This is a genomic window from Bacillus sp. V2I10 (genome assembly GCF_030817055.1).
Lineage (GTDB): Bacteria > Bacillota > Bacilli > Bacillales > Bacillaceae > Bacillus_P.
The window spans coordinates 4883522-4998864 of the sequence record NZ_JAUSYV010000001.1 but is presented as its reverse complement, the minus strand read 5'-3'; the positions used below and the strand labels follow the sequence as shown (position 1 = coordinate 4998864).

Below are 115343 nucleotides of genomic sequence, written 5' to 3'. Positions count from 1 at the left end.
TGAAATAATGATAGCAGCAGAAAGCATGCCTTATGGGCATGCTTTTTTTTGCCGCTTCATAATTGCTCATGATAAGAGGCTTTAAGCTATAAAAAGGTTATTTCAGATAATAGTTAAAAAATATCTGCTTAAAAAGCAGCAAACGGATGAAATAAAAAGTTCGAAATCTATAAAAAACCTTAAAATGGATAATAAAATTAGAAATTCAGCTAATAAAAATGGAATTTCCTCTAAAAAGATAGTGATTTTCGCTAATAACCAGGTTCATCAGCCTCTATTGTTTACGCTATTTGATGACTTCAGCACAGTCTCCTGGACCCTCTGTAAAAATAGGCGCCTCCGCTCTTTGAGGTATTTGCAGGAAGATTCAAAAAAGTCCTTTTAAGAGTATGAACCTCACTATATACTAAAGGTTAAGTAAGACCTGGGAGGTCCGTCCCCATGCTGAAGAAAAGCATCCGGAATAAACTAATTGTTTTATTAATGATTACGACAATTGTGCCTTTTGGCAGTTCGATCATTATTACCTATTTATATACGAAAGGCTCTATGGAGGACCAAGTCGTCCAGGAAAGCAGCAATTTGCTGTATCAGGGCAAGGTTAACCTCGAGAGCTACCTTAATGAGCTGAATGGTTTAACTCTTTCACTCTACAATAATCCTGATTTCATTAACTATATGAGATCACCGGATACTGAGAATAATTATTTAACCATAGGAATTGTTAAAAATGTGATGCAGACAATTCTTTATACAGCGGATACCATTAATGAAGTGAAAATTTCATTTGCAAAGGATGACCGGGTTATTTCTGCGACGAAACGTTCCACAGTTGTTTTTTCCTCAAGTATAGAAGATTCCAGGAATGAAGCGTTCAACAGTGCAGAACGCAGTCCTTATAACATGTATATTGAACCAATCTATGAAAGCAACGAGAACAACACAAGAGGAGCAAGAGACATCATTAAGATCCACAGGGCATTGACGAATGTTCCTGGCAATGATGTTCTTGGCTATATTACACTTGGGATTTCACCTGATAAGATAATCGATTTAAGCAGAAATTTATATAATCGTGATACAGAAGAATTCTATCTATTATCATCAGAAGGCGAGCTTATTTACAGCTCGAATACAGATATTTCCGACAATCAAAATGATCATAAATGGATTGACCGCGTTCTGGGAGCAGAGAAATCTTCAGGAACAATGGAGTGGAAGGAAGACTCTTTTAATGGAGTGATGATGTACGATCAGCTTTCGGCTTCTTCTGGAGGCTGGATTTTAGTGAAAAGGGTTCCATATCATATCTTATATGAAAGTGCTTATAGTGTAGCCAAAATTAATATTCTATTTGGGGTTATTGGATTATCATTGGTTGTATTAGCTACCCTGTTTGTTTCATTTAAAATCACATCGCCTATCCGAATTTTGCTTCAAAATATTGAACAAGTGGAAAAAGGAAATATGAAGGTTCCGGTTCAGTCCTTTGGTTCAGATGAAATCGGCATTCTCGGATACAGGTTTCAGCAAATGATTGAACGGATCAATCACTTGATCACCCGTGAATATAAGCTTGAACTAGAAAACAAGACGAATCAGCTAAAAGTGCTGCAATCACAGATCAACCCGCACTTTTTATACAATGCGCTGCAATCAATCGGTACAGTTGCTTTAAAAAATAAAGTTCCGCAAATTTATTCCTTAATTACGCACTTATCTAAAATCATGAGATATGGAATGAACATGGAGGAAGATTTAGTTCCTTTGAGTAAAGAAATAAATTATACGAATGCGTTTCTTCTTTTGCAAAAGGAACGCTTTGGCGAAAATCTTGATTACACAGTAGATGTCGATGAAAACGTTCAAGAGGTTCAGGTTCCTAAAATGATTTTGCAGCCGATTATTGAAAATTATTTTAAACATGGGTTTGATATTCGTGAAGGTGTCGGGAGCATCCGGCTAAGATGCTACAGGGAAAACGATGAGCTTGTCATGAAAATAAGCGACAATGGAATCGGAGTGACGGAAAACAGGTTAAATGAGATATATGAGCATTTTAAAGCAGATGCATTGAATAAAAAAGGAGAAGAAACAAATATAGGGCTGAAAAATGTGTATGTCAGGCTAAAGCTCTATTATAATCTGCAAGCTGATTTAAAGCTTGAAAACCAAGAAGAAGGAGGCTTTATGGTAACCATGAGGCTGCCTATATGGATGGAAGGTGAAGGAAATGAAAGCAATCATCATTGATGATGAAAAGCATGTTCGTGAAGGTCTGCTTTTATTGGCGGATTGGGATAGGCATGGAATTCACACCATTCTTGAGGCTGAGGATGGCGAGGAAGCGGTAGAGCTGATCACAAAGCACAGGCCGGAAATTATTTTTACGGATATGAGTATGCCAAGAAGAGATGGAATAAGTCTGTTAAAATGGCTTTATTCCTCTGATTTAGGCAGCAAAACGATTGTCGTAAGCGGATATGATGACTTTGATTATATGCGAAATGCCATCGCTTACAAGAGCTTTGATTATATATTAAAGCCCATTGAGCCGGATGTCTTAAATGAAACATTGGAACGGGCCGTGACAGAATGGAAAGAGCAGGCCCGTTCCCGAAACTCTCAGGCTGAGGAAAGCCGGGTTATGAATGAAGTAAAGCCTCTCTATTGGGACCAGCTGTTCTCGGGTCTCTGTACAAAAAAGGAAATACCGCAATCAGCAGAAGAGAAAATTGAAAAAGAATTTGGCATTTCAATGACGCTCGCTGAAAAAACAGCTGCCATCCTTCCAATAAAATCAATTGTCATGAAATCATTCCAGGGTAATTATGAGCTTGCCTATTCTGCCCTTTCAAACATGTGCAGCGGATTATTAAGAAAACAGAATGACGGTGTGTGTTTCCGGAACATTAATAAGGAAGAAGAGCTCGTTATCCTCTTTTGGAAGAATAAGAATGTAACCTATCTTTCAGAAGAAATCAGCGCTTTCATTTATCAATCTTATAAAATCAATTGTATTCTTGCTTTGGGAAAAAGATCGATTGATTTAAGCGAAGCCTATGATTCTTCTGAGCAAGTATATTTAAAACATAATTTATTGAGTAAGCAAAAGATTGTGACAAGTAATGAGGTTGATTTAAAGCCGCTTCTTCATCTGTTTGATTTTTCAAACGAACTGAAATGGGCGCTTAAATCGGGCAGTGCTGCCCAGGCGGAAATACAGCTGGATCAAATTTTCACAAAGCTGATCAATGATCATACGCTGTCATTAGAGCAGATTAAACTATGGGAAAATCAATTTGACTTATTGAGAAGCAATTGGATCAAAGAATATGAGGTCCATCATCATCCGGCTTTTTATTCTGGTACGGATTATTGGAAGGAAGACGGTTCTTTTTCTTTTGAAAAGTTCAAAGAAGAAAAGAAAAAAGAATTCGGTCAGCTAATCAAATTTCTCTCTAATGTGAAGTATCAGAAAGAAAAAAACAACATGCAGCAAATTGAAGAATACCTGCAGCAGCATTATCAGGAGGATATCAATCTCCAGGATATTGCCGATCGGTTTTTCTTAAGCCGTGAATACATTTCAAGGAAATTCAAACAGGATTATCATGCAACACTAACAGATTATCTGACAAATATCCGCATGGAAAAAGCAAAAAAGCTGCTTGAGAATCCATATTTAAAAATATATGAAGTGGCCTATGGTGTAGGCTATCAAAATGAAAAGTACTTCAGTAAGGTGTTTAAAAAACAAGTTGGGATTACACCAAATGAATACCGGCATTCCCTGACTTCTAAACCGTAATTGATGATAGAGAAAAAGCAGAAATTCCTGTTTTTTCTTTATCGTAATTTCGACAAAATGTGATTTTTTATGTTGAAGAAGGGTTCATTTTTTGCTATACTATCTTTGTTACCTTTTGCGGGTGTAGTTTAATGGTAAAACTCTAGCCTTCCAAGCTAATGTCGTGGGTTCGATTCCCATCACCCGCTCCATACATATACAACGCAGTGTTTCGTTTTTTGACAAACGAGGCATTGCGTTTTTTATATGTTAAAAACTAAATCCCTCCCTGCAAATCAGGGAGGGAATGCTACTATGTCCGCTGCATTATTTTACTAAACTGTACTTTCCATCCCCGCCATGAATCTGAAGGAACATTTTTGTTAATGATGATAACATTTCATCCGCATTTTCAACATTCATGCTTGGCTGGAGATAGATCAAGTGAAGCGCGTTTGAAGTTTCTTCAGTGACAGCAGACCGCTTTGAGTCCACATAAGGGCTTCCAAAGGCACCTGTCTCATCTGATGAAAGCAGTTTTCCGTTCATGGATACATCCCGTCCATTGATGGCCATATAAGCATCAGATTCCTTGCCAACCCTGATTTCAATATTCCCGGACAGCTTATCGATATCGTAAATGCCGAATGGGATTTGATGCTGCAGGGAGAAGAAGTTATTTAAATCAACGGCTGAATGGATTGGTTCAAGATACTGCTGCTTTTGAATTCTTCGGTACAGCGCTTCGCTTGAAGGACGATATCGTCCTGGATCTGCGCCAAGCTTTTTAAAAATGCTTCGCCATTCCTGAATCGGTTTTAGATCCTGTACTTTTTTGTCTTCCATTTCAAAAAAGATTGATTCCTGGAAGAGCCGCATTCTTCCTTTAAGCATTTGCGGGGATTCTGCTACACTTATTGCTGTATACTCAATAACGCCCATCTTAAACTCAGGAAAATGCTGTTTGATTTGAGGGCTTATAGAAATTTCCATCATTTTATCCTCCACTTTTTAATGTACTTATTTTACCATATAAGATAATGTCTTTTCGAAAATATAAACCGAAGGGAGGTGCAGGACATGAATTATGTAGAGCTTAAACAGGATATCCTTTCATTCAGCAAGAGCATTGGCATTGATAAAATCGGGTTTGCACAGGCGTCTGTATTTGATGAACTGAAGCAGCGGCTGATTGTTCACGAACAAAAAGGATATCATTCCGGTTTTGAAGAGCCTGATCTTGAGAAGCGGACAAATCCCGATTTTCTTCTGCCAGGGGCGAAATCGATTATTTCCATTGCGCTTGCTTATCCATCCAAGCTGAAGAATGCACCAAGAAGCACGAAGGAAGATAGAAGAGGTATCTTCTGCAGAGCTTCGTGGGGACAGGACTATCACCATGTGTTAAGGGATCGTCTGAATAAGCTCGAGGCATATATTCGAGAGCGGGTTCCAAATGCAGAGCTTAAGTCAATGGTTGATACAGGGGAACTGTCAGACCGGGCTGTGGCAGAGAGAGCGGGAATTGGCTGGAGCGGAAAAAACTGCGCGATCATCACTCCAGAATTTGGTTCGTATGTATATTTGGGCGAAATTGTCACAAATATCCCATTTTCGCCGGATACACCAATGGAAGACCGCTGCGGCAGCTGCAATATCTGTGTGGATGCTTGTCCGACAGGAGCGCTTGTACAGGGCGGCCAGCTTGATTCTACTAAATGCATCGCCTTTTTAACGCAGACGAAGGGCTTTTTAGCAGATAAATACCGGAAGAAGCTTGGAAACCGTTTATATGGCTGTGATACTTGCCAAACAGTATGTCCAGAGAACAAAGGCAAGGATTTTCATCTTCATGCAGAAATGGAGCCGGACCCTGAGATTGCAAAGCCGAAGCTTAAACCCCTTCTTACCATGAGCAACCGGGAATTTAAAGAGAAGTTTGGACATGTATCAGGGTCATGGAGAGGGAAAAAACCGATTCAGAGAAACGCGATTATTGCACTCGCGCACTTTAAGGACCAAACCGCTATCCCGGAATTAATACAGCTGATGCACAAAGATGCGCGTCCGGTCATTCGCGGAACGGCTGCATGGGCAATCGGATCAATTGGTGAAAAAGATAGTCTGATCGACCTGCAAAAAGCCCTTCAGCTTGAAGAAGACGAAGAAGTCCGGAAAGAAATCAAAAAAGGAATATCGCTTATAGATGCGTAAGCTTCATACTTGCCAATCTCCTTTCATATGGTCTTACTAAAGACAAATATGGCGGTGAGGCATGGATGAAAAATAATCTTTCAGCTGCAATAAAAGCTAAGTTAGAGCTGCTAATCAACAATCGGCGTGCTAAAGAACTTGATATAATAGAAGACAGCAAAGTGCTGCTGCGGAAAAAAAAGATTCTCGAAAACAGGAATGTCGAGATGGTAAAAGGAAATGCCTCCGTTCAATTGCAGCATATCGAAAAAGTATCTAAACGGGAGAAGCGTGTTTCCTACAAGTGTCATTATAAGTATTTTCATAAAGATCAGGAATCCTTTTATCTTGAAGAAAAAACGGAAGACCGTATCGCTGTATTTCAAAATGGAACAATCATCAGAGACTATAAGGTAGAGCATCAGTATGATGAAACTTTTGCTGAAAGCGATGATTCTTCAAATGAAAGAGTATCTTTCTTTTACGACAGACTTGCTGCCGTTCAATATGCCGAGAGATGGTGGAACACCCACAATCCCAAGTTTAAAAATTTCGATGTAAACTGCACGAACTATGTTTCTCAGTGTCTTCATGCAGGCGGAGCTCCAATGAGAGGGTACCCGGGGCGATCAACCGGGTGGTGGATGCAGAACAATATCTGGAGCTACAGCTGGACGGTTGCCCATTCTCTCACCCTGCATCTCGGTAATTCTAAAACAGGTTTAAGGGCGAAATCAGTGGGAGCACCAGAAGCGTTAATGCCGGGGGATGTCATCTGCTACGATTTTCAAGGCGATGGCAGGTTTGATCATACAACCATTGTTGTCGCGAAGGATCAGGCAAACATGCCTCTTGTGAATGCAAATACGTACAACAGCAGAATGCGTTATTGGGATTATGAAGACTCAACAGCTTACACACCGAACATTAAGTATAAATTTTTTCATATCGAGGATGATTCGGGTTCTAAAAAATAAACAGTGGTATAATACGGGTAACAGATTTTGATGAGGTGAAGAAAGTGGCATTACATGTCGTACTCTATCAGCCGGAAATTCCGGCAAACACAGGAAATATTGCACGCACTTGCGCTGCAACCAATACAACGCTGCACTTAATCCGTCCTCTTGGCTTTTCAACGGATGACAAAATGCTTAAGCGTGCGGGCTTAGATTATTGGGAATATGTGAATGTGGTTTATCATGATTCCTTAGATGAGCTGTTTGAAGCATATCCGCAGGGCGAATTCTACTATATAACGAAATTCGGAGAAAAACCGCATACAACATTTGATTACAGCAACCATGAGGAAGATACCTTCTTTGTTTTCGGGAAAGAAACAACAGGACTTCCGAAAGACTTAATCGCAGAAAACCTGGAAAGATGTCTGCGTTTGCCGATGACAGGAAATGTACGATCCCTGAACTTATCGAACACCGCTGCGATTTTAATTTATGAAGCGTTAAGGCAGCAGAACTATCCAGGATTACTCAAAAAAACGACCTGAGAAGCGAATCTCAGGTCGTTTTTTATATGTTTATTTTTTCAAGCCTGGCTTATCATTGTATCCAGCAGTGAATATAGAAACTAAGAAAGTGATGCATACCCCTAAAACTAATGCCGTTTTCATCGTGCTGATTCCTCCCTTATATGTAAATGATGACCCTTACATAGCTAGTCCTATTATATCCTATCCCAAATATCATGTGAATAAAAATGGGAAGATTTCCTGAATTATCTTTTTTTGAGATCTGCAGGCAATCATGATGTTATTCACCGGCTAATAATGAATATTTTCGAATAGAAAATTGATATTTAGAATCGAAACGTTCATCTGCAGATCATATCGGAAAATCGAGGCTAAATCAAAATTTAGAAAATCTAAATAAATTCCAAAACCGGCTAAATCTTTTTAAAATCCGGCTACTAAAGTTTCAATTCCCGCTAATAAAACTTCGATTATAGCTAGATAATCAAATGGGTTTTATCTGTCACTATTAAGGGCAGCGATTTTACTAGAAAAAGAGGTATTTGAATGGATCTTATTTAGTTAAAGGCCCTTGGATAGATTCGTTTATTCATATTATGCGGGAAAGGCTGAATCACCGGTATATCTGCAGATAGGATGGACAAATCGGCCGTAAAGTAGTTGAAGTTTTACGTATCCTGGCCGAAAAAAATTCATAATCGGCCGTACGATTTTAAAAATTGACCGTAAAATTCGTCATTTTGACCGTATGGCGGGCTCATGCCGTTATCAGGGGCATGCTTTTTTTATTGAATTCTTATCTGCCTGTCGGAGCAAAACAGTCGGTTCCGCTTTTCTCATTGTCCAGCTCCGCCTCCTAACCCCTCGGTCAGAACAAATTCCCCGAAAAAGTCAAAACCGGACTTTTCCGGTGAATTCTTATCTGCCTGTCGGGGCTAAACAGTCGGTTCCGCTTTTCTATACAAAAAGAGAATGTTAAAGGACATCCTTGCATAAAGTGTATTAATCGCGCTCAAGTATCACCAATGATGGAGGAGGTCCTTATGGATATCTTAAAAAAAATTGAAAAGTACAGAGAAGATGAACAGCGACTGAAGTGGGAAGGAACCTTCGTTGAGTATTTAGAGATGTTAAAAGAGAAACCATGGGTTGCACAATCGGCTCACTCACGAGTTTACAATATGATCAAAGATGCCGGTATAGAGGAAGAAAACGGATCAAGGCGCTACAAGTTCTTTGATCATAAGCTGTTTGGACTTGAAGAGTCGCTTGAGAAACTTGTAGAGGAGTACTTCCACCCGGCAGCTAAGCGATTAGATGTCCGGAAACGGATTTTGCTGCTTATGGGTCCTGTCAGCGGGGGTAAATCAACGCTTGTGACCATGCTGAAAAGAGGTCTTGAGACGTATTCTCTGACAGATCGCGGTGCTGTGTTTGCGATTAAAGGCTGCCCAATGCATGAGGATCCTTTGCATTTAATTCCCCACCATCTAAGAGAAGATTTCTTTCAGGAATACGGTATTCGCATTGAGGGGAATCTGTCGCCTCTAAACCTGATGAGACTTGAGCAGGAGTACGGAGGCCGCATTGAAGATGTGCGGATTGAGCGGATCTTTTTTTCAGAGGATAAGCGGACAGGAATCGGAACGTTCAGCCCGTCTGATCCGAAATCACAGGATATTGCAGACTTGACTGGTAGCATTGATTTTTCAACCATTGCGGAGTTTGGTTCAGAGTCTGATCCCCGGGCTTATCGTTTTGACGGCGAGCTGAATAAGGCAAACCGCGGGATGATGGAGTTTCAGGAGATGCTGAAATGTGATGAGAAATTCTTGTGGCACTTGCTGTCTCTTACGCAGGAAGGCAATTTTAAAGCAGGGCGATTTGCCTTAATTTCTGCCGATGAGCTCATAGTGGCGCACACCAATGAAACCGAGTACCGCTCCTTTATTTCCAACAAGAAAAACGAGGCACTCCATTCAAGGATTATCGTGATGCCTGTTCCTTATAACTTAAGAGTTTCTGAAGAAGAAAGAATTTATGAAAAGATGATTATGGAAAGTGATGTAGCAAATGTTCATATTGCACCTCACACGATGCGTGTTGCGGCTATGTTTACCATTTTAACGAGATTGAAGGATCCGAAGCGTGGCGACATTGATCTCGTAAAAAAGATGCGCTTGTATGATGGCGAGAATGTAGAAGGCTACAATAACGTCGATGTAGAGGAGCTGAAAAAGGAACATGTAGATGAAGGAATGAGCGGAATTGATCCGCGGTATGTCATCAACCGAATTTCTTCGACCATCATCAGAAAAGAAATTCCTTCTATTAATGCACTCGATGTCCTCAGATCTTTAAAAGAAGGATTGGATCAGCACGCATCCATCTCAAATGAAGACCGCGAACGCTACTTGAACTTTATCTCTGTAGCAAGAAAAGAATACGATGATCTTGCGAAGAAAGAAGTGCAGAAGGCATTCGTCTATTCTTACGAGGAGTCTGCCATAACGCTTATGGATAACTACCTGGATAATGTGGAGGCATATTGCAATAAAAATAAGATCCGCGATCCGCTGACGGGGGAAGAAATGAATCCGGACGACAAACTGATGCGCTCAATTGAAGAGCAGATCGGGATCTCTGAAAATGCGAAAAAAGCATTCAGGGAAGAAATTTTAATCCGAATCTCTGCTTATGCCCGGAAAGGAAAACGATTTGATTACAACTCTCATGAGCGTCTTCGCGAAGCCATTCAGAAAAAACTGTTTGCTGATCTGAAGGATGTAGTGAAAATTACAACGTCCTCAAAAACACCGGATGAACAGCAGCTGAGAAAGATCAATGAAGTTGTGAAAAGACTCATCGATGAGCACGGCTATAACTCAACATCTGCAAATGACCTGCTGCGCTATGTAGGCAGTCTGTTAAATCGGTAAATGAAAGCCGGGCAAATGTGCCCGGCTTTTTCACTTGTAAATGGGTTTGGCTGGTATTGAAAACCGGCGGTAATAAACGAAAAAAAGGCTGAAAGATTTCCATTTTCGGCTGTATCCCCGATTCAAGCAGAAGAAACGTACTTTAGGCAGCGCGGATCCAGGGTTTGTCTATTATCCCCCATGCTGGCCCAAGAACCTTAATCCAGTTCGCATATCACCTTCAGGTTTCAATATGGATAATATCGGGAAAAGTAAAAATAATACTGGAGGTGCATACCATGACGAAAAAAAATGAAACAGAAACAGAAAACGGTTCAATGGTGCGCAATATGAAGGATTTAGTAGAGCATTCGAAGATCATGGAGCATATGAAAACAAATCAGGAAGTGAAAAAAAGCGGCAAAAAACCTGATCCTGCTCAGCATGAAGATCATAATAAATAAAAACTCTCTGATGTGACTGTCAGAGAGTTTTTTTCTGTCCTTTTTTACACTATGACATAGCTTGATTATAAAAGGATGCATATATATAAAACCAGGCTTCACATGACAGGCCATATTAATTCGCTTTTCTGAATAAACCCAAGCATGGCTTCAATAAATATACATAATGAAACTTGTCTATTTTTTAAACGGACAAGTCTAATTTTCTTAATTATTTGTCAATTATCTCTTTTTTCAGCATAGGATAGAGTAATCTAAACAATACCGAATCTAGACCCAAAGCTATTTTATGTAAATAGGTGCAGTTTGGTGAATCTATTCCAAAATTTTTTTTGGAGGGGGAGAAAATAAGATGATAGAAGGAAATGGGCGCAATTTTGTCATTTCGAATGAAGATTGGTCCCTCCATCGCAAAGGCCACGATGATCAGAAACGTCACCAGGAGAAGGTTCAGGAAGCTATCCGCAGCAATTTGCCAGATCTTATTACAGAAGAAAATATTGTGATGTCAAACGGTAAAGATGTCGTTAAGATTCCGATCAGGTCACTGGATGAATATAAAATCAGATACAATTATGATAAAAACAAACATGTTGGTCAAGGAGATGGAGACAGTAAAGTCGGCGATGTTGTAGCAAGAGATGGTTCTCAGCAGAATGCAAATGGTCCCGGAAAAGGGCAGGGAGCAGGCGATCAGGCTGGCGAGGATTATTATGAAGCAGAGGTTTCGCTGATGGAGCTAGAGGAGGCGCTGTTCAAAGAGCTTGAGCTGCCGAACCTTAAGAGAAAAGAGTTAGACCAGATTGTTGTAGAAAATATTGAATTTAATGATATTAGAAAAACAGGTTTGATGGGAAATATTGATAAAAAACGAACAATGCTTTCTGCCTATAAGCGCAACGCGATATCAGGAGCACCAAAGTTTCATCCGATTTATCCTGAGGATTTAAAATTTAAAACGTGGAATGAAGTTGTGAAGCCTGAATCACGCGCTGTTGTTTTAGCGATGATGGATACAAGCGGATCAATGGGTATTTGGGAAAAGTATATGGCGAGAAGCTTTTTCTTTTGGATGACAAGATTTTTACGCTCCAAGTATGAAAAAGTAGAAATTGAATTTATTGCCCATCATACAGAAGCAAAGGTTGTCTCGGAGGAAGATTTCTTTTCAAAAGGGGAAAGCGGCGGAACGATCTGTTCATCTGCTTACCGGAAAGCACTTGAAATTATTGAAGAAAAGTACCAGCCGAGCCGCTTTAATATTTATCCTTTCCATTTTTCAGATGGAGATAATTTAACATCTGACAACGCCCGCTGCGTCAAGCTGGTGGGAGAACTGATGAAGGTTTCAAACATGTTTGGATACGGGGAAGTTAATCAGTACAATCGCCATTCTACTTTAATGTCCGCTTATAAGAATATCTCTGATGAAAGATTCCGCCACTATATCCTCAAGCAAAAAGTCGATGTGTTCCACGCGATGAAAGGGTTTTTCCGGAAAGATGAAGAGCAGATGTATGCATAGAAAAAGAGGACGAAACATCGTCCTCTTTTTCTGCTTTTCTATAAAAGAATGACCTTTCAATCAAGCGTAAAAATAGGTAAAATAGGATAGTTCATATCGCATATAGAAATTACATATATCCGGAGGGTCGAATGTCAGAGCATATACACAGAAAAGAACATATTTATTTTATTATCCTGCTTTTAATCAGTATCCCGATGTATTTATTATTTATCTTCACGGGAGTCGGACTTTTAATTTTACTTCCTTTTATACTGATCCCGCTCATTGCTCATTTGCTTTCAATCGGAATGATCCGCGGCAATGGAGTGAAGGTTACCCCTTATCAATTTCCTGAGATTTATACAAAGGTGAATGATCTTGCAGTTAAAATGGAAATGAAGAAGCTGCCCGATATTTTTATCATTGAATCGGAGGGAATGCTGAATGCGTTTGCGACAAGGTTTTTGGGGAGAAACATGGTTGTACTTTATTCGGGATTAGCCGAACTGCACGTAAAGGGAGGAAAAGAAGAACTTGATTTTGTGATTGCGCACGAGCTTGCACATATTAAAAGAAATCATCTATTAAAAAATCTCTTCGTTCTGTTTGGAAACTGGGTGCCGTTCCTCGGCAGCGCCTATTCAAGAGCCTGCGAGTATACGTGTGATGCCATTGCTCATTATTACACGGAAGACCTGGATGCCTCAAAACGCGCATTGACTGTCCTTGCTATTGGTTCAGTGCTATATAAACATGTTAACGAGACTGATTATCTGCAAGAAAGCAGCCGCGAAAAAAACCTGTTTGTCTGGTTTAGTGAAAAATTATCTACACACCCTGTTCTGCCAAAGCGGATTCATCAATTAAATGTGAAATTTGGCGAGCATGATCCATCTATCTCATTTAAGACGACTGCATGGTTTAAAGCGGGTTTAGCAGGGGCACTTGCATTGATCTTGCTTCTCTGCGCATCAAGCGTATATTTAATCCAAAGGCTTGCTGACACAAGCCTTTACAGTGATTTTATGCTGGACAGCGAGGAAACAACCCAGCTTATGCTTGCAGCGTCAGAAAATGACTTAGAGCGTGCAGAAGAGCTAATAGAAGATGGTCAAGATGTAAACGCTCAGGATGCATTTGGCATGACTCCGCTTATGTATGCAAGTTATCCACCATCAGATGAGTATGAAGAAGAGCTGATCATCAACACTGAAATGGTTGAGCTGCTCCTTAAACATGGGGCAGATCCAAACATCATTTCAGAAAATGGAGATTTGGCTACTGTAGATATCATTTACTCAGGCAATCTTGATTTGGCTGAAATGCTTATTGAGAAAAATGCCGATATCAATCTAGAAGACGGCTATGGGCAAACAGCGCTTACTGCTGCTGTATATGAGGGAGATGTGAAAATGGTTGAACTTCTGCTGGATGCAGGGGCAGATCCTGATTATGTCACAAGCGAAGATGAAACTGCCCGTTCAATTGCCAAGGAAGTAAAGGTGCCAGAAATTACTGCCATGTTAAAGAAGTAGCTTGCTAAGAAAAAAATGAACTCTAGGCTTATAATGAGCAAAAGTCCAAATCGCATCTGATTTGGATTTTTTTAGTTGAAATTAAAAACATCTAGGAAAATATCAGATACAGCCGATTCACCGCTTCTTTTATTTTATCCTCTTGAATATTGGCAAATCCGAGAACCAGACTGATTCTGTTTTCTTCTTTTAAACTGTGTTTGAGCATAAAACGCCTCATTGTATAGATTTCCAGGTTTTCTTCGATTGCTCTTTTTTCAATTTCCCCGTAATCCAGTTCCGTTTTAAAATGTGCAAGAAAGTGAAGCCCGGCGGGGACATTTTCTATAGAAACCTTATTTTTAAATCGGTGCTGCAGTTCTTTGATTAACGTTTTCCTCTTTATCTCATAATGATGATTCATCCTTTTAACATGACGGATGTATTCGCCGCTTTCTATAAAGTAATACATCGTAAATAGGCTCAGTGTATTGCTGGATTGAATTAAATCAGCATAAGACTTGCGATGTTCTCTTAATAAATTGGGCGGAAGCACCATATAACTGATCCGCAGCCCAGGAAACATGGTTTTGGAAAAAGTGCCTGTATAGATGACACGCTGATTTCGATCTAAGCTTTGCAAAGAGGGAATATGATCCGTTTTATATTTAAATTCGCTGTCATAATCATCTTCGATAATGTACCGGTCATCAGAAGAAATCGACCAGTTTAATAGTTCAATGCGTCTGGAAATCGCCATGATTTTACCGGTAGGAAATTGGTGCGAGGGCGTCACTACCGCAAAATTCGCTTTAGACAATTCCACCTCTTTAACATCAATCCCTTTTGTATCCATTTTTACAGGGTGGATATCAAATTCCATCTTTTTCAGTAAATGATAGAGTCTTGAGTATCCAGGATCCTCCATGGAAATGATAGTCTCTTTTTTCTGGAGCTCCATTAATTGTCGGACTAATGTTTTTGTACCTGCACCAATCACAATTTGTTCTGGCTCACATATTACCCCTCGTGTTAAAGCGATCAATTGGCAAATCGATTTCCTTACTATGTAAGGCCCCTGAGGATGGGGCATTTCAGACAGCTCTCTTGTGTGATTCTTAATGGCTTTTTCCTGAGATCGCATCCACTCTTTAAATGGAAATAAAGATAAGCTTGAGGTCATATGAGAAAGGGATAATCTATCATCGCTGCCGGAAATACATTCCCTTAAATCACCCGGCAATGCATTTTTCACTGATTTTCTTTGATCAATAAACTGGGTTATATTTTCGACATAATAACCCTTTCTTTCAATGGGATAAATATATCCTTCAGCCAATAATTGATCATAGGCATTCATTACTGAATTGACACTGACCTCTAATTGTTTTGCAAATTTTCTTTTAGACGGGAGCTTATCATCAGGCTTCATTCTTCCTTCTAGAATATTGGCCTTGATCGCTTTATAAATCTGCTGATAAATAAAATGGGTATCCATTTTTTTATCGATTGAAAAGTAAATCATGTATATCCCTCTTATCTGGTACCTAAAATATTTTCTTTTTGGTACTTTTCATTATACCAGATAGTTATCATAATTATGAATAAATTCTGATAAGGGGGATAATTATGATAACTTCACACTCAACTACTAAAGAATTACAAGAGAAAAGAAGGAAGTATATCCCGAAAGGTGTGAGCAATGGGAACTTGAACATTGCGCAATATGCTTCCGGTGCAACAGTTACAGATATTGATCAGAATGAATGGATAGACTTTGCAGGTGCGATCGGCACTTTGAATGTAGGGCATAGTCATCCAAAAGTAACCCAGGCAGTAAAAGTCCAAGTCGATAAATTTTTGCATCCGGGATTTAATGTGATGATGTATGAAGGCTATATTAATCTGGCAGAAAAATTATGCCGCATCACTCCAGGCAGTTTTGACAAGCAGGCTATTTTATTTAATTCAGGTGCTGAAGCTGTGGAAAACGCAATCAAAATAGCCCGGCGCTATACAGGGAGACAAGCTGTTGTTTCCTTTGTCCGCGGTTATCATGGAAGAACGAATTTAACAATGACGATGACAAGCAAAGTAAAACCATATAAATTTGGATTTGGACCGTTTGCTCCAGAAATCTATCAAGCCCCATTTCCTTATCTCTATCAAAAGCCAAATGAAATGACGGAAGAAGCGTATATCAATCAAAAGATAGAAGAGTTTAAGGACTTCTTCATTGCCGCTGTTGCACCTGAAACAGTTGCTTGTGTCGTCATGGAGCCTGTCCAGGGTGAGGGCGGATTTATTATCCCTCCTGTTAAATTTGTACAAGCCGTATATGATTTTTGTCAGGAACACGGAATTGTCTTCGTAGCAGATGAAATACAAACGGGGTTTGGAAGAACAGGCAAGTTATTTGCCATTGAGCATTTTAATGTGGCACCTGATTTAATGACGGTATCAAAATCATTGGCAGCCGGTTTGCCATTAAGCGGTGTCGTCGGCAAAATGGAGATGTTAAATGTAGCCGATCCGGGAGAACTCGGAGGCACATATGCAGGAAGTCCAGTCGCATGCGCTGCTGCGTTGGCGGTTATTGAAATTATGGAAGAAGAAAAATTGGCGGAAAAGGCAGAACTGCTTGGACAAAAAATTGAAGACGTTTTAAATGAACTATATGAACAACATGAATACATGGGAGATATTCGCCGTTTAGGTGCTATGGTTGCAGTCGAAATTGTGGAAGACCGCACAAATAAGCTGCCTAATAAAATGAAGACAGCCGAAATTGTAAAGTACGCAAATGAAAATGGCTTATTGCTGCTCTCTGCTGGTTTAAAAGGCAATGTTATTCGTTTCCTTATGCCATTAGTGATTACGGATGAGGAATTATCAAAAGGGATGACAATTTTAAAAGATGCGTTTCAATAATTTTTCAAGAAAAGAAGGGAGGAATTAGATGGAGAAAAGTTTTTCGAAGTCAATGTCGAAGGTAGATGTTTTATTTTTAGCCATGGGTGCCATGCTGGGATGGGGATGGGTTGTTCTTTCAGGTGAATGGGTATCTAAAGCCGGATTTTTAGGAAGCATCATAGCCTTTTTGGTTGGCGGGCTATTAGTTATTTTCATTGGCTTAACTTATGCAGAGCTTGCAGCAGCTATTCCAGAAACCGGCGGAGGATTGGTTTTCGTCTTGCGTGCTTTTGGGAAGCGGAGTTCATTTGTAGCTGCCTGGGCCGTTTTATTTGGTTATGTTTCTGTTATCACCTTCGAAGCCGTCGCGCTTCCTACCGTTTTAGATTATATTTATCCCGTGCAGCATCAAGTATTTCTTTGGACATTGGGGGGATGGGATGTTTACTTAACCTGGGCCCTGATTGGATCTGTTGGTGCTGTTCTTTTAACGGCTTTAAATTACTTTGGGATAAAACCGGCAGCCATTTTCCAGTCTGTTTTTACTGTTGCCATTGTCGCGGTTGGACTCCTATTAGTATTTGGAGCCATTAAAAATGGGAATACAGCTAACCTTGAGCCTCTTTTTAAGAACGGAGCGGGAGGTACGATGGCCGTATTGGTTATGATTCCATTCTTATTCGTTGGCTTTGATGTCATTCCGCAGGTCGCTTCTGAAATTAACGCTCCACCGAAGATTATTGGCCGTATCTTGATCATTTCAATTATCACTTCGGTCGTTTTTTATTTATTTATAGTATTTGGGGTTTCAACGGGGTTAACAGAGTCACAGATTAATAGTTCCCAATTAGCTACAGCTGATGCCATGGTGAATTTATTCGGGAATCAATGGTTTGGCACCATTCTTGTCCTTGGCGGCGTAGCAGGAATCGTCACAAGCTGGAACGCCTTTATTATCGGCGGCAGCCGGATTCTCTATGCGATGGCCATTCGGGATATGATTCCTAAATGGTTTGCTCATATCCATCCAAAATATAAAACTCCGACAAACGCCATTCTTTTTCTGGGTGTACTGGCATTCATCGCCCCTTTCTTAGGCAGGCCGGCACTCGTTTGGATTGTAAATGCAGGCGGCGTTGGAATTGTTGTCGGCTATTTGATCGTGTCTATTGCTTTTTTAAAACTTCGGAAAACAGAACCGAATTTAGAACGTCCATATAAAGTGAAATACTGGAAAACAGCAGGAACTCTTGCTATCATATTAAGCCTCGTCTTTTTAAGTTTCTATTTGCCCGGAATGCCTTCTGCTCTTGTCTGGCCGATGGAATGGATCATCCTTGCTGTATGGTGTTTAATAGGAGCTGCTTTATATTTCACAAGTCTAAAAGAAAATAGAAAAGAGATGAATACGAATGCCGGAATCATTCAAAGTAAATAATCCTGCTACAGGGCAAATGATTGCAGAAGTAAGCATCCATTCTGAAGAGGAAATTAAACAATCAATAAAAAAAGGGCATGAAAGCTTTAAAAGCTGGTCCAGAATAAATGCTCATGAACGATCAAGATTGTTAAAAGAATGGTCACGAAAAATACAGGAAAATAAAAGCGAAATCGCTGAAGTCATGACTTTAGAGAACGGGAAACCTCTAAAAGAATCATTAGGTGAAGTCGACTACGCCGCAAGCTATATCGACTGGTATGCAGAAGAAGCCAAACGCATCTATGGCCGTACCATTCCAGCGTCTTCAGAAACAAAACGAATTATCGTGAGCAAACAGCCTATAGGTTTAGTAGCTGCTATTACCCCGTGGAATTTCCCGGCAGCAATGATGACCAGAAAAGCAGCCCCGGCACTGGCAGCCGGCTGTACCTTTATTGTGAAACCTGCAGAAGATACACCTTTAACCGCTATTAAGTTAATTGAACTTGCACATGAAGCAGGGATCCCAAAGGATGTCATTCAATATGTGATCGGTGAGGGCAAAGAAGTGGGAGACTTATTTACTTCCAGTGAATATGTACGAAAAATTACATTTACAGGTTCTACTCCTGTAGGAAAGTCCTTAATCAAAAACAGTGCCGATACGGTCAAACATGTCACGATGGAATTAGGCGGACATGCTCCTCTCATCATTGCGGAGGATGCGGATCTTGATTTCGCTGTCCAGCAAACCATTGCTTCTAAATTCAGAAACGCAGGACAAACATGTGTATGTGCCAATCGTATTATAGTACATGAGAATATTCTTGAAGACTATTCTCAAAAACTAACAGAGAAAGTAAAAGAATTAAAAGTAGGCAACGGTCTGGATGAAGATACTCAAATAGGTCCTATTATCAATAAAAAAGGTTTTAACAAGATTGTTTCACAAATCAATGATGCTCTTGATAAAGGGGCGAAGGTACTTACGGGAAATCAATTCCATGCAAGCATTGAACAGGGTTATTTCTTTGTCTATCCTACCGTATTGCAAAACGTTCATGAAGACATGAACATCATGCAGGAAGAGACATTTGGTCCTGTCGCGCCGATTTTGAGTTTTAAAGAAATTGAAGAAGCTGTAGAAATTGCGAACAGTACGCCGTACGGACTTGCTGCGTATTTCTTTACCAATGATTACAAAATCGGAACCTATTTAAGCGAACATTTAGATTTTGGCATTATCGGATGGAATGATGGTGCTCCTTCTGCGGCACATGTGCCGTTTGGCGGAATGAAAGAAAGCGGCCTTGGACGCGAAGGCGGTACGGAAGGCATCGAGCCATACTTAGAAACAAAATTTCTTTCAATCGGGAATTTATAGAAAGTGTTTCACTTTCAATTGAACAAATAATTAGAAGAAACGAAAGCCTAATTTCTCTCATGACATTCAGAGAAATTAGGCTTTTAGTATTCGCAAAACCTTAACTCCTTCATAAAACAATGAATCTATTCCTCCTGAAAATCCCCGGTTATTCTCCGACACAAAGATAAGAGCAAATTACACACTAAGCAAAAAAGACTTAACACACTGCTGCTTTTAAAACCAACACACTCTTAAATGAATAAAACACAATAATCCTACTGGCTTGATAAATAAGAGAATTGAAGAGTTGGCACAGGACTTGCATTATAAATAAGTGAAAGAGAAAAACAAATGGAGGGGAAACCATGAATATTTTACTTGTATGTTCAGCAGGAATGTCAACAAGCATGCTAGTGACAAGAATGGAAAAAGCAGCAGCGGAACAAGGGATTGAAGCAAAAATTTGGGCAGTTTCCGGTGACGCAGCAAAAGAAGAAATGAAACAGGCGGATGTTGTTTTGCTCGGTCCTCAAGTAAGGTTTTTGCTGAAAAATATGAAAGCGATTGCTGAGCCGCAGGGTATACCGGTCGAAGTCATCAATTCCATTCAGTACGGAATGATGGACGGCAAGGCTGTCCTTGAGACTGCTGCAGGCTTGGCGAAAAGATAGATTCTATATACTTTTAGATTGAGGGTGAAAGATGATGATGGAGTTTATTGAAAAGTATATTCTTCCGGGTGCTGTTAAATTTGGAAATAACCGTCATTTATTAGCGATTCGCGATGCACTTATTGGTATGATTTCTATAACGATGATCGGTTCGTTTGCCGTCCTGTTTAACAATTTAGGCGCAGCCATTCCACCTTATCAAAAAATGATGGTATGGATTTTCGGGGATACGTGGACAACTCTTGGCGGAGATATATGGTGGGGCACCTTTGCGTTCATGACAGTATTTGCTGTCGTTGGAATTGCCTATAAACTTGCAAGGTCATATGATGACGATGGATTTGAAGCCATGCTTGTTGCACTGGCATCATTTTTCGTCCTTGTTCCGCAAGTTGCAAAAGTAACACTGACGATTGCAGATAAACCTGAAACAGGGGACGCATGGGGCTTTATCAGCAATACGTATTTAAACTCTACTGCTTTGTTTACAGGAATCGTAGTTTCTCTTCTTGCAACAGAAGTTTTTGTCAGATTGGCCAGAGTGAAGTTTTTAGTCATCAAACTTCCAGATGGTGTACCGCCGGCAGTTGCAAGAGCTTTTGCAAAGCTCGTTCCTGGAATGATTACCATTTTTGTGTTCGGTCTTGCCGGTTTGCTATTCAGAAAAGCAGCAAATGGCATGTATTTAAATGACTGGCTGAACCAAGTGCTTGTTGCACCGCTTACAAATGCAGCCGATTCTCTGCCGTTTGCCATTTTACTTGCGTTTCTTATTCATGCGTTTTGGGCAATTGGTTTACATGGCCCAAATATTCTTGGAGGAATTACAACGCCTTTATTTACACAGCTTGGAAACAAGAATATTGACCTGGCTGCTGCCGGGGTTGATGATCTCAGCAAATATGCTGTTATGGCAGGTCCATATTTCGATGCCTTTGTTTTCTTAGGTGGATCAGGAGCAACTCTTGGACTATTAATTGCCTTGCTTGTTGCTTCGAAAAAGCGCAAGCAAATTGTAGCCCTCGGCATGCCGCCGGGAGTCTTCCAGATTAACGAACCTGTCTTATTCGGATTGCCGATTGTGCTGAATCCAATCTGGCTCATTCCATTTATCTCAACACCAATCGTCTTGACGATTACATCTTATTTAGCCATAGACATTGGTCTTGTCCATCCTGTTGTTACGAACATTCCTTGGGTTACACCTCCGATTATCGGCGGTTACCTTGCAACTGGAGCCCATCTATCAGGAGCCGTTATGGCAGGAATCAATCTTGTTATCTCGATTGCTATCTATCTGCCATTTGTCATCATGCAGGAGCGGATTGATACGAAAAAAATAAAAGAACAAACAGCAGCGGGCAATAACAATTTATCTGTTTAATGAAAGGGAGGAAGCAAGACCATGACAGCAAGCATTTCGATTGAACAAACGGCCTTCCAAATCATTCTTCACAGCGGCAATGCACGCAGTTCACTAATTGAAGCGATGCAATATGCAAGAGAAGGAAACTTTGAAGAAGCGGAAGCATGTTTTGAACTGGCAAAAAAAGAGCTGACAGAGGCTCATCATTCTCAAACAGGACTTATTCAAGAGGAAGCGCGCGGTCAGAAAGCAGAAGTGTCCATCCTTTTAGTGCATGCCCAGGATCATTTGATGAATACGATCACGGTCCGCGAGCTGACACATGAGATTATCTATTTGCACAAAAAGATCGAAGAAAAAAACTGAAAAAAAGAGTGAAGGAGAACGCACTGTTAACGCGCGAATGATTCCTCTTTTTTGTCTCAATCCTGGATTTGGGTACTCATAGAGTCCATATGATTCCTCTTTTTTGGCTTAACACTGAATTTGGATACTCATTGCGTGCGAATGATTCCTCTTTTTTGGCTTAATCCTGGATTTGGGTACTCATAGGGTGCGAATGATTCCTCTTTTCAGGCTCTATCTTGGATTTGGTTACTCATAGAGTCCATATGATTCCTCTTTTTTGTCTCAACACTGAATTTGGATACTCATTGCGTGCGAATGATTCCTCTTTTTTGTCTCAATCCTGGATTTGGTTACTCATAGGGTGCGAATGATTCCTCTTTTCAGGCTCTATCTTGGATTTGGTTACTCATAGAGTCCATATGATTCCTCTTTTTTGGCTCAACACTGAATTTGGATACTCATTGCGTGCGAATGATTCCTCTTTTTTGGCTTAATCCTGGATTTGGGTACTCATAGGGTGCGAATGATTCCTCTTTTCAGGCTCTATCTTGGATTTGGTTACTTATAGAGTCCATATGATTCCTCTTTTTTGGCTCAACACTGAATTTGGATACTCATTGCGTGCGAATGATTCCTCTTTTTTGGCTCAATCCTGGATTTGGTTACTCATAGGGTACGAATGATTCCTCTTTTCAGGCTCTATCTTGGATTTGGTTACTTATAGAGTCCATATGATTCCTCTTTTTTGTCTCAACACTGAATTTGGAAACTCATTGCTTGTGTCTCCTTTCTTTTTTTTAGTAATAGGGAAATAAAAGTTTTGCGCATTGATGTCTAGTTTGCCCAGCTCCTTTGCCAGAACTCTGTCATGACTGAGCTAAACGGGCACTTGCGCTTTTCTTATTAATTTTAATGAGGTGAATGTGATGAAAATTGTAACGATTGGCGGCGGTTCAAGCTATACACCGGAATTAATTGAAGGATTTATCAAACGCTGCAGCGAGCTTCCTGTATCGGAAATCTGGCTCGTTGACATCGAAGCCGGCAAGGAAAAACTGGAGATTGTCGGACAATTGGCCAAGAGAATGATTGAAAAAGCAGGACTTCCAATAAAGGTTTCTCTAACAACAGATCGAAGACTTGCACTGAAAGGTGCGGATTTTGTAACGACCCAAATGCGTATCGGCTCCATAGATGCCCGAATATTGGATGAGAAAATTCCGCTTAAATATAATGTCATCGGACAAGAGACGAATGGTCCTGGCGGCTTATTTAAAGGGCTTCGGACGATTCCAGTCATCCTTGATATTTGCCGTGATATGGAGGAACTTTGTCCGGATGCTTGGCTGATTAACTTTACTAATCCAGCAGGAATGGTCACAGAAGCTGTTTTAAGATACAGCAAGATTAAGAAGGTAGTAGGCTTGTGCAATGTTCCAATCGGGATGAAGATGCACATTGCAAAAGTCCTGAATGTTGAAAGCGGGAGAATCCAAATTGATTTTGCAGGATTGAATCATATGGTATTCGGATTGCGTGTATATTTAGATGGGAAGGACAAAACAGCGGAGATTATCGATAAACTGATTGCCGAGGATCAGCAAATGTCGATGCAAAACATAGCCTCGCTTGAATGGGAGCCTCAATTTTTGAAAGCGCTGCAGGCAATTCCGTGTCCATATCACCGCTATTACTATAAAACAAGGGAAATGCTTGAGCAAGAGAAGGAAGAAGCAGCTGTAAAAGGGTGCAGAGGAGAAGTCGTGAAACAGCTTGAAGAAGATCTGTTTGAACTTTATAAAGACCCAAATCTTTCGATCAAGCCGCCGCAGCTGGAAAAACGCGGAGGAGCGTATTACAGTGATGCCGCCTGCAGCTTAATTAACTCCATTTACAATAATAAAGGGGACATTCAGCCAGTGAATGTTCAAAATAATGGAGCGATTACAAGTCTTCCTTTTGACTCAGCAGTAGAAGTGGACTGCATCATTACAAAAGAAGGTCCGAAGCCGATTGCGGTGGGCGAGCTGCCTGTGGCTGTTAACGGGCTAGTTCAGCAAATTAAATCGTTTGAAAGAGTAGCGGCAGAGGCAGCAGTAACAGGCAGCTATGAAACGGCTTTGCTCGCTATGACCATTAATCCTCTCGTTCCTTCAGACCGTGTGGCAAAGCAAATCCTTGATGAAATGCTAGAAGCGCATAAAGAACACCTTCCGCAGTTTTTCAAGGAAGTATCTTATCGTTAATGGTATTTTTCAAGTTTGGTATTGGCGAAGAAAATGGGGTCTGTCATTTTCAAAAAAATAACGATGCAAAAATAGCCTTATCAGAAGACAGGAGGAATCTTATGCCTCATTTTATTATCAATGCAGATGATTTTGGTTATTCACGGGGTGTAAATTACGGAATCATTGATGCACATACAGATGGTATTGTAAATTCAGCGACAATGATGGTGAATATGCCTGGTGTACAGCACGCCGTTTCGCTTGCTAAGGAGCATCCCGAGCTGCAGATTGGCATTCACTTAACGCTTACTTGCGGGAGGGCTGTAAGCGATCAAGTACCTTCTTTAATAGATGATAACGGCTACTTTAAGATTAAGAATGATCCTAACAAAAATCAGAATTTAAATGTTGCCGAAGTTGAGAATGAATGGGAGACGCAAATTCAGCGGTTTTTGTCATTTGGCCTTACTCCTTCTCATCTTGACAGTCATCATCATGTTCATTCATGGCCAGTACTAGAACAGGTTATAATGAATCTTGCAAATAAGTATGATTTGCCGGTAAGGCGTTTTTGGGAAGGGGAAAAAGAAGGACTGCAAGCGTTCTCTGATGTATTTGTGCATACTTTTTACGGTGATGATTTAAGTCCGGATTATTTTAATGATTTGAAAGAATCATATCAAGGGGATATTCGTGTTGAAGTCATGTGTCATCCTGCTTATATTGATGAAGCTCTATTAAAGGGTTCTTCCTACTGCTTGCAGAGAAGCAATGAACTGTCTATATTAATGGCATCTCGACGTGTATAGCTTGCTGATCAAGAGCAAAACGTCCAAATGAAACTAATGAAGGGGATATAAGAAAATTAATGTGTGCCGAATAGTGTATTAAGAAGGAAGTGATTTTAGAGACAGAAGAAACTGCAAAAGATACAAAAAAAAGCTGAAGAATCACTTCAGCTTTTTTTGCTGTCTAATATTCAAATTAGGTAATTTTGCAACGGGGATTCAGCATATAGCTTCCTTACGATCGGCGTCAGAGGAAAATATGAACATTGTGAGAGGAAACGTCAAATTCAGTGAGAGCTGCAATTTATTACAAACAAAATAGTGTTCAATATGACATAAAATCAAATAAAACATTGTTTGACAAATGCAACAGGCTTTACTCATACTAACCATAATAGTTGAGGGAAATAAGTATGTATTTTTTAGAAGGTCACTTAGATATATGACGAGAACATCGTATATTGTATAAAAAATGAGCCAGCAAACGTAAATTTTAACTATTTTTATAACATACCTTTTGAAATATACAACAGACTCTCTGGTATTTAATATTTTAATTCCGAACAAATAACCTGAAGCAACAAAGAAGAAAGGAACTGCGAATCTAGAAAGGTTATCAAGAATAAATAATCCAATCTGACTATCTAATGGAAAAGTATGTATCACTACTACAGCAAAGATCGCAAAAAATTTTATAAAGTCTATTGCATAATTTCTCTCCATTGGTTAACCCCTTCGTTTTAATCTTTTACCTTGTTTTAGAATTGTCTTATTATTTACAAATATTGCTTTTATAATTAAAAAACGTCCGTCTGATTATATCAGACGGACGTTTTTTCAGTTGTAGCACTGCTCTCATTTTTTAATAAGAAATCCATAATGAAACATACTTCATCATTCGGAATGGCAATTTGATAAGCTTCTTCGATTTTATTGAGCGCTTTTCTGATTTTTAAATAGAGAAGATAATGTTCATTGATTTTCGCATCTTTATCAGGATAGCTGACAAACGGCTGATTTTTCCGGAGCCGGTCCAGCATGCAGCTGATATGAAGAACAATGCCCATCAGACTTTCATGATTTAAATATGTATTTGTCTGCAGCTGGAGATCGTTTAAAACGTTTCGCACAATTGTAATGACTTCGCCTGCATCGTCAATTGTGAGAGTCTGCTGCAGGGCATCAGCCATTTTAATATACGTTTCTTCATGAGTAATCAGCTCTTGAATCGTCTTGATCTCTTTCATATTCAGGATATCCTGGACATGAATGGTTCTGTAAGGCAAGGTAATGTCAAAGTTGCAGACTACACAGAGGATGCTGCGCTCCTTTGATATATTAGTCAGCATCTTTTGCATTTCTTTTCGGTCAAAAATGCTGATCGGCAAAATTTCGATGATTTCTTTATTAAAATGCAGATAATTTTCAAGGATATTTTTAATGGCAATCGCACTGCCTTCACCGGTTAAGCAGGCGGTCAGGATCACTGATTTCAGCGTCTTGCTGTTTGATCGCTTCTCTTTTTGAGTCTGCATATAAAACGGTGTTAAATTTTTAACATCCTCGTAGAGCTCATCCAAGTGATAGCCAAGGCTTGCTTTTCGTGATGCTTCGATGACATGGGCGGTGCTGACCATAGGTATAACTTTAACGGGAATAGAAAACTCCGTTTCAATCATTTCTCCGATGAAGGCAAGAGACCCCATATCGATTAACAGGAGCAGTCCGGTGCAATGGTTCAGAGGCTGCATTTCTCTTTTAACACGCTGCAAAAATTCCTCAGGCGATTCATGGAGCGGCATATCAATGCCAGTGACGTCTTCATTTCCAAGCAGATGGTTGGTTACGGCGGCCATCTCTCTTGCAATTCCATTTCCATGCGCCAAAACGAAGACTGCGGTTTGAAAGCTTGGCGTTTCATCAGAATCGACAACGAAAAACATCGTAAGAAACGCAACTTCATCAAATGGTATCGTGATCGAAAACGTGTCCTCTACGAGCCTCATACTTTCTATGGCCACATTGAACTGATCCCGGTACTGCTCGCGTATCGCCGTTAAATTGGGATGGTAGATTGATTTGTGGGATTCAAGACGCTGCATTAAGGTTTGCAGGTGAAGGGACAAGCCTACAAATACCTTCTCATTAAATGTGCGGTTTAATCTTTTTTCAGCTAAATGAATGATTTTTTCACTGACTTTTACAATCTCAGCTGACAGAATTTTTTGGAGGTTATCTTTGCTCATCTGCTGAATCGTTTGTTTTAAATATTGTTTGAAAAGAGACTGAATGTTATGGTCCATCAGCATCGCAAGCTCTGCTTGATCAATATCCCGATTTTTCAGTTCCTCATATTTCATATCAATATGTTCATAGATAGAATGGTCAAACGAAGGCTGACTCTGTACCGAATAAGACTCAGTCGGGCTGAATGTGTACTGTTCATTCATTTGAATAAGAGTGTGCTTCGTTTTCTTTTCAATAAACAGACCTTCTTTGATATACCAGTTCAGGTCTGAAGACCGGATATGAATACTTTGTTTTTTATTGGTGACATAGTCGGCATAGGCTTTAGCGCATGTCAGCTGAATATCTGCTTTCAGCTGGCCAATGTTGCTTGTGCAAGGATAAAAGAGTAATGCCCTGATGGTATTCGTTGAGACTGAGATTTCTTTCCCCAGGCGAATGCTTTCATCTGTGAAGAAGCGTTTTATTAACAGCAGCCGTTCTTCAGAGGAGCGTTCCCTAAGCGGGGGGAGTGTGATAAACATCGGCATTCTCCGCTTGAATGTCCCGAGCAGGGAAGAGACAGGATCCTCTGTTGTAGCAGCCAGAATGAGAACCTGTGCCGTCCGTTCATTCTCTGATTCTCCCAGTCTGCGGTAGGTGCTCCCGTCAATAAATGTAAACAGCATCTCCTGTCCTTCTGGTGTAAGACGATGCACTTCATCTAAAAACAAAATGCCGCCGTCTGCTTTCTCAATCAGCCCTTTTTGCTCAACTGCACCTGTATAGGCACCTTTTTTTACACCGAACAGCTGGCCAAGCAAAAGCTGAGGGTTATTTGCGTAGTCCGCACAATTAAAGACAACAAAAGGAGCCGTTTCATGCAGCCGGCCTGCTTCCAGCGCAAATTTATGCATGATGGATACAAACATGGATTTTCCGACGCCTGTTTCACCGAAAATGAGCGTATGCATGCCATGTGGAGGATATAGAATAGCTGATTTAGCCTGATCAATGGCTGTCCGTAAACTGCGGTTTTCCTTTTGAAAAGAGTCTAATAAACTTCCCTTGAGTTTATCAGCTCCCAGATCACGATCAGCATTTAAAAAGAAAACGACAGGTCTTGATGAAGACTTTGACAGCAGGCCTTCTTTCACGAGTTTATTCAGATCGCTGCTTACATTTGCACGGTCAAGCTGAAGCAATTCTGAAATTTCAGCGGCAGAATAGGAGACCCTGCTCTGCTGCTTAAATAAGCTGTAAATCAAATCCTTTCTTTTCATAAAATACAACAGCCCCCTTTGCACAAACTAGTATAAAGCGCTTACAATAAATGGCGGGAATCTCCTGTTTTCAGGGGAATAATCCACTATAAAAAAAATAGCATAGAGTCTGTAAAATGAACATCATTTTCAGATTGTAAAATAAATCTAATGAAACAGGCCCGTTCCTGAAGTGGACGGGCCTGGAAAAGAATTTAAAGCGGGAATTTAAGCGTAATAACTGTACCTTTGCCAAGCTCGCTCCAGACGGCGATCTCGCCATTATGAGCAAGAATCAGCTGCTTTGCAATGGCAAGTCCGAGTCCGGTCCCTTTTGTTGATTCTTCTGTGTTTGTTCCTCTGAAATAACGGTCAAACAGATTATCCTTTGTTGCCGCATCCATCCCATTGCCAGAGTCTTTAATCAGGATAGAGAAGTACTCTTCTTCTTTTTTCATCGAAATTCCAACCTCTGTTGAAGATGGATTATGCTTGAATGCGTTAGCAACAAGGTTTTCAATAATGCGTTGAAACCATCTTTTATCAATAGGATAATAGATTTCATCTTCTGAAGGGTGAAAATCTATTTCCCGTTCTTGATAAAGCGGGTCATTTAAAAAATGCACAATGGATCTTCTGATTGTTTCATTCATTTCCTCTGTTTCAATATGAAGCGGAAGAGCATTATTTTTCAGCCGATAGGTCAGATTGAAGTCTTCAATCAAAGATGTCATATAGCTTGCTTTGTCTTTCATAATTCCTGCGAAATCCTGAACCTCTTCCTTTGTCCAGTCATATTGATCAGACTCCAGCATATATGCATAGCCGTAAAGCGAGCTTAAAGGCGTCTTCAAATCATGAGACAGTCCTGTAATCCACCCTTCTCTTCTTTCATCCATCATGGCCCTGTCTTTATCCTTTTGAATTAAGTTAGAGGTAAGCACATTGAGAGAGTAGATAATGTCGTGATAAATTCTAAAAGAGTTTTTTAACTTTCCGTTTTGTCTCGAGCTTGCCCGGACGCCTTTTTTAGAAAGAGGTTCCGCGTATCGTCCAGTGGCGAGATTTTCAAGCCATAGAATCGTATGAAGCAGCGGCTTTCCAAGCTTATTTGAATACCAGATAGAGATAATAAAAAATAAGATTCCAGTGAAAAGTACGAAAACGATTATCCATTTGAATAAAGAGATCATGAGACTGCTGTCAAACTGATCGTCGGGGAAGTACTCTTTATTTGGCGAACCAATGACATATTTATAGCCGGTTGCCGGATCGGCATAAGTGGAAATAGACGTTTTATGATTCCACGGTTCTTTTTTATAAGACATGATCTCGAAGTATTTTGGCAGATTTTTATTTTGTTTATTATGAGAGTAAATTAATGAGTACTCAGAATCATAAACCGCAAGCCAGGCTTTTTGTTTTGAAAAATCGGCCTGCATTTCTTTTGAAAGCACTGGCTTCTCATTAAATGAAAGGCCGTTATCTTTAAGGTCAGACATCAGATCGGTATTAGCGGAATGCTTTCCGTAGAGGACTATATAGGAATCTTCTTCCTGGTGAAGCATCCAATACGTCTGGTCATAGTGAAAGGATCTTTCAGCATCTGCAAAAAAGTGCTGCAGAGAATATTTTTTCGGAATGGAAGAAGGTGTCAAGTACGAAAAGACTACGGCCCCTTCCTCATCAATTACCTGCAGCCAGCCATTCTGTTTTTTAATTGCATCTCTGGCAGACTTGTCAAGCGAGATGTTATCATCTGAAAACTGAAAAATATCTCCTATGTACAGCGGGTCAATGCGTTTCACTTCTTTTTCAAGCATGTTATTGAAATCCTGTGTCATCAAGATCGCGAGTGATGCTCCCGTGATGGTCAAAAAGAGAATAAACCAGACAATCATATGAAAAATAAAAAAACGAGTGAGCTTTCTTTTTAAGTTCATGGTTTGACCCTGTCATCCACAAATTTGTAGCCAAGACCTCTGATTGTTTTGATGTATCTCGGCTGACTTGGATTTTCTTCAATTTTCTCTCGGAGCTTCCTGATGTGGACCATTACCGTATTATCATCGACCATGTAATGCTCATTCCAGACGTTTTCATAAAGCTGATGTTTGGTAAATACACGATTTGGATGTTTGCAGAAGAAAATCAGCAGCTGAAAAAGCTGCGCGGAGCAGTCAACTGTCCGATTCGCTACGGTCAGTTCTGCTGAAGAAACATTTATGCTGAAGCGTTCATACTCATACCGCTCCTCTGCAGCAGTCTTTTGATTGGATTGAGGCATGGTGCGTTTTAAAAGAGCTTTAGCGCGTGCTGCAACTTCTAGAGGATTAAAAGGCTTTGTAATATAGTCATCAGCTCCATATGCAAAGCCTGATAATTTGTCGAGATCACTGCTTTTTGCGCTTAAAAAAATAATTGGCGCATCTGTTTTTTGTTTAATAAGCGGGCAAAGCTCAAATCCGCTTATATCAGGCAGCATGATATCAAGCACGATTAAGTCATATTGTCTATTCTCAATTGCCTTAAGAGCGCTTGCTCCCGTTAAGGATTCATCTATATGTAAAAAGCCTTCTTTTTGCATAACAGTTCGGACGAGCTTGATAATGGCTTCTTCATCGTCCACTAATAGAATTTTGCATGTATGAATCAAGGAAATCTTCCCCTTTCTGTCCTTCATTACCTTAATTCAAATCAGTGTATTTGTTAAGGATTTCCTGCATGTTTCCATTTCTTTTTTTGTGTCACCTATATTTCCGGCGAGACCGACAAAAAACAGAGCAGCAAACAATAAGTTTGCTCCGCTTGCGAGTGATCTCCAAAATGTCTTGAAATCATCAATTTACATGCAGCAGTTCTGAAAATGCATTCATTTAGTCAGCTCCTATTCTTGCACTCTCACAAGTCTATCAGCTGAAGTTTTACACATTGTTATCGAAACCTTAAAAGCAGCTTAATTGTTAAAAACAGGATATAAGAATGCAGGATACATACTAATTAAAAACAAATGGGTTGGTTAAATGACCCTATCTCGAGGAAAATACAATTCTTTTTTTTGATCAAATTGGGTCTGCTTTAATTGTGGGAACATCGGCGGGGAAAAAGGCCAATTTACAGCATGCATACCAAACGGTCATCCGCGGCCTAATGATAGGTTTACCTGAGGACATTAGAGTGCTGGCCATTATGTAAAAAAACTTGAAGAAGGCCAATATTTTCATACAAAAGCAGAATGGATGTACTTAAAAGATAAAGTGAATGAGACAGCTCTGAAAGCAGAAGATCCTAATATCATCATGGAATCTGCCTATATTGAAAAAATTGTTCAAAACAATCAGATTGCCATTTTTTATTTGACGGAACGCCTTACGATTCCCTATATTCAGGCGCCAAATAAAAGAGCATCAGCAGATGAACAGAATCCTGCATCGCTAATGCCATTCGTTACTTCAATTGATAATCGACCTTGCTGTACAGCTTCGTTCCGTTATGAAGACCAAGCTTTTTTTCCTGATTTTCATCAAGACCGTTAATGCTGATGACAATTTCGTCTCCTCGAAGGGAAATCGTTCCTTCAACCGGCTTTTCAAGTGCAGGATCCTCTATTTTAAAAGGGCCATCGCCATTTCCGTGAATAGTCGTTTTTGTTTTGGTCTCACGCAGAATCTTGTTATCCTTCGATTTCAGTCCAAGTGTCAGCTCAGCAACCTGTCCATCCTCTGGGAAATTGACGATGGCAAAATTGCCTTCCTCTTTCACTTTTACCCGGTCTACCCAAGTTCCGTTATATATACCCTGCATACTGTAATCTTCATTCTTAAGCTGCGGACGGTTGCATCCTGCGAGAATGACTGCAGCAACAGCAATGAACAAAAGACTTAATTTTAAATTCTTCATAGCAGATCCCTTCCTGTTCTAAATCTCACTTTTATTATCGCCTAAAAAGGGGGAAAGAAGCAAAGGATAGGGAGCTTCCGGCCAGATATTGAATGCAGGCTGAAAGTAAGCTGGAAAATGACGCATTATACAGAGCGTCAGTCACGGTACTAAATCCCTCAACTCGCAGAAATCGCTATTCAATTAGCGAAAATGCAACTCCAACTCGCAGGAATCCCGGTTCAACTCGCAAAAAGGGGCATTCAATTCGCAAGGCTCAAATTCCAATGAAAAAACCTCATAATAATGCCTATTTCTAGCTGCCGTTGGCCAGTTAAAAAAAATTCAGTATAAAATAAAAGAATTCAATTCGCAAGGCTCAAATTCCAATGAAAAAACCTCATAATAATGCCTATTTCTAGCTGCCGTTGGCCAGTTAAAAAAAGATTCAGCATAAAATAAAAGAGTTTCAGCTGTGTATAGAGCATCAAGACTGGCACCCGGGGAGCCCAACTCGCAAAAAACGCTGGCCAATTAGCGAAAATGCAATTTCAACTCGCAGGAATCCCGGTTCAACTCGCAAAAAGGGGCATTCAATTCGCAAGGCTCAAATTTCCAATGAAAAACCTCATAATAATGCCTATTTCTAGCTGCCGTTGGCCAGTTAAAAAAAGATACAGCATAAAATGAAAGAGTTTCAGCTGTGTATAGAGCATCAAGAGTGGTACCGGGGAGCCCAACTCGCAAAAATTGCTGGCCAATTAGCGAAAATGCAACTCCAACTCGCAGGAATTCCAGTTCAACTCGCAAAAAAGGGTATTTAATTCGCAAGCAAAATTAAGGTGTAAAAAAACACAGAATAGATAGAGAGCAGAGATTTCGGTTATCTAAAATAACCGGTAAGTTGCCCGTTTTAAAGTAAAAAAAAAGGGTATACATATAGCTTACGACGAGAAAATTGCAGAAGACGAGAGGATTCCATAAATGAAATTAAAAAAGAATATCGCACTTATAGCAGCTTTCAGTTTAGCAGCAATCGTTTTTATCGTTCAGACTATAAAGCCTGAGATTTCAAATGGAGCCAGTGATGCAGGGCACGAAGGAACGCCGACGGTCTTTGTGCATGGCTATAGAGGCACGCTGAATTCGTTCGAAGGCATGATGGAAAGATTTCAGTCGGATTATAAATGGGGAGAAAAAACTCTTGTTTGCACCTCTGATAAGAGAGTCGCGGAGTGTAAGTCCCTGACAGACGAAAAAGTGAAAAATCCCCTTATCCAGGTTTATTTTGAAGACAACGATTCGAATTTTGAGAAGACAAGCTTAGAACTCGGCAATATTCTTAAACTTTTAAAAGAAAAATATGGTTACGATAAAATTAATATCGTTGCACATTCTATGGGAGGCTTAGTTTCTGTCAATTATATTCAGGAAACAAGACAGGATAAAGAGTTTCTTAAAGTAGAAAAGCTCGTTACAATCGGAACTCCTTTTAAAGGCATTCAGAGGGAAGTATTTGAAAAACGATATCATGAGAAAAAGCATGATTTAATTGCCGGTTCACAGGCGATTCAGGAATTATATTCAGAAAAAGATAACTTTGATCCAAATACACAAGTTTACTCAATTGCAGGTAAAATCAGTAAAAAAGTAGATGGCGACGGTCTGGTCTCAGTCAAGAGTGCAACTTCCTTAAAAAATGTAGTCGCTTCAGATCATTACCGGGAACAAGTCATCGTGTCGAAGAAAGCTACACATAATGGATTGCATGAGAATAAAGAAGTCGATGAGGAAGTCGGCAGATTTTTGTGGAAGTAGAAGAAGTGAGAGTCCATTGCGGGCTCTTTCTTTGTGAATCAAATGCAAATGCTCAAGTATGTTTCAAGAATTGATATCTCTCAAGGGTAGAAAAAAATTAATTATTACCATATTGTAAATGCTTTCATAAGGTGGTACTATAAATTTACGAAAACGTTTACGTGAAAGCAGGGAGAAGGTGGGAAATGAATTATACCATCAAAGATGTAGCAAAAAAGGCGAATGTTTCGATTGCTACCGTTTCAAGAATTCTGAATAATCAGAAGGGTTACTCTGAAAAAACAAAACGGAAGGTTCTTGAAGCGATTGAAGAATTGGACTACCATCCAAATGCCATTGCAAGAGGACTTATCAATAAGAAAACGTCGACAATTGGTGTATTATTTCCGGCTCTTTCAAGTATGCTCGTAACGGAACTGTTAGCCGGAATAGAAAAAGCAGCTCATCAGCTTGGATCAAGCGTGATTGTCTGCCATACAGAGTCCAATGGTTCAAAAACAATGAAATACCTGCAATTGCTTAATGAAAAGCGTGTTGACGGAATTATTTTCACGAGTGAAATTCTAAAAGAGGAATACTATGAATTTATTCAGAAAATGAATATTCCCCTAGTCCTTTTATCGACGGAATCACGTGCTTATTCAGTGCCATACGTCAAAGTGGATGACAGGCATGCGGCGTATTCTGCCGCTCAGTACTTAATTAAAAAAGGACACACGCAGATCGGCATGATCAGCGGAAATCAAAATGATCTTATAGCAGGAAAACCAAGAATTGATGGATTTAAGGATGCATTAATAGATCACGGTTTGCCTGTTCATGACAGCCAGATTGTCTGCAGTGAAGGATTTACCTTCGCTGACGGCATAGAAGGATTAAAGAAAATGAGACAGCAGGCGCCTGAAGTGACAGCTATCTTTGCGGCAAGCGATGAAATTGCTTTTGGAGCGATTTCAGAAGCTTATCAGCAGGGCATAAGAATACCCGAGGAATTATCGATTATCGGCTACGATAACTTGAGTATTGCCGAAATGTCGATACCCCCGTTAACTTCACTTGCTCAGCCCTTTTATGAAATGGGAGAAAAGGCAGCAAAAATGATATTTGACATGATCAATGGCAATCAGCTCATAGAAAGCCGGATTATGCCGCATTCCATTAAGGAAAGAAGCAGTGTAATAAAAAAAGAGGAATAGCTTCTTCTTTTTTGTAAATGACGTAAACGTTTACGCAGGAAGAGCGCCAATTTTTTTTGCTGAAAAGAGTAAACGTTTACTTATTCTGAACTGGGAGGCGAAATGAATGATCAAGAAAATTACTGCACTCGCCGCAGGCATGGTGCTTGGGGCTGCCATATTAGCGGGATGCTCTTTAGGGGAAGAAGCGGACGGGAAAGTCACGCTTAATCTTTTCTCCAACAAATCTGAAAATATCAATACATATAAAGGTCTGATAGAAGAGTTTGAAGCAGAAAATCCAGATATCAGGATCAAATTTGATTCTCCTCCGGAAGCAGAAACCGTGCTGCGGACAAAGCTTATTAAGAATGACATTCCTGACGTTATGCTGATTGCAGGAAATGCTACATACGGTGAATTGGGAAGAGCAGGAGTGCTTGAGGATTTTGCTGATACAGATCTTATCGATTCCATCCAGCCTTCCTATCTGGACATGATTGACCGCTTAGTAGGCCCTGATAAAGATGGGGTCTACGGACTGCCATATGCGACAAACGCAAACACGGTGATCTATAACAAACTGAAGTTTGAAGAGCTTGGCCTTGAAGTTCCGAAAACGTGGGATGAATTTATCGCCGTATTGGAAAAAGCAAAAGCTGCCAGCGAAATACCAATCTATTTGACTCTTAAAGATGCATGGACTGGAATGATTTCCTTGAACTCTCTTGGAGGAAATCTGGCAGGTGAAGAATTTGCAGAAAAGAAAAGCTCTGGACAGACGTCATTTGTAAAGAGCTACGATGAAGTCGCAGACAAGATGCTGACCCTTACAGAATACGGACACAAAGACAACTTTGGAATTGCCTACGGCGATGGCAACAATGCGTTCGCAGCAGGCGAGGGTGTCATGTATATTCAGGGGAACTGGGCGATTCCTGAGATTTTAAAAGCAAATCCTGAAGCAGAACTTGGCGTTTTTCCGATGCCTGTAAAGAACGACCCAGAGCAAAACAAACTTGTTTCAGGTGTTGATGTTCTGCTGACCATCAGCAAAGACAGCGAGCACAAAAAAGAAGCCGAAAAATTCCTTGCGTTTATGCTGAAGAAAGAGACTGCAAAACGTTACATTGATGAGCAAAAGGCTTTCTCTGCAATAAAGGGAGTGTATCAGGAGGATCCCGTTTTCGGAGGAATAAAAGTAAACTTTGAAAAAGGAAAAATCACCAGTTTCCAAGATCACTATTTTCCTGCAGGAATGGGAGCAGAAAACATTCTTCAGGAATTTCTGATCGAGAAAAAGAAAAGCACTTTCTTGAAGAAAATGGATAGAGAGTGGGAGAAAGTTGAGGATCGCTAATAATTTTTATTTTGTCCAGCTGTACCGCCTAACCCCTCGGTCAGAACAGATTCACTGAAAAAGTCACAACCGGACTTTTCAGGTGAATCCTTATCTGCCATGCCTGGGCTAAACAGGCGGTTCCGCATTTCTATGAAGGGAGATAAATCAATGAATAATAAAAACAAAGTTTTCCTCATCATGACTGTTCCTGCCGTTCTCTTATTCTTTATTTTTCATACCTATCCTGCCCTTCAGGGGATATTCTACAGTTTTACGGACTGGAGAGGATACGGGGAGTGGAACTTTGTCGGTCTGAAAAACTATCTGAATGTATTTAAGGATGAAAGAGCACTCAATGCGTACGGCTTCACCTTTCAGTTTGCCATTATTTCCACGATTCTTGTGAATTTTTTCAGCTTGCTTGTGGCAATGGGGCTTAATGCAAAAATTAAGTTTCAAAAAACACTTCGAGCTGTCTATTTCATGCCTTATATCTTAAGTATTCTGATCGTTGGTTTTATTTTCAACTTCATTTTCACGCATTTTCTGCCTGATATCGCAGGCGGCCTTGGAATGGAGGCATTATCTAAAAATATTCTGGGTGATCCGAACCTTGCCTGGGTTGGTATCGTCATCGTAGCTGTTTGGCAGGCAATCGCGTTCAATACAATCTTGTACCTTGCAGGTCTTGTAACCATTACTGAGGATTTATATGAAGCTGCAAGCATTGACGGTGCTGGAATTTGGACAAAGTTCTGGAAAATCACCTTTCCGCTGATTGCACCATTTTTTACAATTAATATGATTTTGTCGATGAAAGGTTTTCTGATGGTTTTTGACCAGATCGTTGCCCTTACAGGCGGAGGACCAGGTCAATCAACAGAATCGATTTCGCTTCTGATCTATAGAGGCGGCTTTCAGGGCGGAGAATTTGCCTATCAGTCTGCAAATGCGGTCATTTACTTTATTGTTATTGTTATCTTTTCTATCTTTCAGCTTAAGATTCTTGAAAAAAGAGAGGTGGGCAACTGATGATCAGCAAAAAGACAAACTGGCCTGTCACCATACTCTTGATTTTAGGAGCAATGTTCATTATCCTGCCGCTGTACTTAACCATTACCATTGCCTTTAAAACACCGCAGGAGCTTGCGGGAAACTTGCTTGCTCTGCCGCAGTCATGGTCTTTTGACAACTTTGCGAAAGCGATAGAAATGACGAATTTCTTCAATGCATTAAAAAACAGCGTTTTCGTCACTGTATTAGTCGTTATTTTTACTGTCCTGACGAATTCTATGGTCGCTTATGCGATTGCACGCAACATGCATAAAAAGTTTTATAAATTCACATTTTACTATTTTGTTAGTGCGATGTTCATCCCTTTCCCGATCATTATGCTTCCAATCGTAAGACAAACAGCATTGTGGGGCATGGATAATCTTGTGGGATTAGTCATTTTGTACATTGTCTACAATCTATCTTTCAATATCTTTATCTATGTAGGATATATAAGATCCATTCCGAAAGAATTGGAAGAAGCTGCAATAGTAGACGGCGCAACAACTTGGGGAGTGTTCTGGAAGGTCATTTTCCCGCTGCTTGCACCAATGAATGCAACTGTGGCCATCCTTACATGTCTTGGGGCATGGAACGATTTTCTGCTGCCGCTCGTCGTTCTGAGCGACAGCGACATGGCAACATTGCCGCTTGTGCAGTATATTTTCCAATCACAGTTCAGCACAGACTATAACCTGGCATTTGCCTCGTATCTGCTTGCACTGATTCCGATGATTATTGTCTATGTTTTCGCACAAAAATGGATCATCAGCGGAGTAATGAAAGGGTCAATTAAATAATTTGGCTTAATTAATAGGCTGGAATATTGTATATTGAAATAGATAGATTAGATTAAATATTAAAAATAATTTATTATAGGGAGATTTAACAATGAAAATTACAGTTTGGAACGAAAACCGCCATGAACAAAAAAATCCAACAGTAGCAGAAATTTATCCTGAAGGCATTCACGGCGCCATCGCTAACTTATTAAAAGAAAACGGGTTTGATGCTGAGACTGCTACATTAGATCAGCCTGAGCACGGGCTAACAGAAGAAGTTTTAAGCGGGACTGACGTTCTTTTCTGGTGGGGACACCTTGCACATGATGAGGTAACTGACGAAATCGTTGAGCGAGTTCAAAAACGTGTACTTGAAGGAATGGGCTTAGTTGTTCTTCATTCAGGACATTTCTCAAAAATCTTTAAAAAGCTGATGGGTACATCTTGTGACCTAAAATGGCGCGAAGCCGACGACAAAGAGCGTCTATGGGTTGTTGATCCTTCTCATCCAATTACTGAAGGAATCGGCGAGTACATCGAAATTGAAAAAGAAGAAATGTACGGAGAGCATTTTGATATTCCGGCACCAGATCAATTAGTATTTGTCAGCTGGTTTGAAGGCGGAGAAGTATTCCGTTCAGGATGCACATATCAAAGAGGAAACGGAAAGATTTTCTACTTCCGCCCTGGCCATGAAACATACCCGACATACCATAACAAAGAAATTCAAAAAGTATTAGTGAATGCAGCTAATTGGGCAGCACCGACAAAACGCGAGTATCCGGTTTACGGAAATGCTCAGCCGCTTGAGAAAATTACTGTTAAGTCATAAGAAAAGCGGAGCCGACTGTTCAGCCCCGACAGGCCGATTTGTTCTGACCGAGGGGTTAGGAGGCGGAGCTGGACAAGGAAAAGCGAAATCACCCGTTTAGCTCAGCTGAATCACTTCATACCGCTGAAATGATAAATTTATCAGCCATTTTTTGAATTTATACGGCTGGTTTATAAAATTTTTCGGCCGAAATGTGAAAAGATACGGCCAAACCACTTTTTGGCTTGGCCAAATAAAGGATGTTTCGGCTGTTTTTTCTTACAATCATCCGGATTTCTGCTTATTAGCCGCAATAATGAAAAGAGATGCAACCGGTGTGGCTGCATCTCTTTTTTATACTCTTTTTGAAATTAGATACTTGTTGACAGGCCTCCCGACACCGCCATATTGAATATCAATCTCTAATTTTCCTTCTCGTTCAAGGTGTTCAAGATATCGTCTTGCTGTTACTCTGGCAATTCCCACGCTTGAGGCTACATTCTCAGCTGAAACAGGAGCGCTTTGATTTGTGAGATAGGTGAGAATTTTATAGAGAGTCACCTCATGCAATCCTTTTGGCAAATCCTTTTTCTCTTTAGGCTCTTCTTTTTGAAACCTGATGGAATCAAGTTCATTTTGTGTCAGCCGGGATTTATCTTTCAGCTTGCTGCGGTAGGCTGAATAGTTTTCAAGTGATTGCTTCAGCCGTTCGAATTTGAATGGTTTCATTAAATAATCAACGGCTCCGTGAAGCAGAACATTTCGGACTGTTTCCATATCACTTGCGGCCGTTATCGCAATAATATCAGAGGCATGTCCTTCAGCCCGAATGGCTTGAATGGTCTCAAGACCATTCATTTTGGGCATATACATATCAATCAAAATCAGATCAGGAGCAAGCTTTCGCACAAGCTCCAGGCCTTCGGCACCATTTGATGCGATGCCAATAACTTCAAAACCATTCACTCTATCTAAAAACTCCCGATTCACTTCCTGAACCATTAAATCATCTTCAATCAGAAGTACGGAAACTGGTTTGACCTGCATCAAATCTCCTCCATATAAAATGTAACTGTGAAGCTTGTTCCCGCCCCTTCTTCAGACTCCGCCATGATCGTGCCATTTGCCTGCTGAACAAGCTGATTGACTAAATAAAGCCCGATTCCCCGTTCCCGGCCTCCCTTTGTAGAAAAGCCCTGTTCAAAAATGCGGGGGTAATCTGCTGCTTTTATTCCGCTTCCATTATCCTCGACTAAGAGTGTCAGTATATCTGCATCCTGCTCAATGCTGATAAAAATATGAGGGAAGGGACCTTGATGGTGTTTAAAAGAATCAAATGCATTTTCAATCAGGTTCCCTAGGATGAGAACAAAATCATGATGATCAAGCTTATCTGGGAACCTATTAAACTGGCTGTTGGGATCAATTTCCACGCTGATTCCAAGTTCGGTTCCCCGGCGGATTTTACTGAGCAGCAATCCCGCAATGCTCTCATCTCTGATGTTTTTACTCAAAAATTGAATCAGTTCTTCTTGCTCTTCAGTGGTTTGAAAGACAAATTGGAGCGCTTTTTCGTGATTCCCGAGCTGAATCAGACCTGCAATCGTATGGAGCTTATTATTGTATTCATGATTTTGGACACGTAAAGCGTTTACAAAAGCTCGTACGCCTGTTAATTCTTCCGCCATCTTTTTCACTTCGGTCCTGTCCTGAAAAATGGCCACAGCTCCAACCGTTTGGCCGCTTACTTTAATCGGAACCCGATTGCTTAAAATGTTCAGGTTGCCGACATTAAGCTCTTTGCTGTATATCGCATGATCAAGCTTGAGAATTTCAGGCAAGGCGGTATCTGGAATAACTTCTCTGATGGATTTTCCAATCACGTGACCGTTAATCCGCATCATTTTCATGGCTTTATTATTAAAAATAGTAATCTTTTCATTCGTATCAATAGCTATTACACCTTCGTGCATGGCATTAAATGTTTCAGTGCGCTCGACAAGGAGCCTTGCAATTTCATGTGGCTCGAGGTGAAACATCTGTCTTTTAATTTGCCGTGCCAGAATCCAGGCGCCCCAGCCCCCAAATAATAAAGAGAGACTTGATGTGATGAAGATTTCAAACACAAGGCTTTGCAGAACTTCCATAAAGACTGGAAGTTTGTATCCCGCAAGGACGACTCCAATTTGTTCATGGTCATCGTTCATTACAGGGGCAAATGCACGCATGACGGTTCCGATTTCTCCATTTGCCTTAGATGTGTAGGAGTGTTCTGCAAAGGCCGGGCCTTCATCGTTTCCCTGTGAGCGGGTACCGATCATATCAAGTACGGGATGTGTCAGTCTTTCACGATCCATGTTTAAAACAACAATATAATTTGCGTTGTTGATGATTCTTAGGCGGTCGATTACTTTATTAAGATCATTCTGTCTGCTTTCAAGAGCTTCTTTCACTTCAGGAAGTTCAGCGATCGTCTGCGCTGTTACGAAAGAACGCGCCTTTAACTCTTCTTCTTTTCCGCTTATATAATTGCCGAATAAAACAATTCCTGCCAGAAAAAGAGAAAACCCTAATATAAAGAAGATTAAGCCAGTAATTTTCCATAAGATTGAAATTCGTCTCATATTGGTTCCTCATTATTCTGAAGAATAAAATATCTTTCATTGTAACATGCACCAAAATCTCATGATACAATGAATCTACTAAAAAATTGTTGAAACGGTGGATAGTATGAAATGGTTTATTAGCGCTAGTCTTTTAACTGTGCTCTTTTTAGTGGTAATTTTTTCACATGATCCTATGCATGAAATAGAAGAAGACGATGAACAGCATGGTTTGAGTGATCAAATTGTCATTAAGTTCAGTCATGTGGTTGCTGAAAATACACCTAAGGGACAGGCTGCAGAAAAATTTGCTGAGATTATTGCAGACCGGACTGATGGAAAAATAAAGGTGGAAGTTTTTCCGAACGAAATTATGTATTCAGATGAAAAAGAGCTGAATGCGCTTAAAAAGGGCGACGTTCAAATGATTGCTCCTTCTTATTCAAAAATGACAGAGGTCATCCCTGAATGGCAAGTGCTTGATTTGCCTTTTATTTTTCAGGATGAGCAGCATGTACAAAACGTTTATACAGGAGAAGTTGGAGAACGGCTGCTAGGCGAACTTGAAACTGAAAATATTAAGGGCCTCGCATTGTGGGGAAATGGCTTCAAACAAATGACAAGCAGCAGCGGGACGTTGATCGAGCCTGAGGATTTTTCAGGACAGCGCTTTAGAATAATGCCAAGTGATACAATTGCAAAACAGTTTGAATTGCTGGGTGCCATTCCAAAAGCTTCTTCCTTCAATGATGTTTACATCGCTTTGGAAGGAAATGAATTTGACGGACAGGAAAACACGATTTCAAATATTTATTCAAAAGGATTTTATCGACTGCAAAAAGACATGACGGTTTCGAACCATGGCTATTTAGGCTATTCTGTCTTAATGAATGCAGAATTCTGGAACAGTCTGGAACCTGAACTGCAAACTCAAATTCAAAAAGCCATGGATGAAACGACTGAGTGGATGTTTAAAGAATCAAAAAAGATGAATGACTCACAGCTAATTAGAATGAAACAAAATTCCAAGATGAAAATCCATGAACTGAGTGAAGCCGAAAAAGATAGATGGCGTAAGGTGTTCAAGCCGCTTTATGAAACGTATTCCACTGAATATGGGGATCGGTGGATTGAGGATATTCGGAATGTACGATAATAAATGATTGGCCGCTGCCTGTAATGCAGCGGTTTTTCTATTAATGAAGCATTCGGCAAGATTTAGCTAAAATGACAGAATAAATGATAATAGAAAAGGAAAACGACTAAATAAGCAAAAGTTAGAAGAAATCAAAAAAATCACTTGGCTAAATAAAACCTGAAAATGGCTAAATACATCAAGAAAACGGCTAATAAAGTCAATAAATCTGCTATAAAAATCGCCATTTTCGCTATAAAGAGATTGGTGAAGCGTGCGGCTTCAAAGTCAAACCTGGACTTTTCGGTAGCATCCATATCTGTCTGTTGTATGTAAACAGGCGGAAACCGCATTTCGTGATGTCTGGCTCCACCGTCCAACTCCTCGGCCAGAAAGGATCCGCCAGTTAAGGCAAAAAGCGCCTTTCCGGAGCTAAACGGGCGGTTCGGCTTTTCTGGTGACCAAAAAGACCAAAAAGAACAATAACACCAAAACGGAATGATATCTAAATTATCAGTTAATATAAAGGTATTCTTGTAAGCGCTATCAGTAAAAGGGATGGAGGATACTATGAAAATTAACTTTAAGAATTTAACGGTTCAGGTCATTATCGGAATTATTTTAGGTATTGCTGTTGGCTTTTTGTTTCCAAGCTTTGGGATTGAGCTGAAAGTTTTAGCGGATGTCTTTATTAAAATGATTAAAATGGTGATTGCGCCAATTATCTTTTTTACGGTTGTAATCGGAATTGGCAGCATGGGTGACTTAAAGAAGGTCGGAAGAATCGGAGGCAAGGCCCTCCTGTATTTTGAAATTGTGACGACCTTTGCGCTTGCAATCGGAATTATTGTAGTAGGAATTGTAAAGCCTGGCGAAGGCTTCAACACAGATGCCGTTGAGGGAGGAGATGTATCTCAGTATACGGAACAGGCAGAAGAAACAAGTCATGGTTTCATTGACTTTGTAGTCGGCATTATTCCTGAGAATGTTGTAGGCGCAATGGCTGAGGGAGAACTGCTCCCGATCTTATTCTTTGCTGTCTTGTTTGGAATCTCAATGGCAGCGATTGGGGAAAAAGCAAAACCTGTTGTCGTTTTGTTTGAAAGACTGACAGATATTTTCTTCGGTGTAGTAAACATGATCATGAAAGTTTCACCATTCGCGGCTTTCGGTGCAATGGCGTACACGATTGGACAATTTGGATTAGGATCGCTTGTTGCTCTCGGTAAGCTGATGGGATCTGTTTATATCACCATGTTCCTATTTATCATCTTTGTTTTAGGGGCCATTGCAAAATATTATGGCTTCAGCATTACAAAATTTATCGCTTTTATTAAAGAAGAGATCCTGCTTGTACTTGGAACATCTTCATCAGAATCCGCACTTCCAAAGATGATGGAGAAGATGGAGAAATACGGATGCTCAAAATCTGTTGTGGGACTGGTCATTCCGACAGGCTACTCCTTTAACTTGGACGGCACTTCAATCTATTTATCAATGGCGGCCATGTTTATTGCACAGGCATACGGAATAGATCTCAGTATTTGGCAGCAGCTGACCCTTCTTGGAATTCTGATGCTGACATCTAAAGGGGCGGCAGGAGTAACAGGATCCGGCTTTATTACATTGGCAGCAACGCTTGCTGCATTCCCGATGATTCCGGTTGAAGGCATCGCCTTACTGCTCGGAGTAGACCGTTTCATGTCTGAAGCCCGGGCGATCACAAATCTCATTGGAAATGGTGTTGCAACTGTTGTTGTTTCTAAAATGGAAAATGAATTTCATCCTCCGGCTGAACACGCTGAACCTGCAAAAATTTCAATTGCTAAGTAAAAAAAAAGCGGAGTTTCCGCTTTTTTTTGCGTTTTTTAAAAATTTCGCAAATTGAATTAGAAATCAATACCATAGAAATATTTTACTAATATTAATACTTTGTAAAGATATTGTAAAAATTAACGACAAAGTCTTTTCGGATTCGACATTAACGTATATACTTTTTAAGTTGCAAATAAAAGAGAGAAAAACAAAAATATATGGCTCCATGGAGGAATAAGCAATGGCTATCAAAAGAAGAAAAGATAAGTTTTCTGAAATGTTAAGTCAGATATCTGAGAACTTAAAAGAAACCGGGCAGTATTTTGTTGATTTCAAAATCAATAATGCCAATGATCTAAAAGTATTCTCAGAAACAATTAAGGATTATGAGTCAAAAGGCGACTCGTTTGTTCATACCATCATCATGGAACTGAACAAAGCATTCATTACTCCGATTGAGCGTGAAGACATTCTTCAGCTCGCAATGATTATGGACGATGTTTTAGACGGCATCGAACATTCTGCTGCATTGTTTGAAATGTATTCTGTTACACAGCCGACTGACTACATGGTAAAGTTTGTTGACACAATTAATGAGTGTACAATCGAAATTGCTAAATCAATTGATTTGCTTTCAAACAAAAAGCTAAGCGATATCCGCACTCATGCTATCCGTCTAAAAGAACTTGAGTCAAACTGTGATAATTACTTGCGTACAGCTGTGAAAAATTTATTTGCAATTGAAAAAGACCCGATTAAAATCATTCAATATAAAGAGATATATGAAACACTTGAAGAAATTGCTGATAGCTGTCAAGGTGTTGCCAACACACTTGAAACTATCATCATGAAGAACGCGTAAGAGGCGATATTATGGATACTATATTAATTCTTACCATTCTTGTTGTTATTTTTGCCTTAGCGTTTGACTTTATTAACGGATTTCATGATACGGCAAATGCAATTGCAACATCTGTATCAACTAAAGCCCTAAAACCAAGACAGGCAATCATCCTTGCATCTGTCATGAACTTCGTCGGTGCAATGACATTTACAGGGGTTGCAAAAACGATCACAAAGGACATCGTTGACCCGTTTACGCTGCAAAATGGATCTGTTGTTATATTAGCTGCACTTATTGCAGCCATCACGTGGAATTTAATTACTTGGTATTATGGAATTCCAAGCAGCTCCTCACATGCGATTATTGGTTCAATCGCAGGTGCTGCGATTGCTGCGGCAGGATTTAATTCTCTAAACTATTCAGGGTTTTTGAAAATCCTTCAGGCACTTATTATTTCGCCGATCTTAGCGTTTATAATCGGTTATATTGTTTACAGTATTTTTAAAGTTGTCTTTAAAAACAATAACCTGACAAAAACAAACAGAAACTTCCGTGCGATTCAGGTGGCAACAGCTGCTTTGCAATCTTACACTCACGGTACAAATGATGCTCAAAAAGCAATGGGTATTATCACGATGGCCCTTATTGCCGGGAATCTTCAAGACTCTACAGATATTCAATGGTGGGTTCAATTCTCATGTGCACTTGCAATGGGACTTGGTACAAGTGTCGGCGGCTGGAAAATCATTAAAACCGTTGGTGGAAAGATCATGAAGATTCGTCCAGTTAACGGTGTAGCAGCAGACTTAACTGGAGCAGCCGTTATATTTGGGGCTTCGATTATTCACTTGCCTGTCAGTACAACACATGTTATTTCATCTTCAATACTTGGCGTAGGCTCTGCACATCGAATCAAAGGTGTAAAATGGGGAACGGCTAAAACGATGGTCATCACATGGTTCATCACCTTGCCGATTTCTGCTACATTGGCAGCGATTTCCTACTTTATTTTAAATCTATTCTTTTAATTAGCATACCCTCCTTAACTGGAGGGTTTTTTTATTTAGGAAATTATAGTTTGAGTGCATGAAGTCTCAAAGCTTAGAATGGAGCAGAAAAACGCCTCCAGCTTAATAAAGGTGCGTGAAAGCAAGTGAATGCCCCCAAAAAAACGCCTCCAGCTTAATAAAGGTCGTGGATGCCGCAAAAAAAGCGCGCCCTCCTTCAAAAAAGTGCATCAAAGCAGTGTGTAGAGCAAAAAATAACGTCTTCACCCTGAAAAAAGTGTTTCAAAGCGGCGAATGGAGCAAAAAAAACGCCTTCACCCTGAAAAAAGTGTTTCAAAGCGGCGAATGGAGCAAAAAAACGCCTCCACCTTAAAATAAGTGCATCAAAGCGGTGATGGTGCAAAAAGTTGACTATCTGGTCAGCAGTTTTTTTCCTGACGGGAAAAAGCAGCTTAAAATCATTCAGTCCGCTTCCTATCGAGCCTCGAAGATAAATACAATTTCTCTCCTTCAATAAAGAAGTCGCCTGCGTATTTTATTACTTGTCTAAAATTGACGAAAAAAATACAGAGTGATACTATTGTTTTAGATGATAGTGAAAATCGTTATCAATTGGAGGGTGAAAAATGTTTCAACAGCAATCTATTTCAGCAGTAATACGGGAAAGAATCTCAATCAAATCAAATTACCTTCCTCTCGAGGTAAAGGAAGAAGATATTGTAATCCTGCTTAATGACGCTGTCTGGGCTCCTAACCATGGTCTAAGAGAGCCTTGGCGGTTTTTATTTGTAAGCGGAGTGCGGAAGGAAGCTTTTATTCAGACTGTTCTTGCATGCTACGAAGCAAAAGCACATGAAAAAGTAAGGTCAAAGCTTGCAGATGTTCCTGCATTTTTAGTTGCCATTATGCCTGAAGATCCCCGCCAGAAAATATGGGAAGAGGATTTTGCGGCGATCAGCACCCTTATTCAAAATCTGCAGCTGCTTGGCTGGGAAAAAGAGCTTGGAATGGTATGGAAAACGCCAAATCACATGTATGACCCGAAGTTCCGCCGTGCCATCGGAGTTCAAAATGGCGAAAAAATCGTTGGCATTCTGCAGCTTGGCTATTTTGATCCTGCCCTCCATGTGAAAGATAGAAAGCGGACGAATGCATTGGAAAAAATGAGTTCATTTTGAGAAAGATCCATGAATAAAGCTTGGTAAATTTAATGATACTTAAAAAAATCCATATTTCCTGGCTCGAACCAGGGAAATATGAATAAATAACCATGACGGCAACTGCAAAATAGAAAAATATCACACAAAATCATAATATTCTCATACTCCGCAAACAATAATAAAAAAGCGATTTTAGGAGAATGAAATGAATATATTGATTATTTTTGCTCATCCGAATCCGGAAAGCTTTAATGCAGCGATATGTGATGCCGTGGAAAAAGAATTTACAAGCAAAAACTTTCAGGTAAGAAAAAGAGATCTATATCAGATGAAGTTCAACCCCATTTTGACAGAGGACGACTATACATCCTTTTATCAGGATAAAGTTCCGGCTGATGTTCAGGCGGAACAGAGTGAAATTATATGGGCAAATATTCTTGTCTTTGTTTTTCCAACATGGTGGGCCGGGATGCCGGCTATTTTAAAAGGGTATTTTGACAGAGTTTTTACCAACGGTTTTGCTTTTCGATATTCTGATGAAGGTCCGGAGGGCTTGCTGAAAGAAAAACAGGCGCTAATTTTCCAGACTACAGGGCAGCCTGAGAAGTCTTTGAAGCCTCCGCAATTGACCATGGCCATGCAGGCTTCGTTTGATGTTGGCATTATGAATTTTTCCGGAATCGAAACGATTGCCCACAAGTTCATTTATTCGGTTCCATATGTTGATGAAGAGACCCGGAAACTAATGCTGAATGAAGTCAAAGAAGTTGTTGAAATGATTGGGAAACAAAAATAAAAATGATCTTCCTGTAAAAGGGAAGATCTTTTTTTATGCACAGTATTTACTTTATAGAACTTTCGGCGCTCTCTATGAGACATGCTGCCAACAGTGGCTGGAGTATGATTTCATATGTGAGAAAACCTTTTCAAAATTTAATAATCATATTTAGATTCTTTTTCCCAATAACAGTCTTAAGTTTATGTGATAGATTAGAAGAGTATAGAAGAAAGTGAAAAATCTTCTAATCTTGGAAACTCGGGGGAGCTGGTAGTTTTGGGAAAAGGTGTTAAGTTAACCGCTTTAATAACTTCACTTTGTGTAGCAGGAAGTGTTGTATTTATGCCGAATGTTCAGGCGGAGGCTGCACCGCAGCTGCTGGAGGAACTGAAGCTGAAAGAAGTGGGGTATGCATCATTCAGCAGCCATAATCGGTCCGGCGGAAAAGCGATGTTTAAAATGGAGAGCTATATCAGCAAGCTTCCAAAGAATGTGCTGAAAAGGCTTGAGCAGACTAGTTCAAAAAACTCGCTTTATGTCGTGCAGTTAAGAGGTCCAGTAACAGAAGCAGACCGTTTATCAATTACAGGATCCGGTGCTGAAATCATTGAGTATGTACCTGATTATGCATTTGTGGTGAAGGCGGATAAAAAAGCCGTTCATTCTTTAAAAAAAGGAAAGGGTACTGCATCTGTCAAGGCTTACCTGCCATTATATAAATTAGATCCAGCTCTATTTGAATCTGGATACAGCAAGCTCTTTGATGTTGAATTAAAAGACGTCAATAAATCGAAGAAAAAATTAGTTAAGAAAAATCTTACAGAACTTATTGAATATGCCACTCAGGAAAATACCCTTTTTATAGCCAAAGAAAATACGTTCCAGCTTAACAACGATGTGGCAGCCGGTATAATGAAGGTAAATACAACAAGCAGCACTTATGGACTTTCAGGCGCAGGCCAGACAGTTGCGGTTGCAGATACCGGCCTTGATACAGGCAGAAACGATGCTTCTATGCATGAAGCATTCCAAGGCGGAAAGATTAAAGCACTATACGCATTAGGACGGACGAACAATTCCAGTGATCCAAACGGTCATGGAACACATGTAGCAGGATCTGTGCTTGGGGATGCTCAATTCAAAGGAATGGCTCCTAAAGCCGGACTCGTTTTTCAGTCGATTATGGATGCGGGCGGAGGCCTTGGAGGATTGCCGAGCAACCTTAACACACTTTTCTCACAGGCCTACAGCGCAGGGGCAAGAGTCCATACGAATTCCTGGGGCGCTCCTGTAGCCGGTGCGTATACATTAGAATCAAAACAAGTAGACGAATATGTCTACAATAACGATGATATGACTGTGCTGTTTGCAGCAGGCAATGATGGGCCGAATGCCAAAACACTGAACACACCAGGCACAGCTAAAAATGCGATCACAGTCGGTGCTTCTGAAAATAACCGTCCGTCATTTGGATCGTACTCGGATAATATTAGCCAAATCGCTGCTTTCTCATCTAGAGGGCTTACTTCAGATGGAAGGGTGAAGCCTGATATCGTTGCACCTGGAACATTTATCTTATCAACCCGTTCTTCGCTCGCGCCAGATTCATCTTTCTGGGCGAATTATAACAGTAAATATGCTTATATGGGCGGAACGTCAATGGCGACTCCGCTTGTAGCGGGAAATGTTGCTCTATTGCGAGAGCATTTTATTAAAAATAAAGGGATTACACCTAAGCCTTCACTGATTAAAGCAGTTCTGATTGCAGGTGCACAGGACCTGGGGCTCGGCTATCCAAGCGGAAATCAGGGCTGGGGCAGAGTCTCTCTGGACAAATCAGTTAATGCTGCTTTTACAAACGAAGCAAAAGCAATCAGAACAAATGAAAAAGCAGCTTATACCTTTAATGCTGCAAGCGGCAAACCGCTGAGAATTGCTTTGGCATGGACAGATTATCCGGGAAATCCATCAGCATCTGTTTCGTTGGTCAATGATTTGGACCTTGTCATTAAATCACCAAGCGGAAAAACTTACACAGGAAACGATTTTACGTCTCCATACAACAATCAATGGGATGGAAGAAATAATGTAGAAACGGTTATTCTGCCAAATGCGGAAGCCGGGTCTTATACGATTGAAGTGCAGGCTTACAATGTTCCGTCAGGCACTCAGGATTTCTCTTTTGCAGTTGTACAATAGAACAGATAAAATGAGCCGCTTCATGCAGAAGCGGCTCATTTTTTTAATATTGATGACATCATATCCATTAATGCAGTTTCCAGTATGTTTTAAACGTCTGAATTTTTCCAGATTGATTTTCTTGCAATAAGAGATTGACAGATAAGGAAATAAAGAATATAATTACTTTGAATTCAAGATATTTTAATTAAAAGTAATTTCTTTGCAAGGTCTGCATATAAATTAAAGAGTAAATTTTTTTAAGAATATATCTCGAATTAAAAATAATTGAAAGAAGGATGATCAGAATGTTAGTAGATTTAGGACTTTTACTTATTCGTTTAGTGATTGGACTTTCGTTCATGGCTCATGGAGCACAAAAACTGTTTGGTTTATTTGGAGGTCACGGCATTAAAGGCACAGGGGGCTTCTTTGAATCCATTGGAATTAAACCTGGAGTTGCAATGGCGGTACTTGCCGGCCTGGCTGAGTTTGCGGGCGGAGCTTTTTTTGCGGCAGGCTTCCTGACTCCGCTTGCAGGAGCTGCATTAGCTGGCACAATGCTTATTGCGATTGTTAAAGTTCATGCACCAAACGGCTTCTGGGCTGCTCAAAATGGCTATGAATTCAACCTGACTTTGCTTGCTGTTGCAATTGGTGTAGCTTTAACAGGTGCAGGCGCATATTCACTTGATGCATTAATCTTCTAAATATAAAAAAAGGAACTAAAGCGCTTAAACAGTTCTGTTCAGAGGTACAAAACAGTATATCGCAATGTAAGTTGCCCGCCATTTTAAAATGGCGGGCTCATTCGTTATATATTTAGGCAGATTATTGGACATGTATGCTTCTATGGCAATATAAGTTATTCCATTAAAAGGATTGTGGAATAAGGAGATAGTGAAACAAGCATCAAAGGAAAAAGTCATGTGTTGAAAGGAAAATAAATAATTTCATAAGAAAAGGAGAGAGTTTAAAATGCTGATTAAGGCAGTACATTACCTGCAGCACGATAGATGCCATACCACTCCTCGCGAGTAAGACGGACATCACTTGCCTTACAGCAATCCTTTAAACGGCCTTCATTCATCGTGCCGATAACCGGCTGCATGTTTGCCGGATGTCGCAATAACCACGCGATAGCGATGGTTGAGCTGCTTACTTCATATTTGTTCGCGACTTCATCAATCTTTTGATTCAATTCAGGAAACTTGTCGTTACCTAGGAATACTCCCTCAAAGAACCCGTATTGGAAAGGGGACCATGGCTGAATGGTAATATCGTTCAGTCTGCAATAATCAAGTATGCTGCCATCTCTGTTCACAGCAGAATCATTTTCCATGTTCACATTAAATCCATTAGAGATCATATTTGCATTGGTAATACTTAATTGAAGTTGATTAGCAACGATTGTTTGCTTCACCGACTTCTTAAGTAATTCGATCTGCATTGGATTCTGATTTGAAACACCAAAGTGACGAACTTTTCCTGAACTTTTAAGAATATCGAAAGCCTCTGCCACTTCTTCGGGTTCTGCCAATGTATCCGGACGGTGCAGCAGCAGAATATCTAAGTAATCTGTATTCAATCTCTTTAAGCTTCCGTCAACTGATTCTAAAATATGTTCTTTTGAAAAGTCGAACATTCCTTCTCGAATACCGCACTTAGATTGCAAAAAAATCTTTTCACGAATATCATCGTTCATATGGATGGCTTCAGCAAATATTTCCTCGCATGTTCCACCCCCATAAATATCAGCATGGTCGAAGAAATTTGCACCTAATTCAAGTGCTGATTGGACAAAGTGCTCAGCCTCTGCCTTTTCCAGAGAATTAATGCGCATACAGCCGACTGAAACAACCGGCACCTCTAAAGTACTTTTTCCAAGTTTCATAGTCCTCATGATATATCCTCCTTAATGTAATTGTGTAATTTCATATAATGCGTTTGAACTTTACTTCCACGATGGTGGCAAAGGTATTTGTTATACAATAAATTGAAAATTCGGTTAAGTATTTCTTATTGATTGTGACACACAAGTACAGCGTTTTCAAGAAATTACTGCGCCGTATTCAACCATGTCCTCCATACAGAAGGCAGTAGAAACGATATTTTTAATGTCCGGTGATATTTTTACAGTTGAACATTGTGTTGAAGAAAGCAGAAAAAACAACAAATCTATTTTTTTGCATGTTGATCTTATAAAAGGGATAGCCAATGACCGTGAAGCTTAGTAATATTTACGAAGGGTGGAGTATAGGAGAAAACCCAGGTATATTTTTTAGTTCGATGTGGCATAAACTATAAAGTTTGTGTTTATTCTGACTAACTATACTTGGGTTTTTCTGTTTTCTTTCATAGAAGACTAGCAAGTGATGGCTTTCAACAATTTTATACATCAGAAAAATAATTTAGTTTTTTAATTAGCTTAGCGGTTTCGTTCGGCTTACTTTTCGAGCTTCCAGTTAGAATCAAGAGTCACCTTACATTTGAACCAGTTGAAGCCTGTACGAAACTTTTTGCACCTTTCAAAAGAACACGTTGGTCAGCGCTGAGATCCTTTTTCTTCTATTATCATCGCTGGATCAGACTCCAGCCTTTCAAGAATTCTTCTTTTCTGATATAACATAATCCCTGTTTCAGCAATATCCTTAACCATCGAACGATTTGTATATGCTCCGAACAGCATGCCGGCAACAGGCACCATCTGCAGCAATTTTTTCAGTCCAAAATGGTCACGGTATGTATAAACAACCTCACGCCATCCCTGAAGTTTAGACATCATTTCCGCAGGCTCCATGCTGCGGTTATAATAACCCGATAGTTCGTTTAGGATCGCTTGTTTGCCGACAATATCCGCTGATGCAAATTGCAGGCACTTTACGATGAAAATCCGCTCTTCCTTGTCTTCAGGATCATAGCCATAAGCAATCGCAATTTCCTGTAGCGTTTTTAAAGAAAGTCCGAGCAGGACAGGAATGTCTACGGCGAGTGTGAAAATTCCTCCAAATCCGGTTGTCGCACCCTGAACTGTGGCAACATTTCCCCGGTTTGTCCTCAGATCCCCGCTTACGAGGTTCATGACCTTTAAAGGCACTTTTTTCATATCATTTATAGTACTAACCGTCTCATCCGGAACAAGCAGCTGGACTTTTTTCAGAATGCCGTTTTTTTGTGTTAAATACTTGCCGCCGCTTTGAATGAAGCTTCCCAGTTCATCAAGCATAACACCAATTTTCTTTTGAACAAAAGCAGGTGTCAGCTTATCTAATAATTTAAAGGGAATCCGGCCGATTTTCTCCCAGAAAAATAACCCTTTTTGATCATCTTCCCATTTTTCAATTTCTTTTAATTGAATGAGGAGCTGTTCTTTCGTTTCCATTCACAAACCGCACCCTTTCGCATAACAATCTTCTTTCATTTTAGCAAAAAGGAGATAGAAATAGAAAAAATGAGGCATATTTTTTGGTTTTTGCAGAAGTTTTATCAGATAATGAAGATAAAAGCTGAGAGGGGAAAGATATCATGGCGAAGAATCTGCAGGATACAACTTTATTACATAATGGCGTGAAAATGCCTTGGTTCGGGCTTGGGGTATTCAAGGTAGAAGAAGGATCTGAAGTTGTCAATTCAGTGAAATGGGCAATTGAAGCAGGCTACAAAAGCATTGATACTGCTGCTGTCTATGGAAATGAAGAAGGTGTAGGCCAAGGGATTAAAGAAAGCCGAGTTCCCCGCGAAGAGTTATTCATCACAACAAAAGTGTGGAATGCTGATCAAGGATATGAATCCACATTAAAAGCATTTGATGAAAGCATGAAAAAGCTAGGTTTGGAATACTTAGATTTATATCTTGTTCACTGGCCTGTTGAAGGAAAGTATAAAGATACATGGAGAGCGCTTGAGACGCTTTATAAAGAAGGAAAAGTAAAAGCAATCGGTGTGAGCAACTTTCAAATTCACCATCTTGAGGATGTGATCAAGGATGCTGAGATTGTGCCGATGGTTAATCAGGTAGAATACCACCCACGGCTTACTCAAAAAGAACTTCAGGCATTCTGCAGGCAGCACAGCATTCAGCTTGAAGCCTGGTCACCGCTTATGCAGGGAAAACTTCTTGATGATGAAACGTTAACTGAAATTGCTGAAAAGCACGGTAAATCTGTAGCTCAAGTCATCTTGCGCTGGGATCTCCAGAACGAAGTTGTAACGATTCCAAAGTCTGTAAAAGAACATCGCATCCATGACAATGCATCGGTATTTGACTTTGAATTATCACAAGAAGAGATGGAACGCATCGATGGATTAAACCGCGATGAGCGTGTAGGTCCTGATCCGGATAATTTTGATTTTTAATTAATAAGTGAGACAGGCTGTCCAATGCGGATAGCCTGTTTTTTCTCGTTTATTAGTAAAAAATTATCAGCATCCAAATCAAGCCCCTGACTCTTAATATCCTGTCCATTTATTTTTGGAAAATTCTGATGTGTAATTTAGTCATATTTGATATAATCAGATTGATTAAATGCGCGGACAAAGGGGAAGTGCCGATTCCATGAATATATTCAAAACCTTTTCACTCTTATTAATTATCGGAGGCCTTCTTTTTACGGGATATGGTGTATGGCAGATTGTTGAGACAAATGTAAAAACAAATCAGTCATTGGCAGACGCACAAGCTGCGATCAGGTCATCAGAGGAAAAGAAAATGCCTTCTCCATCACAAGAGAAAAGGTATGAACCGGAGATTGGGGATGCTGTCGGTATTCTTAAAATTGACCGCTTAAATGCAGAGCTGCCGATTGTAGAAGGAACAGATCCGGATGATCTTGAAAAAGGAGTAGGGCATTACAAGGGGAGCTACTATCCGAATGAAAACGGCCAGATCGTGTTGTCAGGGCACAGAGATACAGTGTTCCGTAAAGCGGGAGATCTGATAATTGGCGATTCATTAAAAATTATACTGCCATATGGCGAAGTTGAATACAAAATAAAGTCCACTAAAATTGTCGATGCAGATGACTCGAGCATTATCACGCTTCAAAATGAAAAAGAAGAGCTCATTTTAACAACGTGCTACCCTTTCAGTTTTGTCGGTAATGCGCCCGAGCGCTACATTATTTATGCGGAAAAAGTAAATTAGCAGCGGGAGGAGATTTTTTCATGATTGCTATTCGGGAGATTGAAGAAGAAGAAAACTTTAAGAAAGCTTATCCAGTTATGGCTCAATTGCGCACACAGCTCAGCGAGGAAGAGTTTTTTAATTTGCTCGAGCCGATGAGGAAGCAGGGATACCGTTTAATAGCCCTATATGAAGATGAACAGGTTAAGGCATTAGCAGGTATTATCGAGCTTACAAATTTCTATAACGATAAGCACATTTATGTATATGATTTAGTCACAGATGGAGCATCTCGATCACGCGGGTTTGGGGAAAAGCTGTTAAACTACGTTGAAGAACTTGCTAAGGAATCCGGCTGCGGCATGATTACATTAAGCTCAGGCAATCAGCGGATTGATGCCCATCGTTTTTATGAAGAGAAGATGAGCTTTGACCGCGTCAGTCATGTATTTAATAAGAGATTATAAAAGAATGCCCCAGAAATTCTGGGGCATTTTCTTGTTTTAGGAGGAAGCTGGAAAAAAGAAAGTAAAAGGCTCTTTTTGGCAAGTAAATCAGAAGTTTAAGCAAGTAAATGTCTTTTTCCTGCAAGTAAATCCAGTGATTTGGAAAGCATTTTCACAAACCTCAAAATATGATCTCTTAAAATTGCAGCTTCATCATTAATTTTTTCATATCATCTGGGAAATCCGCGCTCACGGACACTTTTTCAGCTGTAAAAGGATGCATAACCGTGATTTCTGACGCATGCAGAGCTTGGCGGTTTATCAAGTTTTTGTTCCCGCCATATAAGTCATCCCCTGAAATGGGATAGCCAATGTGGCTCAGATGGACACGAATCTGATGTGTTCGACCGGTTTCCAGCTGCAGTTTAACAAGTGATACATCAAAACGAGTATTGTAATCTTCCGTTTTAAAATGAGTTAGTGCAGACTGTCCGCTGGGAGATACTCTTCGACGGGTCGAATGATGACGATCCTTTCCGATCGGCTGATCAATCTTTCCTTTTTTCTGCTTCAATTTCCCTTGTACGATGGCTGTATAAGTTCTTTTGATTAGCCGTTCCTCAAGGAGGCGGTCCAGGATAGCATGTGATAAGGCATGTTTGGCAAAAACGATTGCACCTGAGGTATCGTGATCAAGTCTGTGAATATGTCTTATTTTTCTAGTCATCCCCTGCATCTGTAAATGAAAGGCGACTCCATTAGCGAGTGTGCCGGTTTGACCCGGTTCATTTGGATGTGTATCCATTCCGGCAGGTTTATTGACGATTAAAAAATGCTCGTCCTCAAATAATAAATCAAGCTCCATGTATTCTGGGATGATATCAAGATCTTCATCTTGAAATAAACGAATCATAATGGAGTCTTTTTCATTTAATGGTGCCGTCCAATTTGGCAGGGAGTCATTTATTTTTAGTTCATGTTCCATCCGCCATTTATGAATGAGCGTCTTTGGCGCATTCAGTTTTTCTTTCAGAAATTGCTGGAGGGAAATCCCTGCCCATTCTTTCTTAACCGGAAATTCCATCCATTCTCCTTTAATTTTCATTGCAATCCCCTATCTATCAGTAGTCTTTCAAGTATACTAAAGATGCTAATTGGATGTCCAAGCTAGAAACGGAAACACTTACCTCTCCTTCGGGCATTAGAGCTATGTTATTCTAGCAGTAAGATAAATGCCCGATCGCAGCAAAGAGGTGAATGAATTTGAGAATTGTTTTTGCATCAACCGAAGAGCAGGAGCAGTACATTGAAGAACTGATTGAAACTATGTATGAAGAAATATTCCCGCAGTATTTTTCAGATGAAACGATTGATCAGCTGGATGAACTTGCCGTTTTAAAGCCCCAAACAGAAGACATGCAGTATAATGGCACGTTAAAAGAAGCTTTTCAAATCATGTCCAGTCTTCAAGCCCTTACAGCATTGCTTAATCATTTGGATCAGCAATCTGAAGAAGAAAACAGGGATCTATACGACCGCAATATCAATATCTTAAAGAAGTACGGCTATCAATTCCCCCTTACATTTGATCACTTTCTTTCTTCAAAAGAGAAGGCTGAACAAGTAAGCAAATATGGTAAACCGGCAAATAAGTGGATTGTATAAAAAAAGGGTACACAGTCGTGTACCCTTCTTTTTTGTATTTAGAACCCGGACTTTTCTGTCAGAGCCTTATCTGTCTGCCGGGGCTAAATGGGTGATTCCGCTTTTCTTATTTCCAATTACTCAATAAATTCTTAAAATAAGCCCCATCATTATAGCCTTCTACACGATCTACTTCTTTTCCGTTCTGATAGCGGACAAGTGTTGGAGTAGCTTCGATTCCGTACTGCTGCCAGCCGTCTTCAAACTCAAGCAGGTTGAATTGGCCGATTTCTACCCCTGCTTCTTCTGCAGCAGGCATTAATTCAGGAGTCGTTCTTTTGCAGTGTTCACAAGTTGGACTGAAGTAATAAACAACAAAGTCCTCTTTTTTATCCATCTTTTCATCTACTTCTTCAGGAAGGATGATGTTCTGATAATTTGGGTCTTCTAGCTGGTCAACAGTAGCAGGATTCAGTTTGTCCTTGCCATATGGATTGCCTTCTGATTTTTCTGTTTGCTGATAATTTGTTACAAATGCCAAACCGCCGAATAACACGATAAAAATACCTGCAAATATTAAGAGCTTCTTCATATTAACGACCTACCTTCATTTTTCTGTAAATATTTAAGCTTGTCACAAATACAACGGTAAATCCGATTAGTGCCAGAAATGGTATCGTAATAAATCCAAGCCAGTTGATGTATTCTCCAGTGCAGGGAACAATGCCGCATGATGCTGAATTTTCGCCTACAAAGTCAATTTTTTGAACCGCATAATGATAAATGGAAATCGAACCGCCAATCGCTGATAAAATCATGGAATAAAACGCAATTTGGTAATCCTTCTTATAGATCGCAATGCCAAGAATGACGACAAGTGGATACATTAAGATCCGCTGATACCAGCAAAGATTACAAGGGATGAATTCCATAATTTCTGAAAAGTATAAGCTCCCAAGCATCGAGATGAATGAAGCCGCCCATGCAATAAATAATTGATTTTCTATGTATTTTTTAAGTTTCTCTGACACATTATCGCCTCTCCATTCATGAGTTTACACTACATATTATAGTCCTCGATCAGAGTCTTGTAAAACCAAACTTTCAGACGGCCCGAAATTAAAAAAAGAAGCCCATGATTTGCAGCTTCGCTCATGATTCTTTTCTTGTTAGACCATAAAAAAATAATTGCAGAAATTCATTTGTCATTTTGTTTCGGTCTTAAATTGCGGGTGTTTTACACTTCTGAAGCAAACATTTAAAGTAAAACATGATCGTTTCAAATAAAAGATCCTAAAACGCCGCTTTTTGAATATGCTCCATCTTGCTTTCTTCTTTCAAAACCGTTCATCCTAAAACACCTCTGAATACAAATTTCAAATTCAGCAAAGTTAATGGATTTAATTGAGAGTAAAGGTCACATTTTCTAAAAGAAAAGACAGGATTTATGCACATACTATTAGCTGAAAGGAGCTGTTTAAAGTTGAATTCATCTATCAGAGAAAGTATGTCAAAAGATCTTGTCACGATTTCTTCCTCACAAAGCATTCAGGAGGCTGCAGAACTTATGAGCAGCAAAAATGTTGGTTCCATTCCTGTTGTGGATGGGGGACAGATAAAAGGCGTCATCACAGACCGGGACATCACGCTCCGTACAACAGCACAAGGCAGGCCTAATGATACGAAAGTGGCAGATGTAATGTCTTCAAACCTTGTGACAGGAACACCTGACATGAGCAGCGAAGAAGCCGCGCAGCTGATGGCGTCAAATCAGATTCGCCGCTTGCCGATCGTTGAAAACAATCAGCTTGTAGGCTATGTTGCACTGGGTGACCTTGCAACTGATCAAATGTCTAATGAAGCAGCAGGACATGCACTGACCAATATTTCAGAGCAGCACTAATAAGGGAGGCACCTGCGAAGTATAAGCAGGTGCTTTCTTTTCTTTTTCCGTTATATAATGTTCTTATTAATGACAGGGGGAAGATTCATGATTAAAGCCATTATCTTTGATTTTGACGGATTGATTCTTGACACAGAAACGCACGAGTATGAAGTTCTTCAGGAAATTTTTAAAGAACAGGGCAGTGAATTGCCTATGTCAGTATGGGGTAAAGTGATAGGAACAGCATCTGATTTTAATCCATTTGCGTACTTGGAAGAACAAATCGGAAGATCAGTCAATCATGAAGATTTAACACACTTGCAAAAAGAGAAGTTTGAAAAAAGAATAGCAGCTGAAGCTGCAAGACCTGGTGTAGAGGCTTATTTAATGGCTGCAAAGGAATTGGGGCTGAAAATTGGCCTGGCATCAAGTTCAAGCTATGAATGGGTATCCTCGTTTTTAGAAAGCTTGAATTTAATTGATTATTTTGAGTGCATACGCACATCCAACCATGTTGAATTCGTTAAACCAGATCCTGCCTTGTACATAGAAGCAGCTAAATGCCTAGATGTTAAACCAAGCGAGTGTCTGGCCTTTGAAGATTCCGCAAATGGCGCACTCGCTGCTAAAAAAGCAGGCATGTTCTGCACCATCGTTCCAAACAGCGTAACCAGTCATTTGGAGTTTGGAGACATTGATCATCGTTTAGAGTCGATGGCTGAAATGGAGCTTGAAAAAGTCATCTCGCTTATTGAGTCAAGGAACTGAATATGTTTCGGAGCGGACTAATTAGGGAATAAATTGCTGTTACTATATAAAGGAGCGATTGTTTTGACCGATACAATTGATTTGTCCAAATTCGAGAAAAAAATGATTATCAGAAATATTGAAGAGAAAGACATAGATGAAATTTTAGCCATGCAGGCTTTATGTTTTCCAGGAATGGTTCCTTGGGAAAGAGAGCATTTAGAAAGTCACTTGGAGCATTTCCCTGAAGGACAGTTCTGTGCTGAATTTGAAGGGAAGATTATTGGTTCATGCTCAAGCCTGATCATTAACTTTGATGAATACGATGACCGTCACACTTGGGATGATATTACGGATAACGGCTATATATCAAACCATAATCCTGACGGCTACAATATGTATGGAATAGAAGTGATGGTGCATCCTCAGTACCGCCGTATGAAAATCGGCCACAGGCTTTATGAGGCAAGAAAAGATCTTGCGAGACGGCTGAATCTTAAAAGCATTATAATCGGGGGACGAATCCCGAATTATCATAAGTTTGAAAAAGAAATGTCTCCGCGTCAGTATGTGCAGGAAGTCATTCATCATAAAATCTACGATCCGGTGCTCTCGTTTCAGCTGCTGAATGGATTTTTGCTGATGAGAATTAATCCAAACTATTTGCCTGACGATCGTGCTTCGGGTAAATACGCAACTCTAATGGAGTGGAACAATGTTGATTACATGCCAAACACTAAACGATTCTATAAAACGGCTCTGCCGGTGCGTATTTGTGTTGTGCAGTATCAAATGAAACAAATTAACTCGTTTGAAGAGTTTGCGAATCAGGTGGAATATTATACAGACGTTGCATCTGATGCATCTGCTGATTTTGCTGTATTCCCGGAATTGCTTACAGCTCAGTTAATGTCTTTTTTGGATGAAAAATCACCAAGCAGAGCGATCCGCAGACTGACAGAGTATACGGAAGAGTACATTAGTCTTTTTACAGAGCTTGCAGTAAAATATAATGTCAATATCGTTGGCGGTTCTCACTTTGTAGAGGAAGATAACGGAAAAATTTTTAACGTTGCTTACCTTTTCCGCAGAGACGGCACAATTGAAAAGCAATATAAAATTCACATCACTCCAAATGAACGCAAATGGTGGGGAATCAGCAGAGGGGATGATGTCAAAGTTTTTGATACAGACTGCGGCAAGGTCGCCATTCAAATCTGCTATGACATAGAATTCCCTGAGCTTGCACGCATTGCTACTGAAAAAGGCGCTAAAATTATATTCACACCATTTTGTACAGAAGATCGCCAAGGCTACTTGCGTGTCCGCTATTGCTCACAGGCGAGAGCCGTGGAGAATCAGATCTATACCGTCATTTCAGGTACAGTCGGAAATCTCCCGCAAACAGAAAATATGGATATACAATACGCACAATCCGCTATTTTTGCTCCGTCTGATTTTGAATTTGCAAGAGACGGCATAGTTGGCGAGTGCAATCCGAACATTGAAATGGTCGTGATCGGAGATGTTGATCTTGAAATACTCCGCAGGCAGCGTCAATCCGGAACAGTCAGACAGCTGAAAGACCGCAGACATGACGTTTACGGAATTCGTTATAGGAAGAACTAGGGCAAAGATAACTCATCTTTGTCTTCTTTTTTGAAGTTATAGGAATGCACATGATTGCAAGCGGAAGCGCCTAACTCCTCTGAAAGAACGGATCACCCAAAAAGTCAAAACTGGACTTTTACAGCGGATACTTACCTGCAATTAATGCCGACCAAGGCCATCCGCTATTCTTGTTAAAAAAAGAAACCTTGAGTTTACAGGAATATATGTAGTACATTCATTTAAGCATTTATATAAAATAATAAAAAAGTAGGAGGTGCAGACGATGAGCTTTGAAGGTCAGCAAATATTGCCTGCTATCCGCAATATGAAGCAGTTTGAACGATTTTTGGAAAGTCCGTATCAGTATGGAGTCCTTCTGGATACACATCTCGGACAGGTTCGGAATATTGTCAGACTTGCAAATGCATCGAACAAGAAAATTCTCATTCATGTCGACTTGATTCAAGGCTTGAAGCACGATGAGTATGCAGCAGAGTTTATTTGTCAGGAAGTAAAGCCGGCAGGATTAATTTCAACCCGATCAAACGTGATTGCAAAAGCAAAGCAGCGGGGGATTTATGCCATTCAGCGGCTGTTTCTTCTTGATTCGAGTGCTCTTGAGAAAAGTTTAGAGCTGATAACAAGAAACAAACCGGATTATATTGAGGTACTTCCAGGACTTGTTCCCAGTTTGATCCAAGAGGTAAAGGAGAAAACTGGAATACCTATTTTTGCAGGCGGTTTCGTCAAAACCTCTGAAGAAGTGCATAAAGCGCTCGCAGCAGGAGCTACAGCAGTAACATCATCAGAAATAGAGTTATGGAAAAATTATCAAAATATATAATATTTTTCTGTTGACACCGCTTACATTAGCATGTACCATAAAGGCAAGTTAATAAATGTGATGGAGAAACGGAGATCCACAGCAAATCTTTACTTAGTGTAAAGTCATTTGTTGTGGATTTTTTTATTCTTTTAATCTATTAAAACACATTTATCAGATAGGAGGATATAAAGATGACGGCTTTTTGGGGAGAAGTAATAGGTACGATGATTTTGATTGTGTTCGGCGGAGGTGTATGTGCAGGTGTCAGTTTAAAGAAGTCATTCGCGCATAACTCTGGCTGGATTGTCATTACAATGGGATGGGGATTTGGTGTTGCCATGGCTGTTTATGCAGTCGGCGGAATAAGCGGGGCGCATTTGAATCCGGCTGTTACATTTGCTCTTGCTTTTGCAGGTTCTTTTGAATGGAGTCAGGTGCCATCTTATCTATTAGCTCAAATGATTGGAGCATTTTTAGGAGCAGTGCTTGTTTTCCTTCAGTATCTGCCGCACTGGAAGGAAACAGAGGATCCAGGTGCAAAGCTCAGTGTGTTTTCTACAAGTCCTGCGATTCCCAATCACTTTGCCAACTTTATCAGTGAAGCGCTTGGAACATTTATCTTTGTGCTCACATTACTTGCGATTGGAGCGAATACATTTACTGAGGGCTTGAATCCGCTTATAGTAGGATTTCTGGTCGTTGCAATCGGGCTATCACTTGGAGGTACTACAGGCTATGCAATCAACCCTGCACGTGACCTTGGGCCAAGACTTGCACATTTTGTTTTGCCGATTGCAGGAAAAGGGAGTTCGAACTGGAAATATGCATGGATACCAGTTGTTGCACCTCTAGTAGGCGGATCTTTTGCAGCGGTCTTTTATAATTACGTTTTTAAGGGTAATATCAATACTGCCTTCTGGTATGTAGCAGCTGCACTTGTATTTATGCTTGGAATTGTCTATGCACTGTCAAAGAAACAATCGAAATCAGAAAGCTCAGCAACTTACTGAAATTAAAGGGGGATTTATCATGGAAAAGTATATTTTGTCTTTAGACCAGGGAACGACTAGTTCAAGAGCCATTTTATTTAACAAACAGGGTGAAATTGTTCACATTGCACAAAAAGAATTTAAACAATATTTCCCTAAGCCAGGCTGGGTGGAGCATAATGCAAATGAAATCTGGGGTTCTATTTTAGCTGTAATCGCAACTTGTTTATCAGAAACGAATGTAAAACCAGAGCAAATTGCCGGCATCGGAATCACGAATCAGCGCGAGACAGCTGTTGTTTGGGATAAAAATACTTCACAGCCTGTATACAATGCGATTGTATGGCAATCAAGACAAACGGCTGGCATTTGTGAAGAATTAAAAGAAAAAGGCTATAATGATACATTCAGAGAAAAGACAGGATTATTGATTGATGCTTATTTCTCTGGAACAAAAGTTAAATGGATTTTAGATAATGTTGAAGGTGCAAGAGAGAAAGCTGAAAAAGGCGATCTTTTATTCGGAACAATTGATACATGGCTGATCTGGAAGCTGTCAGGCGGTAAAGCGCATGTAACCGATTATTCAAATGCTTCCCGCACATTAATGTATAACATTCATGAATTAAAGTGGGACGATGAGCTATTAGAATATTTAACTGTTCCAAAATCAATGCTTCCTGAAGTTAAGCCTTCATCGGAAGTGTATGCAAATACAATAGAATATCACTTCTTCGGTCATTCCGTGCCAATTGCAGGCGCTGCAGGAGATCAGCAGTCAGCATTATTTGGCCAGGCATGCTTTGAAGAAGGAATGGCTAAAAATACGTACGGTACAGGCTGCTTTATGCTGATGAACACAGGAGAAAAGGCAATCCGTTCTGAAAATGGCCTGTTAACGACTATCGCATGGGGTGTGGACGGCAAAGTCGAATATGCGCTTGAAGGAAGTATTTTCGTAGCCGGTTCTGCGATTCAATGGCTGCGTGACGGACTCCGCATGTTTAAAGATGCAAAAGACAGTGAGCGCTATGCTGACCGTGTCGAGTCAACAGAAGGTGTTTACGTTGTTCCGGCATTTGTAGGGCTCGGAACGCCATACTGGGACAGTGACGTAAGAGGAGCTGTTTTCGGCTTAACACGCGGCACTTCAAAAGAGCACTTTGTCCGTGCTACACTCGAATCACTTGCATATCAAACGAAGGATGTCCTGACTGCTATGGAAGCAGATTCAGGCATTTCATTAAAAACACTTCGTGTTGACGGCGGTGCTGTTAAAAATAATTTCTTAATGGATTTCCAAAGCAATATGCTTGGCGTCCCGGTTGAGCGTCCTGAAGTAAATGAGACAACTGCGCTTGGTGCAGCATACCTTGCAGGTCTTGCTGTGGGCTTCTGGGAGGACAAATCTAATATTACAAAACAATGGAAATTAGATAAGCAGTTTGAACCGGAAATGGAAGATGAAGTCCGCGATGAGTTATACGGCGGCTGGAAAAAAGCAGTAAAAGCAGCTCAGGCTTTTAAATAAACAAATCTTATGATATACTAACAACAAGTTAATAGAACGGTTGGAGATTGGGAGAGGCCACAACACTAGAGCAGGCATTTAATTGCTGCACTAGCTTGTTGTGGTCTCTTTTTTAATCCCTTCTGGAAAATATTAGGAGGAATATCAAATGGCTTTTTCAAGCGATAAAAGACAAGATATCTTAAATAAAATGACGCAGGAAACGTATGATGTATTTGTCATTGGCGGAGGAATCACAGGGTCCGGCATCGCGCTTGATGCTGCTTCAAGAGGAATGAAAATCGGTCTTGTTGAAATGCAGGACTTTGCAGCAGGCACTTCAAGCAGATCGACAAAGCTTGTTCACGGCGGACTCCGCTACCTCAAGCAATTTGAAGTCAAAATGGTGGCAGAGGTCGGGAAAGAAAGAGCCATTGTGTATGAAAACGGACCGCATGTAACAACTCCTGAATGGATGCTTCTCCCCATGCACAAGGGAGGAACGTTCGGACCTTTTTCAACATCGATCGGTCTTCGTGTATATGATTTTCTTGCAGCTGTTAAACGCGGAGAAAGAAGAAAGATGCTAAGCGCCAAGGAAACACTTGCGAAAGAGCCGCTTGTGAAAAAGCAAGGACTAAAGGGCGGCGGATACTATGTAGAATACCGGACAGATGACGCAAGACTTACAATTGAAGTCATGAAAGAAGCTGTTCGCTTCGGTGCAGATGCAGTTAACTATGCAAAAGCGGGCGGGTTTATTTACGAAAAAGGAAAAGTCATCGGTGTTCATATTGTGGATACGATTTCTGGAAAAACTTATGATGTGTACGCTAAGAAAATCATCAATGCTGCAGGCCCTTGGGTCGATCAGCTGAGAGAAATGGATAAATCGAAAAATGGAAAATCTCTTCAGATGACAAAGGGAATACATCTTGTCTTTGATCAAAGCAAATTCCCGCTGAAACAGGCTATTTACTTTGATACGCCTGATAAACGGATGGTATTCGCGATCCCGCGTGACGGCAAAACCTATGTAGGCACAACAGATACAGTTTACAAAGAAGATCCGAAAAATCCCCGTATGACAGTGAAAGACAGAGATTACGTGATTGAGTCCATTAACTATATGTTCCCTGACTTGTCCATCCGTGCTGAGGATGCTGAATCAAGCTGGGCCGGCATTCGTCCGCTTATTCATGAAGACGGCAAAGATCCTTCTGAAATATCAAGGAAGGATGAGATTTGGACATCTGAAACAGGACTCATCACCATTGCAGGCGGAAAACTGACAGGCTACAGAAAAATGGCAGAGCACATTATTGACCACATTGTAAAAGATTTTAAAGAAGCAGGATTAAAGGATTTTGGAGCATGCAAAACAAGAAACATGCCGATCTCAGGCGGACATGTAGGCGGTTCATCAAGTCTTGAAACTTTTGTCAAAACAAAAACGGAACAAGGCATGTCCCTTGGACTGACAGAAATGCAGGCGAAGCATTTATCAAGAAGGTATGGATCAAATGCAGATGCGCTGTTTGAGAGAGCAGAGACGTTAAAACCGTTTGCTGAAAAATACGGGTTGCCTATTTACATTCTCGCAGAGATTGACTATGCGATGACAGAAGAAATGACAGCCACTCCTTCCGACTTCTTTGTCAGAAGAACTGGTGCCGTGTACTTTGATATTAACTGGGCAAGAACGTATCAGGAGCCTGTCACAAATTACATGGCTGACAAACTGAAGTGGAGTCCTCGGCAAAAGCAGCAGCACTTTGATAAGCTTCAAACTCATCTGCACGATGCAGTTGTGCCAGACGAGGTAAGAAAAGCAAACTGATTATGAGAATACGGCAGCCGTTAGTGATGCAAAATCACTATCGGCTGCCATTTTTCATTAGATTTTATTTTTTTAAAATTGAATTTTTTTAACAAAATTAAAATATCAGCAAGCCCCAATATGTGTTAAAATAAGCCTTGGAATCGACTGATTTCTATTTTTTACATGCGAATTTAGGCAGGAATTGTCTAAATAATGAAGAAATAATTACATAACACTTACAACCCTAAAATTATTGGAGGTACATTATGAGTTTTGAAAAAAGCTATCAGCGCTGGAAAAGCAAAACAGATTTAGATTCAGAATTAAGACTTCTTTTATCAGATTTAGAAAATAACGATAAAGCGCGCGAGGATTGCTTTTACAAAAACTTAGAATTTGGAACAGGCGGCATGCGCGGGGAAATAGGACCTGGAATTAACCGCATGAACATGTATACTGTCCGAAAAGCATCTGAAGGCCTGGCGCTTTATATTGAGTCTTTCGGCGAAGAAGCGAAAAAACGCGGAGTGGCGATTGCTTATGATTCCCGCCATAAATCACCGGAGTTTGCAATGGAAGCTGCAAAAACTCTTGCAAGCCATGGCATTCAAACATATGTCTTTGAAGAACTGCGCCCGACACCTGAGCTTTCGTTTGCTGTACGGTATCTAAACGCGTTCTCCGGCATTGTCGTCACAGCGAGCCATAATCCTCCTGAATATAACGGCTATAAAGTATACGGCGAAGACGGAGGACAATTGCCTCCTGCAGAAGCAGATGAAGTCATCGCCAAAGTAAACGAAATTGAAGACGAACTAAGCATCCAGGTGAAGGATGAAGCAGAATTAAAAGCAGCAGGGCTTATTAAAATGATCGGAGAAGAAATTGATTCCGCTTATACTGACAAGCTTGTAACGATCTCTGTGAATCCGCAGCTATCTGAAGAAGTAGATTTGAATATTGTTTTTACTCCTCTTCATGGTACAGCAAATAAGCCTGTTCGACGCGGCCTTGATGCACTTGGCTATAAAAATGTAACCGTTGTATCAGAGCAGGAGCTGCCTGATCCAAACTTCAGCACAGTCAAGTCTCCAAACCCTGAGGAGCATGCAGCATTTGAGTATGCCATCCGTGACGGCAAAAAAACCAATGCGGACTTATTGATTGCAACAGATCCTGATGCAGACCGCCTTGGAATCGCCGTGAAAAATTTAGAAGGAGAATATGTCGTTTTGACGGGCAATCAAACTGGGGCCATTCTTCTTCACTATTTATTATCCGAGAAAAAAGAAAAGGGCATCCTGCCTGCCAATGGAGTTGTTCTGAAAACCATCGTAACTTCAGAAATCGGCAGGGATGTAGCGGCGTCCTTCGGTTTAGATACAATTGATACACTGACAGGCTTTAAGTTTATCGGTGAAAAAATCAATGAATACGAGCGCACAGGCCAATATACTTTCCAATTTGGCTATGAAGAAAGCTACGGCTATTTGATTGGGGACTTTGCACGTGATAAAGATGCTGTACAAGCAGCAATCTTAGCTGTTGAAGTGGCAGCTTATTATAAAAAACAAGGCAAGACGCTTTATGAAGGCTTACTCGAAATTTTTGAACAATACGGCTATTACCGTGAAGGACTTGAGTCATTGACACTTAAAGGGAAAGATGGAGCTGAACAGATTCAAAGCATTTTAACTTCATTCCGCAGCAATCCTCCTCAGACGATGGGAGATAAAAAAGTTGTGACGATTGAAGATTATAAAGCAGGAACCCGCTTCAACGCAGAAGCTAAAACGACAGAAGAGATCACGCTGCCGTCGTCTAACGTTCTTAAGTACTATTTAGAAGACGGATCATGGTTCTGCCTGCGTCCATCCGGAACGGAGCCGAAAGCGAAATTCTACTTCGGTGTAACAGGAGAAACACTTGCGGACAGCGAACAAAAGCTTGAAGCTCTTACTTCTGCCCTTATGAAAAAAGTAAACGAATTGATCTAATAAGGAAGCTATTTTAAAAAATGCAGCTGGAAAAGGAGATGGCCTTTTTCAGCTGTTTTAATTAAAAAGAGGTTTTATCATGTTGAAGAATCAGACGGCAATCGTAACGGGTGCATCAAGAGGCATCAGAAAGGAAATTGCCTTTCAGCTTTCAAACCAGGGCATGAATCTTGCTTTAGTTGGAAGCTCAGATGAAATTTTTCAAACAGCTAAGGAACTTGCTGAGGAACTAGTCAATGCTGGAGACAAAAATGGTGAAAAGTTCGAATTACTGTAGTCTACGATTGATAGCTCATCTGGAATAGATACACCATATTGTGCAGCTGATCTAAATATACTCATCACTTTTAAATCATCTGTTGCAAAAACAGCAGATGGCCGTTCCTGACTGTCGAATAATCCTTTAATCGATTCAGATGCACTTTCGACTGTGTATCCACTATCAATTACCCATTCTTTCCGGACCTGCAATCCATTAGAGGCTTAGAGCTGCAACAACGGTCAATTGGCATTGAAGATGCTGCGGCTGGAATTGAAGCTATCAAAGCAAGCGAAATGTTTGCAGTTGGAGTAGGCAGCTCCCTGCATAAAGCCGATTACCAAGTAGAAAATACGGATCAGCTTTGTTGGGATAAAATTAAAGAGGCTCATAAAAACTGGATAAACATTTAGATATTAAAAAAACTTGTAAATTTCAAATTTACAAGTTTTTTTAATATTTAAGAATTTCTTTTATTTTGGGATTTCCATCAAAAGTCTGAGAAAAAATCAGTCACATTAAGAAGGCAGCAAAAGGGGAAACGCTGATATACTATCAATATAAACACTGTGAAGGAGAAAGATATGTCAAACGATGAAAAACGCATTTTGGAACTGCAGACGCTAAAGACAATCGCTGAAACACTGAATCAGTCAAATGATCTCGAACAAATGCTTGATGACGTTCTTAAGAAGCTTCTTCACGTAACAGGACTCGAAACAGGCTGGATCTTTCTTATTGATTCAGATAAACAATATCGATTAGCTGCGGACCAGAAGCTTCCGCCTGCACTTGAAACAGAACATAAAAAAGCAATGTGCAGTGGGGATTGCTGGTGCATCGATAAATTTGCGGACGGCCGTTTAAACAAGGCTGCAAATATCATAAACTGCAAACGTTTAGAAGACGCAGAGCAATTTGAATGGGGCGAAACGAATGAAATTACCCATCATGCTACCGTTCCGCTTAGAACGGGGAATGAAAAAATCGGATTATTAAATGTTGCTTCTCCAAATAAAACTCATTTCTCGACCGAAGAGCTTGCCTTGCTCGAAGCTGTTGCTTTACAAATAGGAACTGCGATGAAACGGATGAAGCTTGTTGAAAACGAACAGCATCTTGCTCTAATTGCGGAGCGGAACAGGCTGGCGCAGGATTTGCATGATTCCGTCAATCAGCTTCTCTTTTCAATTATGCTGACAGCAAGAGGTTCAAAGGAAATGACAGAAGATCAACAGATGAAAGAGATGCTGTCATATGTTCAAGATCTCTCACAGAAGGCTCTTTCAGAAATGAGGGCTTTAATCTGGCAGCTTAGACCTCAAGGGCTGGAAAATGGGATTGCATCAGCGCTGATGAATTACGCGAAAGTATTGGGCCTGGAACTTGAAACGGATATTCAGGGTGTTCAAACTCTCCCATGTGATGCAGAGGAAGCCTTGTGGAGAATTGGTCAGGAAGCGTTAAATAATTGTAAAAAGCATGCACAAATAAAAACTGCTTCCATTCGCATACACCGTTCGAAAAATGAGGTAATCATGACAATTAAAGACCAGGGAGCAGGTTTTTCTTACAATGAAAAATTGCCGCTGCCTTCAATGGGGCTTCAGGGAATGAAAAATCGCGTCCAAAAATTAAACGGCACATTTCAAATAACCGCCGGAATTAATAGAGGCACGGAAATAGAAGTGAAAATACCAATTTAAGGGGGCATGATCATGGGAATTCGCCTTTTAATTGCTGACGATCACAAAGTGGTCCGAAGAGGGCTGCATTTCTTTCTCTCTACCCAAAAGGATATTGAGATTGTCGGAGAAGCTGAAGATGGGGAAGAGGCTGTAAAGATGGTACGCACGCTGCTGCCTGACGTGATATTAATGGACCTCTCCATGCCCATCATGAACGGAGTAGATGCCACAAAGGAAATCCGCACATTCAACGAACAGATAAAAATCATTATTTTGACGAGCTACGCCGATCAGGACCATGTGATCCCAGCCATTCAAGCCGGAGCATCCGGCTATCAGCTCAAGGATGTCGAACCGGATGAACTAGTTCATACGATCAGAGAAGTACTGAAAGGTGAAAGCAAGCTTCATCCCAAAGTCACATCCCATGTGATGTCCCATTTGATGCAAACGAATCAAAAAGATGAAAAGCTATTGACACCGCTTACGAATCGGGAGAATGATGTATTAAAGGAAATTGCAAAAGGAAAAAGCAATAAAGAAATTGCCGCTTCTTTATACATCACAGAAAAGACCGTAAAAACACATGTGTCAAATATTTTATCCAAGCTGTCACTCTCTGACCGCACACAAGCTGCCCTATATGCAGTCAAGAATGGCTTGGACAAATAAGAGAGGAAGAATGAAAATGAAATTGCTTGTTATTAATGGAAGTCCAAGAAAAAAAGGAAGAACCCGCCTCGCATCAGCATTTATTGCTGAAAAATATGGAGCAGCGCACATCGATTTAAGTGTTCTGAATCTTCCAATGTTTAATGGAGAGGAAGACCAGGAAAAGATTGAAGCAGTTCAGGAATTGAAAAACCAGGTTAAAGCAGCTGACGGTGTCATTTTATTATCACCTGAATATCACAGCGGCATGAGCGGCGCATTAAAAAATGCCCTTGATTATTTAGGCAGTTCTCATTTTGCACATAAGCCCGTTGGCTTAATTGCAGTTGCCGGCGGCGGAAAAGGCGGGATCAATGCTCTGAATAATATGAGAACCGTGATGAGAGGAGTTTATGCAAATGCCATACCAAAACAGCTTGCCCTTGATCCGATCTGTTTTGATTATGAAAACAAAAAACTTCTTGATGATTCAGCGGTGCTAGTTGCCCAGTTAATCGAGGAACTTAAGATGTATGTAGAATTTTATATACAAAAACAAAAGTAAAATGGAGGGGATTCCCTCCATTTTTTTTATTTGAGCAGAGCTATTTATTCGGTTCCATTGTCTAGCTCCACCGCCTAACCAGTCGGTTCCGCTTTTCTATGTCAAATAAGCATACTCCGCATCCTCTAACTCATGTCCTGTTTCTACTGCGTGATCGATATAGCGAAGGAGTGAATATAATTTCTTTTCGACTTCTCCGTAATTGTTTTCGAAGTTGTATGCGTGCAGGAACTGCTCAATCCGTTTTGAGAGCATATCATCTTTTGTTCGCACCATCAAAATCAAAAGATTATCCCACTGTGATCGGTGAGTATAATATAATGCTTTGTCGTAGTCGACTGTCTCCACAAACATTCCTCCCTATAAGGAGATATGTTTATTTTGTGTGAAACGGGCAATGATTTTCTGTGTAAAAGTTGGAGGACCTGTGTTCATCAGCTTGGAAGTGTTTCCCCGGGATAATTGTTCTGTAAGCGGCTCATAAACATCTTTGTTCAGGAGAAGAATAATGATTAATCACCTGTATTAGGGAGTGTAAAGAATGGATTTTTTTCATGGTCAGGAAACTCTTACATCCATTCAATGGATTCTGAGAGCTGTTTTTGCTTTTTTCTTTTTAGCCTTATCCGCTAAAGTCATGGGCCAGAGATCGATTGCCCAGCTGCGGCTCCTTGATTTCGTGATTGCACTCATTATTGGCAATATCATAGCTCATCCGCTTTCTGACGAAGAACTTGGACTAAAAGGTTCAATGATCACGATGACCGTTTTAATTATTTTGTATGCGGCGGGCATATTTATCAGTCTAAAGTGGCATGCGTTTCGCATATTTCTTGATCCGCCCGCTTTTCCTTTAATCACAAATGGCAAGATCTCTTATAAAAACTTGAAAAAAGCAAGATTAACGATTGATGATTTGCTTTCGGAGCTTAGGAAACAGCAGATTGAAGATCCTGAAAAAGTTGCCGCAGCCCTTTTCGAATCAGACGGCAGGGTTTCCTGTTTTTTAAAAGCGGATCATCAAACCGTTACGAATCTTGATCTGAATTTAGCCCCGGCTCCCTTCGATCTTCCTGTAACCATCATAAGAGAAGGCAGCATAAATAAGAAAGAACTTCAGCGTTTTGGGAAGGATGAAGAATGGCTAATCACTGAACTTAAAACCGTTCACCAAAAAAAAGTAAATGAAATTCTCCTTGCCATTATGGATCAGCAGGGCAGTCTGAGGGTATTTCTTTATTCATAATGTCTCCTTAAAAAAAATTTAAATGAAATACAAAATTTTGAAAAAACCTGGACATACCAATAAAAATCTGGTTTTACTAATAATATGTAACCGGTTACGTATATTTGGTAGTGCATGAAAAATTTGAATTTCAAGGGGGATGGCATGAGCAAAGAAATCCGGATTTTGTCACCATGCGGCATTCTTGGATACGGTTTTCCGCTTGAGAGCTTTCAGAATGGCATGAAAAAGAAGCCTCATGCGATTGTTGTGGATGCCGGTTCTACTGATGCAGGTCCGCATAAATTGGGGGCAGGTGTCGGCATCGTTTCAAAGAGAGCTGCGAAAAAAGATCTGGAGATCCTCATTTCTGCTGCTTTGGACACTCACATTCCTCTTATCGTCGGTTCAGCGGGAGGAGCTGGTGCAAAACCTCATGTTGAATGGACATTGGATATAATCGAAGAAGTCCTGTCAAATAAGAAAACCAGGCCTAAAGTTGGCGTCATTTGGGCAGATTTTGATAAATCGTACATCAGTCATGCCTTTAATGAGGGGAGAATGGAGAAAATGAGTCCGAATGTGCCCGATTTAACTCATTTCTCTTTGACTGAAACTCATTCAATTGTTGCCCAGATGGGACATGAACCCATTTTAGAAGCGCTTCATCAGGAGTGTGATCTTATTATTTGCGGGAGAGCGTTTGATCCATCTCCATTTGCGGCTGTTGGCATTTTTCACGGCATGGATGCAGGCCTTTCCTATCACTTAGGAAAAATATTAGAATGCGGTGCCTTATGCGCTGAACCTGGAACGACGAAGGATTGTATTCTCGGTACAGTTAAAGAAAACTCATTTACTGTTCAGGCTATAAATCCAATCAGAAAATGCAGTACAACAAGTGTGGCAGCTCATACCTTTTATGAAAAAGATCATCCCTATCTGCTCCATGGTCCGGGATTTTTATTGGATTTATCTCAGTGTGAGTTTAAAAATGCAGGCGAGGGTTTAATTGAAGTATCAGGCAGCAAATATGTTCCTTCAAAGGAGTTACCAAGTGAAGCTTGAAGGAGCGAGAGTGAAAGCATACAGAACATTTGTCCTTGCAGGGGTTCGTGATCCGGTTTTACTTAAAAATATCGAACGAATTGAAGCGTCTGTAAAAGAAGAAGTAATAAGCCATTATAGGGATATCCCTGAACATACTTATCAAATCAACTTTTACCACTATGGAAAAAATGCCGTATTAGGAGAAAGTGAGAGTGAACCCTTTTCAGGTCATGAAATTGGTCTTGTATTTGAGGTTGTCGCAGATACTCAAGAAGCAGCAAGCAGCATATGTGCAACGCTGCGCTCCACTTTTTTGCACTACGGCTATGAAGGAAGAAAGTCGACAGCCGGGAATCTGGCCTTTCCTTTTGCTCCGAGCGATATTGAGTTTGGACCTGTATATGAGTTCTCAATCTATCATCTTATGAAACTGAAAAAAGGTGAGATGCCGTTTCAATTGGAGGTTCTATGACAACTTTAGGAGAATACTCAAAGGTGCTTAGAAGCAAAAACTCCGGTCCATTTGAAATCACGCTGGATGTTCTATTCAGCAAAAGCGATGATTATTTTCATGTGAAGCATTCAAACAAAATTACCGGGGACGCTATTTGCAGGCTCTATCGTCTTAAAGCGGAGCAGCTGAAGCATATCGTTTTTTTTGATCAGGCGCTTGGATTCAAGATTACCTTTTTCAGAAGCCATTCGTCCGGATCTGTGTTTGACCGGGATGTATATGGTGCGCAGCAGCATGCTCCATTAATGGATCTTGAAATAGATTAGGAGATTTGACTATGAATAAAATAGCGGTTATTGGCAGTTTAAATATGGACCTGGTTGCCGTAACAGATATTTCTCCTAAAATGGGAGAAACCGTAATAGGGAAGGATTTTCATATGTTTCCCGGCGGAAAGGGAGCCAATCAGGCAACCGCAGCTGCGAGGCTCGGCGGCTCAGTCAAGCTATTTGGAACGCTTGGAGACGATCAGCACGGAGAGTTTCTGCTTCATCAATTAGAAAATAATAAGGTAGATGGATCAAGCATTCAAATGCGGCGCGATGCACCGACCGGCTGCGCAATAATTGAAATCTGCGAGGCTCAAAACCGGATCATCGTTGTCCCGGGTGCAAATGCAAAAACGGATGAAGCTTATTTGCAGAAAAAAATAGATGATCTTTTAGAAGCTGATGTCATCTTAATTTCAATGGAGATTCCGATGCAGCCGATAGAATACATCATCAAAGAGCTTGCCGATCATGGAAAAATCATCATTCTGAATCCTGCCCCGGCTGTTCCATTATCTGATGAGATAATCAGCCATTGCACATACTTGATTCCAAATGAACATGAAGCAAAAATTATTTTTAACAGCAAGTATGAAGAAGCAGAGGCTTTAAAAAAGTATCCAAATAAGCTCCTGATTACAAAAGGAGAACAAGGCGTCACCTGCTTCAATGGACAGGAAATCGAAACTGTCCCGGCCATCAAAGTAAATCCAGTTGATTCAACAGGTGCAGGTGATACGTTTGCAGGTGCATTTTCTTACGCGATTTCGGAGGAAAAGCCTCTAAAAGAATGTATTCAATTTGCGGTGATCGCTGCAGGCTTGAGCGTTGAAAAACGCGGGGCGCAGAGCGGGATGCCGACCGCAGCAGAAGTAAATGAATATTGCAGCAGGTCTGCTGATGATGATTAAACAAAAATTAGCGCTCATGCGCAAAGACTGGGTATTATACCTCATGATTTTCCCTGCGCTCCTGTACTTTGCTGTCTTCCATATTGTGCCCTTGATCGGCATGAAGCTTGCGTTTCAGGATTACAGGATTATTGGTGACAATGTGTGGGTTGGCATGAAGCATTTTAATGTCCTGTTTGATTCGCCTGCGTTTTTCTCCGTGCTGAAAAATACGATCATCATCAGTACGATGAAAATCATTTTTGTCTTTCCAATTCCCATTATTCTTTCTCTTCTCATCAACGAAGTCAGAAACATGCCTTACCGGAAATATGTTCAGTCGATTGTTTATTTGCCACATTTCCTGTCGTGGGTTGTCATAGCAGGAATTTGGATCAGTCTGCTGAGCCCTGTTGACGGCGGAGTGAATGTAATCCGAAATTTCTTTCAGCTGCCTTCGCTTGACTACATGACAAGCAAGGATCAAATACGCTGGGTGCTCGTCTTTTCTGAAATGTGGAGAAGCGCCGGCTGGGACTCGATTATCTATTTAGCGGCGATTATGAAAATCAGTCCTTCCCTGTATGAAGCGGCACGCATGGACGGAGCATCTGGCCTGCAGCAAATAAGGTATATTACGCTGCCTGAAATGAGCAATACGATCATTACGGTCTTTATTCTGAATTTAGGTTTCTTTATGAATGCAGGCTTTGATCAGGTGTTTAACTTTATGAATGATTCCGTAATCAGCGTTGTCGATATTCTGGACACATATGTATACAGAATCGGAATTCTGAACGGTCAATATGCTTACGCTACAGCAGCAAGTCTCTTCAAAGGCGTAATTGGGGTCGTTCTTATTTTCGGCACTCATTTCCTTGCAAAACGGCTGACCGGGAAAGGAGTATGGTGAGGAATTCCTATGAAAACATTGAAACTGTCTAAAATCCTGCTTTACTCAGTCTTATTTTTGATAACGCTTACAATGATTATTCCAATTGTGAATTTGCTTGCCATGTCCCTTACAGCACCTGAGAATGCTCACAAAATGACGGGGCTTTCTCTGATTCCGAAAGGATTTTCGCTGATTAATTATCAAATTCTTCTTTCCAATCCGCTTATCGTGAAAAGTTTGTTCAATTCAATTTTCATTACTGTTTCGGGTACTTTGCTGAATCTTCTTCTTACTGCACTGGCAGCCTATGTTTTAACAAGAAAAAGGCTTGTCGGCAGAAAGTTTTTTATGGTCATCCTGATTTTGATCATGGTTTTTGAACCGGGATTGATACCTGAATATTTAGTTGTAAAGGATCTTGGACTGCTTGATTCCTATTTATCTCTTATTCTCTATAAAGCCATCAATGTCTATTACTTGTTTATTATGATGCGATTTTTTGAAGATGTGCCCGAAAGCATACTCGAAGCAGCGAGAATCGACGGAGCAGGTCACTTGAATATATTTTTCAGAATTATGCTGCCGCTGTCAAAGCCGGCACTTGCAACGCTGGGCTTATTTTATGCCGTCTTTCATTGGAACGAATTTTTCAGAGCGTCTATTTATCTTACGGACCCGGGAAAATGGCCTCTGCAGCTTGTGCTCAGGCAATTCGTTGTTGAACGGGATAATGCTTCATTAGTCGGAGTACAGACCCTTTTAGAGTACAAAAGTGTGGCCAATCTTGATTTTGGCTCGCTGCAGGCAGGTACGATTATGCTTGCCATAGTGCCCCTCTTAATCATGTATCCCTTCATTCTGAAGTTTTATGCAAAGGGTGCATTAGAGGGAGGAGTAAAGGATTAGAAAGGCAAATTCATGATAAAGGAGAATGGCAATGAAGAAACTTTTGCTGATTATGCTTGCAGGTCTATTTGCATTTGCTGCAGGCTGCTCGGAAAAAACAGAAACGGCAGAGCAAAATGAGGATGGTTCTACTACAATCCGCATAGTCATGAAGGATGAAAATCCGTCGAATCCTGCTTCAGTTGCTTATTTTGAAGCGCTGGAAAAAGGATTAAAGAACGATGAGAATCTGAATGTGAAATTTGAGCTTGTAGAAATGCCGCAGGGAAACTATGCAGAAAAACTGAATTTGCTTCTGCTGAGCGGTGATATTCCGGACATGATTTATTTCCAGGGGGGAGATCAGCAGATTGCAGATCAGGATTTGCTGGAAGATTTAACGCCTCATATTGAAAAATCGAAGTATTTGAAGGACAGTCTTGAGCCGTGGAACGAAAAGAGACTTGAAAATTATCCGTACTTATTGTGGGTGAAGCCTCTTTCTCAGAAGACGCCAGTGATCAGAGGCGATTGGTTTGAAAAAATGAAATCGTCCAAAGCGCTAGCTGCCGATCCTACGATTGATAACTACTATAATTTCTTTAAAGAATTAAAAACGAACCCTCCGGGCGGAGCAGGAAAACCTGCGTATGCTTTTACGGCTGCTGGAGATCTCGAGGAACTGAATGCCATTTTCAACATGTCATTTGGCATTATCTCGTCATGGCTGAACAGCGGCGGGCAATTTGAGCATTACAAAGTATCGAAACAGGAGAAGGAGAAGCTTGCATTCTATCAAAAGTTATACAAAGAAGGTCTCCTTGATTCAGGCTATATCACGAAAGAATGGGATACAAAAGAAAAAGCCTTTTATGATGGGGAGGCTGGCGTGATTGTCGGCACCGCGGGCAAAGTCATTGATATCTACAATGGGAAAATGATGCAGACTAATGGCGAAAATGCCGGGGTGAAGGTATTGCCGCCTGCTAAAGGGGAAGGCCAGGGGTTTGGAGCTGCAGATGTCACAAAAGAAGCAAGAGGAGTAGCGATATCCTCACAATCAGAAAAGAAGGAGCTCGCATTTAAAATTCTGGATTACCTGGCAAGCCCTAAAGGACAAATGATTGACCGCCTTGGTTTTGAAGGGGAGCACTATGAGGTAACAGACGGAAAAATTGATCTTACAAACACGTATTATGATCAATGGTTTGCGAGATTCTGGGAGCCATCTGAATTCAAACCCGAAATGCCGCTTGAAAAGCCGCTGCTCGGAGAAGCGGCTGAAGAATCTTTGAATATGGTCAATGAATTCTACAAGGAAGATAATCTCTTTATTTTGCCTGAGGAATATATCGCAAATTGGGATGCAATGGAGAACCTATATAAAGAATATGCAACTGACATCATCACGGGAAAGCGTCCGCTTGAGGACTTTGATGCATTCGTAAAAGAATGGAATGCTGCAGGAGGAAAAGAGATTACAGAATATGCAAACAAGCAATTGAAATAGAAAAAGAGAGAGATTCTGAATTCGGGATCTCTCTTTTAAAATATAGGAGAATAAAGTTTGGCTTACGATGGCAAGCGGAAGCGCCCAACTCCTCGGCCAGAACAAATCTGTCATGCCTGAGCTAAACGGGCGATTCCGCTTTTCCTATAAAAAACATAGAATGATAGCCTATTCCCAGACGTAAGTTAGAATGAACAGCAGGAATTACAGCGAAACTGAAATGGGAGAGGGGAATGGCGGTTGATTCCTGGAGATTATCTTGAGCGTGTGTATGCAGGGTTTCTTGGAATGAATATTGGAATAAGGCTCGGAGCGCCGGTTGAGCCTTTGGAATGGACATTTGAGAGAATCGAAGATGTGTATGGTGATATAAAAGGATATCTTAAAGAATATAACACCTTTTCTGCCGATGATGATGCAAACGGACCAGCTTTTTTTATCAGGGCTCTATATGACGATGCAGCTGACCGTGAGCTGACGGCCGAAGATGTCGGGCGCGCATGGCTGAACTACACCCGCCAAGGGATTGGGATGTTCTGGTGGGGAGGAGAAGGGATCAGCACGGAGCATACGGCATATCTGAATTTGCAGCGAGGAATTCTGCCTCCTCAATCAGGATCTGCAAATCAAAATGGTTTAACGCTTGCGGAACAGATCGGCGGGCAAATTTTTGTCGATACTTGGGGGCTGCTTTTTCCGGGAGACAGCGAAAAAGCGGCTGATTATGCAGCCAAGGCTGCAAGTGTCTCGCACGACAAGAATGGTATATACGGTGCGAGATTTATTGCTGCATGTATTGCGGAGGCCTTTCATGCAGAGAGTATCCCGGAAATCATTTCAAATGCTTTAAAAACCATTCCGTCTGACAGCCTCTACGCCAAAGTCGTTAACGAAGTAATTGATTTTCATTGGGAGCATCCCGAAGACTTCAGAGCCTGCAGAATGTTTTTGGAGGAGAACTGGGGATACGATAAATATCCGGGTGTCTGTCATATTATTCCTAATGCAGGTGTTTGCATTCTTGCGCTTTTATACGGAAATGGAAGCTTTGAAAGAACGATCGAAATCGCAGCCATGTGCGGCTGGGATACAGATTGCAATGCAGGCAAGATCGGGACGATTGCGGGAGTATGGAATGGAATTGAAAAAATACCGAATCATTATAGGAAGCCGATCAATGATTTTATTGTACTATCAAGTGTCTCGGGCTATTTGAACATCATGGATATTCCTACATTTGCAAAAGAGCTTGCCCTGCTCGGCTATAGGGTGTCAAAGCAGCCGGCTCCTAGCGGTTTGCTGAAAAGCTTCAAAGAAGAGCACATTTATTTCGACTTTACCCTTCCAGGATCGACACACGGCTTTCAAACGAATTTTCCTTTCAAGACATTCATCAGACACAGCAATGAAATCGGTTATGAAACAAATGGTGCCCTCGAAATATTCATTGACCGGATGATAGAAGGCGAAGCAAGCAAGGTGTACTATAAACCTTTTCACAGAAGAAAAGACTTTAATGATGAGAAGTATAAACCGTCATTTGCCCCTAAAGCCTGCAGCGGCCAAAAGGTCAGCATGCAGATTTATTGTGACAAGTGGCAGGGTGAAGATTTTTTTGTCACTCCGTATGTGAGAAATACGTTTAATGAAGAAGACATCAAGCTTCAGCCTATCAGGCTGATCAATCAAGCGTGGAACGATATAGTGTTTATTATTCCAGAGACAGACGGCGCAATCATCGATGAGGTCGGAGTGATGATAGAAAGTCCATCTCCGCTTATAAACCGGTCATTTGGGAAGCTATTTATAGATGAGTTTCAGATATCAGGAAAGGCGAATTATAAAATAGATTTCAGCAAACAGGCAATAGAGTTCCAATCTGTCACACCTTTTGCCCATCACAAGGGTGAAGTGAGTCTCGAACACAGAAAAATGAGATGCAAGTCTGAAGATGAGTGCTCTTCTTTTACTGGGAATTATTATGGCAAAAACTATAAGTTCGCAGCCGCTGTTCAGCCGCTCAGCGGCGTTCAGCACATGATGATCCTCAGGGCGGAGGGAATCTGCCGGCATTATAAAGCCGGGTTTGACGGGCAGAATAAGGTTTCTTTGGTCTTAACCGATTTTGGCATGAAAAGATTGATAGAAGTGCCATATAAGTGGACCGCTGGGGTGAAGTACTGGTTTGAAGCAAGCTGTGAGGGAGACATGATTGAGTTTTTCATAAACGGCAAACGGATTTTCCAAGTGGAAGATGATCGCTTCAAGCGGGGAATGTTTGGATTTTCTGTCCTTGGAAAAGGCGAAGCTCTTCTGTCAGATATAGAAGTGAAGGAACTATAGGAACATCAGGGGGAAATCACTTGAGGGAGAAGAAAGCAACCATTCGGGATGTGGCAAGGAAAGCGGATGTTTCAGTTGCCACCATTTCAAGATATCTGAATAAAAAAGGATATGTCAGCCATGCAACAGAAAAAAGAATTCAGTCTGTTATGGAAAATTTGAATTATAAACCAAATGAAATTGCAAGAGGTCTTGCCAGGCAAAAAACGAATACAATTGCCCTGTTTATTCCTGATCTCAGCAACCCTTTCTTTCCCCAGCTTGTTCAAGCAATCGAAAAAGAAGCAGCCCGCAATGGATACAAAATAATCCTGGTGCCTGCCGGTTTTAAGGAAATAACGGGTGTCTTTATGTGGGAAAGCTTTGAAAATATGTATATTGACGGGTTTATTTTCGCTCCCTATCAGCTTAAGGAGAAATCAATTAAGCTTCTGAAGGAAAAGAAGATTCCGTTTGTGATTGTTGACCGTGCAGCCAATGTAACATCCGCAAACTCAGTGGCAGTCGATCATTATACAGGTGCAAAGCTTGCAGTCTGCCACCTGTTGGATGTCGGCTGCAGAAAATTATTCACATAGGCGGACCGAAACAGCTCATTCCATCAAATGAGAGGCTGAGAGGTTATGCGGATAGTGTAAAGCAGTTTTCCAGGGAGCACCCTGTGATTCATTATGAAGGTGATTACAGTCTTGAAAGCGGGAGGCTGCTGACTAAGGAGGCGCTGAAGCAGCATCCTGATGCAGATGGATTTTTTCTCGGAAACGATTTAATGGCAATTGGCTGTTTGAAAATGCTGAAGACTCTTAGGAGAAAGATCCCTGAAGAGATTGCTGTTGCCGGTTTTGACGGAATTGACCTCACGACGCTTGTAGAGCCCGAGATTACAACGATTGAGCAGCCTGTGTATGAAATTGGACTGGCTGCAGCAGGCAAGCTTATTCAATTAATTGAAGAGAAAACAGGAGGGAATGAGGCATTTCCGAAGCTTACATTAAAACTGCTGGCAAGAGCCTCCACTCTTGGTTTTAAGGGAAAGACCATCAGTAAAGGAGAGGGACAATGACGGAGCGGATGCTTGAAAAAATAGAAGGTATTCTTTATGGCGGTGCTATCGGGGATGCAATGGGTTCTCCGACAGAAGGGCTGCTGCCTGAAGTAATCAGGGAGAAATTCGGTGTTGTAACATCATTTCGAGAGCCGGCAAGTGATGCGTGGAAGGAACCAGGCAACATGAGGCCTCTCGAAAAGGGAAACGGACACATAACGGATGACACATTAATGGTAGAGGCGCTGCTAAAGGTATATGAAAAAAAGCGAAGGCATTTAACAGCTTATGATATAGCAGAAGAACTAGTGGAGGAAATAGCTGAAAAGAAGGTCTACATTCCTGAGCTGCGGAAGGAAGCGCCTATTATTACAAGACTTTATTATCCAGAGCAGTATCTCTTTCTAAGGCACAGGCTTGCAAATGTAGATCCCCGAGAAGCGGGCATCGGCAATATGGTGAACTGCGGAGCTGCCATGTATATGAGTCCTGTCGGAATGATGAATGCGGGAGATCCTGAACGAGCCTATCACGAAGCAATTGATCTTGCCGGAGCTCATCAAACAAGCTACGGCAGGGAAGCAGCCGGTGTAATGGCAGCTGCTGTTGCTGAAGGCATGAGCGAAAACGCGACAGTGCAAAGTATTCTAAAAGCAGTGCGAATGCTAGCTAAAGACGGTACAAAGCTTGCCATTGAGGCAGCGCTGGGTGCTGCAGCTGTCCATTTGGATGTTCTTGAAGCAAGAGAGGATCTAAGACGGGCTATTGAACCTTTCGATACAGTGAAAACCTTTTCTGACCGTAAAAAGCAGGGAAAAGGAAATGCCAACACACCGAGCAGAATTCATTCAATTGAGGAATTGCCGATAGCCCTGGCTTTATTTTTGGTAGCAGGAGGAGACACGATGAAGACGATCATAGGCGGTGTGAATTACGGCCATGATTCAGATTCTATCGCAAGCATGGGCGGAGCGATCGCAGGAGCATTAAATGGAAAATCCTCATTGCCTGAAGAACTTATGAAGGAACTTGATGCTGTTAATAAACGTTCGTTCAAAGAACTATCAAAAACAGCATATGAAACAGCCATGACTGTGATCAAGAATGACAAAGCTTATTTCGAAAAGAAGATAAACAGAATAGGCTTGTAATAAATCTGCCGCTGCAGGATAGACTGCTGCGGCAGAATATCTATCGGCAGTTCCAATTTCATAGGGATTATCCACTAAATGGATGTAAATAAATGTGTAGTCTGTATGAGGAGGGGGTAAAGATTAGTACAAACCTAAAGAAAGAGGTACAGCGATGAGAAAACCTACCATTTACTTTCTGTCATACTTTAACTCTTGCAGGAGCTTAATTGCAGAAGCATGGGCAAAAAAACTGTTCTCCAGTAAGTGGCAAATCGAAAGTGCAGGTCTTGTCACATCACGAGCCGATCCTGCTTGCGTAAAGGCCATGAAAGAAGTAAATATGTTTATTGAAGACCTTGACTCGGATAAAATTAACCTGGAACTCTTAAATAAAGCATCAGTAGTTGTTCAAATGTACGATTACAAACAGGAAAAAACACCGCCTGTTGAAGAAGGGAAGAATGTTTTTTCGTGGAATCTGCCCAATCTGTCCATGTATTCATATGAAAGTGACGAGGAAGAATTTGCCCACTATCAGGAACTTTGTGATGACATTGCCATGAGAGTGAAAAACCTCTATGAGAAGGTTGAAGGTATGACATTGATCATACCGCTTTTGTGATGTAGTGCACGGAAAAAAAGCTTGGCAGCTGCCAAGCATACATAGTTTAAGCTAAGACTTGTTCAACTGCAGATTTAATTTCCACTTTATCCATCGCCGCTCCGGCATTGATGAAACTTTGTCATCTCTGCTCTCATCCCTGTAAGGATGGGTTTTACTCCAATCAGACCTAGTGAAAGGATTAACTTCTCCAACCTTTCCACCACCATCTCATCGACCTTACATACTCCCGAAAAGCCGACGATCAGCGTGTTTAATTTCAGCTGTGAGGCAGAGATAATGATTGTTCAAATTAAAACAGTGCGTATGACACTGTGAATCAGGCAAACTCCGGCTTTTGGGTACTTTGGATACTCATACATGGCGTTAAAAAATACATTTTTTAACGAAGTTCCATTACTGCGCACGGAGACCATTTTCAAACATATATACCAAACCCTGTTCAAATCCTGCTGCCCATACCGGCATCCCGTGGCCGCCGTTTAATATCCTAAGTTCAGCCGGGCTTCCGGGCACAGGCTCCCATTTCTCAAACGGCCGATTAAAGACATTCGATCTGTGAAGGAACTGATAGGAGGTGACTGCCTGAACTTCCATATTGTACTTATAGGCATCCTCAGGCAGATCCTCTTTTTCACTTATATGATTCCAGTCATCGTCTCCGGTCATAATAAACATTGGCACCTCGAAAGGCTGCTGTCCGTAAGCTTCAAGAGCCTGAGGATAGTTTAACGAATCCCATCTTGCGGCATCAAAGGGATCTCCAAATGAACCTCGTTCAACTGCACCCGATGTTTTAGGCGCATCGAAAGCCTGTATGGCAGGACTTAATAGCGACGTTCCGCCGAAGAGGTGAGGATAAACAAGAGAGTAGCGCAGTGCTCCATATCCGCCCCATTGAATAGCCAACAAGCCCGCGCCCATTCCTGTCTGGAATCGTTTTAAAATCCTTATCTATTTTCTTTATCAAATCGTTTATGAATGCAGATTCCATATTTCCATATTTGAGTGAATCCACCCAATAGCTGTTGCCTGTCACAGGTGCAACAGCCATGACGGGTTCTATCTTTTTATCTTCAATCATTTTATCTAAAATCGGCCAGAATTTGTCCCAGCTTTTTTCATCTCCATAAGAACCATGAAGCAAGTAGAGGACGGGATATTTTTTTTCAGCATTTGGATTATACTCTTCAGGCAAATAAACGACATACTTCAATTCATCATTCCCTGGTGTTTCATCTTGGATCAGACTTTGTGCATTGAATGAATAAGTATTTACAGTTCCTTTCTTTTCAGAGCTGTAGCTGTCAGGGTCATAGATTGGAGAAAATTCAGGACTTTCAGCTTTTCCGAACATAAACTTTAATCCTTCTTGAAATCCCTTCAGCCATACATCAAGTCCATGGCCGCCACCTATGATCCTTAGTTCAGCGGGACTTGAGGGGACATCTTCCCACTTTTGAAAGTCTATGCTGAACAGGTTTTTCCTGTGGAGCTCCTGATACAGCTGCACAGCCTGAACCTCCATATTATATTTATAAGCATCTGGAGGAAGATCTTCTTTTTCACTCAAATGATTCCAGTCATCATCTCCTGTTACTATATAGACTGGGACCCGATAAGGCTGTTTTACGTAACTATTGATTGCAGTCGGGTAATTGTTTGCATTCCACAGAGCAGGATCAAATGGTTCTCCAAAACTTCCTCTTTCAACTGCCCCGGATGTAGCAGGAGGCTCTGCGTTTTGGATGGCAGGGCTTAAAAGGGCTGCTCCTGAAAACAGATCAGGATAAACCATTGAATATCTGAGTGCCCCGTATCCGCCCATTGAATAGCCGGAAATAAATCGGCCGCTGCGGTCTGCAATAGAATTGTATTTCTTATCGATATGCGGAATTAAATCATCTATAACGGCGTTTTCAAAATGACCGTGCTTTTTAGAGTTTACCCAATAGGAATTGCCTGCTGCAGGGACTACGGCAATAAGCGGCTCAATTTCTTTTTTTTCAATCATTTCGTCAAGCTTTCCAAAAAAATCATCCCAGCTGTTTTCATTTCCTTCGCTGCCATGCAGCAAATAAACGACCGGGTATCCTTCTGAGCGTTTTTTGTCATATCCTCTTGGAAGATAAATCTTATAGGTGAGCTTATGGTGCTTTGGACGTTCATCTTTCAGCAATGCTTTGGAAGTGATCGTTTCAACAACGGTTTTGCTTGCGGACGCATGCGGATTTTTTGCTGCAGTGAAAGAAGGAATTGTTAAGTTGATCATGAAAAAAACAAAAAGAAGCACAAGCCATACTTTTTTGTTCCCCACTTTGGATCCTCCTTTAAAAATATTCCACTTATGATAGCTTATTTAAATTCTCCTGAATTGATCATATAAGATACTGGATATATTTACAAACTATTCTGAAAAATATAGTCAAGCTCCGGATTGTCTCATGAAAATAAAAAAACTGCTCTATCAGCAGTTTTCTTCAGTGTTATTTAATAATCGAACCAGCATCGGTTTGTTTTTAACCAGATCTGCAAGCGTATAGCCGTCAAGTACTTCAAAGTAGGCCTGCAGTGCTTTATGAAGCACCCCTTTTAATGTGCAGGCAGGGGATATTGTACATGCATTTCGTCCAGGATCGAAGCATTCCACAAGGCTGAAGTCGTCTTCGGTTTGACGGACAATGAACCCGATATTGATTTCTGAAGGATCTTTCGCCAGACGAATGCCGCCGCCCCGACCTCTTATCGTTTCAATTACATTTAATTTGCCAAGCTCATAGGTTACTTTCATTAAATGATTTTTAGAGATTTGATAGGCTTCTGCTATTTCTTTTATATTGGATAGATTATCTTTTTCTTTTGTTGCCAGATAAATCAGCACCCGCAAAGAATAATCTGTATAGTTTGTTAATCGCATAAATGTCACATCGCCCCATTACATGAAGTACGTCTATCTTACCACAGCAGCAGAGACTTTATAAAAAGTTAAATTTCAATTGTGACAGTTTTTCTAAAGATGTATTTGAAATATTGCTTTAAGTGTTTTTCCGATTTAAGATAAAGATGTATTTAAAATACTACTTTAACACGAAGGGAAGCATCAAAATGCTTACTCAAAAAACAATCGAAATTATTCAATCTACTGTTCCTGTATTAGAAGAAAAAGGTGTAGAAATCACATCTACTTTCTACAACAATCTATTTGAAAGCCATCCTGAGCTGCTGAATATTTTCAATCATGCCAATCAGAAAAAAGGAAGACAGCAGACTGCCCTTGCAAATACGGTATATGCTGCAGCAAAACACATTCATCAGCTTCATATGATACTGCCGGCAGTGAAACAAATTGCTCATAAGCATAGAAGTCTAGGTGTAAAAGCGGAACACTATCCAATCGTTGGTGAACATTTGCTTCAGGCCATAAAACAAGTTCTCGGAAATGCTGCAACGCCTGAAATCATAAATGCCTGGGCTGAAGCATATGGCGTCATTGCCGATGTATTTATCGAAACGGAAAAAGAATTATATGATGGCGCAGATTGGTCTGGATTCAAGCCTTTTAAAGTCGTGCGCATTGAGAAAGAAAGTGAATCGATCTCTTCTTTCTATTTAGAGTCAAAAGAAGGCCTGCCAGCCTTCAATCCAGGCCAGTACATTTCCGTAAGAGTCAGCATTCCTGGTGAATCGTATACGATGAACAGACAATATAGTTTGTCAGGCAGCAAAGATATGCCGCATTTAAGAATTTCAGTAAAACGAGAAGGCGGTCCAGAGACTGAAGCAGGGAAGGTGTCCAATTATCTTCATGATCATATAGCAGTAGGAGATAAAATTGAAATCAGTGCTCCTGCAGGTGAATTTACATTAAGTGAGGCTGCTGAAACACCTGTCACATTTATTAGCGGAGGAGTAGGCATCACTCCATTTATGAGTATGCTGCGCACTATTGCAGTTGAACAGACAGAGCGGGAAGTGACGTTTGTCCATGCAACACAAAACAGCAGCACACATGCATTTGTAAAAGAAACAGCATCATTATGTGCGAAGCTGCCTAACAGCAGAATGTTTGCCTTTTACAGCAGCCCGTTAAATCAGGATTGGACAGATCTATGCTTTTATAAAGAAGGCTTAATCTCTAAGGATGATTTGGAGCGTATTCTGCAGAATAAAGACGGAGATTTCTATATTTGCGGACCTGTGTTATTCATGAAAGCCATGATTCAAAATCTGCTTTCTCTCGGGGTTGAAAATGAAAAAATACACTATGAATTCTTTGGGCCGGCAATGGACTTAAAGACAGACGTTCAAACCGTTTCTTAATATCATAAAAAGTTCCAATCCTTTCTCGTTGACAGAATGACGCCAAACAACTTAACATAGTTAAGTATTTGAAAAAAATGCCTGATGCAGCAGTTTATTATAGAAAGAGGGGCTGTCATTTTGTCAGCAGAACAAAAGAAAAAAATGTTTATTTTGATGATCAACATGTTTATTGCGATTGGAAGCTTTGGGATTATCATTCCCATTCTGCCTGCCTATCTGGAATCCATTAATCAGGGCGGTACAGCAGCTGGTTTAATGATTGCTATTTTTGCCGGAGCACAGCTTATCTTTTCTCCAATAGCCGGTAAATGGGCGGATCAATACGGCCGCAGAAAAATGATTATTTACGGGTTAATTGGATTGACTCTTTCCATGTTTGTCTTTTATGCAGTTGATTCCATTTGGTGGCTTTATGCTTCACGTGTGATTGGAGGAATCGGTGCAGCGTTGCTAGTTCCGGCTATCTTTGCATATGTTGCAGATATCACGTCAATGGATCAGCGGGCAAAAGGAAACAGTTTTGTTTCTGCAGCCATGTCGCTCGGCATCGTAGTAGGACCTGGAATCGGCGGATTTCTTGCAGATTTTGGCCTGAAAATGCCTTTTTTGATTTCCGCAATCGTATCTTTGGCAGCCGTGATTTTCTCCATCGTTGTCCTTGAAGAAAGCGAAACGAAGGATGCTTCTGCAATGGCTATGACGCAAGATACTGAATCAATGGCTAAAAAGATGATGCGCTCAGTGCGCATGCCGTATTTTGTCCCGCTTATGATTACTCTTGTCATGAGTTTTGGCCTGATGGCTTACGAATCAGTGCTTGGCCTTTTTGTAGACAATCAATTTAATGCCACGCCGCAGCAAATCGCCCTTATGATTACTTCAACGGGAATTATAAGTGTTATTGTCCAGTTATTTGTAGTGGACCGTGTCGTAAGAAGATTTGGTGAAGGAATGGTCCTGAACATTTTCCTTGCCATAGCAGCCCTAGGATTTTTTCTGTCGCTGTTTGCTTCAAGCTATGTTCTTTTCTTTGGCGTTACACTGCTTATTTTCCTTGCAACATCTATCCTTCGTCCCGTGCTTAATACGCTTATTTCAAAAATGGCTGGAGACGAACAAGGTTTTGCAATGGGAATGAATAATGCCTATATGAGCATCGGAAATATTCTTGGACCAACGCTTGCAGGTATGCTTTATGATGTTCAGATCGTGTATCCTTTCGTATTAGGTCTTGCCTTCCTTGTTGTGACGCTAGTTATGACAATCATTTGGCAAAAACGAACGCTAAAGCAAAATATGTATGTAAAGCCTGAACGTGTTTAATTAGAGTGAAAAGCATGAATCCTGCCATAAGGATTCATGCTTTTTTATTTGTATCGGAAATTCCTAATCTCGTGCTAAAAAGAAAGAACAATTAATAGAAAGAAAAATGGCTCATTTTACAATAAATAAGTTAAATTAAAAAAAACGAGCTAGTAAATTTATGAAAATGGCTAAATGAATGTGAAAAAGGCTAGGGAAAAACAAGATTTCGCTTTTATGTGCTGATTGCTTTCCTGCATTGCACTTGCCAACAGCTTTTCTGAACGGATTTCCTTCATCTTTTCCGCCCGCCATTCATACATTGTCTTAAAGACGAGATAGGGGGAAAACGCGTGAACGAAGTTTACCGGAAATCACTGGAATATGCCATTGCGGAAATTACGGAAATTGCAGATGGATTTGGACTTGACTATTATCCGATGCGGTATGAAATTTGTCCTGCTGATATCATTTATACATTTGGTGCTTACGGAATGCCGACTCGTTTTTCACACTGGAGCTTCGGAAAACAATTCTTCAAAATGAAGCTTCACTATGACCTTGGATTAAGCAAAATCTACGAATTGGTCATCAATTCGGATCCATGCTATGCGTTTTTGCTTGATACCAACTCCCTGATTCAAAATAAATTAATTGTGGCTCACGTCCTTGCCCATTGTGACTTTTTCAAAAATAACAGCAGGTTTCAAAATACGAAGCGCGATATGGTTGAAAGCATGGCTGCCACAGCCGACCGCATTAAACAATATGAAATTGATCATGGCAGAGCAGAGGTTGAGACATTCTTGGATGCGGTGCTTGCGATTCAGGAGCATATCGATCCGTCCTTAATGCGGCCAAAGCTTTCTTGGACAATGGGAGATGCTGAAGAGGAGGATGTTAAAAAGGCTTCTCCGTATGATGATTTGTGGAAATTGGATGATAAGGAAAAGCCAAAAGGGGCTCCTCCAAAAAAGAATAAGAAGTTTCCGCCATCACCTGAAAAGGACATCCTGCTGTTTATAGAAGAATACAGCAGGGACCTGGAAGACTGGCAGCGCGATATCCTCACGATGATGCGGGAGGAAATGCTCTATTTCTGGCCGCAGCTCGAAACAAAAATCATGAACGAAGGCTGGGCATCCTTCTGGCATCAGCGGATACTGAGAGAGCTTGACCTAACCACAGATGAGTCCATTGAATTTGCAAAGCTGAATGCAGGTGTCGTTCAGCCATCAAGGACTGGTATTAATCCTTATTATTTAGGACTTAAAATTTTTGAAGACATCGAAGAACGGTACAACAATCCCACAGAAGACATGAAAAGACGCGGGGTAGAGCCTAACTCTGGCCGAGAAAAAATGTTTGAAGTGCGGGAAGTCGAATCTGACTTGTCGTTTATTCGAAATTATTTGACAAAGGATCTTGTCGCAAGAGAAGACATGTATCTCTTTCAAAAGCAGGGAAGAGATTACAAGGTTGTCGATAAAGAGTGGGAAAATGTCCGGGACCAGTTAATCAACATGCGTGTAAATGGAGGGTTTCCGTACATTACAGTGAACGATGGGGATTACCTTAAGAATAATGAATTGTACTTGAAGCACTGGTACGAAGATATTGAACTCGATTTAAAATATCTTGAAAAAGTGCTTCCTTATATTCATCAGCTGTGGGGACGCGCAGTACACATGGAGTCGATTCTGGAAGGGAAGCCTGTTTTGTTTACGTATGACGGAAAGGCGATTCATCGGAAGTATTTGTAATTAAATCAAGAAAAGGAGCTGGCGCGAAAGGCCGTATGCTATCGGCTGTTTCGGGCCAGTTTCTTATTTAATAAAAAAACTGAAAAATAAGAAATAAATTAGTTGCAAATTACAAACAATAAGCGTATAACTAAAGTATGAGGTGATTAGATGGAAAACACTCGAGAACTATTTCAAATCATGACCCGGCGCTTTGGCTTACTTAATAAAAACTGCTGCACAGCAGGGGGAATTGATATTTCTTTAATACAGAGCCATATTCTTTATGAAATTGAACATTTGCATCAGCCGTCTGTTCAGCAAGTAGCTGACGTTCTCGGTACAGATATTACGACTTTCAGCCGTCAAATCCAATCTTTGATGAAGATGAACTTAATTAAAAAGACACCGCATCCTGATGATAGAAGAGTTCATGTTCTTTCACTTACGACTGAAGGGAAATTTGTTGCTGCAACGATTGATCATCAGATGAATGCATATTTGGATGAGGTTTTTTCTCACATGAATGAATTTGAAAAAGAAACGGTCATTCGCTCAATCAAGCTGCTGAACGCATCTATGGCAAAATCGAGCGTATGCTGCACCACTCCGCTGGGGTGATTTTTCTTTAATTATACTTGCATTATGCAAATAATTTATGAGGGGGATGAAAAGAATGTATGATTCGATTGTAATTGGAGGAGGTCAAGCTGGTCTGGCATCTGGATATTATTTAAAAAAGAAAGGTCTTCATTTTCTTATTTTAGAAGCGAATGATAGGGCAACGGGATCTTGGTCGAACCATTACGATAGCTTAAAATTATTTTCCCCAGCTCCTTATTCGTCACTGCCTGGGTTGAGAATATCAGATGATAACAAACGCTACCCTTTAAAAGATGAAGTCATCCAATATTTAAAGAATTATGCCAGGCAGTTTCAATTACCAATCCTCAACAAGCAAAGAGTCACTAGAGTGGAGAATACCAAAAGAGGGTACAAAGTGCATACATTTACTGGAGAAGTATTTGAAACTCAATCCTTAATAAATGCAACAGGATCTTTTCAAAATCCTTATACTCCGGAAATTAAGGAAATGGAGACATTTCAAGGACTCGTTATTCATTCTTCCCAATATCAAAAGCCAGAACCATTCACCAACCAAAGAGTGTTAGTGGTTGGTCGTGGGAATTCAGCGGTTCAAATTGCTGTTGAACTTTCAGATAAAAGCAGAACTTCTTTAGCGGTTAGGAAACCTATACACTTTTTGAAACAAAGTTTTTTGGGTAAGGATTTGCATTTTTGGATTAAGGTATTTGGAATTGATACATTCCCGTTTTTGAGATTTGGCTTAAGAGTGCCGATACCTGATTCAGTCATCGATTTAGGGCAATACGAGAAACAACTTGCTGAAGGAAAGCCAAATCAATTACCTATGTTTACCTCCTTTTTTAGGGAAGGTGTCATTTGGCAGGATGGAACAAAAGAACCTGTGGATACGGTTATATTTGCTACTGGGTTTCAAACGGACTTTTCTTATCTCTATTCTACAGATGCACTAGACAATAAAGGTAAACCAAAGCAAAAAGCAGGAATCAGCACATCAGTCCCAGGGATGTATTATGTTGGTCTGGAAGGACAACGGTCCTTTTCTTCCGCGACAATAAGGGGGGTGGGACCAGACGCCAAATATGTTGTAAATATCCTTGCTAAATACCTGAGGAAGGTAAATTAAGAGCTCATTAAATTAGTATTTCAATCATGTTAGGGTGCTTCTGTCACAACAATATCAATTATTTTTGATTTAATTTAATTATAAATGAGGAGGATTTTTATGGAAAATTCAACTATCTCACTGAAAGTAAACGGTTGCTGTGCACCAACAAATCAATTTGCTCCAACAAAACTTGAGGGGGCTCATGAATCTAAAACTAAACTGCCAGTCGCCATAATTGGAGCCGGTCCAGTAGGCCTTGCAGCAGCTGCCAATTTAGTAAGCAGGGGAGAATCCTTTATCTTATTCGAAGCAGGCAGTCAGGCTGGGGCAAACATTTTATCATGGGGACATGTGCGGTTATTTTCACCATGGCGCTATAACATTGATAAAACTGCGTCATCATTACTCGAAAAGCATAAGTGGAATCATCCTGATCCAGAAGCTTTACCAACAGGAAAGGACCTCGTTGAGCAATATTTGCATCCACTATCCAACCTTCCAGAAATACAGCCATTTTTATATTTAAATACAAAGGTTTTATCCATTGGTAAAAAAGATACCGATAAAATGAAAACGGCAAATCGTGATGGAGTCCCGTTTATCATCAACGCAGAAAATGATGGTGTGTTTCAAACGTTTGAGGCAAGAGCAGTGCTGGATTCAACAGGAACATGGGGGAACCCAAATCCATCGACTTCAAATGGTATATGGCTCAATGATGAAAAATCCCTTCACCAACAAATTTTTTACGGTATTCCTGATATTTTGGGAAAAGAAATAGATCGGTATGCAAATAAAAGAGTTTCAGTTGTGGGCAGCGGCCATTCAGCAATTAATGCTTTATTAGAACTTGTGAAACTGAAAGAAGCTCACCCAGATACTGAAATCATTTGGGTAATGAGGAGGAAAAATGTTGAAGATGCCTATGGCGGGGAAGAAAAAGATGCTCTGGCAGCAAGAGGTGCACTAGGCAGCCGTATCCATCAGCTAGTTGATCAAAAGCTGATAACGGTAGAAACGCCATTTTTTATTCAGAATCTTAAAAGTTCAATAAACGGTATAGATATGATTGGTACACAAAATGGAAAAAATCGTACTCTTTCAGGAATAGAGGAAGTAATTGTCAATACAGGGAGCCGTCCAGATCTTACAATAGTCAGTGAACTGCGTACATCAATTGATCCTTCAACCGAGAGTACAGAAGCTTTAGCCCCTCTCATTGATCCTAATATTCATAGCTGTGGAACTGTACGTCCGCATGGTGAGAAGGAACTTCGTCAGCCGGAAAAGAATTTTTATATTGTCGGTGCCAAGAGTTATGGCCGTGCCCCTACATTCTTGATGGCAACCGGATATGAGCAAGTAAGATCAGTTGTCGCACATCTAAGCGGAGATCAGGCAGCAGCTGAAAAAGTCGAATTAGATCTCCCTGAGACAGGTGTGTGCAGTTTGAATAGTAAATCGTCTAAATCTTCCTGTGACGAAACTAGTTCTTGCTGTTAATTAGAATAAGGGAGAATTCTGTTCTCCCTTTCTGTCTGAAAAATAAACTGAGATACAGGGGTTGAGTGTATGGTGATCAATCACGCAGGCGCTTTAAGGACAGAGTATTTCATTGCCTATATGAATTTGATTATGAATGCATTTGAATGTTCAGTTGAACAGGCTCGCAATTTGACATTTGAACGCCTCTTTCGTTCAAAAGAAGATTATTTAGGAAATGAAAGCTATAAACAATTTCTTAAGGCGTATGAAGCACTAAAGCAATAGGAATTTGAAAGCAGGTGATATGCTGCAATGGGGGATTCAAAAAGGAACGATCAGAATCAAAAAGTGATTACAATGGTTGCCATCATTACAGCACTAAGTTTACTTGGAGATTCCATGCTTTATATTGCCTTGCCTATTTTCTGGAGAGAAGCAGGCCTCGACTCCATTTGGCAGGTGGGAATTCTTCTTTCCATCAATCGGTTTATTCGTCTGCCCTTCAATCCAATTGCAGGATGGATTTATAAAAAAATCTCCTTAAAAACCGGGCTGATCATTGCAATCATTATTGGAGCATTTACTACTCTTGGATATGGTGTATTTAAGGGTTTTATCGCTTGGGTTATCCTCCGTGGCTTATGGGGAATTGCCTGGTCATTTTTTCGAATCGGCGGACTTTCCAGTGTGGCAATATATGCGGATGAAAACCATCGCGGTGAAGCGATGGGGTTATACAACGGAATCTATCGTCTGGGCAGTTTGTTTGGAATGCTGCTTGGAGGATTATTCGTTCCGGTATTAGGTTTGACTTTGGTCTCTGCAGTATTCGGCATACTGACATTGCTTGGACTTCCGCTCATTTTATTTTCCTTTTCAAAAAAGAACGATGCTCAAAAAGACACCCAATCAGATCCATTAATGCCCGCTGCTTTTTTATTTGTATTTAAGCGTAAACTTCTAATTATAATCAGCGGCTTTTTTATTACCTTGCTGATTCAAGGAGTGCTGACTTCAACTTTAACCTCACTCATAGACTATCATTATGGTCAGCAAATCAGTTTCCTTGGCTTCATCGTCAGTGTGACTTTTTTATCAGGAATGATCCAGTCTGCAAGATGGATGTGGGAACCGTTCCTTGGCAGAAAAATTGGTTTCTTGTCGGATGGTTCAAACGGAAGAATTCCCCTATTTATCCTCTCCTGTATCTTAACAGCGGTTTTATTTGGAATGATTTCATACAGCCTGCCCATATGGTTATGGACCATTGTGATGCTTGCAGTTTTATTAGGTGCTACAGCTATTTCTACTCTGTCAGATGCCCTTGCAATTGATGCAGCAAAGAGTGCAAATGTTGTCTCTTTCCTTACACTCTACTCAATTGTTCAGGATGTAGGTGCCGCATTGGGGCCATTTCTTAGTTACATGCTCATTGAGCTTAACCGCGGATTTATCTATTTGTATTGGGGAGGTGCCTGTCTGTTTACAGCTATAGGGATTCTATGGTTTTTCCTATACCTTGATGAAAAGGCAGCAGGATCAATTCGAATAAAAAATAACTTACATAGTTGATTGAAATCTTGAAGCTTGGAGTTTAAATCCAAGTTTTTTCTTTTTTGACCCCAAAAATATACTCACAATAAATTTACAAAATTTTTATATATAAGCACTTTGTTATATAAGTGTAATGTTATATAATGAATTTCGACATGGAGGTGTTGGTAATTTGGAAGTGAGTTCAACGCTTGATATTCAGAAGGTGTCTCAAATACTTAAATTGCTTGGAGATAAAACACGTCTCACGATGATGAAAATGCTCGAGACAAATGATTGCTGTGTCTGTGAATTTACAGCGATTTTTAAAACAAGTCAGCCAGCAATCAGTCAGCATTTGCGAAAACTTCGTGATGCAGGATTGGTAAAAGAAAACCGCAAAGGCCAATGGATTTTTTATTCCACAAATAAAGAAAATGAATACTATCCAATCATTAAAGGATTATTAAATTATTTACCTGCACAAGATAACTTATTAAAAGAACTAGAAGCACAAGGATTGCGTATTACCTGTGAATAGAGAGGGGAAGAAAGATTGACTTCAGTACTTTTAGCTTTCATCATTTTTCTTTTAACTCTCATCTTAGTGATTTGGCAGCCTAAAAATCTCTCTATCGGCTGGTCTGCCTGTGGAGGAGCTTTAGTTGCTTTATTAGTTGGAGTGGTTGATTTTGGTGACGTCATTGATGTCACGTCGATTGTCTGGAATGCGACACTTGCATTTATTGCAATTATTATCATCTCTCTGATCTTAGATGAGATTGGTTTCTTTGAATGGTCTGCCTTGCATATGGCAAGAGCAGCAAGAGGAAACGGCGTTAGAATGTTTGTTTATGTATCGATTTTAGGAGCACTTGTCGCTGCGTTCTTTGCGAATGACGGTGCCGCCCTCATTTTAACTCCCATTGTTCTTGCAATGGTTCGAAACCTGAATTTTGAAGAGAAAATGGTCTTTCCATTTATCATCGCAAGTGGATTTATCGCCGATACAACATCATTGCCGCTGGTAGTCAGCAACTTAGTGAATATCGTTTCTGCTGATTACTTTGATATTGGTTTTATCGAATATGCTTCAAGAATGATTGTTCCTAACTTTTTTGCTTTAGGTGCGAGTATCCTCGTTTTATACTTGTTCTTCCGTAAAAGCATACCAAGAAATTATAACCTTGCAGATTTGAAGACTCCAAAGGCTGCGATTAAAGACGAAAAAATGTTCCGACTTTCTTGGATCGTCCTAGGCGTTCTGCTCATTGGATATTTCATTAGTGAGTTATTGCATATCCCAGTATCCATTGTTGCTGGAGTGGTCGCCATTTTCTTCTTGGCTATGGCTAGACGAAGCCCAGCTGTTCATACCAAAAAAGTGTTAAAAGGAGCTCCATGGGCAATTGTTTTCTTCTCTATTGGGATGTATGTCGTCGTGTACGGTCTCAGAAATGCCGGATTAACAGATGTTTTAGCTGATGTGATACAGGTAGCAGCTGATCAAGGATTATTTGCCGCAACGATTTCAATGGGCTTCATTGCTGCAGTCTTGTCTTCGTTCATGAACAACATGCCGACTGTCATGATTGATGCATTAGCCATCTCAGGTACAGATACTGCGGGCACGCTAAGAGAAGCATTGATTTATGCAAATGTGATTGGTTCTGATTTAGGACCTAAAATCACGCCAATCGGTTCTCTTGCCACTTTATTATGGCTACATGTACTGAGCTTAAAAGGCGTCAAAATATCCTGGGGCACTTATTTTAAAACAGGTATCATTTTAACGATTCCAACCTTGTTTATAACACTTGTTGGACTGTATCTGTGGCTTCTCATTATCTAAAAAACATCAAACTCAACTTAAAAGGAGACTGCATCTATGTCTAAAAAAACAATCTATTTCTTATGTACTGGAAATTCTTGCAGAAGCCAAATGGCTGAAGGCTGGGCGAAAAAACATCTTGGCGAAGAGTGGGATGTGAAAAGTGCAGGACTTGAGGCGCATGGTTTAAATCCGAACGCTGTTAAGGCAATGAAAGAAACTGGAATTGATATTTCAAGCCAAACCTCAGATGTCATTGATCCTGAAATCTTACACAATGCAGACTTAATTGTTACACTTTGCGGACATGCAGCTGACAATTGCCCTGTAACACCTCCGCACATCAAACGCGTGCATTGGGGATTTGACGATCCTGCGAAAGCAGAAGGCACGGAAGAAGAGAAATGGGCATTCTTCCAGCGTGTACGTGATGAAATTGGCGAAAGAATTGAGAGTTTTGCCAAGACGGGCGAATAATAAAACAGAAAAGCCGAGAGATCTTCTCCCGGCTTTCTTTCTATAATACGCATAAGTAAATCATTATATTTTAATGAAGGAGATTACAATGATAAAAAAAGTAGAGATTTTTGATCCGGCTATGTGCTGTTCAACCGGAGTTTGCGGTCCAAGTGTGGATCCTGAATTAACTCGCGTTGCATCAGCGGTTTATTCGTTAAGTCAAAAGGGATATGTAATCAAGAGATACAACCTTGCTAACGATCCTTGTGAATTCGCCAACAACAATCTCATCAATCAAAAGCTTCATGAAAAAGGACCTGACGTTCTGCCAATTACTCTTCTTGATGGTGAAGTCGTAAAAGAGGGATCTTACCCTTCAACAGAAGAATTTGCGGAGTGGTTCCATGTCAATCAGGATGAGTTAAACCAAAAACCTAAAGCTAGACTGTCCATCAATCTCAATCAATTGTAAGAGGAAAGTTAGGTGAATGGAAATGTACCAGCCTTTTAATCCGAAAAATGGAATTAAAACTCCTTACTTATTTTTCACTGGGAAAGGCGGAGTCGGCAAGACATCCACAGCTTGTGCGACAGCAGTTGCCCTGGCAGATCTGGGGAAAAAGGTTTTATTAGTCAGTACAGATCCTGCTTCCAATCTTCAGGATGTCCTTGAACTGGAACTGACCAATCAAATCGTACCAGTCCCTTCAGTTGAACGTTTGTATGCATGTAATCTTGATCCTGAAGAAGCTGCAAGTGTTTATCGTGAAAAAGTAGTTGGTCCCTATCGGGGGATGCTTCCGGATACCGTTATAGCTACCATGGAGGAACAATTATCAGGAGCCTGCACTGTTGAAATTGCTGCATTTGATGAGTTTACAAGATTGCTTGGTGACGCGTCAGTTGTAGATGCTTATGATCACATCATTTTTGATACCGCACCGACAGGACATACTCTTAGATTATTGCAGCTCCCAACCGCCTGGAGCGGATTTTTAGAGGAAAGCACTCATGGAGCATCATGTTTGGGACCTTTATCCGGTCTGGGAGATAAAAAAGATTTGTACTCCAAAACAGTTGAAGCCTTATCGAATTCGGATCAAACGACACTGGTACTGGTTTCCCGGCCAGATGCATCCTCGCTATATGAAGCAAATCGCGCGTCACTTGAGCTAAAAGAAATTGGAATCAACAATCAAGTTCTTCTTGTGAATGGCCTGCTGCAAACACATTTATCCGAAGATGAAGTTTCAGCCGCTTTTTATCAGCGCCAGCGCCATGCATTAGAAGAAATGCCAGAAGCGCTGAAACAAGTGATTACTTATTCACTTCCCTATGTTTCTTATTCGCTTACAGGCATTCAAAACCTAAGATACTTATTTAAACAATACACATTGCCAGTTGCAGAGATAAAAGACCAAACAGAAGGTTCCATATCCTTACCGGGCTTGCACCAAGTGGTTGAAAGCTTTTCAAACGGCGGGACACGGGTTATTTTTACAATGGGTAAAGGCGGAGTCGGCAAAACAACAGCTGCATCGGCCATAGCTGTTGGTTTAGCGGAAAAGGGCCATAACGTTCATTTAACTACAACCGATCCGGCAGCACATTTAGAGTACATGTTTGAGCAAAGCATCAGGAATAACAATCTCTCTATCAGCAGTATAAATCCTGTTGAAGAAACCGAAAAATACAAACGTGAAGTTCTTATAAATGCGGGGAAAGAATTGGATGAAGAAGGACTTGCATACTTGCAGGAGGATTTAAACTCGCCTTGTACGGAAGAAATTGCAGTATTTAGAGCATTTGCAGATGTGGTGGAACGTTCTGAAGGTGAAATTGTAGTGATTGATACAGCTCCGACAGGACATACTTTGTTATTGCTCGATTCAGCCGAAGCTTATCATAAAGAAATGACCCGTACGACAGGTGATGTTCCAGAGAGCGTTAAAAAACTGCTTCCCCGTCTCAGAAATCCTGATGAGACTGGAGTTGTCATTGTCACACTTGCAGAAGCAACACCGGTTCTTGAAGCAGGCAGATTGCAGGACGACTTAAACCGGGCAAAGATTCATCCGAAATGGTGGGTCATTAACCAGAGTTTATATGCAACGGATACTAAAGACCCCGTATTAAATGGAAGAGCGACTTCAGAAAAGGCTTGGATTAGGAAAGTAACATCCAGCCATTCTGTTCAAACTGCTATTATCCCTTGGATGAAGGAAGAAAAACTGGGTTATGAAAAATTGCTGGATTATTTAACAGTCAACTGAAAAGCTTGTTGCTTGAGCTAAACTTAATGGAGAAGGTGGATACAGCATGACGACGAAAAATTATCACGAATTAATCAAGGATCGCATTTATATTGGCGGTGCAGACGATGCACAAGATATGATGGCAAATGAAAAAGCAGACATCGTATTTGATTTAAGAGCAGAAGCACCTGAAAACAGCTCAAATTATAATCGGGTTCATAGCCCTATCGTAGACGATGCGGATCAGCAAGATGAATCTGTTAAGAAATCCATTGATCATGTTGTAAAAGCCTACAATGAAGGGAAAAAGGTTTATTTTCATTGTGCAGGAGGCAGCAACCGTACAGGTACAGTAGCAATCGGCACGCTTTTAGCTCTTGATAAAGCAAACACAATCGAAGAAGCTGAAAACTTGGCAAAAACAGCACGTCCAAAAATCAATGTAAAGCCTGAAATGAAAGAAACGTTAAAAAGATTATATCCAGAAGCTTAACTGTATTGAGGGAGATGTAGAAATTGAAGATAACAGAGAATGCGAAACAATTATTAGAAACCATTTTTAAAGAACGAAATGCTGAAGGAATAAGAGTCTATTCATTAGGATCAGGGTGCTGCGGTCCACAAATCGGTTTATCGCTGGATGCGCCTCTTGAAGCGGACATCGTTCAAGAAGTAAATGGCATCAAGGTTGCTTTAGATCCTCAAATTTCCTCTTCAGTTGAAGGTGTAACCCTGGACAAAGAGAACACACCTGATGGAGCGGGTTTCGTTTTGATTGGCGGCAGCGAGTGCTGTTAATTTGGAAAAGTCTCAGAAATGAGGCTTTTTTCTTTTGGTTAAATAAGCAGAATTTTATGTTAAATTAGAAGAAATTAAGATAATGGAGGGAATTAAATTTGGACTACCAGATAGAAAAATTGACAGAAAGCGATTGGGATCAGGTTAGAGCTATTTATCTTGAAGGCATTGCAACTGGCAACGCTACATTCGAAACGGAAGCTCCTTCTTGGGAGAGCTGGGACAAAAGTCATTCAAAAACGTGCCGGCTTGCAGTCAAAAGCGGAAACCAAGTTCTCGGGTGGGCGGCATTAAGCCCTGTCTCAGGAAGATGTGTATACGCAGGTGTGGCTGACGTAAGCATTTATATTGGCCAATCATTTAAGGGTGAGGGAATTGGAACGGCATTGCTGCGTTCCATGATAGAATTAAGCGAAAAAGAAGGATTTTGGACACTTCAGGCAGGAATTTTTCCTGAAAACACTTCGAGCATAAAATTACATAATAAGGCTGGTTTCAGAGAAGTTGGGATTAGAGAACGCTTAGGCAAAATGAATGGAGTTTGGAGAGACGTCGTCCTATTAGAAAGACGAAATGGGATTCTTTAATCTTTCAATGAAAAATAAAAAACGAAGAGTTCTTAAACAGTCTCTTCGTTTTTACAATAAATTTCAATGGATTTTCCCATTCATCTCTGTTATTTGCTTTACAGTTTTTTCATCCAGTCGTTTGATGACTTCATAAAGAAGTTCAACTGCATGATCCAGATCGTCTTTGTGAACGATGGAAACATGGCTGTGAATATATCTTGCCGGAACGCTGACGACCAGTGTAGGAACCCCCTGATAACCAAGGTGGAATTTCCCTCCATCGGTTCCTCCGCCAGGCATGATGTCTACTTGGTACGGGATTGAGAGTTCTTTTGCCACACCGACGACAAAATCACGGAGCTTTGGATGAGGGATCATGCTTGCATCGTAAAAGCCGAGCAATGGCCCTTTTCCTAATACCGTATGTCCTTCTTTTTCTTTCATTCCGGGTGTATCGCCCGCTACTCCAACATCAAGTGCAAACGATAGATCAGGATTGACTTTATTGACTAAAGTCTGAGCTCCTCTTAAGCCCACTTCTTCTTGTACAGTGGCACCTGCATATAAAATATTTGATGCCTTTTTATCTGCAGCGACTTTCTCTAATGTTTTCAGGGCTACGTAGCAGCCCGCACGGTTATCCCAATTCCGCGCAAGCAGAAACTTAGGGTTTGGAAGCACTTCGAATGGGCATACAGTCGCGATCGGATCGCCGACTTGAACACCAAAACTCTCTGCTTCTTCTTTACTTGATGCACCAATATCAATAAACATATTTTCGGGCTTCAGCACATTTTTGCGTTCCTCTATGGATAGAACATGAGGTGCCTTAGAACCGATGACACCTGTCAAATCTCCTTTTTTCGTCAGCACTTTTACGCGCTGCGCAAGCATGACATGACCCCACCATCCGCCTAATGTCTGAAACCTTAAAAACCCGTCATTTGTAATGGTTTTTACCATAAGGCCGACTTCATCCATATGACCGGCGATTAAGATTTTCGGGCCTTTTTTTCCCGTAACTCCAACAATACTTCCAAGATGATCTTTTTGTATCTCAGGTGTTATTTGACTTATGTTTTCTTCTAGCACCTTATGAATCCGTGCTTCAAAACCTGAAGGTCCTTCGGTTTCGGTTAATTGTTTCAACAGCTGTAAGTCTTTTTCCACTATACATCCCTCCATTAGGTAGGATGCCATGTATCAGGGGATTCTACGCTTATTTTTATACGGTATTTAAAGTTCATTCATTCCGAACAATAATCCTATAAATGCCAGTAATAGCCCGCCAGCATATGAGAAGAGGAGATATTTAATTAGAACAGATTTGTTTTTCTTTTCTCTCAGCTGGATATTCTCCAGTTTGAATGTGGAAAACGTTGTAAAAGCTCCCATAAATCCAATGCCAAACATTGAGTAAAAGTTTTCAGAAACCCCTTTTCCAGTCATCCACCCGAGCAAGAATGAGCCGGCTAAATTGACTGTGAGTGTGCCGATCGGAAATCCAGTCTGACTTTTTATATTCATCCGTGAGCTGATGATAAAACGGGCAATGGCCCCTAAACATCCCCCTGCAGCAATTAATAATAAGTTCATGATGCAGCTTCGCCCCTTTTCTTGAACATGCGGCGTCCCAGGGTGTAACCGTACCACGTTACGAAAAGCCCTCCTGCAAAACTGAGCAGCACATAGAAAAACGCCATGAGGATTGAACCGCTCCGAAGCAGCAGAACCGTTTCAACGCTAAAGGTGGAAAAGGTTGTGAATGAGCCGACAAGACCTGTTCCGAGCCCTGCTAAAATATGAGGATGAAAGAGCTTCAGCCTCACAATACTAGTTGTAAACCATCCGAGAATAAAGCAGCCAATTAAATTCGCAAGAAGGGTTCCCAAGGGAAAACCATTGCTGAGCCAAGGGTGGGTAAGCCCGCTTAAAGAATACCTCAGCAAACTGCCAATTATTCCACCGGCACCGATCAATAAATAATTCATCTTGCAAACCTCCCATTTCAGATAAAAAATAAACTCCTGCCCACATTGATTATGAGCAGGAGTCATCAGCACAGAGGCGTTTATGGCGAACACGCGTCGCCTATCATCATGTCTTAATAGCCTTAATTTTAATAATGAACCCCATTTTTTTCAAGTTTTTGTCATTAGAACTCTATATAAAAACTCATAAAAACTTCACATCATTATTATAAAATAAAGATTATACTTTGGTATAGAACTTTAAAGCGGGGTCTGAATTGTGAATACAATAACGGTTATGATCATTGATGATGAAGAAGCAATGAGAGCACTGATAAAAACATTTCTAGTCATTGAGGGCTATTCAGTCATTGAAGCTTCTAATGGCATGGAAGCTCTTGAAATGATAAATCATGAAGCGCCGGATCTTATTGTCGCGGACGTTACGATGCCATATATGGATGGATTTTCATTTGCAGCTGAATTGAAAAAGAACCATCACATTCCCCTCATTTTTCTTTCTGCGAAAGGGGAAGAATGGGATAAAATACAGGGCCTTAAGCTTGGCGGGGATGATTATATGCTAAAGCCGTTTCACCAAGGAGAGCTTCTGCCAAGGATTGAATCTGTTTTAAGAAGAGTGAGGCAGAGCAGTGTTTTGAGTAATCGTCTAACAGTTGGTCCGCTTGTTTCTTGATACATCTGGCTATAAAGCGCTGATAAAAAATCAGCCCTTGTCTTTAACTTTAAAAGAGTTTGAGATCCTGTCTCTGCTGGCGAGAAATAAAGGGACTGTTTTTACTTGAGAACAGCTCCTGCAATCAGTTTGGGAAGTAAAGTATATTACTGGGCGAACAGTGGATACACATATCAAAACACTGAGATTAAAATTGAAGGATCACGCATACCTCATTCAAACAGCATGGGGTGTAGGCTATAAATTTGAGGTGTCATGATTGAAACGTCTGAACTTAAGCCAGAAAGTGCTGATGCTGATCGGCATCTGCATCATTTTCAGTATCTTATTCTCGTTCTTTTTTCTTCATTTTTTATATAAAGAATTGTACTTTAACAGCATTAAAGAGTCTGTCATTTATCAGGGCGAGCGGACTGCCGCTCACTATCATTACGGTTCACTGAGTGATAAAATTATTGAAAAAATTCACTGGTACAATGTCGTCTCTGAATATGAAGTGATTGTACTGGATGATATTGATGATTTAAGCGCATATTTTCCCTATGAAGTGAACTATGAAGCTCTAATTACAGGTGAAGACCGCAAAATCCTTGAAAATGGAGATTACATTGTAAAGGATGGCTACGTAAAAGAATTGAACCGGGAAATTATAGGCGCCGTCTTCCCGATTATGGGCGAAAAAGGGCTTATAGGTTTCATCTATATATATGTTCCATTAGCAGATCTTCAAGAAGTATTCGAAGGCAGTCTGCCCATTCTGCTGCTTGTCGGCTCTCTCTTTTTTATGATACTCTTTTTAGCCGTTAATCAAATTCGGAGATCTCTTTTTCAGCCGCTGAATGAGTTTCAGGAATTTTCAAGAGAAGTGTCAAAGGGCAATTATTCAAATCGCCTTCTAAACAAAAATCATGATGAAATTGGGCAGCTGGCGAACGCCTTCAATTCCATGAGTCAGTCCCTTGAGGAGCAAGAAGCCAGGAAAAAAGAGTTTCTTGCAAATGTCGTCCATGAGCTTCGAACGCCTCTAACTTATATTGGAGGGTACAGTCAGGCGCTTAAACACCAAATGTATGCCTCACCCGAAGAAGCGGATCACTATTTGATGACAATTGAAAGAGAGACGAATCGCCTGAATAAGCTGATAACCGATTTAATTGACCTTGATCATCTTCAGGAAAACATGTACACGCTGAATACTGAACCTATAGCGATTGTTCAGCTATTTTTAGATACCCTTGCATTATTCGATATCAGAATTAATGAAAAGAAGCTAAAAACAGAACTGGATATTCATGAAGATCTAGTTGTTACAGGAGATCCTAAACGGCTGCAGCAAGTATTCTACAATCTCCTGGATAATGCGATAAAGTATTCTTCGGAGGAAAGCTCTATTAAAATGACCCTTACTGAGGAAAACAAACAGCTATTGTTTCGTCTGAACAATAAGGGAAATGAAATATCAGAAGATGATCTGGCCCATATAGGAGAACGTTTTTTCCGTACGGACAAAGCAAGAAGCCGAATGACAGGCGGAACGGGTCTTGGAATTTCAATTGTTAAAGAAATTGTCAGGCTGCATGAAGGTGAATTTACGATCAGCAGCGACAAATCCAACGGAACAACTGTAATCGTAATACTGCCAGGATTATTATAAATCAGCTTAAACCGTCCGCATTTTTTTGGGGCGGTTTTTCGTTGTTGATTAAAAACACATGTCACAGCACAGGATATGCATGTAATGCCAAAGCAGCAATTTGCCGTCGGAAATGTAACTGCAGAAGAGCTGAAAACTGCTCAGGAAGCCGCTAATCAAGAAAAGTCTTATGGCCCTTCAGGAAAACATCATTAAGGAAAATGAATCGATAAGCCGTAAGTAAAAGGAAAAGTTTTATTTAATAAAATGGAGGGAAGATAACCTTTAATTAAAATAATAAAGAGAGAAAGAAGGAAAATGCGATGTTATGGACGATAATTGGGCTTTTACTTTTATTCTGGGTGCTCGGTCTTGTATTTAATGTAGTAGGCGGAATCATTCACGTTCTACTTGTTCTTGCAGTGATTGTATTTCTTTATAACTTTTTTATAAAAAGAGGCAAAACGAAGGTTTAAGCCAAAAAGAAGACTGATGTGAAGGCACAATGCGTGCTTTTGTCTCAGTCTTTTTTCATACCGTTTTATTAATGCCCTTTCTCAGGCAGAAGGTGTGATACAATTAAATAATAGCTGTAAAAATAATGACTCGGAAAAAGAAAGTGATCAACAGTGCTAGGAGACTAAACATGACAGTAGAGAAAAATGTAAAGATTATTCCGCTTGGCGGAATGGGTGAAATCGGGAAAAATATGTACCTTGTCGAATATAAAGATGAGATTGTGATTGTCGATTCAGGAGTGAAATTCCCTGACGAAGAATTAAGAGGCGTTGATTATATCATCCCTGATTATACATACTTAGTGAAAAATGCCCATAAAGTAAAAGGGCTTTTTATCACTCATGGACATGAGGATCATATTGGCGGCGTGCCTTTCTTATTAAAAAAGCTGAATGTTCCCGTATTTGCAGGAAGACTTGCTATGGGCTTTATCAGAAGCAAGCTTGAGGAGCACAACCTGCTCAGAGATGCAGAACTTCATGAAATAACAGAAGAAAGCACGATTAATCTGGAAACTCTGAAGGTCACCTTCTTCCGGACAACTCACAGTATTCCGGATTCGTTTGGAGTGGTCATCCATTCGCCAATAGGGAACATTGTTCATACAGGTGATTTTAAATTCGACCTGACACCGACAGGACCGGAGCAGGATTTATCAAGGGTTGCCAAGGTTGGGCAAGAAGGTGTCCTTTGTTTGTTATCCGACAGTACTAACAGCGAAGTACCCGGCTTTTCAGTATCTGAAAAAAAGATCGGGCAAAATATTTTAGATTTGGTCAGAAGACAGTCAGGGCGGATTATTGTTGCCTTATTTGCATCTAATGTCTTTCGTCTTCAGCAGGTGATTAAAGCATCTGTTGCATGCGGCAGGAAGGTAGCCTATACAGGAAGAAGCATGGAAAGAGCGATATCAATCGGCCTTGAGCTTGGCTACATTGAAGCGCCAAGCGGAACGTTTATCGATCCGGATGAGATCAGTTCCTATAAAAACAATGAACTTACTATCCTGTGCACAGGCAGCCAGGGGGAACCTTTTGCAGCTCTTTCAAGAATTGCAGAGGGAAAACATCGTCATATCCATATTGAAGAAGGCGATACGATCATCTTTTCATCTTCCCCGATTCCGGGAAATGTCTTGAGTGTAAACAGAATTATAAACAAACTGATGAAAGCCGGAGCAGATGTTATTGATAATAAGCTCTATGACATTCATACGTCAGGACATGGCGGTCAAGAGGAGCTGAAGCTTATGCTGAAGCTGCTGAAACCAAAATTTCTGGTGCCGATTCACGGTGAATACCGCATGCAGAAAATGCATCAGACTCTTGCAATGGAATGCTTTATTCCAGAAGAAGACATCTTTATTTTAGACAACGGACATGTATTGAATGTTTCCAGTGATAAGGCGCATCAGGCGGGAAAAGTGCCGGCCCGCTCTGTCTATGTAGATGGAAACGGCATTGGCGATGTCGGAACATCCTTGCTTGGCGAGCGCAAGCAGCTTGCAGACAGCGGAATCATTTCCATTCTGATCTTTAAAAATGGGGAAGAATTCATCCGTAAACCGCAGATTATTTCAAGGGGTTTTGTTTACCTGAGAGAATCCAATGACTTTATTGTCGAAATAGAAGCATTGGCTGCTGCTGTCATCAGGGAAGACAAAATCGACGGGGATATCGAAAAACATTTAAATTCAGTGATTTCCGATTTTATTTATAAAAGACTTAAGAGATCACCCATTGTTGTTGTTAAAGTAATTGATGTGAAAAAAGAGAAGTAAGCCGCGCTCAGGAAAGCTCTGTACATGTACAGAGCTTTTTATTGTTTTTCAATCGGAATTTGTTCAATTTTGCCTAAAACCACAGTATAAAAGAGCAAACCAAGAACCAAAACGCCTGCTGCGAGAACAAATGCCAAGTTAAATGATCCTGTCTTATCGACTATGTATCCCGTTAGAAAAGCGGCGATGATTCCCCCGAATAAGTTGTTCGAAAAGTTAACCATCGAGCTGAGGATAGCCGTAGTGCCAGGTGGTGAAAGCTTAGCCGCAATCGTCCATCCAACGGGGGCAGTAGCGGAAATACCAGCCAGTCCAATAGAAATAAAAAGCATAGACAGGATTGGATCCTTCGTGAAAATAGAGCCCAGAAACGTAAGGCCGACTGTCATTCCAATGATGATGATTCCCTTATAAACTTTGTTGGGAGCATAGCCTTTTCCAATGAAAAAATCGACGAGCCATCCTCCCGCAATAATTCCTGAAAGAGCGGCAATCAGCCATGGAATGGCCGTATAAAGCGAGGAGGAAAGTAAATCAAGTTTAAACTGCTCCCTGAAAAAAGTCGGAAGCCAGAGCAGCAGCAAATTAAAGGTATAGCCATATCCAGTAAAGCCAATCATGAGCCCCCATACTTTCCTATTTTTAAAAAAGGTTTTTAAAACATGAAGAACTTTGTAGGATGGTATATCTGCAAGGTCCCCATACTTTTGAATGTAATTGATTTCTTCTTGTGAGATGCTCTTATGTGAACGCGGTTCATCATAATATTTCCAGAAGATGATCGTAAAGATGACATTAATGACTCCAATCGTTAAAAAGGCCATTCTCCAATCGTAAAGAGTAATCAAAATTGCAACAAGCGGTCCTCCGATTACATTGGACAGTTTTGCTGAAGAATCAAAAAGAGCGTTTGCAAGCCCTCGTTCATGAAAAGGGAACCAGTTGGCTGTTGCTTTTGCTGCTGCAGGAAAAGCGGATGCGCTCGTAATTCCAGTGAAAAAGCGGAGAATATAAAGAAGAAGTGTTCCTTGAACGAATACAATACTGATGGTTAAAAGTGTCCATAGGATCATGCCGATTCTCGTCACCCATCCGACTCCCCATTTATCGAGCATTCCGCCAATTGGAAGCTGCATAAGGGTGTAAGCATAGTTATAAATAGTGAAAACAAGTCCCATTTCAAATGCACTGAGAGAAAAAGCCTTCTGAAGTTCAGGTGCTGCTGCAGCTACTGCGACTCGGTCAAAATAATTTAATATAATAAAACTGCTAAGCAGGGAGGAAATGGCCCATCTCGTGTTCTTACCGAGAGGACGGATTATTTTTTCGGAAATAGTCAAAACAGACACCTGCCTTTTTAGCTGATTGGGAAGGAAGTTAGAAAAGGAATTCCTGCTTAAGGTTTCCTCTTTTTTCATTCATCATTCTTTTCGATTCACGGCACCGCGGAAAACAAAAAAGAGACGCACGAATGTGCATCTCTTTAAGAATTAATGGTTTGCTGCTTTAGTATTCGGTTTGTCATATACGGCCAATTTATTCAAAAGATTGGTGCTGTCTTTGTTCAGCCCCATTATTCTGACTTCAGTCCCATTTTGTCTGTACTTAAGGATAAGCTTATCAATTGCTCCGACAGCTGAATCGTCCCAAAGATGAGCATTGCTTAAGTCAACCGTGACGGTATCAATCTCTTCTTTGAAGTTGAATTTTGAAAGTAAATCTTCAACTGAAGCAAAAAAGACCTGACCGCTGATTTTATAGGTTTTCATTAACTTATTCTCGCTCACAAATGTTTCTACATGAACTTTAGAAATTTTTGCTGCAAAGAACAGGGCGCTTAAAAGGACTCCTGCAAGTACACCTTTTGATAAATCATGTGTAGCAACAACTGTAACAACTGTCACAATCATAACCGCTGCGTCTGTTTTTGGCATAATATGCAGCTTTGTTAAAGAAGACCAGTCAAATGTTCCGATGGATACCATAATCATAACACCAACAAGAGCGGCCATTGGTATTTGAATCAGAAGGTCGTTTAACAATAAGATAAGCACCATTAAGAATACACCGGCAACGAAAGTCGATAATCTGCCTCTTCCTCCGGATTTAACATTAATAACAGACTGGCCGATCATCGCACATCCTGCCATACCGCCAAAAAATCCATTGATAATATTGGCAATGCCCTGGCCTTTTGCTTCCTTATTTTTATCACTTTCCGTATCCGTCATATCATCTACGATTTGCGCTGTCAGCAGTGATTCCAATAATCCTACAATGGCTAATGCAAAGGAGTACGGGAAAATGATTTGCAGAGTTTCAAAGTTTAATGGGATATCAGGGATCAAGAAGAAAGGCAGCGCCTGTGTGAGTTCTCCCATATCTCCGACCGTTCTTACACCTGCTCCTGTCATAACTGAAATAATCGAAATCACAATGATCGCGACTAATGGAGAAGGAACGGCAGTAGTAAATCTGGGAAGGATATAGATAATTGCTAAAGCACCTGCTACTAAGGCGTACATGATCCACGTTTCACCAGCAAAATGCGGAAGCTGAGCCGTAAAGATCAGAATAGCCAATGAATTTACAAATCCAACCATAACAGACCTTGGAATGAATTTCATCACTTTTCCGAGCTTTAACATACCCATAACAAATTGAATGACCCCTGTCAGCACAGTTGCAGCCAATAAATATTGCAGACCGTGATCAGCAACAAGCGTTACCATCAGTAATGCCATTGCCCCCGTAGCGGCCGATATCATTCCAGGTCTTCCGCCTACAAATGAAATCACAACTGCAATACAGAAGGATGCGTATAATCCGACCATCGGGTCAACACCAGCAATAATGGAGAAAGCAATCGCTTCTGGAATAAGGGCTAAAGCAACGACGATACCAGATAAAATATCCCCGCGGATATTACTAAACCACTCTTGTTTAATTGTCTGTACGTTCAACCAATAAACACCTCTTTTATCTTATTTTATTGTGACTTTCAACTCTCATGAAAGCCGTGGCCGTTGATAACTCGGAAATTATATCATCATCCCCAGAAAATATATAGTACAATGTAAGCGTAAACATAGTTTTGTAACTCTTTTTATCGCACTTTTCCTTCCATTTAGGACAGATCTTGCAATATGTCTAATTTTTCTATGTAATTTTTATTAAATCGTTCAGGATTTAACATTAAGAAAGAAAAAAAGATCATTGGAGGGGTTAATATGTTTAAAAAAGTCTTGTTGGCAGTGGATGGATCAAAGAATGCTTTAAGGGCTGCAGAAAAAGCAGGCCACATTGCATCATTAGAAAAATCCATTGTTACCATTCTGTATGTAGTAGATGCCGCTTCATCAAAATCTGAGGTTTTGTCTGAAGGGGACAGAGCTTTGAGAGATGAGCATAGAAAGCAGCGAATATATCCGGCAGAATCTCTTTTAAAAGAAAAGGGTATTGAAATTGATCTTCAAATCAAAAAAGGGGAGCCTGGTCCGACGATTGCAAGCTTTGCAAATGAGAACCAGTTTGATTTAGTCATTGTAGGTAGCAGAGGGCTGAATAGACTTCAGGAGATGGTCCTTGGAAGTGTAAGTCATAAAGTGGCAAAACATGCAAACTGTCCAGTGATGATTGTAAAATAGAAAACCAAATAAGCAGCCGCGGCTGTTTATTTTTTTAACCAGAAGGATATAATCTGGAGTGTCTCATTGTCCAAAATCAACAAATAAAGCGCTTGATTATTGTATATTTAGAACGTTGTGAAAATTGTCGGAAAAAAGTAAGATTATCTTGTGATTACAACTTCTACAGGAGGTGTGCGTTGACGATGGAAGCGATTACAAGGGATTTTTTCTTATTCTTATCCAAAAATAACTTACTTAATAATATTGCAAAGAAGCGCGGCGGCAGTTTTGCAGCTGGAAAAATTATTGGGGGAACAGATTTTCAAAGTTCCATCAAATTCATTAAACAGCTGAATGAGAGCGGTCTGCTGGTAACAGTCGATCATCTTGGAGAATTCGTAGATTCAGAGGAAGTAACAAGAGAAAGAACAGCGGAATGCATCGAAACAATTGAAATGATCAGCAGGGAAAAACTTGATTCACAAGTATCTTTAAAGATGACATCCCTCGGACTTGATATTGATCATAAGCTGGTCATTGAAAATATGACGAAAATCCTTGAAACGGCGGAAAAACACAATGTCATGGTAACAATTGACATGGAGGATGAAGTCCGCTGTCAGGCTACTCTTGATATTTTCAAGCAGTTCAAAGCAAAATACAGCTGCATCAGTACAGTCTTACAGGCTTATTTATATCGTACAGAGAAAGATTTAAGCGAGCTCGCGCAGTATAAGCCATTCCTGCGTCTTGTAAAAGGAGCATACAAAGAATCTCCTGAGGTTGCCTTTCCTGAAAAGGGAGATGTTGATGAAAACTATAAGAAGCTGATTGAGCAAAGTCTGCTAAATGGCAACTATACAGCTATCGCGTCTCATGATGACCAAATCATCGAATATACAAAAATGCTGGCTAAAAAGCATAACATTCCTAACTCCATGTTTGAATTCCAAATGCTTTACGGAATGAGAAGCAAAACGCAATTGAACCTTGTCAAAGAAGGATACAAAATGCGCGTCTATGTACCATATGGCCTTGACTGGTACGGATATTTTATGAGAAGACTTGCCGAAAGACCTTCTAATATTGCGTTTGCATTCAAAGGCATGGTGAAAAGTTAAGTTTTTTAAAAAAATTATTCTTAAGGAGCGATTTCTAATGATTCCATACAAACACGAACCATTTACTGATTTCACAAATGAGGAAAACAAAAAAGTCTACCAGGAAGCTCTTCAAAAAGTTGAAGGCTATTTAGGACAGGACTATCCTTTATACATCGGTGCAGAAAAAGTAACGACAGATGATAAAATCGTGTCTTATAACCCTGCGGATAAAGAAGAAGTGATCGGCCGTGTATCAAAAGCAACCCGTGACCATGCAGAAAAAGCAATGCAGGAGGCATCTGCTGCTTTTGAAAGCTGGAAAAAAGTGAAACCTGAAATCCGTGCAGATGTACTTTTCAAAGCAGCAGCAATCATTCGCCGCCGCAAGCATGAATTTTCAGCTCTATTAACAAAAGAAGCAGGCAAGCCATGGAACGAGGCTGATGCTGATACAGCTGAAGCCATTGACTTCCTTGAGTTTTATGCACGTCAAATGCTGAAGCTTAAAGATGGAGTTCCTGTTGAAAGCCGTCCTGGAGAATACAACCGCTATGACTACATTCCATTAGGCGTAGGGATCATCATTTCACCTTGGAACTTCCCATTTGCAATCATGGCAGGTACAGCTGTTGCTGCGATCGTAACAGGCAACACGATCCTATTAAAACCGGCTTCAACAACACCGATTGTTGCTGCTAAGTTTGTAGAAGTTATGATGGAAGCGGGACTTCCTTCAGGCGTTCTGAATTTTGTTCCTGGAAGCGGAGCGGAAGTGGGAGACTATCTTGTTGATCATCCAAAAACACGTTTTATCTCATTCACAGGTTCACGTGATGTGGGCCTTCGCATCTTCAACCGTGCGTCACAGCTTAACGACGGCCAAATCTGGCTGAAGCGCGTAATCGCTGAAATGGGCGGTAAAGATACGATTGTAGTAGATAAAGAGGCAGATCTTGAACTCGCAGCTCAATCGATTGTAAAATCAGCATTCGGCTTCTCAGGACAAAAATGCTCG

At 40.6% G+C, this 115343-nt stretch carries 111 protein-coding genes and 1 tRNA gene (2 of these 112 running past the window's edge); 88 read left to right on the top strand and 24 right to left on the bottom strand.

The genetic code is table 11. The features are described from left to right. The 4 genes from QFZ72_RS25200 to QFZ72_RS25185 all read left to right on the top strand — a co-directional run. A protein-coding gene (locus QFZ72_RS25200; protein WP_307438873.1) for an ABC transporter substrate-binding protein crosses the window boundary here: on the top strand, positions 1–8 show its end. It extends 1276 nt beyond the left edge of the window; only the last 8 of its 1284 coding nucleotides appear in the window; its start codon lies off the left edge, out of view; the stop codon is at positions 6–8. A 433-nt stretch (positions 9–441) separates the two neighbouring features. Further along, on the top strand, positions 442–2253 hold the full coding sequence (locus QFZ72_RS25195) for a sensor histidine kinase (protein ID WP_307438870.1): 1812 nt from the start codon (positions 442–444) through the stop codon (positions 2251–2253). After that, positions 2234–3811 (top strand): response regulator transcription factor, encoded by a 1578-nt coding sequence (locus QFZ72_RS25190; protein ID WP_307438868.1) that lies wholly within the window; start codon positions 2234–2236, stop codon positions 3809–3811. Before QFZ72_RS25195 ends, QFZ72_RS25190 begins: the two co-directional genes overlap by 20 nt. A 117-nt stretch (positions 3812–3928) precedes the next feature. Beyond that, positions 3929–4002, top strand: a tRNA-Gly gene (locus QFZ72_RS25185). A gap of 115 nt (positions 4003–4117) precedes the next feature. Here the strand turns inward: QFZ72_RS25185 and QFZ72_RS25180 are convergent. Then, complete coding sequence (locus QFZ72_RS25180; protein ID WP_307438866.1) at positions 4118–4783, bottom strand: B3/B4 domain-containing protein; 666 nt, start codon at positions 4781–4783, stop codon at positions 4118–4120. Positions 4784–4870: 87 nt separating this feature from the next. Between QFZ72_RS25180 and queG the strand changes: the two genes are divergently transcribed. The 7 genes from queG to QFZ72_RS25145 all read left to right on the top strand — a co-directional run bounded on the left by queG (position 4871) and on the right by QFZ72_RS25145 (position 13896). Further along, positions 4871–6004 carry a tRNA epoxyqueuosine(34) reductase QueG gene (gene queG / locus QFZ72_RS25175; RefSeq protein WP_307438864.1) on the top strand — a complete coding sequence of 378 codons (1134 nt, stop codon included), beginning with the start codon at positions 4871–4873 and terminating at the stop codon, positions 6002–6004. A 65-nt stretch (positions 6005–6069) separates the two neighbouring features. Continuing rightward, a complete protein-coding gene (locus QFZ72_RS25170) occupies positions 6070–6960 on the top strand; it encodes an amidase domain-containing protein (protein ID WP_307438861.1) in 891 nt (296 codons plus the stop codon). A gap of 44 nt (positions 6961–7004) precedes the next feature. After that, positions 7005–7490 (top strand): tRNA (uridine(34)/cytosine(34)/5-carboxymethylaminomethyluridine(34)-2'-O)-methyltransferase TrmL, encoded by a 486-nt coding sequence (trmL, locus tag QFZ72_RS25165; protein ID WP_373464639.1) that lies wholly within the window; start codon positions 7005–7007, stop codon positions 7488–7490. A 1025-nt stretch (positions 7491–8515) separates the two neighbouring features. Continuing rightward, positions 8516–10411, top strand: coding sequence for a PrkA family serine protein kinase (locus QFZ72_RS25160; RefSeq protein WP_307438857.1), 1896 nt, complete (start codon positions 8516–8518; stop codon positions 10409–10411). Positions 10412–10689: 278 nt separating this feature from the next. After that, complete coding sequence (locus QFZ72_RS25155; RefSeq protein ID WP_307438855.1) at positions 10690–10854, top strand: hypothetical protein; 165 nt, start codon at positions 10690–10692, stop codon at positions 10852–10854. A 352-nt stretch (positions 10855–11206) separates the two neighbouring features. After that, on the top strand, positions 11207–12379 hold the full coding sequence (yhbH, locus tag QFZ72_RS25150) for a sporulation protein YhbH (protein ID WP_307438853.1): 1173 nt from the start codon (positions 11207–11209) through the stop codon (positions 12377–12379). A gap of 131 nt (positions 12380–12510) precedes the next feature. Continuing rightward, complete coding sequence (locus tag QFZ72_RS25145; RefSeq protein WP_307438851.1) at positions 12511–13896, top strand: M48 family metallopeptidase; 1386 nt, start codon at positions 12511–12513, stop codon at positions 13894–13896. A 91-nt stretch (positions 13897–13987) separates the two neighbouring features. Here QFZ72_RS25145 and gabR read toward each other — a convergent pair whose 3' ends face one another. Then, positions 13988–15400 carry a MocR-like transcriptional regulator GabR gene (gabR, locus tag QFZ72_RS25140; protein WP_307438850.1) on the bottom strand — a complete coding sequence of 471 codons (1413 nt, stop codon included), beginning with the start codon at positions 15398–15400 and terminating at the stop codon, positions 13988–13990. 104 nt (positions 15401–15504) lie between these two features. Between gabR and gabT the strand changes: the two genes are divergently transcribed. The 8 genes from gabT to chbG all read left to right on the top strand — a co-directional run bounded on the left by gabT (position 15505) and on the right by chbG (position 24996). Then, positions 15505–16806 carry a 4-aminobutyrate--2-oxoglutarate transaminase gene (gene gabT / locus QFZ72_RS25135; RefSeq protein WP_307438849.1) on the top strand — a complete coding sequence of 434 codons (1302 nt, stop codon included), beginning with the start codon at positions 15505–15507 and terminating at the stop codon, positions 16804–16806. 28 nt (positions 16807–16834) lie between these two features. Further along, positions 16835–18226 carry an APC family permease gene (locus tag QFZ72_RS25130; RefSeq protein ID WP_307438847.1) on the top strand — a complete coding sequence of 464 codons (1392 nt, stop codon included), beginning with the start codon at positions 16835–16837 and terminating at the stop codon, positions 18224–18226. Further along, positions 18201–19592, top strand: coding sequence for an NAD-dependent succinate-semialdehyde dehydrogenase (locus tag QFZ72_RS25125; protein WP_307438844.1), 1392 nt, complete (start codon positions 18201–18203; stop codon positions 19590–19592). Before QFZ72_RS25130 ends, QFZ72_RS25125 begins: the two co-directional genes overlap by 26 nt. A 347-nt stretch (positions 19593–19939) precedes the next feature. After that, positions 19940–20245, top strand: a complete 306-nt coding sequence (locus QFZ72_RS25120; protein WP_307438842.1) for a PTS sugar transporter subunit IIB — start codon at positions 19940–19942, stop codon at positions 20243–20245. A 34-nt stretch (positions 20246–20279) separates the two neighbouring features. Next, positions 20280–21629 (top strand): PTS sugar transporter subunit IIC, encoded by a 1350-nt coding sequence (locus QFZ72_RS25115; RefSeq protein WP_307438840.1) that lies wholly within the window; start codon positions 20280–20282, stop codon positions 21627–21629. 33 nt (positions 21630–21662) lie between these two features. Further along, positions 21663–21977, top strand: coding sequence for a PTS lactose/cellobiose transporter subunit IIA (locus tag QFZ72_RS25110; protein WP_307440001.1), 315 nt, complete (start codon positions 21663–21665; stop codon positions 21975–21977). A gap of 908 nt (positions 21978–22885) precedes the next feature. Continuing rightward, positions 22886–24205 (top strand): 6-phospho-beta-glucosidase, encoded by a 1320-nt coding sequence (locus QFZ72_RS25105; RefSeq protein WP_373464638.1) that lies wholly within the window; start codon positions 22886–22888, stop codon positions 24203–24205. Positions 24206–24306: 101 nt separating this feature from the next. Then, entirely contained in the window at positions 24307–24996 is a 690-nt protein-coding gene (gene chbG / locus QFZ72_RS25100; protein WP_307438835.1) for a chitin disaccharide deacetylase, read from the top strand. A 198-nt stretch (positions 24997–25194) separates the two neighbouring features. Here the strand turns inward: chbG and QFZ72_RS29650 are convergent, their stop codons facing one another. The 5 genes from QFZ72_RS29650 to QFZ72_RS25080 form a co-directional block, all read right to left on the bottom strand. Beyond that, positions 25195–25698 (bottom strand): acyltransferase family protein, encoded by a 504-nt coding sequence (locus QFZ72_RS29650; protein ID WP_373464637.1) that lies wholly within the window; start codon positions 25696–25698, stop codon positions 25195–25197. Positions 25699–25796: 98 nt separating this feature from the next. Then, complete coding sequence (locus tag QFZ72_RS25095) at positions 25797–28484, bottom strand: sigma-54-dependent transcriptional regulator (protein WP_307438833.1); 2688 nt, start codon at positions 28482–28484, stop codon at positions 25797–25799. Between the two features lie 194 nt (positions 28485–28678). Further along, complete coding sequence (locus tag QFZ72_RS25090) at positions 28679–30406, bottom strand: sensor histidine kinase (protein ID WP_307438831.1); 1728 nt, start codon at positions 30404–30406, stop codon at positions 28679–28681. Beyond that, positions 30403–31116: a response regulator transcription factor gene (locus QFZ72_RS25085; protein WP_307439999.1), complete on the bottom strand. Its 714-nt coding sequence runs from the start codon at positions 31114–31116 to the stop codon at positions 30403–30405. The genes QFZ72_RS25090 and QFZ72_RS25085 overlap by 4 nt, the downstream gene beginning before the upstream one ends. Before the next feature lie 794 nt (positions 31117–31910). Continuing rightward, the gene (locus tag QFZ72_RS25080) at positions 31911–32363 is read right to left on the bottom strand and encodes a hypothetical protein (RefSeq protein WP_307438829.1); all 453 of its coding nucleotides are present in this window, start codon (positions 32361–32363) and stop codon (positions 31911–31913) included. 963 nt (positions 32364–33326) lie between these two features. On the opposite strand from QFZ72_RS25080, the gene QFZ72_RS25075 reads away from it, so the two are divergent. The 6 genes from QFZ72_RS25075 to QFZ72_RS25050 all read left to right on the top strand — a co-directional run bounded on the left by QFZ72_RS25075 (position 33327) and on the right by QFZ72_RS25050 (position 39344). Beyond that, the gene (locus tag QFZ72_RS25075) at positions 33327–34160 is read left to right on the top strand and encodes an alpha/beta fold hydrolase (protein ID WP_307438827.1); all 834 of its coding nucleotides are present in this window, start codon (positions 33327–33329) and stop codon (positions 34158–34160) included. Positions 34161–34321: 161 nt separating this feature from the next. Then, on the top strand, positions 34322–35356 hold the full coding sequence (locus QFZ72_RS25070; RefSeq protein ID WP_307438825.1) for a LacI family DNA-binding transcriptional regulator: 1035 nt from the start codon (positions 34322–34324) through the stop codon (positions 35354–35356). A gap of 106 nt (positions 35357–35462) precedes the next feature. Then, the gene (locus tag QFZ72_RS25065) at positions 35463–36695 is read left to right on the top strand and encodes an ABC transporter substrate-binding protein (protein ID WP_307438823.1); all 1233 of its coding nucleotides are present in this window, start codon (positions 35463–35465) and stop codon (positions 36693–36695) included. A gap of 150 nt (positions 36696–36845) precedes the next feature. Then, positions 36846–37709 (top strand): carbohydrate ABC transporter permease, encoded by an 864-nt coding sequence (locus QFZ72_RS25060; RefSeq protein WP_307438822.1) that lies wholly within the window; start codon positions 36846–36848, stop codon positions 37707–37709. Next, positions 37709–38530, top strand: a complete 822-nt coding sequence (locus tag QFZ72_RS25055; RefSeq protein WP_252203636.1) for a carbohydrate ABC transporter permease — start codon at positions 37709–37711, stop codon at positions 38528–38530. The genes QFZ72_RS25060 and QFZ72_RS25055 overlap by 1 nt, the downstream gene beginning before the upstream one ends. Positions 38531–38621: 91 nt before the next feature. Next, positions 38622–39344: a ThuA domain-containing protein gene (locus QFZ72_RS25050; RefSeq protein ID WP_307438820.1), complete on the top strand. Its 723-nt coding sequence runs from the start codon at positions 38622–38624 to the stop codon at positions 39342–39344. A gap of 333 nt (positions 39345–39677) precedes the next feature. On the opposite strand, the gene QFZ72_RS25045 is transcribed toward QFZ72_RS25050, so the two are convergent. Then, positions 39678–40370, bottom strand: a complete 693-nt coding sequence (locus QFZ72_RS25045; RefSeq protein ID WP_307438819.1) for a response regulator — start codon at positions 40368–40370, stop codon at positions 39678–39680. Then, positions 40370–41947, bottom strand: a complete 1578-nt coding sequence (locus QFZ72_RS25040) for an ATP-binding protein (RefSeq protein ID WP_307438818.1) — start codon at positions 41945–41947, stop codon at positions 40370–40372. The genes QFZ72_RS25045 and QFZ72_RS25040 overlap by 1 nt, the downstream gene beginning before the upstream one ends. Positions 41948–42053: 106 nt before the next feature. Between QFZ72_RS25040 and QFZ72_RS25035 the strand changes: the two genes are divergently transcribed. From QFZ72_RS25035 to QFZ72_RS24995, 9 genes are all read left to right on the top strand, one after another. After that, a complete protein-coding gene (locus QFZ72_RS25035; protein WP_307438817.1) occupies positions 42054–43082 on the top strand; it encodes a TRAP transporter substrate-binding protein in 1029 nt (342 codons plus the stop codon). A 549-nt stretch (positions 43083–43631) separates the two neighbouring features. Then, positions 43632–44894 carry a dicarboxylate/amino acid:cation symporter gene (locus tag QFZ72_RS25030; protein ID WP_307438816.1) on the top strand — a complete coding sequence of 421 codons (1263 nt, stop codon included), beginning with the start codon at positions 43632–43634 and terminating at the stop codon, positions 44892–44894. Between the two features lie 223 nt (positions 44895–45117). Then, a complete protein-coding gene (locus QFZ72_RS25025; RefSeq protein ID WP_307438814.1) occupies positions 45118–45738 on the top strand; it encodes a DUF47 domain-containing protein in 621 nt (206 codons plus the stop codon). 11 nt (positions 45739–45749) lie between these two features. Further along, a complete protein-coding gene (locus tag QFZ72_RS25020) occupies positions 45750–46748 on the top strand; it encodes an inorganic phosphate transporter (RefSeq protein ID WP_307438812.1) in 999 nt (332 codons plus the stop codon). A gap of 115 nt (positions 46749–46863) precedes the next feature. Beyond that, positions 46864–47100, top strand: coding sequence for a hypothetical protein (locus QFZ72_RS25015; protein WP_307438810.1), 237 nt, complete (start codon positions 46864–46866; stop codon positions 47098–47100). Positions 47101–47353: 253 nt separating this feature from the next. Further along, on the top strand, positions 47354–47905 hold the full coding sequence (locus QFZ72_RS25010; protein ID WP_307438808.1) for a nitroreductase family protein: 552 nt from the start codon (positions 47354–47356) through the stop codon (positions 47903–47905). Positions 47906–48092: 187 nt separating this feature from the next. Continuing rightward, entirely contained in the window at positions 48093–48683 is a 591-nt protein-coding gene (locus QFZ72_RS25005; RefSeq protein ID WP_307438807.1) for an NAD(P)H-dependent oxidoreductase, read from the top strand. Positions 48684–48941: 258 nt separating this feature from the next. Next, the gene (locus QFZ72_RS25000) at positions 48942–50864 is read left to right on the top strand and encodes a S8 family serine peptidase (RefSeq protein WP_307438805.1); all 1923 of its coding nucleotides are present in this window, start codon (positions 48942–48944) and stop codon (positions 50862–50864) included. A 287-nt stretch (positions 50865–51151) separates the two neighbouring features. Beyond that, a complete protein-coding gene (locus tag QFZ72_RS24995) occupies positions 51152–51553 on the top strand; it encodes a DoxX family protein (RefSeq protein WP_307438803.1) in 402 nt (133 codons plus the stop codon). A gap of 275 nt (positions 51554–51828) precedes the next feature. On the opposite strand, the gene QFZ72_RS24990 is transcribed toward QFZ72_RS24995, so the two are convergent. Continuing rightward, positions 51829–52746: an aldo/keto reductase gene (locus QFZ72_RS24990; protein WP_307438802.1), complete on the bottom strand. Its 918-nt coding sequence runs from the start codon at positions 52744–52746 to the stop codon at positions 51829–51831. Between the two features lie 175 nt (positions 52747–52921). Here QFZ72_RS24990 and QFZ72_RS29645 point away from each other — a divergent pair, with 175 nt between their 5' ends. Beyond that, complete coding sequence (locus QFZ72_RS29645; RefSeq protein WP_373464636.1) at positions 52922–53077, top strand: glycerol-3-phosphate responsive antiterminator; 156 nt, start codon at positions 52922–52924, stop codon at positions 53075–53077. Positions 53078–53388: 311 nt separating this feature from the next. Here the strand turns inward: QFZ72_RS29645 and QFZ72_RS24985 are convergent, their stop codons facing one another. Further along, positions 53389–54225: an EcsC family protein gene (locus tag QFZ72_RS24985; RefSeq protein WP_307438796.1), complete on the bottom strand. Its 837-nt coding sequence runs from the start codon at positions 54223–54225 to the stop codon at positions 53389–53391. Between the two features lie 143 nt (positions 54226–54368). On the opposite strand from QFZ72_RS24985, the gene QFZ72_RS24980 reads away from it, so the two are divergent. The 3 genes from QFZ72_RS24980 (at position 54369) to QFZ72_RS24970 (ending at position 56432) form a co-directional block, all read left to right on the top strand. Beyond that, on the top strand, positions 54369–55199 hold the full coding sequence (locus QFZ72_RS24980; protein WP_307438795.1) for an aldo/keto reductase: 831 nt from the start codon (positions 54369–54371) through the stop codon (positions 55197–55199). Positions 55200–55398: 199 nt separating this feature from the next. Then, the gene (locus QFZ72_RS24975; RefSeq protein ID WP_307438793.1) at positions 55399–55986 is read left to right on the top strand and encodes a class D sortase; all 588 of its coding nucleotides are present in this window, start codon (positions 55399–55401) and stop codon (positions 55984–55986) included. A 20-nt stretch (positions 55987–56006) separates the two neighbouring features. Then, a complete protein-coding gene (locus QFZ72_RS24970) occupies positions 56007–56432 on the top strand; it encodes a GNAT family N-acetyltransferase (RefSeq protein WP_307438791.1) in 426 nt (141 codons plus the stop codon). Positions 56433–56607: 175 nt separating this feature from the next. On the opposite strand, the gene QFZ72_RS24965 is transcribed toward QFZ72_RS24970, so the two are convergent. Beyond that, positions 56608–57516, bottom strand: a complete 909-nt coding sequence (locus QFZ72_RS24965) for an RluA family pseudouridine synthase (RefSeq protein ID WP_307438790.1) — start codon at positions 57514–57516, stop codon at positions 56608–56610. 158 nt (positions 57517–57674) lie between these two features. Between QFZ72_RS24965 and QFZ72_RS24960 the strand changes: the two genes are divergently transcribed. Then, the gene (locus QFZ72_RS24960) at positions 57675–58076 is read left to right on the top strand and encodes a DUF5365 family protein (RefSeq protein ID WP_307438788.1); all 402 of its coding nucleotides are present in this window, start codon (positions 57675–57677) and stop codon (positions 58074–58076) included. Positions 58077–58182: 106 nt separating this feature from the next. On the opposite strand, the gene QFZ72_RS24955 is transcribed toward QFZ72_RS24960, so the two are convergent. Both QFZ72_RS24955 and QFZ72_RS24950 read right to left on the bottom strand, forming a co-directional pair. Further along, a complete protein-coding gene (locus QFZ72_RS24955; RefSeq protein WP_307438786.1) occupies positions 58183–58647 on the bottom strand; it encodes a thioredoxin family protein in 465 nt (154 codons plus the stop codon). A gap of 1 nt (position 58648) precedes the next feature. Next, on the bottom strand, positions 58649–59086 hold the full coding sequence (locus QFZ72_RS24950) for a disulfide oxidoreductase (protein ID WP_307438784.1): 438 nt from the start codon (positions 59084–59086) through the stop codon (positions 58649–58651). Between the two features lie 476 nt (positions 59087–59562). Between QFZ72_RS24950 and QFZ72_RS24945 the strand changes: the two genes are divergently transcribed. The 9 genes from QFZ72_RS24945 to QFZ72_RS24905 all read left to right on the top strand — a co-directional run bounded on the left by QFZ72_RS24945 (position 59563) and on the right by QFZ72_RS24905 (position 69719). After that, complete coding sequence (locus tag QFZ72_RS24945; protein WP_373464717.1) at positions 59563–59958, top strand: CBS domain-containing protein; 396 nt, start codon at positions 59563–59565, stop codon at positions 59956–59958. Positions 59959–60045: 87 nt separating this feature from the next. Continuing rightward, positions 60046–60708 carry an HAD family hydrolase gene (locus tag QFZ72_RS24940; RefSeq protein ID WP_307438781.1) on the top strand — a complete coding sequence of 221 codons (663 nt, stop codon included), beginning with the start codon at positions 60046–60048 and terminating at the stop codon, positions 60706–60708. A 102-nt stretch (positions 60709–60810) separates the two neighbouring features. After that, positions 60811–62316 carry a GNAT family N-acetyltransferase gene (locus QFZ72_RS24935; RefSeq protein WP_373464716.1) on the top strand — a complete coding sequence of 502 codons (1506 nt, stop codon included), beginning with the start codon at positions 60811–60813 and terminating at the stop codon, positions 62314–62316. 265 nt (positions 62317–62581) lie between these two features. Beyond that, the gene (locus QFZ72_RS24930; protein WP_307438777.1) at positions 62582–63142 is read left to right on the top strand and encodes a glycerol-3-phosphate responsive antiterminator; all 561 of its coding nucleotides are present in this window, start codon (positions 62582–62584) and stop codon (positions 63140–63142) included. 173 nt (positions 63143–63315) lie between these two features. Then, complete coding sequence (locus QFZ72_RS24925) at positions 63316–64134, top strand: MIP/aquaporin family protein (RefSeq protein WP_307438775.1); 819 nt, start codon at positions 63316–63318, stop codon at positions 64132–64134. Between the two features lie 19 nt (positions 64135–64153). After that, positions 64154–65644, top strand: coding sequence for a glycerol kinase GlpK (gene glpK, locus QFZ72_RS24920; RefSeq protein WP_307438773.1), 1491 nt, complete (start codon positions 64154–64156; stop codon positions 65642–65644). Positions 65645–65792: 148 nt separating this feature from the next. Beyond that, on the top strand, positions 65793–67463 hold the full coding sequence (locus tag QFZ72_RS24915; RefSeq protein ID WP_307438771.1) for a glycerol-3-phosphate dehydrogenase/oxidase: 1671 nt from the start codon (positions 65793–65795) through the stop codon (positions 67461–67463). Positions 67464–67711: 248 nt separating this feature from the next. Continuing rightward, complete coding sequence (locus QFZ72_RS24910) at positions 67712–69442, top strand: phospho-sugar mutase (RefSeq protein WP_307438769.1); 1731 nt, start codon at positions 67712–67714, stop codon at positions 69440–69442. Between the two features lie 79 nt (positions 69443–69521). After that, entirely contained in the window at positions 69522–69719 is a 198-nt protein-coding gene (locus QFZ72_RS24905; RefSeq protein WP_307438768.1) for an SDR family NAD(P)-dependent oxidoreductase, read from the top strand. Here the strand turns inward: QFZ72_RS24905 and QFZ72_RS29640 are convergent. After that, entirely contained in the window at positions 69644–69913 is a 270-nt protein-coding gene (locus QFZ72_RS29640) for a substrate-binding domain-containing protein (protein WP_373464635.1), read from the bottom strand. The genes QFZ72_RS24905 and QFZ72_RS29640 overlap by 76 nt on opposite strands. A gap of 372 nt (positions 69914–70285) precedes the next feature. Here QFZ72_RS29640 and QFZ72_RS24900 point away from each other — a divergent pair, with 372 nt between their 5' ends. Genes QFZ72_RS24900 through QFZ72_RS24890 form a run of 3 tightly spaced genes read left to right on the top strand, consistent with a single transcriptional unit; the run spans position 70286 to position 72605 of the window. Further along, positions 70286–71407 carry a GAF domain-containing sensor histidine kinase gene (locus tag QFZ72_RS24900; protein ID WP_307438766.1) on the top strand — a complete coding sequence of 374 codons (1122 nt, stop codon included), beginning with the start codon at positions 70286–70288 and terminating at the stop codon, positions 71405–71407. A 12-nt stretch (positions 71408–71419) separates the two neighbouring features. After that, positions 71420–72061, top strand: a complete 642-nt coding sequence (locus tag QFZ72_RS24895) for a response regulator (protein ID WP_252203670.1) — start codon at positions 71420–71422, stop codon at positions 72059–72061. A gap of 16 nt (positions 72062–72077) precedes the next feature. After that, complete coding sequence (locus QFZ72_RS24890; RefSeq protein ID WP_307438764.1) at positions 72078–72605, top strand: NADPH-dependent FMN reductase; 528 nt, start codon at positions 72078–72080, stop codon at positions 72603–72605. 96 nt (positions 72606–72701) lie between these two features. Here the strand turns inward: QFZ72_RS24890 and QFZ72_RS24885 are convergent, their stop codons facing one another. Then, a complete protein-coding gene (locus QFZ72_RS24885) occupies positions 72702–72953 on the bottom strand; it encodes a YhdB family protein (RefSeq protein WP_252203671.1) in 252 nt (83 codons plus the stop codon). Between the two features lie 193 nt (positions 72954–73146). Here QFZ72_RS24885 and QFZ72_RS24880 point away from each other — a divergent pair, with 193 nt between their 5' ends. From QFZ72_RS24880 to QFZ72_RS24820, 13 genes are all read left to right on the top strand, one after another. Continuing rightward, positions 73147–73851, top strand: a complete 705-nt coding sequence (locus QFZ72_RS24880; RefSeq protein WP_307438762.1) for a DUF421 domain-containing protein — start codon at positions 73147–73149, stop codon at positions 73849–73851. Between the two features lie 144 nt (positions 73852–73995). Then, a complete protein-coding gene (locus tag QFZ72_RS24875; protein ID WP_307438760.1) occupies positions 73996–74898 on the top strand; it encodes an acyclic terpene utilization AtuA family protein in 903 nt (300 codons plus the stop codon). After that, a complete protein-coding gene (locus tag QFZ72_RS24870; protein ID WP_307438758.1) occupies positions 74888–75352 on the top strand; it encodes a hypothetical protein in 465 nt (154 codons plus the stop codon). The genes QFZ72_RS24875 and QFZ72_RS24870 overlap by 11 nt, the downstream gene beginning before the upstream one ends. After that, on the top strand, positions 75349–75660 hold the full coding sequence (locus QFZ72_RS24865; protein WP_307438756.1) for a DUF4387 domain-containing protein: 312 nt from the start codon (positions 75349–75351) through the stop codon (positions 75658–75660). Before QFZ72_RS24870 ends, QFZ72_RS24865 begins: the two co-directional genes overlap by 4 nt. A gap of 11 nt (positions 75661–75671) precedes the next feature. Then, on the top strand, positions 75672–76574 hold the full coding sequence (gene rbsK, locus QFZ72_RS24860; protein ID WP_307438755.1) for a ribokinase: 903 nt from the start codon (positions 75672–75674) through the stop codon (positions 76572–76574). Next, entirely contained in the window at positions 76540–77466 is a 927-nt protein-coding gene (locus tag QFZ72_RS24855; protein ID WP_307438754.1) for an ABC transporter permease, read from the top strand. Before rbsK ends, QFZ72_RS24855 begins: the two co-directional genes overlap by 35 nt. A gap of 9 nt (positions 77467–77475) precedes the next feature. After that, positions 77476–78354 carry a carbohydrate ABC transporter permease gene (locus tag QFZ72_RS24850; protein ID WP_307438753.1) on the top strand — a complete coding sequence of 293 codons (879 nt, stop codon included), beginning with the start codon at positions 77476–77478 and terminating at the stop codon, positions 78352–78354. 31 nt (positions 78355–78385) lie between these two features. Continuing rightward, positions 78386–79843, top strand: coding sequence for an extracellular solute-binding protein (locus QFZ72_RS24845; protein ID WP_307438752.1), 1458 nt, complete (start codon positions 78386–78388; stop codon positions 79841–79843). A gap of 240 nt (positions 79844–80083) precedes the next feature. Continuing rightward, positions 80084–82186 (top strand): ADP-ribosylglycohydrolase family protein, encoded by a 2103-nt coding sequence (locus QFZ72_RS24840; RefSeq protein WP_307438751.1) that lies wholly within the window; start codon positions 80084–80086, stop codon positions 82184–82186. A 20-nt stretch (positions 82187–82206) separates the two neighbouring features. Beyond that, on the top strand, positions 82207–82764 hold the full coding sequence (locus tag QFZ72_RS24835) for a LacI family DNA-binding transcriptional regulator (protein ID WP_307438750.1): 558 nt from the start codon (positions 82207–82209) through the stop codon (positions 82762–82764). After that, positions 82671–83249 (top strand): substrate-binding domain-containing protein, encoded by a 579-nt coding sequence (locus QFZ72_RS24830; RefSeq protein ID WP_307439997.1) that lies wholly within the window; start codon positions 82671–82673, stop codon positions 83247–83249. Before QFZ72_RS24835 ends, QFZ72_RS24830 begins: the two co-directional genes overlap by 94 nt. Then, on the top strand, positions 83246–84382 hold the full coding sequence (locus QFZ72_RS24825; protein WP_307438748.1) for an ADP-ribosylglycohydrolase family protein: 1137 nt from the start codon (positions 83246–83248) through the stop codon (positions 84380–84382). The genes QFZ72_RS24830 and QFZ72_RS24825 overlap by 4 nt, the downstream gene beginning before the upstream one ends. A gap of 154 nt (positions 84383–84536) precedes the next feature. Beyond that, positions 84537–84986, top strand: a complete 450-nt coding sequence (locus QFZ72_RS24820; protein WP_307438746.1) for an arsenate reductase/protein-tyrosine-phosphatase family protein — start codon at positions 84537–84539, stop codon at positions 84984–84986. A gap of 396 nt (positions 84987–85382) precedes the next feature. Here QFZ72_RS24820 and QFZ72_RS24815 read toward each other — a convergent pair whose 3' ends face one another. The 3 genes from QFZ72_RS24815 to QFZ72_RS24805 all read right to left on the bottom strand — a co-directional run bounded on the left by QFZ72_RS24815 (position 85383) and on the right by QFZ72_RS24805 (position 87903). After that, the gene (locus QFZ72_RS24815; RefSeq protein ID WP_307438745.1) at positions 85383–85895 is read right to left on the bottom strand and encodes an alpha/beta hydrolase; all 513 of its coding nucleotides are present in this window, start codon (positions 85893–85895) and stop codon (positions 85383–85385) included. Continuing rightward, positions 85783–87303: an alpha/beta hydrolase gene (locus QFZ72_RS24810; RefSeq protein WP_307438744.1), complete on the bottom strand. Its 1521-nt coding sequence runs from the start codon at positions 87301–87303 to the stop codon at positions 85783–85785. Before QFZ72_RS24810 ends, QFZ72_RS24815 begins: the two co-directional genes overlap by 113 nt. Positions 87304–87453: 150 nt before the next feature. After that, positions 87454–87903: an Rrf2 family transcriptional regulator gene (locus QFZ72_RS24805; RefSeq protein ID WP_307439995.1), complete on the bottom strand. Its 450-nt coding sequence runs from the start codon at positions 87901–87903 to the stop codon at positions 87454–87456. A gap of 188 nt (positions 87904–88091) precedes the next feature. Here QFZ72_RS24805 and hmpA point away from each other — a divergent pair, with 188 nt between their 5' ends. The 16 genes from hmpA (at position 88092) to QFZ72_RS24725 (ending at position 103015) form a co-directional block, all read left to right on the top strand. Continuing rightward, positions 88092–89306 carry an NO-inducible flavohemoprotein gene (gene hmpA, locus QFZ72_RS24800; protein WP_307438743.1) on the top strand — a complete coding sequence of 405 codons (1215 nt, stop codon included), beginning with the start codon at positions 88092–88094 and terminating at the stop codon, positions 89304–89306. 120 nt (positions 89307–89426) lie between these two features. After that, the gene (locus QFZ72_RS24795; RefSeq protein ID WP_307438742.1) at positions 89427–90632 is read left to right on the top strand and encodes an MFS transporter; all 1206 of its coding nucleotides are present in this window, start codon (positions 89427–89429) and stop codon (positions 90630–90632) included. Between the two features lie 332 nt (positions 90633–90964). Beyond that, a complete protein-coding gene (locus QFZ72_RS24790; RefSeq protein ID WP_307438741.1) occupies positions 90965–92374 on the top strand; it encodes a SpoVR family protein in 1410 nt (469 codons plus the stop codon). A 150-nt stretch (positions 92375–92524) separates the two neighbouring features. Further along, the gene (locus QFZ72_RS24785; RefSeq protein ID WP_307438740.1) at positions 92525–92974 is read left to right on the top strand and encodes a MarR family winged helix-turn-helix transcriptional regulator; all 450 of its coding nucleotides are present in this window, start codon (positions 92525–92527) and stop codon (positions 92972–92974) included. Positions 92975–93020: 46 nt separating this feature from the next. Next, positions 93021–94085 (top strand): flavin-containing monooxygenase, encoded by a 1065-nt coding sequence (locus QFZ72_RS24780; RefSeq protein WP_307438739.1) that lies wholly within the window; start codon positions 93021–93023, stop codon positions 94083–94085. 99 nt (positions 94086–94184) lie between these two features. Beyond that, the gene (locus QFZ72_RS24775; RefSeq protein WP_307438738.1) at positions 94185–95570 is read left to right on the top strand and encodes an NAD(P)-binding domain-containing protein; all 1386 of its coding nucleotides are present in this window, start codon (positions 94185–94187) and stop codon (positions 95568–95570) included. Positions 95571–95639: 69 nt separating this feature from the next. Continuing rightward, positions 95640–95837, top strand: coding sequence for a hypothetical protein (locus QFZ72_RS24770; RefSeq protein WP_307438736.1), 198 nt, complete (start codon positions 95640–95642; stop codon positions 95835–95837). 27 nt (positions 95838–95864) lie between these two features. Continuing rightward, positions 95865–97124 carry an MFS transporter gene (locus QFZ72_RS24765; protein WP_307438735.1) on the top strand — a complete coding sequence of 420 codons (1260 nt, stop codon included), beginning with the start codon at positions 95865–95867 and terminating at the stop codon, positions 97122–97124. Positions 97125–97278: 154 nt separating this feature from the next. Next, positions 97279–97626 carry an ArsR/SmtB family transcription factor gene (locus tag QFZ72_RS24760; RefSeq protein ID WP_307438733.1) on the top strand — a complete coding sequence of 116 codons (348 nt, stop codon included), beginning with the start codon at positions 97279–97281 and terminating at the stop codon, positions 97624–97626. A gap of 15 nt (positions 97627–97641) precedes the next feature. Then, the gene (locus QFZ72_RS24755; protein ID WP_307438731.1) at positions 97642–98937 is read left to right on the top strand and encodes an arsenic transporter; all 1296 of its coding nucleotides are present in this window, start codon (positions 97642–97644) and stop codon (positions 98935–98937) included. 36 nt (positions 98938–98973) lie between these two features. Next, positions 98974–99393, top strand: coding sequence for an arsenate reductase (thioredoxin) (gene arsC / locus QFZ72_RS24750; protein ID WP_307438729.1), 420 nt, complete (start codon positions 98974–98976; stop codon positions 99391–99393). 91 nt (positions 99394–99484) lie between these two features. After that, on the top strand, positions 99485–99847 hold the full coding sequence (gene arsD, locus QFZ72_RS24745) for an arsenite efflux transporter metallochaperone ArsD (RefSeq protein ID WP_307439993.1): 363 nt from the start codon (positions 99485–99487) through the stop codon (positions 99845–99847). Positions 99848–99869: 22 nt separating this feature from the next. Further along, on the top strand, positions 99870–101648 hold the full coding sequence (gene arsA, locus QFZ72_RS24740) for an arsenical pump-driving ATPase (RefSeq protein ID WP_307439991.1): 1779 nt from the start codon (positions 99870–99872) through the stop codon (positions 101646–101648). Between the two features lie 46 nt (positions 101649–101694). Continuing rightward, on the top strand, positions 101695–102123 hold the full coding sequence (locus QFZ72_RS24735) for a protein-tyrosine phosphatase family protein (RefSeq protein WP_307438727.1): 429 nt from the start codon (positions 101695–101697) through the stop codon (positions 102121–102123). Between the two features lie 23 nt (positions 102124–102146). Next, positions 102147–102428 (top strand): HesB/IscA family protein, encoded by a 282-nt coding sequence (locus tag QFZ72_RS24730; RefSeq protein WP_307438726.1) that lies wholly within the window; start codon positions 102147–102149, stop codon positions 102426–102428. Between the two features lie 98 nt (positions 102429–102526). Further along, positions 102527–103015 carry a GNAT family N-acetyltransferase gene (locus QFZ72_RS24725; RefSeq protein WP_307438725.1) on the top strand — a complete coding sequence of 163 codons (489 nt, stop codon included), beginning with the start codon at positions 102527–102529 and terminating at the stop codon, positions 103013–103015. Between the two features lie 63 nt (positions 103016–103078). Here QFZ72_RS24725 and QFZ72_RS24720 read toward each other — a convergent pair whose 3' ends face one another. The 3 genes from QFZ72_RS24720 to crcB (QFZ72_RS24710) all read right to left on the bottom strand — a co-directional run bounded on the left by QFZ72_RS24720 (position 103079) and on the right by crcB (QFZ72_RS24710) (position 104988). After that, a complete protein-coding gene (locus QFZ72_RS24720; protein ID WP_373464634.1) occupies positions 103079–104167 on the bottom strand; it encodes a M42 family metallopeptidase in 1089 nt (362 codons plus the stop codon). Between the two features lie 66 nt (positions 104168–104233). Then, positions 104234–104596, bottom strand: coding sequence for a fluoride efflux transporter CrcB (gene crcB / locus QFZ72_RS24715; RefSeq protein WP_307439988.1), 363 nt, complete (start codon positions 104594–104596; stop codon positions 104234–104236). Next, positions 104590–104988 (bottom strand): fluoride efflux transporter CrcB, encoded by a 399-nt coding sequence (gene crcB, locus QFZ72_RS24710; protein ID WP_307438724.1) that lies wholly within the window; start codon positions 104986–104988, stop codon positions 104590–104592. Before crcB (QFZ72_RS24710) ends, crcB (QFZ72_RS24715) begins: the two co-directional genes overlap by 7 nt. 259 nt (positions 104989–105247) lie before the next feature. Here crcB (QFZ72_RS24710) and QFZ72_RS24705 point away from each other — a divergent pair, with 259 nt between their 5' ends. From QFZ72_RS24705 to QFZ72_RS24685, 5 genes are all read left to right on the top strand, one after another. Then, positions 105248–105664 carry a response regulator transcription factor gene (locus tag QFZ72_RS24705; protein WP_307438722.1) on the top strand — a complete coding sequence of 139 codons (417 nt, stop codon included), beginning with the start codon at positions 105248–105250 and terminating at the stop codon, positions 105662–105664. Between the two features lie 160 nt (positions 105665–105824). After that, a complete protein-coding gene (locus QFZ72_RS24700) occupies positions 105825–105923 on the top strand; it encodes a winged helix-turn-helix domain-containing protein (RefSeq protein WP_307438719.1) in 99 nt (32 codons plus the stop codon). Beyond that, positions 105924–107318 carry a sensor histidine kinase gene (locus tag QFZ72_RS24695; RefSeq protein ID WP_307438717.1) on the top strand — a complete coding sequence of 465 codons (1395 nt, stop codon included), beginning with the start codon at positions 105924–105926 and terminating at the stop codon, positions 107316–107318. A 302-nt stretch (positions 107319–107620) separates the two neighbouring features. Then, entirely contained in the window at positions 107621–107773 is a 153-nt protein-coding gene (locus QFZ72_RS24690) for a lmo0937 family membrane protein (RefSeq protein WP_307438715.1), read from the top strand. 170 nt (positions 107774–107943) lie between these two features. After that, a complete protein-coding gene (locus tag QFZ72_RS24685; protein ID WP_307438714.1) occupies positions 107944–109596 on the top strand; it encodes a ribonuclease J in 1653 nt (550 codons plus the stop codon). Positions 109597–109634: 38 nt separating this feature from the next. Here the strand turns inward: QFZ72_RS24685 and QFZ72_RS24680 are convergent, their stop codons facing one another. After that, the gene (locus tag QFZ72_RS24680; protein WP_307438711.1) at positions 109635–111014 is read right to left on the bottom strand and encodes an MFS transporter; all 1380 of its coding nucleotides are present in this window, start codon (positions 111012–111014) and stop codon (positions 109635–109637) included. A gap of 72 nt (positions 111015–111086) precedes the next feature. Continuing rightward, positions 111087–112559, bottom strand: a complete 1473-nt coding sequence (locus tag QFZ72_RS24675) for a SulP family inorganic anion transporter (RefSeq protein ID WP_307438709.1) — start codon at positions 112557–112559, stop codon at positions 111087–111089. Positions 112560–112826: 267 nt separating this feature from the next. On the opposite strand from QFZ72_RS24675, the gene QFZ72_RS24670 reads away from it, so the two are divergent. The 3 genes from QFZ72_RS24670 to pruA form a co-directional block, all read left to right on the top strand. Then, positions 112827–113243: a universal stress protein gene (locus QFZ72_RS24670; RefSeq protein ID WP_307438707.1), complete on the top strand. Its 417-nt coding sequence runs from the start codon at positions 112827–112829 to the stop codon at positions 113241–113243. A 185-nt stretch (positions 113244–113428) separates the two neighbouring features. After that, the gene (locus tag QFZ72_RS24665; RefSeq protein WP_307439986.1) at positions 113429–114346 is read left to right on the top strand and encodes a proline dehydrogenase family protein; all 918 of its coding nucleotides are present in this window, start codon (positions 113429–113431) and stop codon (positions 114344–114346) included. Positions 114347–114383: 37 nt separating this feature from the next. Continuing rightward, on the top strand, positions 114384–115343 hold the 5' portion of the coding sequence (gene pruA, locus QFZ72_RS24660) for an L-glutamate gamma-semialdehyde dehydrogenase (RefSeq protein ID WP_307438705.1). It continues 582 nt past the right edge of the window; 960 of the gene's 1542 nt are visible here — the first part of the coding sequence; it begins with the start codon at positions 114384–114386; its stop codon lies beyond the right edge, outside the window.

Excerpts from the sequence above, each read along its gene's own strand:
- QFZ72_RS25195 (WP_307438870.1), top strand. The coding sequence starts at position 442 with ATGCTGAAGAAAAGCATCCGGAATAAACTAATTGTTTTATTAATGATT.
- QFZ72_RS25190 (WP_307438868.1), top strand. The coding sequence starts at position 2,234 with ATGAAAGCAATCATCATTGATGATGAAAAGCATGTTCGTGAAGGTCTG.
- QFZ72_RS25180 (WP_307438866.1), bottom strand. The coding sequence starts at position 4,783 with ATGGAAATTTCTATAAGCCCTCAAATCAAACAGCATTTTCCTGAGTTT.
- queG (WP_307438864.1), top strand. The coding sequence starts at position 4,871 with ATGAATTATGTAGAGCTTAAACAGGATATCCTTTCATTCAGCAAGAGC.
- QFZ72_RS25170 (WP_307438861.1), top strand. The coding sequence starts at position 6,070 with ATGAAAAATAATCTTTCAGCTGCAATAAAAGCTAAGTTAGAGCTGCTA.
- QFZ72_RS25160 (WP_307438857.1), top strand. The coding sequence starts at position 8,516 with ATGGATATCTTAAAAAAAATTGAAAAGTACAGAGAAGATGAACAGCGA.
- QFZ72_RS25155 (WP_307438855.1), top strand. The coding sequence starts at position 10,690 with ATGACGAAAAAAAATGAAACAGAAACAGAAAACGGTTCAATGGTGCGC.
- yhbH (WP_307438853.1), top strand. The coding sequence starts at position 11,207 with ATGATAGAAGGAAATGGGCGCAATTTTGTCATTTCGAATGAAGATTGG.
- QFZ72_RS25145 (WP_307438851.1), top strand. The coding sequence starts at position 12,511 with ATGTCAGAGCATATACACAGAAAAGAACATATTTATTTTATTATCCTG.
- gabR (WP_307438850.1), bottom strand. The coding sequence starts at position 15,400 with ATGATTTACTTTTCAATCGATAAAAAAATGGATACCCATTTTATTTAT.
- gabT (WP_307438849.1), top strand. The coding sequence starts at position 15,505 with ATGATAACTTCACACTCAACTACTAAAGAATTACAAGAGAAAAGAAGG.
- QFZ72_RS25130 (WP_307438847.1), top strand. The coding sequence starts at position 16,835 with ATGGAGAAAAGTTTTTCGAAGTCAATGTCGAAGGTAGATGTTTTATTT.
- QFZ72_RS25125 (WP_307438844.1), top strand. The coding sequence starts at position 18,201 with ATGCCGGAATCATTCAAAGTAAATAATCCTGCTACAGGGCAAATGATT.
- QFZ72_RS25120 (WP_307438842.1), top strand. The coding sequence starts at position 19,940 with ATGAATATTTTACTTGTATGTTCAGCAGGAATGTCAACAAGCATGCTA.
- QFZ72_RS25115 (WP_307438840.1), top strand. The coding sequence starts at position 20,280 with ATGATGGAGTTTATTGAAAAGTATATTCTTCCGGGTGCTGTTAAATTT.
- QFZ72_RS25105 (WP_373464638.1), top strand. The coding sequence starts at position 22,886 with ATGAAAATTGTAACGATTGGCGGCGGTTCAAGCTATACACCGGAATTA.
- chbG (WP_307438835.1), top strand. The coding sequence starts at position 24,307 with ATGCCTCATTTTATTATCAATGCAGATGATTTTGGTTATTCACGGGGT.
- QFZ72_RS29650 (WP_373464637.1), bottom strand. The coding sequence starts at position 25,698 with ATGGAGAGAAATTATGCAATAGACTTTATAAAATTTTTTGCGATCTTT.
- QFZ72_RS25095 (WP_307438833.1), bottom strand. The coding sequence starts at position 28,484 with ATGAAAAGAAAGGATTTGATTTACAGCTTATTTAAGCAGCAGAGCAGG.
- QFZ72_RS25090 (WP_307438831.1), bottom strand. The coding sequence starts at position 30,406 with ATGAACTTAAAAAGAAAGCTCACTCGTTTTTTTATTTTTCATATGATT.
- QFZ72_RS25080 (WP_307438829.1), bottom strand. The coding sequence starts at position 32,363 with ATGAAGAATTTAAAATTAAGTCTTTTGTTCATTGCTGTTGCTGCAGTC.
- QFZ72_RS25075 (WP_307438827.1), top strand. The coding sequence starts at position 33,327 with ATGAAATTAAAAAAGAATATCGCACTTATAGCAGCTTTCAGTTTAGCA.
- QFZ72_RS25065 (WP_307438823.1), top strand. The coding sequence starts at position 35,463 with ATGATCAAGAAAATTACTGCACTCGCCGCAGGCATGGTGCTTGGGGCT.
- QFZ72_RS25060 (WP_307438822.1), top strand. The coding sequence starts at position 36,846 with ATGAATAATAAAAACAAAGTTTTCCTCATCATGACTGTTCCTGCCGTT.
- QFZ72_RS25055 (WP_252203636.1), top strand. The coding sequence starts at position 37,709 with ATGATCAGCAAAAAGACAAACTGGCCTGTCACCATACTCTTGATTTTA.
- QFZ72_RS25050 (WP_307438820.1), top strand. The coding sequence starts at position 38,622 with ATGAAAATTACAGTTTGGAACGAAAACCGCCATGAACAAAAAAATCCA.
- QFZ72_RS25045 (WP_307438819.1), bottom strand. The coding sequence starts at position 40,370 with ATGCAGGTCAAACCAGTTTCCGTACTTCTGATTGAAGATGATTTAATG.
- QFZ72_RS25040 (WP_307438818.1), bottom strand. The coding sequence starts at position 41,947 with ATGAGACGAATTTCAATCTTATGGAAAATTACTGGCTTAATCTTCTTT.
- QFZ72_RS25035 (WP_307438817.1), top strand. The coding sequence starts at position 42,054 with ATGAAATGGTTTATTAGCGCTAGTCTTTTAACTGTGCTCTTTTTAGTG.
- QFZ72_RS25030 (WP_307438816.1), top strand. The coding sequence starts at position 43,632 with ATGAAAATTAACTTTAAGAATTTAACGGTTCAGGTCATTATCGGAATT.
- QFZ72_RS25025 (WP_307438814.1), top strand. The coding sequence starts at position 45,118 with ATGGCTATCAAAAGAAGAAAAGATAAGTTTTCTGAAATGTTAAGTCAG.
- QFZ72_RS25020 (WP_307438812.1), top strand. The coding sequence starts at position 45,750 with ATGGATACTATATTAATTCTTACCATTCTTGTTGTTATTTTTGCCTTA.
- QFZ72_RS25010 (WP_307438808.1), top strand. The coding sequence starts at position 47,354 with ATGTTTCAACAGCAATCTATTTCAGCAGTAATACGGGAAAGAATCTCA.
- QFZ72_RS25005 (WP_307438807.1), top strand. The coding sequence starts at position 48,093 with ATGAATATATTGATTATTTTTGCTCATCCGAATCCGGAAAGCTTTAAT.
- QFZ72_RS24995 (WP_307438803.1), top strand. The coding sequence starts at position 51,152 with ATGTTAGTAGATTTAGGACTTTTACTTATTCGTTTAGTGATTGGACTT.
- QFZ72_RS24990 (WP_307438802.1), bottom strand. The coding sequence starts at position 52,746 with ATGAGGACTATGAAACTTGGAAAAAGTACTTTAGAGGTGCCGGTTGTT.
- QFZ72_RS29645 (WP_373464636.1), top strand. The coding sequence starts at position 52,922 with ATGTCCTCCATACAGAAGGCAGTAGAAACGATATTTTTAATGTCCGGT.
- QFZ72_RS24985 (WP_307438796.1), bottom strand. The coding sequence starts at position 54,225 with ATGGAAACGAAAGAACAGCTCCTCATTCAATTAAAAGAAATTGAAAAA.
- QFZ72_RS24980 (WP_307438795.1), top strand. The coding sequence starts at position 54,369 with ATGGCGAAGAATCTGCAGGATACAACTTTATTACATAATGGCGTGAAA.
- QFZ72_RS24975 (WP_307438793.1), top strand. The coding sequence starts at position 55,399 with ATGAATATATTCAAAACCTTTTCACTCTTATTAATTATCGGAGGCCTT.
- QFZ72_RS24970 (WP_307438791.1), top strand. The coding sequence starts at position 56,007 with ATGATTGCTATTCGGGAGATTGAAGAAGAAGAAAACTTTAAGAAAGCT.
- QFZ72_RS24965 (WP_307438790.1), bottom strand. The coding sequence starts at position 57,516 with ATGAAAATTAAAGGAGAATGGATGGAATTTCCGGTTAAGAAAGAATGG.
- QFZ72_RS24955 (WP_307438786.1), bottom strand. The coding sequence starts at position 58,647 with ATGAAGAAGCTCTTAATATTTGCAGGTATTTTTATCGTGTTATTCGGC.
- QFZ72_RS24945 (WP_373464717.1), top strand. The coding sequence starts at position 59,563 with ATGTCAAAAGATCTTGTCACGATTTCTTCCTCACAAAGCATTCAGGAG.
- QFZ72_RS24940 (WP_307438781.1), top strand. The coding sequence starts at position 60,046 with ATGATTAAAGCCATTATCTTTGATTTTGACGGATTGATTCTTGACACA.
- QFZ72_RS24935 (WP_373464716.1), top strand. The coding sequence starts at position 60,811 with ATGATTATCAGAAATATTGAAGAGAAAGACATAGATGAAATTTTAGCC.
- QFZ72_RS24930 (WP_307438777.1), top strand. The coding sequence starts at position 62,582 with ATGAGCTTTGAAGGTCAGCAAATATTGCCTGCTATCCGCAATATGAAG.
- QFZ72_RS24925 (WP_307438775.1), top strand. The coding sequence starts at position 63,316 with ATGACGGCTTTTTGGGGAGAAGTAATAGGTACGATGATTTTGATTGTG.
- glpK (WP_307438773.1), top strand. The coding sequence starts at position 64,154 with ATGGAAAAGTATATTTTGTCTTTAGACCAGGGAACGACTAGTTCAAGA.
- QFZ72_RS24915 (WP_307438771.1), top strand. The coding sequence starts at position 65,793 with ATGGCTTTTTCAAGCGATAAAAGACAAGATATCTTAAATAAAATGACG.
- QFZ72_RS24910 (WP_307438769.1), top strand. The coding sequence starts at position 67,712 with ATGAGTTTTGAAAAAAGCTATCAGCGCTGGAAAAGCAAAACAGATTTA.
- QFZ72_RS24905 (WP_307438768.1), top strand. The coding sequence starts at position 69,522 with ATGTTGAAGAATCAGACGGCAATCGTAACGGGTGCATCAAGAGGCATC.
- QFZ72_RS24900 (WP_307438766.1), top strand. The coding sequence starts at position 70,286 with ATGTCAAACGATGAAAAACGCATTTTGGAACTGCAGACGCTAAAGACA.
- QFZ72_RS24895 (WP_252203670.1), top strand. The coding sequence starts at position 71,420 with ATGGGAATTCGCCTTTTAATTGCTGACGATCACAAAGTGGTCCGAAGA.
- QFZ72_RS24890 (WP_307438764.1), top strand. The coding sequence starts at position 72,078 with ATGAAATTGCTTGTTATTAATGGAAGTCCAAGAAAAAAAGGAAGAACC.
- QFZ72_RS24880 (WP_307438762.1), top strand. The coding sequence starts at position 73,147 with ATGGATTTTTTTCATGGTCAGGAAACTCTTACATCCATTCAATGGATT.
- QFZ72_RS24875 (WP_307438760.1), top strand. The coding sequence starts at position 73,996 with ATGAGCAAAGAAATCCGGATTTTGTCACCATGCGGCATTCTTGGATAC.
- QFZ72_RS24865 (WP_307438756.1), top strand. The coding sequence starts at position 75,349 with ATGACAACTTTAGGAGAATACTCAAAGGTGCTTAGAAGCAAAAACTCC.
- rbsK (WP_307438755.1), top strand. The coding sequence starts at position 75,672 with ATGAATAAAATAGCGGTTATTGGCAGTTTAAATATGGACCTGGTTGCC.
- QFZ72_RS24855 (WP_307438754.1), top strand. The coding sequence starts at position 76,540 with ATGAATATTGCAGCAGGTCTGCTGATGATGATTAAACAAAAATTAGCG.
- QFZ72_RS24850 (WP_307438753.1), top strand. The coding sequence starts at position 77,476 with ATGAAAACATTGAAACTGTCTAAAATCCTGCTTTACTCAGTCTTATTT.
- QFZ72_RS24845 (WP_307438752.1), top strand. The coding sequence starts at position 78,386 with ATGAAGAAACTTTTGCTGATTATGCTTGCAGGTCTATTTGCATTTGCT.
- QFZ72_RS24825 (WP_307438748.1), top strand. The coding sequence starts at position 83,246 with ATGACGGAGCGGATGCTTGAAAAAATAGAAGGTATTCTTTATGGCGGT.
- QFZ72_RS24820 (WP_307438746.1), top strand. The coding sequence starts at position 84,537 with ATGAGAAAACCTACCATTTACTTTCTGTCATACTTTAACTCTTGCAGG.
- QFZ72_RS24805 (WP_307439995.1), bottom strand. The coding sequence starts at position 87,903 with ATGCGATTAACAAACTATACAGATTATTCTTTGCGGGTGCTGATTTAT.
- hmpA (WP_307438743.1), top strand. The coding sequence starts at position 88,092 with ATGCTTACTCAAAAAACAATCGAAATTATTCAATCTACTGTTCCTGTA.
- QFZ72_RS24785 (WP_307438740.1), top strand. The coding sequence starts at position 92,525 with ATGGAAAACACTCGAGAACTATTTCAAATCATGACCCGGCGCTTTGGC.
- QFZ72_RS24780 (WP_307438739.1), top strand. The coding sequence starts at position 93,021 with ATGAAAAGAATGTATGATTCGATTGTAATTGGAGGAGGTCAAGCTGGT.
- QFZ72_RS24775 (WP_307438738.1), top strand. The coding sequence starts at position 94,185 with ATGGAAAATTCAACTATCTCACTGAAAGTAAACGGTTGCTGTGCACCA.
- QFZ72_RS24770 (WP_307438736.1), top strand. The coding sequence starts at position 95,640 with ATGGTGATCAATCACGCAGGCGCTTTAAGGACAGAGTATTTCATTGCC.
- QFZ72_RS24765 (WP_307438735.1), top strand. The coding sequence starts at position 95,865 with ATGGGGGATTCAAAAAGGAACGATCAGAATCAAAAAGTGATTACAATG.
- arsC (WP_307438729.1), top strand. The coding sequence starts at position 98,974 with ATGTCTAAAAAAACAATCTATTTCTTATGTACTGGAAATTCTTGCAGA.
- arsA (WP_307439991.1), top strand. The coding sequence starts at position 99,870 with ATGTACCAGCCTTTTAATCCGAAAAATGGAATTAAAACTCCTTACTTA.
- QFZ72_RS24735 (WP_307438727.1), top strand. The coding sequence starts at position 101,695 with ATGACGACGAAAAATTATCACGAATTAATCAAGGATCGCATTTATATT.
- crcB (WP_307438724.1), bottom strand. The coding sequence starts at position 104,988 with ATGAATTATTTATTGATCGGTGCCGGTGGAATAATTGGCAGTTTGCTG.
- QFZ72_RS24690 (WP_307438715.1), top strand. The coding sequence starts at position 107,621 with ATGTTATGGACGATAATTGGGCTTTTACTTTTATTCTGGGTGCTCGGT.
- QFZ72_RS24685 (WP_307438714.1), top strand. The coding sequence starts at position 107,944 with ATGACAGTAGAGAAAAATGTAAAGATTATTCCGCTTGGCGGAATGGGT.
- QFZ72_RS24680 (WP_307438711.1), bottom strand. The coding sequence starts at position 111,014 with ATGAAAAAAGAGGAAACCTTAAGCAGGAATTCCTTTTCTAACTTCCTT.
- QFZ72_RS24670 (WP_307438707.1), top strand. The coding sequence starts at position 112,827 with ATGTTTAAAAAAGTCTTGTTGGCAGTGGATGGATCAAAGAATGCTTTA.
- QFZ72_RS24665 (WP_307439986.1), top strand. The coding sequence starts at position 113,429 with ATGGAAGCGATTACAAGGGATTTTTTCTTATTCTTATCCAAAAATAAC.